Here is a 115,343-nt window from a genome sequence, read left to right as displayed (position 1 = left end):
GGCCGCGCGCGGCTCAGCCGTCGACGGGCAGGATCCGGAACGCGGTGAGGCCGGGCGTCAGGGGCGTGATCGCCCGGAAGTCCCGCTGGTCGAGGGTGAAGATGCGGTCGGTCCTGTAACGGTCCGCGAGGACGACGCCCACCGCGTCCGCGAGGTCCAGCCGGAGCCCTTCGTATCCGCGGCGCACCTCGTGCGCCGCGCTCAGGTCGGCAGGCTTCAGGCCGGCCAGCCGGTACTGCCCGTCCAGCATCCGTGAGGTGAGTGCCTCCATCACCTGCATGGCGGCCGGGAACCCCAGGTCCCGGTGCACCAGGTGATCGAGCTCGGTGACGACCAGCGGGGAGATCGCCAGCGTCTCGTTCTCCAGGATCTTCGCGGCGCCGGAATGTTCGGGCTGGGCGGTGTCGAACGCCGCGTAGAGGGCGGACGTGTCGGCGACGATGATCAACGGCGTGCAGCTCGTTCCTTGATGTGCTCGTAGACCGCGTCGTCCATGGCTTCGGGAGCGAGTGGGCGTCCGCTGTCGAAGACCGGAAGTCCGCGCTTGCCCTTGGGCCGTTCCGCGTCATCGAGGATCATGGCGATGCCCCGCCTGATCAGCTCGGCCTTGCTGACTCCGGTGGCCGACGACTCGGCGTCCAGCCGTACTTCCAGTTCTTCCGGGAGGTACACCGTCGTCTTTATCATGGGGCGAGAATACCACCCTGCCCTACGTAGGGCAGGGTGGTAGAACGCCGGGAAGCCGCCGGCCGCCTGTTACGTTCGCGCCCATGGGCGACGAGGTGTATGTGGGCCGTGCGGCAGCCGACGCGGCGCTCGACCACGGCTGGCTGCTGGGCCACTTCAAGGACCCGCCGGACCCGCGCCACAGTGAGGCCCTGGAGATCAAGTGGGGCGTCCATCCCCGGGGCGACGAACGCGCGCGATGGGTGAGGGGCGAGGAGCGCACCGCCCTGCTTGTCCTGATCAGCGGTCGGTTCCGCATGAGGTTCGGCGGGCGGGACGTGCTCCTGGAGCACCAGGGCGACTACGTCGTGTGGGGTCCGGGCGTCGACCACTCCTGGTGCGCGGAGGAGGAATCCGTCGTGCTGACCGTGCGGTGGCCCTCCGTCCCCGGCTACCGGGCCGCCCCGCTCGGCTGATCACCGCTCCGCGCGCACGCGGAACCCGGGCCGTGCGGGTGGCGAAAAAAATCATGCAAGCACGCTTGCTTGTTTTGTGAGGCGCTGGCAGGCTCCGGGGCACACCGCCACGCCCCGAGGGGAGCGCACCGTGCCCGACGCATCGGCCGTGACCGCCACCGTGCTCGACGACCTGCGGCAGGAGAGCGACGAACTCGACCTGCTGGTAGCGGGGTTGAATGCCCAGGAGTGGGCCTCGCCGACTCCCGCCGAGGGGTGGACCGTCGCCCATCAGATCGCCCACCTCACCTGGACGGACGAGGTGGCGCTGACCGCGGCGACCGAGCCCGGTGCCTTCGCCGCAGAGGTCGAGAGAGCACTCGCCGCCCCGGACACCTTCGTCGACGAGGCCGCCGCGGAGGCGGTGTCCGCGCTGGCGCCCGAAGCGCTGCTGGTGGAGTGGCGGGAGGGCCGGGCGCGGCTCCAGGAAGCCCTGCGCGCGGCACCGGCGGGGACGAAACTGCCCTGGTACGGCCCGCCGATGAGCATCGCCTCGATGGGGACCGCACGGCTCATGGAGACCTGGGCGCACGGCCAGGACGTCGCCGACGCGCTCGGCGTGACACGGAAGCCGACCGGCCGCCTGCGGCACGTCGCCAGGATCGGCGTACGGGCCCGTGACTACGCCTACTTCGTACGGGGGCTGGAGCCCCCCGTCGAACAGTTCCGGATCGAACTCCACGGCGAGGACGGCGAGTCGGCCGCGTACGGACCTGAGGGCGCCGCCCAGCGGGTCACCGGGCCGCTCCTCGACTTCTGCCTGCTCGTCACCCGGCGCGCCCACCGCGAGGACCTCGCCGTCGAGGCGACGGGACCGGACGCCGACCGGTGGCTGGACATCGCGCAGGCCTTCGCCGGGCCGCCAGGAGCCGGGCGGCCCCCGAAGGCGGACAGGTGACCCGGCCCCTGCGCATAGGCAACGCCTCCGGCTTCTACGGCGACCGCTTCGACGCGGTGCGCGAGATGCTCACCGGCGGCCGGCTGGACGTCCTGACCGGCGACTACCTCGCCGAACTCACCATGCTGATCCTGGGGCGCAGCCGCCTCAAGGACCCGAACCGCGGATACGCCACGACGTTCCTGCGGCAGCTGGAGGACAGCCTCGGGCTCGCCCACGAGCGCGGCGTGAAGATCGTCACCAACGCGGGCGGGCTCAACCCGGCCGGACTCGCCGACGCCGTACGCGAGTTGGCGGAACGCACCGGCGTGCCCGTGCGGGTGGCGCACGTCGAGGGCGACAGCCGCCCCGTGCCGGACGGCCACCTCACCGCCAACGCGTACCTCGGCGGCCGAGGCATCGCCGCGTGCCTGCGGGCCGGGGCCGACGTCGTCGTCACCGGCCGGGTCACCGACGCCGCGCTCGTCACCGGGCCCGCCGCCGCCCACTTCGGCTGGGCGCCCGACGACCACGACGCCCTCGCCGGGGCCGTCGTCGCCGGACACGTGCTGGAGTGCGGGACCCAGGCCACCGGCGGGAACTACGCCTTCTTCCGGCAGCACGACGTGCGCAGGCCCGGCTTCCCCCTCGCGGAGATCCACGAGGACGGAAGCAGCGTCATCACCAAGCACGACGGCACGGGTGGCATCGTCGACGTCGGAACGGTCACCGCGCAGCTGCTCTACGAGACCGGTGGCGCCCGCTACGCCGGGCCCGACGTCACCGCCCGCCTCGACACCGTGCGCCTGACCCAGGACGGGCCCGACCGGGTGCGGATCAGCGGGGTGCGCGGCGAGGCGCCGCCCCCCACGCTGAAGGTCGGGCTCAACCGGCTCGGCGGGTGGCGCAACGAGGTCGTCTTCGTGCTGACCGGGCTCGACATCGAGGCCAAGGCCGGCCTCGTGCGGGAGCAGTTCGCCGACGCCCTGGACCGCGCCGGCACGAAGCCCGCCGAGGTGAGGTGGGAGCTTGCCCGCACGGACAGGGCCGACGCCGACACCGAGGAGACGGCCGGCGCGCTGCTCAGGCTCGTCGTGCGCGACCCGGACGCGGAGGCCGTGGGCCGCGCGGTGTCCGGGGCCGCCGTCGAGCTGGCGCTCGGCAGCTACCCGGGCTTCCACGTGACCGCCCCGCCCGGGAAGGGCGCGCCGTACGGCGTGTTCGAGGCCGCGTACGTACCGGCCGGGGACGTCGCCCATGTGGCGGTGCTGCCCGACGGTTCGCGCCTCGACGTCCCGGCCACCGGGCCGTACCGGGAGCTCGCCGGGGTGCCGGAGCCGGCCCTGCCCGAGCCGCTCCCCGCCGGGCCCACCCGCACCGTCCCTCTCGGACGCGTCGCCGGTGCCCGCAGCGGCGACAAGGGCGGGGACGCCAACGTGGGCGTGTGGGTCCGCACGGACGAGGCCTGGCGGTGGCTGGCGCACGAGCTGACCGTCGCACGGTTCAAGGAACTGCTGCCGGAGACCGCCGGGCTCACCGTCGTACGCCATGTCCTGCCCGGGCTGCGGTCCCTCAACTTCGTCGTCCACGGCCTCCTCGGCGAAGGCGTCGCCGCGCAGGCCCGCTTCGATCCGCAGGCCAAGGCGGTGGGGGAGTGGCTGCGCTCCCGGCACGTCGACGTACCCGTGCAGCTGACGGACGAACCGGAGGCGAACGCATGACCGTCCTGCCCACCGCACTGGACACCACTGGGCCCGAATACGCCGCGCACCGTGAGGCCATGCTCGCGAAGCTCGCGGAGCTCGACGCCGAGCACGCCAAGGCCCTCGCGGGCGGCGGCGAGAAATACGTGACGCGCCACCGGAAGCGCGGCAAGCTCCTCGCCCGTGAGCGGATCGAGCTGCTGGTCGACCCGGACACCCCGTTCCTGGAACTCTCCCCGCTGGCCGCCTGGGGCAGCGCTTCCCCCGAGTACACAGTGGGCGCCTCGCTCGTCACCGGGATCGGGATCGTCTCCGGTGTGGAGTGCCTGATCACCGCCAACGACCCGACCGTGCGGGGCGGCGCCTCCAACCCGTGGACGCTGAAGAAGGCCCTGCGCGCCAACGAGATCGCCTTCGCCAACCGGCTGCCCTGCATCAGCCTGGTGGAGTCCGGCGGCGCCGACCTGCCGTCCCAGAAGGAGATCTTCATCCCGGGCGGCGCCCTGTTCCGTGACCTCACACGGCTGTCCGCCGCCGGAATCCCCACCGTCGCCGTGGTGTTCGGGAACTCCACGGCGGGCGGCGCGTACGTCCCCGGCATGGCCGACCACACCGTGATGATCAAGGAGCAGTCCAAGGTCTTCCTCGGCGGCCCGCCCCTCGTGAAGATGGCCACCGGTGAGGAGAGCGACGACGAATCGCTCGGCGGCGCCGGGATGCACGCCCGCACCTCCGGGCTCGCCGACCACTTCGCCGTCGACGAGCACGACGCGCTGCGCCAGGCCCGGCAGATCGTCGCCCGGTTCAACTGGCGCAAGGCGCACCCCGATCCGGGGCCCGCAGAGCCGCCGAAGTACGACGAGGACGAACTGATCGGGATCGTCCCCGGTGACCTGAAGACCCCCTTCGACCCCCGCGAGGTCATCGCGCGGCTCGTCGACGGCTCGGACTTCGACGCCTTCAAGCCGCTGTACGGCACCAGCCTCGTCACCGGATGGGCCCGGCTGCACGGCTATCCCGTCGGCATCCTCGCCAACGCGCAGGGCGTCCTGTTCAGCGAGGAGTCGCAGAAGGCCGCGCAGTTCATCCAGCTCGCCAACCAACGCGACATCCCGCTGCTGTTCCTCCACAACACCACCGGTTACATGGTCGGCAAGGAGTACGAGCAGGGCGGCATCATCAAGCACGGCGCGATGATGATCAACGCGGTGTCGAACTCCCGGGTCCCGCACCTCTCCGTGCTGATGGGCGCCTCCTACGGGGCCGGGCACTACGGCATGTGCGGCCGGGCCTACGACCCCCGCTTCCTCTTCGCCTGGCCCAGCAGCAAGTCCGCCGTCATGGGCCCGCAGCAGCTCGCCGGCGTCCTCTCGATCGTCGCGCGCGCCTCCTCCGCCGCGAGAGGACTGCCCTACGACGACGAGGCCGACGCAGGGCTGCGCGCCATGGTGGAGCAGCAGATCGAGTCGGAGTCGCTCCCGATGTTCCTCTCGGGGCGGCTCTACGACGACGGGGTCATCGACCCGCGCGACACCAGGACCGTCCTCGGGATGTGCCTGTCCGCGATCCATACGGCCCCGGTCGAAGGCGCCCGAGGCTTCGGCGTCTTCCGGATGTGAGGAATCGGATGATCACCGCACTGCTTGTCGCCAACCGGGGCGAGATCGCCTGCCGGATCTTCCGCACCTGCCGCGAGCTGGGCATCGCGACCGTCGCCGTGTACTCGGACGCGGACGCGGGGGCCCTGCACGTGCGGGAGGCCGACACCGCCGTACGCCTGCCGGGCGCCGCACCCGGCGACACGTATCTGCGTGGTGACCTCGTCGTCGCCGCCGCACTGGCCGCGGGGGCCGACGCCGTGCACCCGGGGTACGGCTTCCTCTCGGAGAACGCCGGGTTCGCGCAGGCCGTCCAGGACGCGGGTCTCGTCTGGGTGGGACCCCCGCCGAAGGCCATCGAGCTGATGGCCTCCAAGACGCGTGCCAAGGAGCTGATGGCGGCCGCCGGCGTGCCCCTCCTGGCCCCCGTCGACCCCGGCGCCGCCACCGTGGCCGACCTGCCCCTGCTGCTCAAGGCGGCGGCGGGCGGCGGCGGCAGGGGGATGCGCGTCGTGCGGGAACTGGGTGCTCTGGAAGCCGAGTTGACCGCCGCATCGGCGGAGGCGGCCGGGGCCTTCGGGGACGGCGAGGTCTTCGCCGAGCCGTACGTCGAGGGCGGCCGGCACGTCGAGGTCCAGGTCATGGCGGACGGACAGGGCACCGTGTGGGCGCTCGGCACCCGCGACTGCTCCCTCCAGCGCCGGCACCAGAAGGTCATCGAGGAGGCCCCCGCGCCGGGCCTCGACGAGACGCTGCGCGGACGGCTGCACGACGCCGCGGTCGCCGCGGCGCAGGCGGTCGGCTACCGGGGCGCGGGGACCGTCGAGTTCCTCGTGTCGGCCGACGGGCGCCCGTACTTCCTGGAGATGAACACCCGGCTCCAGGTCGAACACCCCGTCACCGAAGCCGTGTTCGGCCTTGATCTCGTCGCCCTGCAACTGCGCGTCGCGGAGGGAGAGCCACTGCCGTCCGAGGCGCCCCCGGAACCGTCCGGGCACGCCGTCGAGGCCCGCCTCTACGCCGAGGACCCGGCCCGTGACTGGCAGCCGCAGACCGGAGCGCTGCTCACACTCGACGTGCCGGACGAGCCCGGCATCCGCCTCGACACCGGATACACCGGAGGCGACACCATCGGGGTGCACTACGACCCCATGCTCGCCAAGGTCATCGCCCACGCCCCCACCCGCGCCGAGGCCCTCCGCCTCCTGGCCCGCACCCTCGAACGCGCCCGCCTCCACGGCCCGGTCACCAACCGGGAACTGCTCGTACGCTCCCTGCGCCATCCGGACTTCACCGCCGGGCGCCTCGACACCGGCTTCTACGACCGGCACTTCGCCGAGCTCACCGGCCCCGGCGACCCGGCGGACCGGCGCCTCGCCGCCACGGCCGCCGCCCTCGCATCGGCGGCGGGTGCCCGGGCCGGGCGGGACGCATCGGGTCCCGCCCGCTTCGGGGCCTGGCGCAACCTCGCCTCCTCGCCGCAGACCAAGCGCTACCGCGCCGAGCCCGACGGCACCGAGTACGAGATCGCCTACCGCACCGGACGCGACGGCACCCCGCTCCCCGAGTCGGGGGAGCGGGCCGTCACCGCCGGCCCCGGCCTGGTCGTCCTCGAAACCGGCGGCGTGACAAGGCGCTTCACCGTCACCGCGCACGGACCCCGCACCTACGTGGACACGGCGTCCGGCGCGTACACCTTCACCGCCCTGCCCCGCTTCACCGACCCCGCCGAACGCACCGAACCCGGCTCCCTGCTCGCTCCCATGCCCGGCACCGTCGTACGCCTCGCCGACGGGCTCGCCCCGGGCGCGGCCGTCGAAGCCGGGCAGCCGCTGATCTGGCTGGAGGCGATGAAGATGGAGCACCGCATCCTCGCCCCCGCCTCCGGCACCCTCACCGCGCTCCACGCCGCCCCCGGCCTCCAGGTCGAGGTCGGTGCCCTGCTCGCCGTCGTACAGGACGCACCCGAGCAGGCACCCGAGCAGGCATCGGCGCACGCAGCAGCGCACGCATCCGCGCACCAGGAGGAGACGACCCCATGAGCACCGTCCTCGAAACCCAGGAGCACAAGGACCTCCGCGCCGCCGTCGCCGCCCTCGGCAGACGGTTCGGCCGCGACTACACCACCGCCCTCGCCCGCAAGGGCGAGCACCCCCGTGAACTGTGGGACGAGGCGGGCAAGCTCGGCTACCTCGGCGTCAACCTCCCCGAGGAGTACGGCGGCGGGGGCGGCGGCATGGCCGAACTCTCCATCGTCCTGGAGGAGCTGGGCGCGGCCGGCAGCCCCCTGCTCATGCTGGTCGTCTCGCCGGCGATCTGCGGCACCGTCATCGCCCGCTTCGGCACCGAGGCCCAGAAGCGGACCTGGCTGCCCGGCCTCTCCGACGGCAGCCTGACCATGTCGTTCGGCATCACCGAGCCCGACGCGGGCTCCAACTCGCACCGCATCACCACCACCGCCCGCCGCGACGGCGACGGTGGGGGAGGCTGGATCCTCAGCGGCCGCAAGGTCTTCATATCCGGCGTCGACATCTCCGACGCGACGCTCGTCGTCGGACGCACCGAGGACGCCAGGTCGGGCAAGCTCAAGCCCTGCCTCTTCATCGTCCCCCAGGACGCCCCCGGCTTCACGCGCACCCGCATCGACATGGAACTCCAGGCGGCGGAGAAGCAGTTCGAGCTGGTCCTCGACGACGTGCGGCTGCCCGCCGACGCGCTCGTCGGCGAGGAGGCGGACACGGGGCTGCTCCAGCTCTTCGCCGGGCTCAACCCGGAGCGCATCATGGGCGCCGCCTTCGCCATCGGCATGGGCCGTTACGCCCTCGAACGCGCCGTGGACTACGCCAGGACCCGCACCGTCTGGAAGGGCGCGCCCATCGGCGCCCACCAGGCCATCGCCCACCCGCTCGCCCAGGCGCACATCGAGCTGGAGCTCGCCCGGCTCATGATGCAGAAGGCCGCGAAGCTCGTCGACGACGGCGACGACATCGGAGCGGGCGAGGCCGCCAACATGGCGAAGTACGCCGCCGCCGAAGCCTGCGTCAGGGCCGTCGACCAGGCCGTCCACACCCTCGGCGGCAACGGCCTCACCCGCGAGTACGGGCTCGCCTCCCTGATCACCGCGGCCCGCGTCTCCCGTATCGCCCCCGTCAGCCGGGAAATGATCCTCAACTACGTCTCCCACCAGACCCTGGGCCTGCCGAAGTCGTACTGAGGCCGTACCGGTGATTCCGGTCGCTCCCGGGTCTCCCCATCCGCCCCCGCAGGGGCGATTCTGGCTCTCCACCCGCGTCGAAGGGGACCGCCATGGTGTTCCACAGCGAGTACGCAGACGTCCAGCCCCTCGAAAGACCCATCCACGAAGCAGTCCTCGGGAACGCCGCGGACTTCGGTGACACGCCCGCCCTGATCGACGGCACCAACGGGATGAGCGTGACGTACGCCCAGCTCGACACCTTCCACCGGCGGATCGCGGCGTACCTCGCCGCGGCCGGGCTGCGCAAGGGCGATGTGCTCGCCCTGCACAGCCCCAACACGATCGCCTACCCACCCGTCTTCTACGGGGCGACGAGGGCGGGCGCCACCGTCACCACCATCCACCCGCTCGCCACACCCGAGGAGTTCGCGAAACAGCTCCAGGACTCGGCCGCGCGCTGGATCGTCACCGTCTCCCCACTCCTGGACGTCGCCCGCCGGGCGGCGGAGATCGCCGGGGGCATCGAACAGATCTACGTCTGCGACCAGGCCGAGGGGCACACGTCCGTCCTGGAGATGCTCGGCTCCACGGCGCCCGAACCCGCCATCGCGTTCGACCCGGCGGAGGACATCGCCGTACTCCCGTACTCCTCGGGGACCACCGGCACGCCCAAGGGCGTCATGCTCACGCACCGCTCCATCGCCACCAACCTGGAGCAACTGCGGCCCTTCGTCCCCCTCGGGCAGCGCGACCGCATCCTGGCCGTGCTCCCCTTCTTCCACATCTACGGGCTGACCGCCCTCATGAACGGGCCGCTGCGCTACGGCGCCACGGTCGTCGTCCTGCCCCGCTTCGACCTCGCGCAGTTCCTGGAGACGATCCAGGAGCACCGGATCACCGGCCTGTACGTCGCACCGCCCATCGTGCTGGCCCTCGCGAAGCACCCGCTGGTGGGCGACTACGACCTGTCGTCGCTGGAGTACATCGTCAGCGCGGCCGCCCCGCTGGACGCCGAACTCGCGGCGGCCTGCTCGTCGCGGCTCGGCCTGCCCGCCGTACGCCAGGCGTACGGCATGACGGAACTCTCGCCCGGCACCCACGTCGTGCCCCTCGACGCGGAGAACCCGCCGCCCGGAGCCGTCGGGAAGCTGCTGCCCGGCACGGAGATGCGGATCGTCTCGCTGACCGACCCCGGCACCGACGTCGGGTCCGGCACCGACGGCGAGATCCTCATCCGGGGGCCCCAGGTGATGAAGGGGTACCTCGGCCGCCCCGACGCGACCGACGCCATGATCGACACCGAGGGCTGGCTGCACACCGGGGACGTCGGCCGGGTCGACGCGAACGGCTGGCTGTACGTCGTCGACCGGGTCAAGGAACTCATCAAGTACAAGGGCTACCAGGTGGCACCCGCCGACCTGGAGGCGCTCCTGCTGACCCACGCCGGGATAGCCGACGCCGCCGTCATCGGGGTCTACGACGCCGACGGCAACGAGGTCCCCAAGGCCTTCCTGGTGCGGCAGCCCGTGGCGGGAGGCCTCACCGAGGACGACGTCATCGCCTACGTCGCCGAGCGGGTCTCCCCGTACAAGAAGGTCAGACAGGTGGAGTTCATCGAGGCCGTGCCCCGCGCGGTGTCCGGCAAGATCCTGCGGCGCGAGCTGCGCGACCGGGAGAAGCAGCGATGACCCTGGCACCCGTGGTCCACGACCGTGGCGTCACCACGCTCACCCTCGACTCGCCGGCCAACCGCAACGCGCTCTCCGCGCGCCTGGTCGGCGAGCTGTCCGAGGCCCTGGCGGGATGCGCGGACGACGACGCGGTGCGGGCCGTCGTCCTCACGCACACCGGCAACACGTTCTGCGCGGGCGCCGACCTGACCGCACCCCCCGAACCGGCGGCCTTCGTCGGTCTGATGCGGGCGATCGTGGCGCTGCCCAAGCCCGTCGTGGCCAGGGTCACCGGCCACGTCAGGGCCGGCGGCCTCGGCCTCCTCGGTGCGTGCGACATCTCCGCGGCCGGACCGGACGCCACCTTCGCCCTCACCGAGTCACGGCTGGGCCTCGCCCCCGCCGTGATCTCCCTGCCCCTGCTGCCGCGCCTCGACCCGCGGGCGGCCTCCCGCTACTACCTCACCGGGGAGCGGTTCGACGGGGCGGAAGCCGCCCGGATCGGCCTGGTGAGCATCGCGGCCGAGGACGTGGACAAGGCGCTCGTACCGGTACTGGACGGGCTCCGCAGGGCCTCCCCGCAGGGGCTGGCGGCATCGAAGGAGCTGGTCACGGCTAGTGTGCTGCGGAGTTTCGACAGTCACGCCGAAGACCTCATCGCCCGCTCGGCCGCGCTCTTCGCCTCCGACGAGGCACGGGAGGGGATGACGGCCTTCCTGGAACGACGGGATCCCGCATGGGTGCTGTGACGACCCCTAAGCAGGACCGGAGCCGCGCCACCCGGCAGCGACTCCTGGCGTCAGCGGTGGCCTGCCTCGCCGAACACGGCTGGGCAGGCTCCACGGTCACCGTCGTCGCCGAGCACGCCGGGGTATCGCGGGGCGCCGCCCAGCACCACTTCCCGACCCGCGAGGACCTGTTCACCGGCGCCGTCGAGTACGTCGCCGAAGAACGTTCCGCCGCACTGCGCGCCCTTCCCGTCCAGGGCCGCGCGGCGGTGATCGCCGCACTCGTCGACCTCTACACGGGGCCACTTTTCCGCGCGGCGCTCCAGCTCTGGGTCGCGGCCTCCAACGAGGACCAGCTCCGGCCCCGCGTCACCGAACTGGAGGCGCGGGTGGGCCGCGAGACCCACCGCATCGCCGTCGCACTCCTCGGCGCCGACGAGGAGCGCCCCGGCGTCCGCGAGACGGTCCAGGGCCTCCTCGACATGGCCCGCGGCCTGGGCCTCGCCAACGTGCTGACGGACGACAGGGCCCGGCGGGAGAGAGTGGTCGCCCAGTGGGCGCGGCTGCTGGACGAGGCACTGGGCTGAGGGGACTCTGCCGCGCGTTTCGCCGGGGCGAGCGGGGCGTGGCCCGGGTGCCGGGGGTTCGGAGCCGGCGGCTCGTCGCAGCGTCTCACTGGCCGGCTGGGCTGGCCAAATACTTCTCGTGTCAAGTATCCAATAGCCTGAGGGCACACTCGTATGCCTGAAGACGGGAATGACATGCCCCCCACACCGCCCGGTCAATACCAGAAGACGTGCTTGCCGGTGGACGAGTGGATCTCACAGCGGCTGGACGGCATGGGGGTCGTCGGCCCGGAGAAGGAGGGGTTGGTCCAGGCAACCCGGGAGGAGTTCAAGAGGAGCTACCAGGACCTCCTCGACGAGCTGCTGACCCAGGCACGCGCGGTCGTCGCTGAGCGGCAGCCCCCGCCACCGGAGGCGGCCCTGCTCCACACCGCCGGAGATCTCGGGACGGCCGGCATCGCGAACGAGCAGACGGTCCGGGAAACGGACGAGTCCGGCCCGCTGGGGCGGAGGCTGGAACCACGCGGACCCCGGGTCCGGGACCGGCCGGGTCTGCGGCAGGCGGTCAGCGATGTCGTGGCGGCTCGCCACGACGCCAGGGGCGACCAGGAGATGTCGGGCTCAGCGGTCCAGTCCCCCCACGAGATGTCCGAACAGGAGTGTCTTGTCCTGTTGCACTCCCTGCGGGACAACCTCTTCCCGCAGGGAGTCGCACCGGCTCGCACGGTCGATGACGCTGTCCTGGACGGTCGCACCCAGGAAGGCCCGCTAGCACTCGGCCCGGGCTGGCAGAGCGTCGCTTCCTTCGACCACGTAGCAGAGGCTCTCGCCAGGACAGGTCCAGGCGCCGCCGCATTCGTCCTTGCCCGACGCCTCTCCGGTAAGGGACACGCCTTCGCCGCCTACGCCCTTCCCCCCGCTGCCGGCAGCGGCGGCAGCCAGGGAGAGGCTCCCCGGACCGAGGTTGTCTGGATCGACCTCACCGCCAGGGACGGCCACCGACTCACCGCGGTCCCCCCGGTCATGGCACCGGTCGAAACGCGCGCGGTCGTCGTGGACAGCAGCGCCCGAGTCGTCGCCGACGCCCTCCCCGAGCACACGGAATCCGCCTCCGGCCGGGCACTTGTCGACGGCGCCGGCAGTCATCAGTACGGCGTTCCCAACCGCACGGGTCGTACCGCTGTTCCATACGGAGGAGGTGGTGCTTGGATTCCTCCCGTGCATTCCGTCCACGGATATCCGGGGCAGGGCATGTACCCGGCTGTTCAGGGAGGCATCGCCAACGCGGGATTCGTGCACGGTTATCCCGGAATGCAGCCTGCGGTCCTCCCCACGCAGCCACTCCGTGATCCCGCGTTGACCGCACATCTCGCCAGGCAGTCCGGTACTCCTCCGCAGTGGCTTTCCACTCAATACCCACGCAATCCTGACGGAACCTTGTCCCGTGCGGCTGTACAGGCGTACTTGGCTATCAGCCTTGCGACCCTCCAGGAATCCCTGAGGCGCAACCAGGATGACTCCGGCGTGACGGTGGATCCGGGACTGTCGGATCATCACGTGCGAACGCTCATGACACCCGGGCTCTGGGGGAAATACCCCGAGATCGAAAACTATCTGCTGCGACATGACATGGGGAGCAACGAGGACGGTAATTCCGCGCAGGCCGACCTGCTTCGTGTCGAGGAAACCGTGGGACGCACCCGTGTGACGTTTATCTACGATCCGGACGACCGCACAGTGCAGCTTCGCATGGGTGCGGTACGCCGAGCCATGGCGATCATGGCGGCCAGCGGGTTCCCGGACCTCCGGGAGACGGTTCAGTTCTATCTGCCTCTTTACACGCGAGGCATAAATGTCACCGCGACTCGGGGAGTGGCAGGCCCTGTACTGCACGTTACGGAAGAGAGTCACGAGGGCGGACAGGCGTTCGACGGGCTGGCGGAATTCAGCGCACCCAACAACATCGTCGTCTCGTCGGAGTTGCGTCCACTGAGTGCGCCGAATGAAGAGGTTCCCTATGCGTTCGATGACGTCATGGAAGAAAGGGGAGTCGCTGCAGTCGTTCACGAACTGATTCATTTCTGGCACTATCAATTCAACCAGAACAAGTACATCGACCTCTATCACGCCGACCTGCGCGTACCCCAGGAGGTCTCGGCGATTTCAGGCGTCAGTCTGTACGCCGAGGAAAATCCGCATGAATTCGTGGCGGAATTCGGGGCGTCGATGGTTTTCGGTCGCCAGTACCCTGATGCGCAGTTCCAGCTACTGATGAATACTTACCGGGACCTCGGGGGGCCGATACCCGCAGGAGCGGCGAGCGGATTCGACCGGATTCCACTGGATGAGGCAAAAGTCCATTACCTGGTTCCTGCAGTGGCGAACCTGCTCAGAAATCGCGGAGTCCGGCTCGCCGTCACTCCGCAATCGATCGCGCATGCGCATGGCCGGTTGTCTCCATATGCTGCAAGTCTACGTCTCGATGATCGGGCATCGGCCCTGGCCGACCTGCTCCAGTCCGGAGCGACTTCCCCGAGTGGTATCAGAATTGTCGGCGGTAGCGGTCGGCCTCTGACGCTACGCGAAGCGGTCGATCACGTGTCCGAACACTTGGACATCGAGGCACCGCCTCCTTCTCTCGATGTCATCCGAGACCTCGTGCAAGGCAGGGCCGACTGGCAGGGAACCGGGGAGCAATTGCATGACCTGGTGGTCCGGCTGAGTGGTGGTCGTGCCACAGGAGGAGCCACGGTTCATGATTTCTACCGGGATTTGCTGGGCCAACTTCTGCCACGCATGACATCCCGTAGCGGCGTCCATGTCCGCGCGTACGAAGATATTGCGCGGAGAATTCGCGACGACCACGACGTCGAAATGAACGAAGGCCGCCTGGTCGTCGACGACTACATCGGCACGAGCGGGTTGGAGCCGTGTCTGGCGGTGGGGCTGACAGGGACCTATGCGGGCCGCCGGTACAACGCCGTGTACCACTGGCCGCCGGCCACCGAGACCCCCGAGGACGTCTTCACGCAGCTGGCCGAGATGTTCGCTCCGCACAGGATCCAGCCGGGTCAACTGGAGAACCTTCAGTATTTTGTGCTCGGTGGAGCGCCGAACTCGGTTCACGGGCAGGTGGAGCTTCTCGAATACATGGTCGACCGGCACATGACGAACACTGTGGTGCAGTTGACCAACGATCCTTCCCAGATCGATATGGGCAAAATCGTCTACGTTGATCCCCGTGGACGCATCTATCTCGGCATGTCTCGCGACTTTTCCACGACTGTCTTCACCGCCCATACGGATGAGCCGATGCGGCGGGGCCTGGAACTGGCCCTCGCAGATGCGCGACACGCGGGCGCTTCAGAGGACAAGGTCGAGCGCCTCGAAGCGGCCCTCGCCTCGTGGCCCTCTGCCGACGCCCCTGCCGGCGGGCAGCGGGACCGAGTGCCCGGCACACACCCGGACGCGATCGGGACGACCGGACCGACACCGGGCCGGAAGGCACCCGCGGGACCCCGGAGCCGGCAGGCGACCGCCGGCACGAGCAAGACGACGTCAGCTGAACCCGACGCGCTGCGGGAGGAGCCGCCCCGTGACGTCGCAGCGGCCGGCACCTCGGCCGGTCAGCGCGCGCGGAACACGCGCTCGGACGCCACGGGCCGGAAGGCACCCGTGGGGCCGCGTAGCCGGCAGGCGACCGCCGGCACGGACGCGCACACGCAGGACACGGCACCGCGGGAGTCCCCGCAGATCGAGGAACGGCCGGCCCCGGGCCCGTACCCGACGAGCGCACCGTTCGGACCCCGTTTCCGGGACCAGGACGGAATCCGTGCTGATGTACTGGCAGCGGCGGTACACGCCCTTCAGCGCCGGGGCCGCACGACCCGGCCCGCCGGCAACCGGACGGCCTCGGCCGTGAGCGTGTCATCGGCTCCGCACACCCAGGTGGCCACGGACGGGCGGAGCCAGGCTTCCACGTTCGGGAACACCGCCCCCACCGGCGTCGGGCACCTCTCGCCACAAGCACCGCGAGCCTCTGCGGTCACCTCTGATGCAGAGCCGGTGCCTCAGGCCGCCCCGGACACGGCATGGCCGAAGGCGGTGATGGACACCACGGCCCAGCACACGGCGGCTTACCCCGTCACCCCCGAGCAGGCCGAGCTGTTGGAGTCCCTGCAGCGGACCCCGGTATCGGTACCCGACGACGGTGACTGTTTCCTGTCCGCGCTCCTGGTCACCGTCCACTACGCCTACACCCCGCAGCAGCTCGCCGACGTCGCCCCCGCGTTCCCTCGGCACACCAGTACCGACCCCGTAGGGGAACTTCGGAGCGCGGTGGCCGCCGCCTTCGCCCGCCCGGAGGTCTGGGAACACGTCGGGTTCTTCTTCGACAACGGCACCGAAGGCGAAGCCGCCCTGCTGCCCGGCTCGCGCCTGCACCGGCACGTCGTCGCGAAGCTCGGCCGACGCAAGCAGTGGGACGGCGAGTTCGGTGACGTCCTGCCACAGGTCATCCATGTGCTGCTTGCCGCCGAGGGCCACGCCCTCGACTTCGGCATCGTCGACTATTCCGACGGCCGGCGGACCGCCATGCCCTCAGCGACCAGTACGAACGTGCTCGTCCTGGCCAAACACCCCGAGGGCAGGGCAACCCACTACTACGCCACCCGCCCCGTGGACGCACGCCCGTACCAGGACCTGATCCGCCACTACACGGCCCTGAGCGGCGAGGCCGGGCGCACGCGCGGGCCGCAACAGGGCCACGCGCCATTCGTCGGCATGGCGAACACCGATGACGGCATGGTCAACGGGCTGCGCGAGACACTGCGGGCGCGCATCGAGGACGCGGCCGGCGGGATGCTGACCGGCGATGCCGCGCGCGATGACGACCGGTTCGCAGGCCCCCACCTGTCTCCCGGTCCGGTCAGTGAGTTCCGGCGCGCGGTCAATGGACATTTGTCCCGGCTGAACCGGCCCGGCCTGAGCATCGGCCTCGAGGAAGCGGCCGAGTATCTGCGCGAGGCAGACGGCCCGGACCGGACCCGGCCGACCGGGCTGGCATGGAAGACCGCCGGCCGGATCGCCCACCAGGGAAAGCCCCTCGGCCTGCCCGGTGGCGCACCATCCCGGCAGGACCGGTTCCAGTCATCGTCATCTTTGTTCGGCGGCTCACCCGTCCCCGGTCCCAGCCGCCACACCACTCCCTTCCCCGGGCTTGCACTGCCCGGAACGGGCCGGCGCGCCCTCGCCGCGCATGCCGGCTCCAGCCCGGCAACCCAGCAGCACCCCCAGACGGAAATACAGCCAAGCGCTCCCGGCACGGCCGTCGGCCCCAGCCACCGGCCCACGCCGTTCGACGTGGACACGCGCCTTCCCGCGTATGTCTCGCCCCAGGCAGCACAGGTCCTGGGTGACCTGGTCAACCACACTTGGCACGGGCCTCTCCCGCAGGCGTTCTCGTTCGAGCGCAGCGGCCTGCCGCAACTGCCGGAATCGGTGGTGGACGGGACTCTGGGCATAGCCGCCCAGGACCGGAACGCCACCTACGGCCGGGTCTTTGAGCACCTCCGCACCACACACGGAATCGCTTCACTTTCCCGCCACGACATCCTTTTTCTCCACCAGCGACACCTGCTGCTCCAGATGCCACGCGTCCATGCATCGAGTGGTGAACCTGCCCACGCACAGCGCACAGCGCTGTCAGTATTCCCGCCTTTCGCAGTCCGGAGAAGCATCCGCGAACAAACACGCAAATCCCAAAAATATGTGGCAGATCTCGTCGGCGTCGCACATTCTTCCCTGCACACCTGGGAAACGACTGACATCCTGCCGCGTCATGCAGATATCGAGACGAAATATCTGGCAGTACTTTACGTTTTTGCGGACGCGTCACGGCACCAGGAGGAATGGTACGTCAGTGCGGCTCGTGACGCGCGGGTCCAAGAGGCCGTGGGACACCTTCTCCCTATGGAGCACCCTTCCCCTGCCGAGACGGTGCGAACTGCTCGGGAACCGCTGGGGATACTGCCAGGTCAGCACGGCGTCCGAAAAAGCATCCGCGAACGAGCAGAAAAATCCAAGCAGTATGTGGCAGATTTTGTAGGAGTTCCCCTTTCCTATGTTTCCAGGTGGGAGTCCGGCACAAAGCCGTCTGCTGATTCTGCGAAAAAGTATGCGGCTGTACTCTATGTCAACGCTGAGGCATCCCGGCATGGAGAGGATTGGTATCGCGCTGCAGCCGATGACCCGGAGGTTCAGGAGGAGGTGCGTCGCTTCCTCTCGTGGTCGAACGCTCGCGCCCCCGAGACGTCGTACGTCGGTGTTGCCGAGGACCTGAGCCGCATACTGCCGGACCCTGCGATCCGGAGACGTATCCGTAACAGCAGGAACAAGACGGCGAAATACTTCGGCAGCCTGGCGGGCGTCTCGGATCAAAGCATCCTCCGTTACGAAGAGGGCAGGATCCCGAGACAATCCAATATTGCGAAACAGTATGCGGCGGTGCTCTACATGTATGCGGGCGCAGACGAGCATGGAAAGGACTGGTATCGCGCTGCAGCCGATGACCCGCAAGTTCAGGCAGAGGTAAGGCGCCTTACGGGTACGCCGATCGGACGTTCTCCTGCGCACTCCCGTGGACCTGCCGAGGTACCGCCGATGGCCGGATCGTCGTCGGCGCAACCGATGATGTACCAGGACGAGGTCGACGCGCAGTTCGCGGCATGGGGCCTTCACACGGGCGGGACGCGGTCCCTGGGCAGTCAGTCGTCGTATCCGTCTGATTCCGCCTATCAGCAGTATCCGTACGTGGGGAGGGCCGACACGAGCGATGCCATGCGGTGGGGCCTGGAGCGGGCGCTGGCCGAGGCCAGGACCTCAGCGTCGCCCGACCGGGCACACATCAGTGAGCTCAAAAAGGCTCTAACACGGTGGTACAAGGGTGCTACGGCGGCCATACAGGTCGACTCGCCGCCCGGCACCACGGCACAGACCCCCAATGTTCCTGCTCCCGGGGTGCGGCGTGACGCGGACACGGAGCGCTCGGAAGCGGGCCACTCGCGGGAGGGTTCGGACGGGGTTGTGCCTGGTCCGGGGAGTGAGTTCCGTGGTGCTCTGAACGCGGAGCCGGCTGGGCTGGACGTTCGTCCAGGCGACGCGCGTACGGACGCGCGGACCAAGGGCACCGACACCGGTCGGACGGCGGAGCCGCCGACGTATGCCGGTACTCCTGACGCCAAGGCGGGGCGTGACGGGTACGCCGTTTCGGCGCCGCAGAAGAGCCCAGCCGACATGACCGGGGCGGCGTCCGCACAGTCCCCTGGGCCCGGGCTCCTCGCGTTTCTCGACGCGCCCCGTTCGACGGGCGCGGTGTCACCGCGGCCGGGTGCCGAGACGAGGGGTGTCACCACGTCGGCGCAGACCGAAGCACCCGCGTCCCGGGAGGCCGTGCCGGGCCCGGAGGCCGGCCAGGCGATGGACCCGGGCGGGGCGTCGGCTTCGAAGTGGCTGGGCGATCTGCTCGACCGGCTCAAGGAGGAGGTCCGTCCGGCCGTGCGGGTCTGGGGCCGGGCGGCCGCCGACCACGCCGGGGTGCTGAAGAACATCCTGACGGCTCCGGGGTCGCGGTCGTTGGTCTTCGGGGCAGCCTGGGACGACCCCCGGTGGGTGCTCAACATGGGGGGCACTGTCCGTTGGTTCACCCTCGACGCCCAGCCAGTGCCGACTCCGGACTTCGCCGACGGCCTGTTCGCGTCGATCGACATCGATCACCACGGCCAGCTGACCGGCCCGGCCCAGCAGACGCTCCACAAGAGCGCGGCGAGGGCACAGGACTGGGCGAAAACCGGGTTCTGTGACCTCAACCTGGGAGTCAGCCTGCCCACCGTCATCGGATGGCGGACCCCGAAGGAATAGACCGCAGGACGCAGTACCGCCCCACGGCGGGCATCAGAACAGCGGGCCCCGAGGGGCGAAAGGCCCGGTGAGGGACCCCTGGAAGCGCCGGGACGGGTTCCGCGCGAGGCCCGCTCAGCGGGACGGAGCAACTCCCGGACGTGGCCCGCCTGGGCGCGGACCTCGGTCTCCTCCATGCCGCCCGCCGGGAGGTCCACGGGTGCCGGCGGACCGGGCCTGGCACAGGCCCCGCAGAGGCCGTCGGGGAGAGCCTCCGGGCGACCGGGCACGCCGCACTTGGTGCACTCCATCATCGCGCGGCGGACAGTCTCGCCCGGTGTGGGAGGTGCTGCCGCCTCGGGGACGTACGGCGGCATCTTGTCTGCGAGGCGACGGCGGACCAGCCCGACGGGCGACCCGACCCTGGTGGGCAGCCCTGAGGTGAGGGCGTCCGTCAGGTAGTCGGTCATCACTCCCCGGGTCAGACGCTGCGGGCGGTTCAGCCACGGGGGCCGGTGCCTCGGCGGGCACCCGGGCTCTCGCCGCTCCGGGACGAGGCGGGAGCCCCACCACTCGTTGTCGCGGGCGGTGCGGGACCAGAACGTCCGGTAGACCCGGCGGACCTGATCGCCCTCACCGACCAGGCAGCGCACGCGACGCAGATACCCGGCGACGGACAGCGTCCTCAGGGCCGAGCCGACCGCCGGCTGGCCGTAGAGCGGCAACTGCTTGGCCAGGCACTTCACGTCCATCGAGGCGCCGTCGGGAAGGTGGTCGACAAAGTCGGCGATGCAGCGCTCGCGCGGCGGCAGGAGGATGAAGTCGGCGGCGCACGCGGGGAACTGGCCCGGCAAGATCGTCCTCGCTCTTGCGATCTTGCGGTGAGACCCCGGCCGGTGCTGCTGACACCGCGTCGGGGTCGTTCCGGGGCTCGAATCCCGGCGCCCGCATCTTGTCCCTCGGATCCCGAAGCCCGGGCTTCGGGTGGGGCCTTGATCCCCTACACCCTCAAGGGTGAACCGGCCGTTCCCGGTCTCGGAGATCGGGACGCGAGCCCCGAGCGTCGGGGGCGAGCCGGCCGCGCGACGGGTCCAGGAGGGCGGAAAGAGTGGTCACGCTCCGAAGGAGTCGTACCTGACGGCTTCGACGAAGGCCGACCAACTCGCCACGGACATCACCACGGCCGGACCGTGGGCGACCTTGCTGTCCCGGACGGGGACGGCGTCGTGGCCGCGGGCGATTTCGAGGCATTCGCCTTGACTGCCGCCGCTGTAGCTGGACTTGGTCCACCCCTTGAGGGTGGAGGCGTCGGAGACTGTGTGCTCAGTGCTGGCCATTGGCGTGTTCCTCCGCTGCCGCCCGGACGGCGGTCAATGATTCCCGGCGCGACATCGCGTCACTCAGCGAAAGAGCGTAGGCGGTCTGACTGGCACTCACCAGAGATGGATCGTCGAGAAGGTTTCCGGAGAGGAAGCCTTCGACGTAGGCCACGGGGGCGGAGTCCTGGAAGCTCATAAGGGTGAGCAGCCCTTCCTGGAGTGCGTATGCGCCTGCTCCGAAAGGCAGCACGTGCAACCGAAGGCGACCGGACTCGGCCATGTCGGCAATCTTGCCGAGTTGCTCTGCCATGACCCGAGGCCCGCCGACCTGGCGTCGGAGTACGGCTTCGTCGAGGACGGTCCAGACGACGGGCTTGAACGGGCCGTCAAGGATCTGGGCACGCTCCGTTCGGATGACAACGGCCCTGTCAAGTTCCGCAGGCTGGTGGTTCGGCTTGTAGGCGCTGAACAGTGCACGGGCGTAGCCCTCGGTCTGGAGGAGTCCAGGGACGAGGGCGGGGGCGAACTGCCGGATCTCCGTGGCCTGTCGCTCCAGCTCGGCGACCGCCGCGAAGTGGTCGACGAACTTGGTGTCCAGATCCTCCAGCCACCGCGCGAAGAAGCCGTCCGTGTCCAGCGCCCGGTCGATCCGCTGGGCGTCGTCCGGATTCGGCAGGCGGCGGCCCGCCTCGAAGTGGCTGATGAGCGTCGGCGAGCACACGATCTGCTCGCTCAGCGCCTCCTGGGTCAGGCCCGCCGTGGTGCGCCTGAGCCGCAGCTCCTCACCGTACTTCGCTCGTGCCGTACGTGGTCTGTGGTGCGACGCCATGCGACCGACTCCCGGGGTTGACAGGCCCGCTGTCAGGCGCGAACCCCTGGCAGCGTAGCGACAAGCAGCCGCACGCTGTGGAGGGCTGGGAACGGAGCGTAGCCACCCCGCTCCTGTTCGCGAAGATCCGAGGAAGGCAGGAACCCATGAGCAACCGCCCGTACATGGCACCCACGCACGGACGGGGTGCCGCGGCGTGAGGACGAGTTCCGGAAGTGCGCGGCTGCTCCCGTGGACGACGGCGAGCGGCGATCCCTGCTATCTCCTCGGGGACGGGCCGGGCAAGGTGTCCCGGATGGCGGACCGGGTCGAGGCGGCGCAGTTGTCCATGGCCGGTGAGCTGCTGGGCCACGCGGCGGACCTGCTGGCCGACCGGCGGGCGACGAGTGCCCAGGTGCACTATCTCGCGTGCCGCCTGGCCGAGTCCCTCCACGACGTACGTCGCGTGGCCGAGAGCCGGGGCCGACGGCTGGGTGGCAAAGCGAATGATCAATAGCCTGTCGTAAGCGGCGTTCGGGGGCCGGCGATCCCTTCATCGGTCGGCAGGTGACCCGTGTACCACCGGAACGCGCCGCCGCACGCCCGGAGCGCTCCGCCAAAGGACTGGTATCACGTCAATTCCCTTGGCGCGGGGATCACTCCGATGGGTCAATTCGGATGTCTGCACCCATGGGTGATGGTCCATCGGGGCCTCGTGGAAAGCCTCGCTCCCGGGCTGAGCCCACCTCGTCCGAACGAGCGTCCGCGCATCCCATCTGCCGACGGCCGAACGTGTCGGCCCGGCCCGGTTCGGGACGTCCGCGGAACGGAACACCCAGTCGCTGCTCGGAGAAGGCGTCCGAGTGAGAGGAACCCCTCATGCCTATCAGCCCCAACCAAGGCTCCACCAGCGGCGGAACAACCGTCACCATCACAGGCGTGAACCTGTCCGGTGCCACCGCCGTCCACTTCGGGTCCCGGACGGCCACGATCACCGCGAACACCCCGACCTCGATCACCGTCATCGACCCCGCGGGCTGCGGCGTCGTCGATGTGAACGTGACGACGGCGGGAGGGACGAGCAACTCGCTCTCCTTCTTCTACATCAGCCCGCCGATCGCGGTGTCCATCGGCCCGGGCTCCGGTCCCACCGCGGGCGGCAACACGGTCACCATCAACGGCTACGGCCTCTCCACGGCCACCACCGTGTCCTTCGGCTCCAACAGCGCGACGCCGACGGTCGTCTCCGACAGCCAGCTGTCGGTGGTCGTTCCGGCCGGCAGCTCCAGCGGTTCCGTCGACGTCACCGTCACCACTACCGGTGGCACGACCGCTCCGCTCACCTACGCCTATGTCGACGCGCCGACACTGGTCTCGCTCACACCCGCCTCGGGGCCGGCGTCCGGCGGCACCTCGGTGACCGTCAACGGCACCGGCCTGGCGTCCACCACGGCCGTCACCTTCGATGGCGTCAACGCGTCCTTCGCAGTGCTGAACAGCGCCACGCTGGTGGCTGTCACGCCGCCCGGCGCCGCAGGTTCCGTGGACGTCGTCGTGACCACCGAGGGCGGTAGCGCCACGGCCACCGGCGGTTTCACCTACCTGTCCGGTCCCGGCATCTGACGGTATCTCGGACACACAGCCGCACGCGGCCCCGGTGCGCTGCTGTCCACCGGCCCGTGCCCAGCGGAAGCGGTGCGGTTCGCGTACGCCCCCCGCACCCCTTCCGTGCCCCCAGCTCGCGGCCCAGCCGGGCCGACCACACTCCTGGAGTCACCGTGGCCCCTCCCGTCCTCACCTCGGTCGCACCCAACACGGGTCCGGCGGCGGGCACCAATCCCGTGACCCTGACCGGAAGCCAGTTCACCGGCGCGATCGCCGTCCTGTTCGGATCCGCAGCCGCCCTGTCGTACACGGTCAGCACCCCGTCGACGATCACGGCGACGGTCCCGCCCGGAACCGGCACGGTGAACGTCACCGTGCGTACACCCGCCGGGCTCAGCAACACGATCGCCTACACCTACGTGCCCACGCCGGCCCTCAGCGCGATCGCGCCGAACCAGGGCCCGACGTCGGGCGGGACCAGCGTGGTCCTCACGGGCACCGGCCTGACCGGGACCACCGCCGTCACCTTCGGCAGCACCCCGGCGGCCTCCTACACCGTCAACTCCGCCACCCAGATCACCGCTGTCACCCCGGCCGGCACCGGCGCGGCGGCGGTCACCGCGACCACCGTCGGCGGCACCTCGGGGCCGGTGTTCTTCTACTACGTCAACGCGCCCTCGCTGCTTTCCGTCTCGCCTGCCGTGGGCCCGACGTCGGGCGGGACCAGCGTGGTCCTCACGGGCACCGGCCTGACCGGGACCACCGCCGTCACCTTCGGCAGCACCCCGGCGGCCTCCTACACGGTCAACTCCGCCACCCAGATCACCGCCGTCACCCCGCCCGGCACCGGCTCCGCCGCGTGCACCGTCACCGGTCCCGGCGGTACCAGCAATGCCGTGACCTACACCTATCTGGCGGCGCCCGCGCTCACCGCGCTGTCGCCCGCGCAGGGGCCGACCGGTGCCGGCGCTGCCGTGACCCTGACAGGCACCGGGCTGACCACGACATTCGCGGTCCGCTTCGGCACCGCACCGGCGGCCTTCACCGTGGTGTCGGACACGACCGCGGTCGCGATCGCCCCGGCGGGTCCGGCGGGTTCGGTGCTGGTGAGCGTCACGACGTCGGGCGGCACCAGCAACTCGCTCGCCTACCAGCGCGTCGCGCCTCCGGCGATCTAGCCTTCGGCATCGGCACCAGCGGCCCGCGCCACCGGCTTGCTCCAGCCCATTCGAGCGGGCTCATGACTCGGGTGGGTTCGCCGGCACCCGCGCCTACCGCACATGCCGTCAAAAGCGACCTAGGGTCACGCTCCGAACCGTCAGGCGAACCCCGCCTGACGATCAGACCGGGAGGCCCCCTCAGTGAAAACGTGTCTCGCGCGCAAAGTCGGACTCGTGATCGCCGTAGCGGCGGCCACGGTGCTGTCCCTCGCTCCGTCCGCCGCAGCCGCCGATCCGTCGTCGACCACGGTCCAGGCCACGCCCTCCTCGGCGGTGACCGGGCAGCTGGTGACCCTCGACGCGACGGTGTCCTGCGGCTCCGACCCGAGCGGCGGCCTGGGCGTGTCGTTCTTCGACGGCTCGGAACTCCTGGCGACCGCACCCGTCTCCCCCGACGGACAGTCGACACTGACCACCGGCTTCACGACCACCGGAACACACACCATCACCGCCGCCTACAACGGCGACGACAGTTGCGATGCTTCGAACGGCACCACCACCGTCACCGTGTCCCAGGCCCCGTCTCCCCCGGCCGACAACCCGGGCTGCCTGCTCTGCGGACTGATCGACTTCCACGTCGGGGACGTCCGCAACGAGGTCAACGTCAACAGCCACAACGTGACGCGTATCCACAAGTAAGCCCAGCCCGGCGGGCGTTGAATGGGCGGCGAGGGGTGCCACGGCCGTGGCACCCCTCGCCGCCTCACCTCTCCCGTCAGTTCCCCAGGTCCGCGAGCTGGTCGTACCCCGGGATCGAGCGGGGATCGCGCGTGCCCGGGCCGACGTACGTCGCCGAGGGGCGCACCAGGCGGCCGGTCCGCTTCTGCTCCAGGATGTGCGCCGACCAGCCCGCGGTGCGGGCGCAGCTGAACATCGACGTGAACATGTGCGCCGGGACCTCGGCGAAGTCCAGCACGATCGCCGCCCAGAACTCGACGTTCGTCGCCAGGACACGGTCCGGGCGGCGGGCGTGGAGCTCCTCCAGGGCGGCCTTCTCCAGGGCCTCCGCCACCTCGAAGCGCGGGGCGGCCAGCTCCCGCGCCGTGCGGCGCAGCACGCGGGCGCGCGGGTCCTCGGCGCGGTACACGCGGTGACCGAAGCCCATCAGGCGCTCGCCCTTGTCCAGCGCCTGCTTCACGTACGCCGTGGCGTCGCCGGTCCGCTCGATCTCCTCGATCATGCCGAGGACCCGGGACGGGGCGCCGCCGTGCAGGGGGCCCGACATGGCGCCCACCGCGCCGGAGAGCGCCGCCGAGACGTCGGCGCCCGTGGACGCGATGACGCGGGCGGTGAACGTCGAGGCGTTCATGCCGTGTTCGGCGGCCGACGTCCAGTAGGCGTCGACGGCCTTCACGTGCTTCGGGTCCGGCTCCCCGCGCCAGCGGATCATGAACCGCTCGACCACGGACTCCGCCTTGTCGATCTCGCTCTGCGGGACCATCGGCAGGCCCTGGCCACGGGCCGACTGCGCCACGTACGACAGGGCCATCACGGCCGCCCGCGCCAGGTCGTTGCGCGCGGTCTCCTCGTCGATGTCGAGCAGCGGTTTCAGACCCCAGACCGGGGCCAGCATGGCGAGCGCGGACTGGACGTCGACGCGGATGTCGCCGGAGTGCACCGGGATCGGGAAGGGCTCGGCGGGCGGCAGGCCGGGGTTGAACGCCCCGTCGACCAGCAGACCCCAGACGTTGCCGAACGACACGTGTCCGACGAGGTCTTCGATGTCGACGCCGCGGTAACGGAGCGAGCCGCCTTCCTTGTCGGGTTCGGCGATCTCCGTCTCGAACGCGACGACTCCTTCAAGTCCGGGTACGAAGTCGGACATCGGGCGGCTCCCTCGGCTCGGCGGCTGTATGACGGCCACGAAGGCCTGTCCACGATACTGGCGGGTACCCACGACGCGGGGAAGGGTGACGTCCGGCACAGCCTCGCGGCCGCCCTCCGGCGATCTCGTCCCTGCCCGCCGGGAACACCGGCCCGCTGCGGCAGGATGGCCCCGTGCCCACAGCTGATGCCACTCCGTCCTCCGCTTCCGCCTCCTCTCGCGCCTCTGCCTCCGATTGCACCACCGATCCGGCCGTGATGCGCGAGCAGTACCGTTCCGTGGACTTCACCGAGAAGGATCTCGCGGGCGACCCCATGGACCAGTTCGCCCGCTGGTTCAGCGAGGTCGCCCGGGGCGGTGTGCTCCACGAGCCGAACGCGATGGTCGTCTCCACCGCCACCCCCGACGGCAGGCCGTCCTCCCGCACGGTGCTGCTGAAGCAGTACGACGGCCGCGGCTTCGTCTTCTTCACCAACTACGGGTCCCGCAAGGGCCGCGAGCTGACCGCGAACCCGTACGTCTCGCTGCTCTTCCCCTGGCACCCCCTGGCTCGCCAGGTCGTCGTCACCGGCACCGCGGCCCGGGTCGGCCGCGAGGAGACCGTCGCGTACTTCCGCACCCGGCCGCACGGCTCGCAGCTCGGCGCCTGGGCGAGCGAGCAGTCCTCGGTGATCGGCTCCCGCCAGGAGCTCGTCGAGCGGTACGACGAGCTGGCCGCGCGCTACCCCGAGGGCGAGAAGGTCCCCGCGCCCCCGCAGTGGGGCGGTTTCCGCGTCGTACCGGACGCGATCGAGTTCTGGCAGGGCCACACGAACCGGCTGCACGACCGGCTGCGGTACGTGCGCGAGGACGCCGGATGGCGGGTGGAGCGCCTCAGCCCCTGAGGTGCGCTCGCCCAGCCCCTGAGTGCGCTCCCGCGCCGGGGCCAGGACCCGCAACGCAGAAACCCGCAGGCTCTGGTCCCTCCTTGCGGAGGAGCCGGCCGGACTTACCGGCGAGCCTGCGGGTCGGTGACTGCTTGGGTTTCGGCAGACAGCCCTGCCGAGGTGCACAGTGTGCGACGACGGGCTGTCAGCCCGCAGCCACCTCACGAATCCGATAAGACTGCACTTTTCGGATCACCTCCTTTCAACGTGTACCCACAGCCTAGGAACCTCCGCGCGGCCGCACAAGCGATTTATCCGGGCCTTCCTCCGTACACCCCGCGTCGCCGGTGGACACCCGATTTCCGGGAAGTGGCTGTGTGGTGGCTCACGTTCGAGTTCAATGGTCTGACGTGCGGCAATGCGGAACACGGCGCGGTACACGCCCTGTGGGAGGTGCGGAGTGAGTGCTTCCAGGAGCACCGGGACCACCGACGCGCTCGGTCCCGACGAGGACCCGGAGCGGGAGCCCACCGTGGCGCCGATCCCCGGGTCGCGACTGCTCGCCGCGCTCCTCGACGGCATGGACGCCGCCCTGTGCGCCTTCGACGCGCAGGGCGCCGTCACCCACTGGAACCGTGAGGCCGAGCGGATCCTCGGCTGGTCCGCCGCCGAGGCCGTCGGGCGGCGGGGATTCGCCGGCTGGGCCGTGCGGAGCGCGGACGCGGGCGACGTGCAGAAGCGCCTGATGTCGGCCATGGACGCCCCAGGACGGCAGGTCCACGAGTTCGCCCTGCTGCGCAAGGACGGCGGGCGGGTCCTCGTGCGGACCCAGTCGTCGCGGGTGCGCGGCGAGGACGGCCGGCCGGCCGGGGTCTACTGCGCCTTCAGCGAGGTGCATGCGCAGATCGATCTGGAGCGGTCCATCGCGCTCAGCGAGGCCCTCTTCGAGGACGCGTCCTGGGGCGTGGTCCTGGTCGACGTGGACCTGCGGCCCACCGTGGTCAACGCCTACGCGGCCCGGGCACTGGGCGGCGGCCGCATCACCCTGCTGGGACGTCCGCTGGGCGAACTGGTCGTCCAGGGCGTCGAGGAGCTGGAGGGCGCCCTGCAGCACGTCCTCGCCGAGGGCGCCCCCTCCTCCCCGGCCGAGCTCTGGGTGACGCTGCGGACCGCGGAGGGCGACCGGCGGCGCTGCTGGCGCAGCGGGTTCCTGCGGCTGGCCTCGCCGCTGGCGGAGGAACCCGTGCCGCTCGGCGTCGGCTGGCTGTTCCGGGACGTCACCGCGTCGAAGCTCGCGGCGCAGGAGGCGGACCGGGTGCGGTTCCGGGCGAACCAGCTGCACCGGTCGGCCCGGCAGGCGGCCGAGTGCGAGGACCCGATGGAGGCGGCGACCACGTCGCTGGACTACGCGCTGGCGGGATTCGCCGACCACGTGGTGGTGGACCTGCTGCAGGACCACGCGACGGGGGAGCGGCTCGTGCGGGCCGCCGCCACACCGTCCGACGCCCCCGGCCCGTGCCTGCCCGTCTCCGGCGGATCGATCCCGGTGCGGTACGGGACGGGGCACCCCGCTCTTCAGGCGGTGGAGCGCACGGGGCCGGTCCGCGCCGCGGCGCCGGGCGGCGCGGGCGAGTCGTGGGCGGCGGAGCACCGCTGGCCCCGCGACTCGGTGCACGCCCTGTGCGCGGTGCTGCGGAGCCGGGGGCGGACGCTGGGCGTGGTGACGTTCCTGCGCGCCGCGAACCGCAGCGCCTTCGAGCGCCCGGACGTGATGTACGCGGAGAGCGTGGCCGCGCGGGTCGCCTCGGCCGTGGACCTGGCCCTGCTGACGGCGGGGCCGGAGGCGGCCCTGGAAGCGCCGTAGGCCTTACGCGGCCAGGGGCCTCGGGGTCTCAGTGGCGGTAGAAGATCCGGTCCCCGTACTCCCGCATCACGCGGCCGTTCCACTCGTGTCCGCCGTCGACGTTGCCGGAGCGCAGCAGCGGCGGCTCGATCCCCCGGGCGACGAGCTGCTCTGCCGCGGTGGCCATCATGGCCTGCATGAGTGCGCTGGTGACGACCGTCGACGCGGGCGCGAAGGGGGCCTCGACGCCGTCCGCCGTCAGCTCCGCGTCACCGATGGCGATCTTGCTGTCGAGCACGATGTCGCAGTGGTCCCGCAGGAATCCGCCCGAGACGTGCCGCGACTTCGTGCCCGTCGTGTAGGCGACGGAGGTGACGCCGACGACCGTGAGCCCCAGCGCGCGGGCGTTCTGGGCCATCTCCACGGGCAGGGCGTTGCGGCCGGACAGGGAGATGATCACGAGGAGGTCGCCGGACCGGGCGGGGCTGGAGTCGAGCACGGCGCTCGCCAGACCGTCGACCCGCTCCAGCGCGGAGCCGAGCGTGGCCGGCATGACGTCGACCCCGAGCGTGCCCGGCACGGCGAGCAGGTTCATCAGAGCGAGTCCGCCCGCCCGGTAGACGACGTCCTGCGCGGCGAGCGAGGAGTGCCCGGCACCGAAGGCGAAGAGCCGGCCGCCCGAGGCGACGGTGTCGGCGATCGCGGCACCGGCGGCGGCGACGGCTCCGGCCTCCTCGTCACGCACCCGCTCCAGCAGGCCGATCGCTGCGTCGAAGAACTGACCGGCGAGCTTGCTGTCGCTCATCGAGGAGGCCTTTCCAGCGGAGGGTGGGGTCCGTGCGGTGCCCGTGTCGCGGATCACGTTGCGGTCTGGACCAGTGGACTGTCAATAGCGCCAGGGCCCGTCCGCTGCACGGTCTTGCGACGGCGGGGCACGGTTGTCGGCGGTATGCGTCAGAATTGGTAAGGGCCATCGCACGACGACTTCATGTCACAGCATCGAGGGGCACGTATGTCCGGACTGATCGACACAACGGAGATGTATCTCCGCACCATCCTCGAGCTCGAAGAGGAAGGCGTGGTCCCGATGCGCGCCCGGATCGCCGAACGGCTGGACCAGAGCGGTCCGACGGTCAGCCAGACGGTGGCGCGCATGGAGCGGGACGGCCTGGTCCAGGTCGCGGGCGACCGTCATCTGGAACTGACGGAGGAAGGGCGCCGCCTGGCGACGCGGGTGATGCGCAAGCACCGTCTCGCCGAGTGTCTCCTCGTCGACGTGATCGGCCTCGAGTGGGAGCAGGTCCACGCCGAGGCGTGCCGCTGGGAGCACGTGATGAGCGAGGCGGTGGAGCGCCGCGTGCTGGAGCTGCTGCGCCACCCGACGGAGTCCCCGTACGGAAACCCGATCCCTGGCCTGGAGGAGCTGGGCGAGAAGGCCGAGGCGGACCCGTTCCTGGACGAGGGCATGGTCAGCCTGTCCGAGCTCGACCCCGGCGCGGAGGGCAAGACCGTGGTGGTCCGCCGGATCGGTGAGCCGATCCAGACGGACGCCCAGCTGATGTACACGCTGCGGAGGGCGGGCGTGCAGCCCGGTTCCGTCGTCAGCGTCACCGAATCTGCCGGCGGTGTGCTGGTCGGGTCGAGTGGTGAGGCGGCCGAACTGAATGCCGAAGTCGCCTCCCACGTCTTCGTCGCCAAGCGCTGACCAGCGTCGACGTGCGCACCGGTCGCCTGGCGGCACATGCAGGCGCCGGTGCGGATGCACGTGCAGATGTGAACCGGTAAGCCCGCTTTCTGTTTTCCGCCCGGAATCGCAGCGCCCGGGCGAAACGCGTGCCAGGCTGTGGCCAGGCATATGACCTGAGGGTGCCGGCGGAGTCTGCCGCGCGGTCGGGGAGGGAGCGGGGAATGCGCCCGTCACACTGGCATGTGCGCCGCGAGGCGCCGGCCGGACTTCCCGATGCCCAGGCGGTCGTACAGGGCGTCGCCCGGCGGCCGGGCCCTTCCGTGAACCCGCTGATCCCTTCGAGCCGGCCCGGCGCCCTTCCGGGCCCGCCGTGCCGCACGGCAAGCCCCGCCCCGGGTGCCCTCCGGCCGGTCCGGGAAGGGCTGGTCCCGTGGAGTGGTGGCGCGGCCCGGGTGGCCGGGCGGTCCGCCGCGGCAGGCCCGTGGGGGCTCGGCCCCGGGTGTTCCGGAACAGCGGAAGGCCCCGGCGCCGAAGGGCGCCGGGGCCGGTCCTCCCCTGCGCTGACCTGGAGCCCCGAGCTCTCGAGGTCAGTCCCCGCGAACCCCTGTCCCCGAGTGGTCCGCTTCCCGCTGAAGATCTCCCCTGGGCGGCGGGCGTCAATCCTGAACTGCTGTCACTCAAACGTGGGATGTTGCGAGCCGAACCCGAGTTTTCGAATAAAGGTTCGATAGCCTGGCGGACACGACCACACGGTGATCGAGGACCAGAAGGGGGTGCCAGAGCCTATGGTGCGGCGCATCGACGTGACCGGAACCGACGGCGCACGCCTCGCGGCCTGGGAGTTCGCGGATCAGCCCAAAGGCCGAGGCGAGGCCGGTCACGGCGCCGGGATCTTAATGCTGCACGGCCTGATGGGCCGGGCCGCGCACTGGGCGTCCACCGCGCGCTGGCTCTCCGAACGCCACCGTCCGGTCGGTCTCGACCAGCGGGGCCACGGCCGCAGCGACAAGCCGGCGGACGGCCCGTACACCCGGGACGCCTACGTCGCCGACGCCGAGGCCGCCATCGAGCAGCTCGGTCTCGCCCCCGTCACCCTGATCGGGCACTCGATGGGCGCGCTCACCGCCTGGCAGCTCGCCGCGAAGCGCCCTGATCTGGTCAAGGCCCTGATCATCTGCGACATGCGGGCCTCCGCGCTCGGGGCCGCCTCGCAGCGCGAGTGGGAGGACTGGTTCAACGCCTGGCCTCTGCCCTTCGCGACCCTCGCCGAGGTGCGGAAATGGTTCGGCGAGGACGATCCCTGGGTCGAGCGGCCCAACCCCTCACGGGGCGAGTTCTTCGCCGAGGTGATGGCGGAGAGCCAGGACGGCTGGCGGCCGGTGTTCTCGCAGGAGCAGATGCTCACGTCACGGGCCACGTGGGTCTACGACGCCCACTGGGAGGAACTGGCCCAGGTGCGCTGCCCCACCCTGGTCCTGCGCGGCATCGACGGAGAGCTCGGCAGGGCCGAGGCCCAGGAGATGGTCCGCGTCCTGCCGCGCGGGCAGTACGCGGAGGTCGCGGACGCGGGCCACCTCGTCCACTACGACCAGCCGGAGGGCTGGCGGAGCGCGGTGGAGCCGTTCCTGGAACAGCTCGCCGAGGACGTCCGGGAACACGTCAGCCCCTGAAGGTCACCGGCCGGCCGAAGGCCACGGCCCCCGGCCGGTACCCGGCCACGCGTGATGCCCGTCCTCAGCCCTTGCTGACCGCGGTCAGGATCTCCGGGAGCCGGTCCGCTGTGCGCGGCGCGGCCAGCCGCACGCCGAGCCATCCGATGAACGTCCCGTAGACCGCGCCCACCGGCAGCAGCAGCCACAGCCAGTCGTGACGGTCGCCGAGATGGAGCCAGACCGTCAGCCCGATCACGGGTGCGCTCAGCACGGCCGCCGACACCACGCCCCCCAGGATGGAGATCCAGGCCAGACCCGCCTGCCCGGGTGCGACGTTCTTGAACGCGCCGTCCTGCGGGATCGAGTACGGGAACAGCGCCGAGGCCACCGCGCCCGTCGCCAGCATCGCCCCGAGCAGGGCGAACGACAGCCCCATGACCCCGGGCAGCGCCGCCCAGTCACCGAGCACGGCGGCCGTCACCACCGTCACCATGACCGTGTAAGGCAGGGTGATCAGCAGCAACGCCACCGCCCGCGCCCGCAGTTCGGCGTAGGCGTCCCTGGCGGAAGAGATCGTCAGCGCCACCATCCAGAAGGCGGAGGTGTCCTGGCCGAACTGGTTGTACATCTGCATGCCGAGCATCCCGGCCGCGAAACAGGCGACGTAGAGCGACCCGGCCCCCTGCGCCGCGTTGAGCACCGGCACGATCAGCCCGATCGCCAGCGCCGTCACCCAGGACGCCTTCGTCTTCGGGTCCCGCACGACGTACCTCAGGCTGCGCTCGACGACCGTGCCCGTGCGCCCGTCCGGAAGCAGCCCGAAGAGTCCCGTACGGCCGGTGCCGGAACTCGTCCTGGACGGTTCCGCGGCCGCGATCGTCGAACCGTCCGGCGACGTCATCAGCTTCACCAGGCTCCGCTGCCACAGCCCCAAGAGGAGGCCCAGCGCGAGCAGCGACACGAGCAGCTGCGCCAAGGCCGTGCCGTACGCCCCGTCGGACGCGGACGCCACCGCGCCGAGCGCCGAGGCCGGGGGCAGCCAGCGCACCAGGTCCGCCGCCGGTTCGAGAGCAGAAAGCCCGCCCGCGCTGCCCAGACGCTGGGCGCCGAAATTGACGAACTGGATGCCCACGGCGATCACCAGGCCGCTCAGCACAGCCAGGTCGCGGCCCTTGCGCGAGGTCAGCAGCCGGACGTTGGCCGTGGCCACGGACCGCGCCAGCGCCACGCACACCAGCAGGGTCAGCGGGACGGCGACCACCCCGAACAGGGCCGCCACCGCCCCGTGCGCCACCGCGATCACGGAGCCGACGGCCAGGGCGAGCGTGAAGAGCGGCCCGATACCGATCAGCGACGCCGCCAGCAGCGCCCCGATCAGCGGCCGGGGGTACAGCGGCAGCATGACCAGCCGGCTCGGGTCCAGGGTCTCGTCGCCGCTCGGGAAGAACAGAGGCATCACGGCCCAGCCCAGGGCGACCACGGCGGCCAGCAGCACCACCAGCGTGCCCGCCTCCGCGTGGCCGCGCAGCAGGACGAGGCCGGTCACCTGGCCCGCCGCGAGCAGCAGCGCGGCGACGAGCGACGCGACGTACGCCGCCCGGCGGCCGGACGACTGACGCAGCCCGTTGCGCAGCAGGGAAAGCTTCAGCCGTACGAAGACGGGGACGAGGCCCCGGCCGCGTACCGCCGGGACGGTGGTTCCCGCGGGAGCTTCCAGCACGGTCATCGGGCACCGCCCAGCCAGTCCAGGGACTCACCGGTGTCCCGCGCGCCCGCCCCGACCAGTTCCAGGAAGGCGTCCTGCAACGAGGACGCCTCCCCGCGCACCTCGGCGAGCGTGCCGTGGGCGCGGATCCGGCCGCCGGCCATGACGGCAACCCAGTCGCAGAGCGACTCGACGAGCTCCATCACATGGCTGGAGAAGACCACGGTGGCCCCGGAGCGGGTGTAGCGCTCCAGCACGCCCCGGATCGTCTGGGCCGACACCGGGTCGACCCCCTCGAACGGCTCGTCCAGGAAGAGGACTTCGGGGTTGTGCAGCAGGGCCGACGCCAGCCCGATCTTCTTGCGCATCCCGGTGGAGTAGTCCACGACCAGCTTGTGCTGGGACCCCGCCAGGTCGAGGACGTCGAGGAGCTGCGTGGACCGCTTGTCCACCTCGGCGCCCGGAAGCCCCCGCAACCGGCCCGTGTACGCCAGGAGTTCACGGCCCGAGAGGCGCTCGAACAGCCGCAGCCCCTCGGGGAGCACCCCGATCCGGGACTTCACCTCGACCGGGTCGCGCCACACATCGTGTCCGCCGACCTCGATGCGGCCCATGTCGGGCCGCAGGAGCCCGGTCACCATCGAGAGCGTGGTGGTCTTCCCCGCGCCGTTGGGGCCCACCAGACCGATGAACTGGCCTGCGGGCAGCTCCAGATCGATCCCGCCGACCGCGACCTGCTCCCCGAACCGCTTCCACAGCCCCTCGATCCGAACGGCGGGAGGTGGCGTGGGAGCCCCGTCCGCCGTGTCCGTCCCGCTCGCGATGTCCGCCTGGTCCGGCATGGCACTGCCTTTCGCTGTCCCCGCATGTGGGGACCAGCCTACGAAAGGCGCGCCCTGGCGTCCGCCGCCTCGCGTGCACAGGCGTAGGCGAGCGGGCTGATCAGCTCCTCCGCCTCGGGCAGCCACAGGTTGGCGCGGGACGGACGGCGTGCCCACTGCACGACGCCACGGGCCGTCCGGGTCGGCGGGCCGGCGATGTACTCGCCCTCGCCGCGCCCCACGAGGCCGATCGCGCGCGCGTCCCAGCCCAGTTGGCGCACCAGCTCGGCCGCCTTCGCCGCGGCGCCCGGGAGGACGAGGAACAGCATCCGCCGGTCGGGCGTGCGGGTCACCGGGCCGAGGGCGAGCTCCATCCGTTCCATCCTGGCCAGGGCGAGGAATCCGGCGGCCTCCGGCACGTCGAGTGCGTCGAAGGTCCGGCCGGCCGGCAGGAGCACCGACGACCCGGGCTGCCGTGACCACATCCGGCGGGCCGCCGCCGCGCTGCCCGTCGCCTGGCCCGCCCAGTCGGCCCGGGTGGGGTGGGCCCCGGGTGCGCCGCACCCGGCGTCCCCGCACGAGCACCGCTCCGTCCCGCCGACGGGTACGAGCCAGGTGCCGGGGAACACGTCCCAGTGCCGCTCCTGGGCGTACCAGGCAGCGGCCTCCAGTAGCTGTTCACCGCGCTGCTTGGGTACCTCTGCGGCTTCCGTCACTCCGATGGGCTCTTCCACGCACCACTCAACTACCGGCGCCACCTGGGGTTACGGGCGCGCGGGCCCCCTTCGCGGTGGATCGATCCTGCACGTGGGGCGCACAGAGGCATGGGCAGGGGCGCGCGTGGGGCTGCGCACCGATCGGCGGGTAACCACTTGCAGGACTGTGCCAACTCATCACCGCTCGTACCCAATACAGATGAATATGCGCATTTCCTGTGTCGTTCCGGGCAGTGATCCCACCACCGATCACTGCGGTCTCAGGGGGAAAACATGGCAGCCAGGCCTCTCGTAGCCCGCCAGCCGAACGAACGGCTGCAGACGCTCATCCAGGAGGCGGCCTGCTCCAACGCCGGCCTCGCCCGCCGCGTGAACATGGTGGGGGCCGAGCGCGGACTCGATCTCCGTTACGACAAGACGTCGGTGGCCCGGTGGCTGCGCGGTCAGCAGCCGCGCGGCAGGGCACCGGGCATCATCGCGGAGGCGATCGGCCGCAAACTCGGCCGCACGGTCACGATCGACGAGATCGGCATGGCCAACGGCAAGAGCCTGGCCTCGGGTGTGGGACTGCAGTTCGCCCCCACGGTCCTCGGCGCGATCGAGCAGGTCTGCGAGCTGTGGCGCAGCGACGTGGGCCGCCGTGACCTGCTGTCCGGTTCGGCGGTGGCGGCGTCCGCCCTGGTCGAGCCCAGCCGCGACTGGCTGATCACCGGTGCGGACCCGCAGGTGGCGAGATCGGCCGGGAGCAGAGTGGGCATGCCGGACGTGGAAGCGGTGCGGGCCATGACCGCCGCGCTGGTCGACCTGGACCACCGCTTCGGCAGCGGACATGTGCGTCCCGTCCTGGTCCACTACCTCAACAGCGTGGTATCCGGGCTGCTTTCGGGGGCGTACCGCGAATCGGTCGGCCGTGAGCTCTTCGGAGCGGTGGCGCGGCTGACCGAACTCGCCGGCTACATGGCCGTCGACACCGGTCAGCCGGGCCTCGCCCAGCGGTACTACATCCAGGCGCTGCGCCTGGCCCAGGCCGCGGGCGACCGGGCCTACGGCGGGTACGTGCTGGCGGCGTCCATGAGCCATCTCGCGGCGCAGCTGGGCAACCCGCGCGAGATCGCCCAGCTGGCGCGGGCCGCCCAGGAGGGGGCCCGGGGCCGGGTCACCCCGCGCGCGGAGGCGATGTTCCACGCCGCGGAGGCGCGGGGCCACGCGCTGATGGGCGACGCCCGCACCTGCCAGGTGTCCGCGTCCCGGGCGCTGGCCGCCCTGGAGCAGGCGGACCCGGACACGGGTGACGACCCCGCCTGGATCTCCCACTTCGACGCGGGCTACCTCGCGGACGAGCTGGCGCACTGCCACCGCGACCTGGGACAGGCCGAGCCGGCCGCCCGCCGGGCGAAGGAGGCCCTGGCGGCCCTCCCGGAGTCCAGGACCCGGCGCCGCGGCATCGGCCTCGTGCTGCTGGCCACGGCGCAGGTGCAGCAGCGTGAGGTGGAACAGGCGTGTCACACGGGCCTGCGGGCGATGGAGCTGCTGGGGACGGTGCGCTCCAGCCGCGGTGCCGAGTATCTCGACGACCTCCAGCAACGGCTGGAGCCGTTCGGGAGTGAGCCCTCGGTCCGTGAATTCGGCGCCAGGCTCGAGCTCCAGGCCGCCTGACCCCGCCCCGTGGGCGAGTCGCCGTGTACTGCGTCGCGGACGCGCGGCGCGTTACCCGCCGTGTGAAGGGGTGGTGAGCGCTCACGGGCACTTGGCGCCCGGAGGCAGCCACCCGGTAGCGTGAGCCGACGATTCCATAGGTTGACACGTAGGAGTCCCGGTGACGCAGAGCGGACAGGGTGACGAGCAGCAGCTCCCTGCTGTACGGCCCGCGCACGAAGGTGTCGTGCTGCCCGCAGAGGGTGGTGCCCCCTGGACCGCGGGGGGGACCGGGGGCGGGCAGCCGGACCAGGCCGCCCCCGCGGGCGGGCAGCCCTGGGGCAGCCCCTGGGGGCCCGGCGGGTCCCAGGGCGGCCACGCGGCACCGGGCCAGCTTCCACCGGAGCAGCCCCAGCAGCAGTACGCGCCGCAGCAGGACCCGTACCAGCAGCAGTACGCGCCCCGGCACGACCCGTACCAGCAGTACGCGCAGCCGCTGCCGCCCGAGGCCGGGCACGGCCCGGCGCAGGGCGGGGACGCCGACGCCACGCAGTACATCGCGCCCGTCCCCGGCGGCCACGGGCCGGGCGGGATGCCGCCCGAGCGCGCTGCGGAGTCGACCCAGTACCTGCCGCCGACGCAGCCGGGCGACGCCGACGCGACCCAGTACATACCCCCCGTGCCCGGCGGTGCTCCCTACGGCATACGTCCCGGGGCGCCCGGCGACCGCCAGCCGCCCGCGGAGTTCGACAGCCTCTTCCGCAGCGACGAGCCCGCGGCCGGGACGCAGCAGATGCCGCGCTACGACCAGGGCCGGCAACAGGGCCCCCAGCAGGCGTACCAGGGCGGCCCCGCGCAGCCGCAGCCGCAGGGCGGACAGCCCTACCAGTCGGGTCTCCAGGGCCTCCACGGCAGGCAGGAGCCGGAGGGCCAGGACCGCGGCCCGCAGCGCAAGCGCTCCGCGCACATCCCGCTGATCGCCGCCGTCGTCATCGGCTGCGCCGTCGTCGGTCTCGGCGCGGGCGCCCTGATGAGCGGTGGCGACGACCCCGAGGACGCCAAGCAGCCGGTCGCCTCGCAGAGTTCGGCCGGCAGCGCGCCCTCCACGCAGGCGGCCGACGACCCGGCGAAGCCGCAGGCGGAGGCGCTGGACAAGCTCCTCGCCGACAGCAACAACAGCCGCGCGGCCGTGATCGGCGCGGTGGAGAAGACCAAGAACTGCCGTGCCCTCGACCAGGCGGTCACCGATCTCACGGGCGCGGCCGGCCAGCGCCGCGACCTGGTGACCCGGCTCGAGGCGCTCAGCGTCGACAAGCTTCCCGCGAACGCCGAGCTCAAGGCCTCGCTGACCAAGGCGTGGCAGGCTTCGGCCGAGGCCGACGACCGCTACGCCGCCTGGGCCGGGCAGGCGAAGAACGACAAGAAGGTCTGTAAGGGCGGCCACGCCCGTTCGACGAACGAGACGGCGAAGGCCAACGCTGCCAGCGGCGAGGCCACCACGGCCAAGCGCGAGGCCTCGAAGCTCTGGAACTCCATCGCGCAGAAGTACGGGCTGACCGAGCGCGCCCCTACGCAGCTCTGACACCGGGCCGCAGCGGGGAGCCTCCGGCGCCGGGGACGCCGGCGCCGGAGGAATGACGTCAGGTCAGCCGGCTTCCAGGAGGGTGTCGGTGACGTCGACGAACCCCTTCTTCTCCGCCGTCAGGCGGCCGTTCCTCACCACCTGGAACGTCACCCGGCCATTGACGACGCGGGCGTAGTCCCGCGAGCCGACGACGTCCTGGAAACGCCAGCGCAAGGGCGGCGTGAGTCCGCCGGTGTCCACCTCGGTGCCGCGGTTCAGATTCACGGAGACACCGCCCGCCCAGATGTCGGGCCGGTCCATGGCCTCGATGACGGCTTCGAGCACGGTGTACGCGATCCAGGTGGTCTGGACCCCGGTGTCCTCGGGGTCCACCCTGTTGTCGCCGAAGGCGTACTTCCGGATCACCTCGCGCATCTCGTTCCAGCGCGCGTCGCCCGGAGCCGGGTACCAGCCGGTGACGTAGGCACCCTCGAAGGGGCTGGCGGAGCCGCCGGTGCGGTTGACGAGCGGCTGGCCGAGACTGCCGGCGACGGACGAGATCCGTACGCCGCTGTCCTCGTCCCCGAGCCGGCGGAACGAGTCGAAGAAGGTCTCGGTGCCGTCGCCGAGCACCGCCGTCACGCACCCGTCGCCCGCCTCCTCGATGGCCTCGGCCGCCTGGAGGTCGTACGACGTGGCTTCCTCGGGCGCGCGTATGTCGTGCGCCTTGGGCAGTTTCCGTGCGGCGAGGCTCACGTCGAGCAGTCCGGGCAGGCTGTCGCCGACGAGGGTGTGGGGCCGCACCAGAGCCACGCGCCCGCAATCGCCCGCCAGTTGCTTTCCGTTGCCGGCGACGAGCGCCGCCAGGCCTCCGTTGACCGGGTAGGAGAGATAGCTGGTGAACTCCTCGGCCGAGGCGCCGTAGCCGCCGATGTACGGAATCCCGGCGGCCTCCAGCGGCGCGAGGAACGCCCGCCCGTGCCGGCTGTACGAGCCGACGACCGCGGCCGCGCCCTTGTCGGCGGCCAGGCGCGCGCACTTCGAGGCCCCCTCAGGGGTGTCCTGCTCGTTGCAGGTGAGCACCCGCAACTCGTGGCCGTCGATCCCGCCCCGCTCGTCGGCCCAGCGGGCGTAGGCCCGGGCCATGGCCGGCATGCCCGCCATGTTCACCGCGTCGGCCCCGGAGGGGTCCGGGGCCCAGGTCATCACCGTGACCGGCTTCCGGGAGCTCTCCGGGGCCCCGGGGAGGGAGCCGCACCCCGACGTCAGCAGCACTCCCGCCACCGCCGACGTGAGGAGTCTGTAGGGGCGGGGTGGGCTGAGGCGTCGCCGTCCGGTCATGGGCACGAACTGTTGCGGGCCACGGGTAACGCCGCGCTGTTCCATGGACGACACGGAGTGACGTGGAGGTGAATTGCGGGGGGCGGTGCGAGCCCGGCGGAGGGGAACGTACGATCGGCAACCGTGCAGCAAGGTTCGGAGAACACTTCCCGTCGCGGCCGTCGCTCCTCCACCATGGGCGGCATGCCGCTCAACGACATGCCGTGGTGGCGCTGGCGCAGCAACGTGCGCTCGGCGCTGCACATGCTCTCCGACCCCGTGTTCCACCACGAGTGCTGGCTGGCCGGCCGGGAGGGGTACGGGGACGTCACCGACGCCGTGTACCGCCTGGTCGAGGACACCTGGCTGGACAACTGGTCCGCCGAGAAGTACGTGGGCACGATCTTCCGTGACTCCGCGGAGGCCGCCCTCGTGGACGTCGCCGCCCTGCGGGTGCTGCGCATCATGCACCAGATAGGCGCGGACGCCCCCGTCTCCGCGTACCTGGAGCATCCGGGCTGGCCGGACGCCGTCCAGGCGGCCCGCGAGGCGCATGTGATGCTCGCCACCAACGACGCCGAGGACCCCGACGTCCCGCCGCGGTCGCTGGACGTGCTCCGCATCATGACCAGATCGGCGTGAGCGCGGGGCGGTGTGGCACCCTACGGGGATGACCGCGCCGCAGCCCGCCGAATCCGTACCCGCTGCCTCGGACGGCCCCGCCGAGCAGTACGTCCTCACCCTCTCCTGCCCCGACAAACAGGGCATCGTGCACGCCGTGTCGAGCTACCTCTACATGACCGGCTGCAACATCGAGGACAGCCAGCAGTTCGGCGACCACGACACCGGTCTCTTCTTCATGCGGGTCCACTTCTCGGCGGGCACGGCGGTCGACGTGGAGAAGCTGCGGGCCGGCTTCGCCGCGATCGGCGACTCGTTCCGGATGGAGTGGCAGATCCACCGGGCCTCCGACCGCATGCGGGTCGTGCTGCTGGTGAGCAAGTTCGGGCACTGCCTCAACGACCTGCTCTTCCGGTCCGGCACCGGCGCACTGCCCGTCGAGATCGTGGCCGTCGTCTCCAACCACACGGACTTCGCCGAGCTCGTCGCCTCCTACGGCATTCCCTTCCGGCACATCCCCGTGACCAGGGAGAACAAGCCGGAGGCCGAGGCGCAGCTGCTGGAGCTGGTGCGCGGGGAGAACGTCGAACTGGTCGTCCTGGCCCGGTACATGCAGGTGCTGTCGGACGACCTCTGCAAGCAGCTGAGCGGGCGGATCATCAACATCCACCACTCCTTCCTGCCGAGCTTCAAGGGCGCGAAGCCCTACCACCAGGCCCACGCGCGCGGTGTGAAGCTGATCGGGGCGACGGCGCACTACGTGACCGCCGACCTCGACGAGGGGCCGATCATCGAGCAGGAGGTCGAGCGGGTCGGGCACGGTGTCACGCCGGACCAGCTCGTCGCGATCGGGCGGGACGTGGAGTGCCAGGCACTGGCCCGCGCCGTCAAGTGGCACGCCGAGCGCCGGATCATGCTCAACGGCCGCCGCACGGTCGTCTTCCCGTAGTCCGTCCTCCGGAAGCTCCTACAGCCTGCTGAGCGAGGCGGCGGCGAACAGCACGTCGCGGATCGCCTCGCGGTCGCCCTCCTGTCCGGCGGCGGCCTCCACCGGCGGTACGTGACCCGCGACCAGCCGGCAGAACTCCACGCCGTCGAGTGCCACCTGCGCGACCGTGTGGTCGGGGGAGCCGAGGGCGGCCGGTGAGTCCAGCGCGATGTACCAGTCGCCACCGCCTCGGCCCTCGATCTCCAGGTGGAGGGAACGGCACGGCGCCCCGGCGCTGACGAGCCGCTCGGCAGGCGCCGCCAGACCGGCGAGACGGCGCGCGGCCAGGGTGGCGGGCAGCAGCCGGGCCGCCAGGTCGATCATCCGGTGGAGGTGGCCGGCCGCCGGCGGGTCGTACGGATAGTCCACCGCGTCCGCGATGTCCCCGCCGTGCACCCAGCACTCGAAGGCCCGCTCCAGGAGCGAGTCCTGCAGCGGGAGGGCGAAGCCCCCGTAGGCGACGGAGCGCTCGGCGACGCCGCGGCCCGCGAAGGAGACCGTGCGCACCAGGGCGTGGCTCTGGTCGCGCCACGGCTCCCGCACGGTCCTGGTGGGCGGGCGCTGCGCGGCCGACCAGTGCGCCTCCGTGCGCTCGGTCGGCGACAGCGGCCGGTCGCCGCCGCCCAGCGGGTCGTCCAGGCCGAGTGCCCGGGAGACCAGGCCGTCGACCGCCATCAGGTGGCTGATGACTCCCGCGACCGTCGTCTTTCGGTTCACCTGGCGGTCGTCCTCGAACCACTTCAGCCGAACCGGCGCGTGCCACTCCGAGTCGCCGATGTCCCTGAGCAGCGCGTCGAGCCTGGCCGTCTCCGCGTCGTACGGAGCGGCCCAGTCCGGGACGGGGATGCGCGCCGGCCGGCGCCCCAGGCAGCCCTCCAGGACACGGGAGCGCAGCATCGGGTCCAGGTCCAGCGTGCCGTCGCTGTGCAGCAGGCCCACGGCGTCGCGCAGCCGCAGGGCCTCGTCCGCGCACCGGGCGCACCCCGTGAGGTGCTCCTCGACCGCCGCGGTCTCCTCGGCGGAGCAGGCGGCCAGGGCCCAGGCACCGAGCAGTGACGTGAGGACCCGGTGGGGGAGCGCCGGAGGGGCGGGCGGAGGCGGCACCGGTGCGTGTGCCGGTGGCAGGAACGCGCGGTCGTCGGCGGCCGCCCTCGGTCCGGGTATGCGTCGTCCGGCCGCTGCCTGCCCGTCGCTGTCGTCGCCGCCGTCGGCCCCGGTCATGACGCGGGCCCGTATCCGGGCGGTGACGACCCGGCCGGTGTCCGGGCGTCCGCGGTGGACAGCAGCTGCAGTCCGAGCCGCAGCCGGCGCCTGGCCTCGTCCCCGGTGACGCCGAGGTCGGCGGCCGTCTGGCGGTAGTCGCGGCGCTGGATGTAGGCGAGCTCCAGGGCCGCCCGCAGCGGTGCGGGCATGGAGGCGACGATGTAGTCGGCGCGGGCGGCGGCGGTCGCGCGGAGCACCCGCTGTTCCAGCTCCTCGTCCAGCCCGCCCGCCTCGGGTCCCTCGCCCGCGCCCTGGGCGACGCGGAGCCGGCGCACGGCCTCGCGGTGTGTGAGCCGCGCCACCCAGGAGCGCATCGAGCCGTTCCGGGGGTCGTAGGTGTCGGGGTGCTCCCAGACGTGGCCGAAGACCTCGCGGGTCACCTGGTCCGCGGCGTCCTCGTCCTCGAGCATGCGGTGGGCCTGGCTGTGCACGAGTGCGGCGAACCGGTCGTAGAGCTCGCCGAGGGCCGCCGCCTCGCCGCGCGCCAGCCGCTGCTGCATCCGGCGGTCCCAGCGCGGTGGTGCGTCCTTCACCATCCAGCCCCCAGCCCTGTTCCCCGCGTCACGTCGAATGTAGTCCGAGGCCTGGTCCCGGCATGCGTGTTTCCAGCAAGTACGTCCCCCGAGAGGCCTCGAATGATAGGGAATAGTCGGCGCTTTGCCGCTTGTTGATCGGGTAAACGCGCTGCATGTGATCGGTTCTGATTGGATCCGGCGCCCGGCCCGCGGGGACGAAACGGGGTTTCGCCAACGGCCGAGCGGGCAGCCGCGAGGAGGAACGGTAACTTCCGGATACTCCGGAACACCCGGAACGAAAGGCCGAGGCGCGTGACGCTGAAGGTGTACGAGACCGAGCAGGACGCGTGGACCGTGCTGCGGATCCGGGGCGAGCTCGACCTCGTCAGCTCACCCGTCGTGCGCCAGTCCGTGCACGGGGCGGTCGCCGCGGGCCGCCACGACGTGGTCCTCGATCTCTCGGGTGTCCTCTTCTGCGATTCCAGCGGCGTCAACGTGCTGATCGCCTCCCGCCGCCTCATGAAGTCCTGCGGCGGCCGGCTGCGGCTGATCCTGCCTGACCGCGGCGCGGTGGACGGCTCGCACGTCAACAAGGTGCTCGGCGCCCTCGGGGTGCGCCGGCTGTTCGACTGCTACCCGGACGCGGACGCCGCGACCGACGAGGAGTCCCAGCCGCTCATCGCCTGACACGGTGGCCCCGCGCCGCCGTCCCACCCTCAGGGGGGATTCGGTGACACGTGACGCCGATCGGCGTCGTACGCTCCCCGCATGGACAGCGCAGAGTACGAGCGCAAGATCGCCCACCGTTTCGCCGCATTCGACCAGGACGGCAACGGCTACATCGATCGCGCCGATTTCAACGCCGCGGCGGCCCGCCTCCTCACCGAGTTCGGGACGACGGCCCGCTGCGACAGAGGCCAGGCCCTCTATTCGGGCGCCGAGGCCTTCTGGCAGGGGATGGCCGGCATCGCCGACGTGGACGGGGACCAGCGGGTCACCCGGGGGGAGTTCGTCGGAGGGGCCGTGAAGCGGCTCCGCGACAACCCCGACCGCTTCGCGGAGATCGCGCGTCCCTTCCTGCGGGCGGCGATCGCCGTGGCGGCGGGGACGGACCCCCAGGGTGCCGCGGGGGCCTCCGCCCCGGTCGCCTCGGTGGAACGGGCCCTGCGGGTCCTCGGAGCGCCGGACGACATCGCGAGCGTCGCGGCCCGGAGTCTGGACACCGACCGGGACGGCCGGATCGCGGAGGACGAGGCCGTCGCCGCACTCTCCGCGTACTTCACCGTGATCGAACCGGACGCGTAGCGGGCGCGCTCAACACGCCCAACGGCGCCAGTAGTTCACTTCCTTCCCCGGGCCGGGTCCGGCCGTCGCCGGACCCGGCCCGGGGGTCTCTCCGGCACGAAGTGGCTGACGGGGGACGTACGGAACGTCATCGTCCGGTGACGCGGGGCGTCCGGAGAGCGGGCCCGCCCGGGTGCGAGCGGTCACCGGCCGGAGTCACGGAGTGCCGCTCGGGTACGCTCGGGTGGATGCGAGTGGTACTGGAGCCCGAGGTTCCGGGTGTGGCCCCTGCGGTCGGCCCGGCCTGCGAAGGATGCCCTGCTCGCGGCCCACGCGGCTGCGCCGGACCGGTCGGGGGCCTGCTTCCCCGGGGGCGGAGGCGCGGCTGTTCGACTCTCCGCAACACGCGTCGCACAGTATGCATCAGGCGTACTCCTTCGCGCTGGAATATGCCCGAAGCGCTTGTTGCGGTGACTGTACGTCAACCATGCTGTGTCGCAGGGGAGTCACGTTCCGTGACCCTGAGGAGGCGCGAGGCGATGTGTCCGCCGGTTCGGATGGTGTGAGCGGTGCAGGTGCTTCAGGTGCAACTTGAGGTCGGGGCGGATCCCGCGGAAGTGGGACGGGCCCGCAGATGGGCGCGCTCCCGGCTGGCCGGGTCCGGGATGGAGGACGACGAGCCCCTCGCGGAGACGCTCATCCTGCTGATCTCGGAGCTCGTCACCAACGCGGTCGTCCACACCGGCTGTCCGGCCGTGCTGCGGATGCTGTTCGGCTCCACGGGTTCCTCGGGGACGGTCCGGGTCGAGGTGGCCGACACCAGTTGCCGGCCTCCGAAGCCGCGTCACGCGCGGGGCGAGGACACGGGAGGCCGCGGCCTGGAACTCGTGGACGGCCTGGCGGACCGCTGGGGCTGGCAGCCGGAAGGCGCCGGGAAGCGGATCTGGTGCGAGGTGGACCGGAGCGGCCCCGTGACGGCCCCGGTGATCCAGGAGCAGCCCGGCGACCGGGCGCGGCTCTGAGGGCCGTCCCGCGCGCAGGCGGACTCCGTCGTCTCCCCGGCCCCTCAGCGCCCGGCCGTCGTCGCACGGAACGTCCGCCGGTAGGCCGTGGGTGACACCCCCAGCGCGGCCTGCACGTGCTGCCGCAGAGAGGTGGCCGTGCCGAACCCGGCCTCCCGCGCGACCTGGTCGACCGACAGGTCGGAGCACTCCAGCAGGTGCCGCGCCCGCTCGACCCGCTGCTGGGTGATCCACTGCCCGGGGCTGACGCCCACCTCGTCGCGGAAGCGGCGGGTGAAGGTGCGCACGCTCATCGACTCCTGCCGCGCCAGGTCGCGCAGCAGGATCGGCTGTTCCAGCCGCCCGAGTGCCCAGGCCCGCGCGGTCGTCGTCGCGGCGGACCCCCGCTCGGGAACGGGCCGCCGGATGTACTGCGCCTGACCGCCGTCCCGGTGCGGGGGCACGACCGTGCTGCGGGCCACCGCGTTGGCGACGCTGGTGCCGTGGTCGCGGCGCACGAGATGCAGGCAGAGGTCGATCCCGGCGGCCACCCCGGCCGAGGTCAGCACGTCGCCGTCGTCGACGAACAGCACGTCGGGATCGACGCGGACCTTCGGGAACAGCCGCTGGAAGTGATCCGCGGAGGACCAGTGGGTGGTGGCGGGGCGGCCGTCGAGGAGGCCGGCCGCGGCGAGGACGTAAGCCCCCGTGCAGATGGCGACCAGCCGTGTCCCGGGCCTGACGTAGGCCAGCGCCGCAGCGAGTTCCCCGGTGAGCCTGCCCTCCTCCTGCACGGGGCCGAGTTCGTACGAGGCGGGGATGACGACCGTGTCGGCGGTGGCCAGGATCCCGGGCCCGTGCTCGACCAGGATGCTGAAGTCGGCGTCGGTGCGGACCGCTCCGGGCGGGCGGACCGAACACGTCACGATCTCGTACAGGGCGCGGCCCTCGTCGAGCGGACCGGGGCCCCGTGCACTGCCGAAGATCCGCTGCGGGATGCCCAGTTCGAAGGGGAGCAGTCCGTCCAGGGCGAGTACGACGACACGGTGCGGCATGCGGTCTCCTGGTTCTCGTCGGACTGGCCGCCGGCCGCTCCGGGCTGATAGAGGTCGTGCCATGAAGGTGAAGCCGGCCGAACAGCCGTTCATTCCCGCTCCGTCGGCGCACCGCACGACGGCGGCGGCTGCCGCCCTCGTGACGGTGGCGGCGGGGCTCGGCGTCCGGGCTGTGACGGGAGGGGACTTCGCGAAGTACGCGGGGGACGCGCTCTACACCGTGCTGGTCCACACGGTGGTGGTGTTCCTGGCCCCGCGGGTGCGCCCCTCGGTGGCGGCCGGGACCGCGCTGGTGTTCAGCTGGGCGGTGGAACTGGCCCAGCTCACCGGCGTACCGGCGGAGTTGTCGCGCGGGAGCGTGGTGGCGCGGCTGGTGCTCGGCTCGACGTTCAACGCCCCGGACCTCCTCTGGTACACGGTGGGAGCCGGGTTCGCCTGGGCCGCGCACGCCCGGCTGGTGTCCGGGCGCTCCGAGAGGATGCCGTGATCCCGTTGGCCCGATCCCTGCGATGGGTGTCTGTCCGGCCACTCGTCGGCGTGGCGCACCGGGCCCGATGCTGGGCCGCGTGACTCAGACAACCGACAGCGCGGCCGCCGCCGGCACCCCGCACGGGCTCCCCGGCCGGCGGCGTGTCCACCGGGCGTGGATCGTCGCGGCCGTCACCTTCGTGACGATCATCGGCGGCGCGGCCTTCAACTCCCTCCCCGGGCTGCTCATCGACCCCCTCCACACCGAGTTCGGCTGGTCGCGGGGCGAGATCGGTCTCGCGGTCTCCATCGACATGGCGCTGTACGGGCTGACCGCGCCGTTCGCCGCCGCGCTCATGGACCGGTTCGGTATCCGCAAGGTCGTGGTCGTCGCGCTGAGCGCGGTCGCGGCCGGGGCCCTGGCCAGTGTCTGGATGACAGCGTCCTGGCAACTGATGCTCTACTGGGGCCTGCTCGTCGGCCTGGGCACGGGATCGATGGCGCTGGCCTTCTCGGCGACCGTCACCAACCGCTGGTTCGTCGCCCGTCGGGGGCTGGTCACGGGCATCCTGACGGCCGCGGGGGCGTCCGGCCAGCTGGTCTTCCTCCCGCTGTGCGCCTGGATCGTGGAGGAACACGGCTGGCGCCCGGCCTCGGTGACGGTGGCCCTCGCCGCGGTCGTCGTCGTGCCGTTCGTCTGGTTCCTGATGCGTGACCACCCCGCCGACGTCGGCCTCGCCCCGTACGGCGGCTCGTTCGTGGAGAAGCCGGCCCCCGCGACCGGCGCCGCGACGCGCACCGTACGCGTCCTGCTGGACGCGGCCCGCACGGGCCCCTTCTGGCTGCTGGCCGGGTCGTTCGCGATCTGCGGCGCTTCCACGAACGGTCTGATCCGCACCCACTTCGTGCCCTCGGCCCACGACCACGGCATGGCGATCACCGCAGCGGCCTCACTGCTGGCCGTCATCGGCGTCTTCGACGTCATCGGCACGGTCCTCAGCGGCTGGCTCACGGACCGCTTCGACGCCCGGCGCCTGCTGGCCGTCTACTACGCGCTGCGCGGTGTCTCGCTGCTGTTCCTGCCGATGCTGATGGCTCCTGCGGTGCACCCGCCGATGGTCTTCTTCATCGTCTTCTACGGCCTGGACTGGGTGGCCACGGTGCCGCCGACGCTGGCCCTGTGCCGCGAGCAGTACGGCGAGGACAGCGCGATCGTCTTCGGCTGGGTGCTGGCCTCGCACCAGGTGGGGGCGGCCCTGGTGGCCTTCCTCGGAGGCGTGGCACGCGATGTGACGGGTTCGTACGACGTGGTGTGGTACGCCTCGGGAGCGCTGTGCGCGACGGCCGCGCTGATGGCGCTGATGGTCCGGCGGCGCGGCGAACCGGCGGACCGCCCACTGACCCGTCCCGGCCCGGCCGGGCCCAGGCAGTGACCGGTCGGGGTACACCGCCGCTCAACCCGGACCTTCCTCGATCCCGCGTACCGGGTTCAGTGCTTCGCCAGGCGCGCGGCTATCTTCCGTGCGTCGCGGGCTATCTCGCGGAGCATGCCGCTGATCGGGTTGGTGAATCCGGTGAAGTAGAGGCCCGGTGCCCCCTCCGGGGTGCGGGCACCGTGGACCACGGGGCGGCCCCGGGAGTCCAGCACGCCCAGGTGCCCGACCATGCCCTCCAGGGCGCGGTCGTAGCCGGTCGCCGCGATCACCGCGTCCGGGGTGATCCGGCTGCCGTCCGCCAGCACCACGGCGTCCCCGTCGAACGACGCGACGGCCGCGACGGGCACCACCGTGCCGCGCTTCACCGCGTCGATCAGACCGACGTCCTGGACCGGGATCGCGCCCTCCTTGACCCGGGAGTACAGCCCCGTGTCCGGACGGGGCAGACCCTGCGCGGCCAGGTCGGGCACGGAGACACGGGTCATGAGGCGCCCGGCCCGGTCGACCAGCCGGACCGGCAGTCTGCGGACCAGGACGGCGGTCGCCTGCGCGGGCCAGCCGGCCGTGGAGCGGCGCACGATGTGCGGGGCCGTGCGGACCGCGATCCGCACCCGGGCCGCGCCCCCCTCGACCAGGTCGACGGCGATCTCCGCCCCGGTGTTGCCGATGCCGACGACGAGGACGTCCCGGCCCGCGTACGGCGCCGGGTCACGGTAGTGCGAGGCGTGCGCCAGCTCGCCGGTGAAGTCCTCACGGCCGGGCCAGGCGGGCACGCGCGGGGTGTGGTTGAAGCCGGTGGCCACGACGACCGCGCGGCCGGTCAGCACGCGGCCGCCGGTCGCGCTCAGCTGCCACCCGGTGCCGTCCGTGGTCCGGTCGATCCGTGAGACCTCGACGCCGGTCACGACCTCCAGCTCGTGGTGCGCGGCGTACTTCTCCAGGTAGCGCACCATGTCGTCGCGCGACACCCAGCGGCCGAACCGCCGTGGCATCGCCAGTCCCGGAAGTGCCGACCAGCGGCGGATCGTGTGCAGGTGCAGCCGGTCGTAGTGGCGGCGCCAGGAGGCGCCGACGTGGGCCGACTTCTCCAGAACCACCGCCCGTACGCCCTGTTCCCGCAGGGTCGCGGCCGCGGCGAGGCCGCCGGGGCCGCCGCCGATCACGTAGACCGGCCGGCCGTCGGTGCGGTCGATGGGGGCGGGCTGGGCGTCGCGGGGGGTGGATGTGCTGTCTGGCATGGTTCGGAGCGTAATCGGACATGGACATGATGGGTTCCGGCTGTGGGCGGGAATCGGTTGCGAAATGATCACAGGTGGGCAATGTGCCTCCTGTCGCGGCCCGTTCAGAGGCCGGGGGCACCCCAGACGGGGAACCAGCGCGCGAGGTCGGCCTCCACCCGGAGGTCGTCGCCGAGCACGGCCCTCACCTGCAGCTCCAGTTGGCCGTCGCGCTTCTCGCCGCCGTCCGGCGCGGGGGCGAACGGGTAGAAGGTGCCCCGCTTGTAGAGGTAGACCAGTGCGAGCGAGCGCCCCTCCGGATCGCGGAAACCGATCAGCGAGCAGAGCAGTTGCGGCCCGAAACCACCTTCCTGGAGAAGGCTGTTGACCGCGTGCAGGTCGTTCACCAGCGCCGCCGTGTCGTCGGGGGCCCGGCGGGCCCGCAGCCAGGTGTAGCCGTAGGCGTCCCGGCTGAACTCCACCGGGGCCCCGCCGCGCCCGGTGTCCGCGTCCAGCAGGTCCAGAACGTCCTGCCGGACGCGGGCGAACGCGCTGCCCTCCACCCCGGCGAAACACACCGAACCGACTCCGGTGGGCGCGAAACCCGTTCCCGCCCGGAGGGTGAGCGCCGCGGAGGGCACGGCGAAGAGCTGGTCGAGATCGGGGCGCACGGGCTTGCTGCGCCCCAGGATGCTGTCGAGCAGGCCCACGGGAACTCCTCACGGGCGGGACAGGTCGGCGGAGATGCGGGCCAGCTGGTCCAGACGCTGTTCGAGGGTCGGGTGGGAGGAGAGCAGCCGGCTCAGGCTCTCCTTGGCGGCGAAGGCGGGCACGAAGTAGAAGGCGTTGTACGGCTCGGCCTTCCGCAGGTCCTCCGTGGGGATCCGGGCCATCTGGCCACTCACCTTGGTCAGGGCGGAGGCGAGGGCCGAGGGGCGGCCGGTGAGCAGGGCGGCCGTGCGGTCCGCGGAGAGCTCGCGGTAGCGGGACAGCAGCCGCGTCAGCAGGAAGCTCAGGGCGTAGACGACTGCGCTGATCAGCGGGATGAGCATGATGATGATCCCCGCAGGATCGTTTCCCCTGCTGTTGCGGGCGAGTCCGCCCCACAGGGCGACCCGCGTCACGACCCCGGCGAGGACCCCGAGGAACGAGGCGATGGTCATCACGGCCACGTCCCGGTGCGCGACGTGCGACATCTCGTGGGCCAGGACGCCTTCGAGTTCCTCGGGCTCCAGTCTGCGCAGGAGCCCGGTCGTGGCGCAGACGAGGGCCGATCTCTCGCTGCGGCCGGTCGCGAAGGCGTTCGGCACGTCGCTCCGCGCGACCGCGACCCGGGGTTTGGGCATGTCGGCCAGGGCGCAGATCCGGTCGATCGCACCGTGCAGCTCCGGCGCTTCCTGCGGGGTGACCTCCCGGGCGCCCATCCCGTAGGCCGCGATGCGGTCGCTGAACCAGAACTGGGCGACGAAGAGGCCGCCCGCGACGATCAGGACGATCGGCCAGGCGCCCCGCAGGACGGCGAGGAGCACGCCCACGAGCACGACGTACAGCAGCCCGATGAAGAACATCGTGCTCACCATGCGGGTGGTCAGCCCTCGGTCCGGGGCGTAGCGGGAACGGGATCGTGCCATGGGTGCCTCCAGCGGCTCGCCTGCCACCTGCATCCCATAATGCTCCTTTCCCGGACGAACCGGACCGGTGCGGGGGCCCGGGTCCGCACGGCTCACGGCCAGAGAAGCTCGCGGGTCCAGTCCTCGCCCTCCCGGCGGTAGCGCAGCCGCACGTGCCGCCGCCACGCGTCCCCCTGGAAGAACTCCACCTCCTCCGGCTCGACCACGTACAGCGTCCAGGTGCCCGCCTCGGTGTCCGGCTCCGCCCGCGCGCGCTCCCAGGCGGCCTCCGAGGCCCGCACGAGGTCGTCGTGGGAGGGCAGCACCTCGCTCTGTGAGCCGGTCAGCGCGGAGGCCAGCGCGCCGGCCGACCGGGCCCGCAGATCCGCCCGGCTCTCCTCCCTGCCCGCGGCGACGACCGTCCCGCGCACCCGCACCTGGCGGCCCTGGGCGGGCCAGTAGAAGCCGAGGGCGGCGTAGGGGCGGGCGGCGAGCTGGCGCCCTTTCGCGCTGGTGGAGTGCGTGGCGAAGTGCCAGCCCTGTCCGTCCGCGTCGTGCAGCATCAGGGTGCGCACATCGGGGCGGCCCCCGGCGTCCGCCGTGGCCAGGGTCATGGTGTGCGGTTCGGTCTGCCCGGCGGCCACCGCCTCGGCGAACCAGTCGTGGAAGAGGGCGAGGGGGCCGGCGGGCGCGGTGGACGGGTCGAACCGGGGGAGGGGCACGTCCCAGACGCGCTGTGCGCGGAGCAGTTCGCGGAAGGTCTGCTGTGCATCGCTCATGACACCATTCCATCGCCCCCGCACCTGTTCGGGCGCGGAAACGCCGAAGGCGGACCACCCGCGTGGTCCGCCTTCGGCGCGACAGGACAGGGGGAGCCGCGAGGAGGTGCGGTTCCCGGTGTGAGGAGGGGGAGTCCTGCCCGGCGCCTACCTGGCCGGCTTCTTGCCGGTGATACCCAGGTGGACCAACAGGGCGAGGTTGGAACGGAGTTCCGCCTGCTTCACGCCCCAGGTGGTGAAGCCCTTCTGGTGCGAGGCGGCCCCCGCGAGCATGACGACCAGGGAACCCGCGACCGCCGCGGGACTGACGTCCTTGTCCACCCTGCCCTTGCCCTGCAGTTCCTTGACCGCGTCGGCCAGAGAGCCGGTGACCGAGTTGAGGACCTTCATGCGGATCTTGTAGAACCGCTTGTCTCCCTCGGCCGCGCCGAGGTCGACGACCCGCAGGATCGCGTCGTGGCGGCGCCAGAAGTCGAGGAATCCGTCGACGAGTTCTTCGGAGGTCTGCCAGCCGGCCTTGCCGACCCAGGAGCGGCCGCCGACCAGTTCGGTCAGCCCGGCACCTTCCTTGGCCATTTCCTCGGCGATTTCGAGAACGGCGCCCTCGACATCGGGGAAATACTGGTAGAAAGTCGCGGGTGAAGTCCCCGCCTTACGGGCCACGTCGATGACTTTGACGTCCCGGTACGGCGAGGAGCTGAGCATCTCGCTGAGGCAGTCGAGCAGCTTCTGCCGCGTCTCCTGACCTCGCCGACCAGCCACGCGGCCGTCGACGGTGCGCACTTGTCCTGTCATGCCGTCAGCTTACCGAGGGGTGATCCGAGCGCGATCTGGCCGACTGCAAATGGGGAACGGGCCAGTGCGCACGGGGTGAACGGCGTAATTCCGCAAGGCGCCGGAGCGCTTTTCGCGCCGGTGCGACGGGTAATTGAATTGCGCTTCTTTTCGCGCCGGAGGGCGCTCCGGTGCGATGTTGTTATCAACAGGCTGTGGATAACTTCGGTGGACAACGCGTGTCCACCCGCCGGGGAGAAGCTTCACGAGTCGGACAAAGATTCCATTCGGCCTGCTCGGGGCGCGCCGCGCAGCACGCGACGTTACGTTGAGTGTGACGGGGATCACCGCTGCCCGCGTGAGGTGCGCCGGGACCCCCGGCCGTCCCCACCCCGACCGGGACACCTGCGACTCCTCAGCGACATTCTGCGACGGAAGGATCCGGGCCATGGCCGTATTCGCGTCGGTGCCGTGCTGGGTGGACGTACAGCTCTCCGACCTCGAGGCGGGCAAGCGCTTCTACGGCGGGCTCTTCGGATGGACCTTCCGCGCGGGGGACGGAATGCCCTTCGCCGACGCGTACAGCGAGGGAAGGCTCGTCGCCGCCCTGGCGGCCAAGAAGGACGGCCGCATGCCGACGACCTGGGGCGTCTACTTCTCCACGGACGACATCCTCGCCACCGTCGCCGCCGTCAGGGACGCGGGCGGCCGCATCATCACCGACCCGGTGCGCGCGGGCCGGGCCGGTGTCCTGGCCCAGGCCGCGGACCCGGGAGGGGCGGTGTTCGGCCTCTGGCAGGCGGGCGACCGCGCCGGCTTCGAGCGGCAGAACGAGCCGGGGGCCTTCTGCTGGACCGAGGTGTACACCCGGCAGCCGGAGCGCGTGGACGCCTTCTACGAGGAGGTCCTGGGCTTCCAGGGCACCGACATCGAACTCCCGGGGCCCTCCGGCGGCGCGGGAGGGGCGGAGAAGTACCGGATGTGGTCCCCCGCCGGGACCGAACCGGGCGACGACACCGCGATCGGCGGGCGCGCCGTCATCACGGACGCGTTCCCCGAGATGCTGCCCAGCTATTTCCTCAGCTACTTCGCCGTCAAGGACTGCGTCCGCACCGCCGAGACCGCAGTGCGCCTCGGTGGCCGGATCACGGCCCCGCCCATGGACATCCCGTACGGGCGGATGGCCGTGCTGCAGGACGACCAGGGCGCCGCGTTCGCCGTGCTGCAGCCGGCCGAGTTGCTGCCCTGAGCCGTGAAGTGACGTGACATGACGTGCGGGCGGCACGGCCCGGCGGTGCGTCATGTCCCGGGGCCCCGCCCGGTGCTGTCCTGAAAGGTGTGGAGTGCCACAGGACACCCCGATCCGCCCCCGGGTTCGCAACCGGGCCCCGAGCCAGGAACAATCAGGGTGCGCACCGCCATGTGGTGTCCAGTGGTGAGACGCTGCAAGGGGCGTGTTTTCGCGGGCTTCTGTTCCTGAGGCCCGTACGGGGAGGTGGCAGGCAAGTGGAACAGCTGACGCAGCATGACCCGCGGCGGATCGGCCCGTTCGAGGTGCTGGGACGGCTCGGAGCCGGGGGCATGGGGCTGGTCTATCTCGCGCGGTCGGCGTCGGGCCGACGGGTCGCGATCAAGACCGTGCGTACGGAATTGGCCGAGGACCAGCTGTTCCGGGTCCGTTTCACGCGCGAGGTGGAGGCCGCCCGCGCGGTCAGCGGCTTCTACACCGCCGCCGTGGTCGACGCCGACCCGAGGGCCGCCGTGCCCTGGCTGGCGACCGCCTACGTCCCCGCCCCCTCCCTCGAGGAGATAGTGAGTGAGTGCGGGCCGATGCCGACGCAGGCCGTGCGCTGGCTGGCCGCGGGCATCGCGGAGGCCCTGCAGTCGATCCACGGGGCCGGGCTGGTGCACCGCGACCTGAAGCCGTCCAACGTGCTCGTGGTCGAGGACGGGCCCCGGGTCATCGACTTCGGCATCGCGTCCGGCGTCTCCAACACCCGGCTGACCATGACGAACGTGGCGGTGGGCACCCCCGCCTACATGTCTCCCGAGCAGGCCCGCGACTCGCGCAGCGTGACGGGCGCGAGCGACATCTTCTCGCTGGGCTCCACCCTCGTCTTCGCGGCGACGGGGCACGCGCCCTTCCACGGGGCGAATCCGGTCGAGACCGTGTTCATGCTGCTGCGGGAGGGCCCCGACACCCACGGGCTGCCCGACGACCTGCGTCCGCTCATCGAGTCCTGCATGCAGATGGACGCGACCCGGCGGCCCAGCCCGGCCGATCTGCAGGCCCAGCTGGCCCCGCACCTCTTCGGATCAGGCAGTGACGACAGCGGGACCGCCTCGGCCTGGCTGCCGACCGTGGCGACCGCGATGATCGAACGCCGCCGCGGCGGTGGCCGCACCGTCGCCGCCCCGCCCGCGCCGGTCGTCGTGCCGCCGCCCCCGCGGCAGCCGCCGGCCGGGGCCGACCGCGGGACGGCGTGGGGCAGCGCGGGGGAACCACGGACCGCGCCCGCCCCGGCACCGGCGCCCGACGGCGGTCCCGTGCGGCTGACCGGCGCGCAGGTGCCGATCGGGCCCGGCCCGCGCCCCGTGGACGTACGCGGGCCCGCCGCCGCGCACGCCGACCCGGCCACCGGCTGGGTGCGTCCGCCCGGCGGGCAGACGGCGACACCGCCCACGGCGCCGGTGGTCCCCGCCCCCGCGCCCGCCCAGGACGCGGCGGCCACCGCACCGGAACGCTGGCGGCCGTGGCGCTTCCGCATGTCGAACGACGTGTGGGGCACGCCCGTCGTCGTGGGTGACCTGCTGTACGTGACGTCCTTCGAGGTCCACGCCCTGGACGTGGGCAACGGGCGGCGTCAGTTCAAGACCCGGGACGTGGCCTGGTCGATGGCGGTCGACGGCGGCCGGATCCACGCCTCGGACGGCCCGTCGCTGTACGCGCTGGACGCGGCGACCGGCGCCGAGCGCTGGCGGCTGCGGACGGACGCCTGGGTGTACTCCCTCAAGGCCGACCGTGGCACCGTCCTGACCGCCACGCGTGGGGGCGGCGTGCAGGCGTGGGAGGCCTCCAGCGGCGAGAAGCTGTGGGAGACCAGGGGCGCCCAGACGGACTTCGAGACGCCGGAGGCGGGGCCCGTCATCCACGACGGCACCGTGTTCCTGTGGCAGGAGGCGCGGCTGCGGGCCGTGGACGCGCGCACCGGCGCGGAGCGCTGGTCGTACCCCGTGGGCGACGCCGCGTCCTGCGGCGGGGTGCCGGTCCGGGTGACTCCGGCGCCGGACGGTTTCGTGTACATCGCGGCGGGCACCCGGGTGCTGGCCGTGGACAGCGCCTCGGGGCGCGTGCGCTGGCACTTCGAATCGCCGGCCGTCTTCCTGTCCCCGCCCGCCTTCGCGCCCGGCCCGGCGGTCACCGGCGGCGGGGTGTACCTCGCCGACTACCTCGGCACCGTGTACGCCCTGGACGCCTCGACCGGCAAGGACCGGTGGCGGATCGCGACGGAGGCCCGCCAGTCCGTCGAGCCCGTCCTGGTCGGTGCAGGAAACGTCCACGTCGGCAGCGGCAGCGCGCTGTACACGCTGGACGCGGTCACGGGCACGCCCAAGTGGCGCTTCGCCGCGGGCGGCGAGGTCGTCGGCTCCCCGGTCGTGGCCGACGGCCGCGTCCACTTCGGTTCGGCGGACCACGTGCTGTACACCCTGGACGCGGCCGGCGGCCAGCTCCGCTGGAAGCTGGCCACGGGCGGCGAGATCACCGGTTCCCCGGTGGCGCAGGCGGGGGTCGTGTACGCGTGCAGCAAGGACCGCTGCGTGTACGCCCTGGACGCGCTGAAGGGCACGGGGACGGGCAACCGCGCCCACGCCTGACGGCCGCCGGCGGTCAGGGGTGCGGCGGGCGGTACCGGTCGCGCTCCCCGCCGTCGTCCCGTCCGGGATACGTGTCCCCGTCAGGGACGTCCTGGACCGGGTACGCGGCGGTGTCCTCGTCGGCCGGTGACGCCCGGTGGCGGCCCGGCCCCGTGTACGGATCCGCCTCCGGTTCCGGCCCCGGTGACGTCATGGCGGCCGGACCGGGCTCCTGCGTGGGAGGCCAGGTGTCCGGTCGGTCGTCCGGCGGTACGGGATACGGCTCGACGGCGTTCCGCCGGCGGGGCTCCCGGTGACGGACCGGCATCAGCACCGCACCCAGCAGGAGCAGCACACCGCCCGCCAGCGCCTGGGCCACGCCCCACCGGAGCGCGGAGCCCTCGCCGCCGACCGTCAGGCTTCCCGCCGCCTGTCCCTGGCGCACCATCCACAGGGCGGTGAAGCCGAGCACGATCAGGCCCGCGAGGGCCACCGCCCAGCGCGAACGCAGGACGACCCCGACGAGGGTCACCAGGGCGGCGAAGAGGAACGGCAGGAGGATCGAGGCGATCACGGACGACGAGACGCCGGTGATGCCGCCGAACAGGTCCTGGACCCGGTAGTCCCGGCCCAGGCGCTCGCCGTACCAGGCGTGGAAGGGGCTCTGAACCGCCGCGGCGGCGCCGACGAGGGCGACGACGGAGCCGAGGGCATTGCGGACCATCGTCAGCCTCCCGGGCCTTGGCGCACGGCTGTGCGCTCCGCTCCCCGGACCGACGCTACGCCCGGCCGATCTTCCCTGCCATCGGAGACCATGACGAGACCGTGACAGGGTCATGACCGGACTGCGGGCGAGTGACCGGAATGCTGTGCGTTACGGTGTCGCGTTCGTGCGACGGCCGGAGAGGCCGACAACAGCAAGGGGGGCTGGATCGATGATGCGGCGACGGATCAGGTTCGCGGCGGTACTGGTCGTGGTGGTGCTCGCGCTCACCGGATTCTCCACGTCCAGCCACGGCGGCAGGAGCGGCAAGAGCCGAAGCGACGGCTCCGGAGGTGGCGGATGCTCCAACTCAAGGAAGAGCAACGGCAGTTACCACGACTACGACGACGACTACGACGACACCTCGTCGAGCTCGTCCGGCGGCTCCACCTACGAGTCCGCCACCCCGCAGGCCACCGCCTCCGAGGACCCCGCGCTGCGCGTGATCCGCTGCGCCGGGCCCAGGAAGGGCAAGCGCGCGGGATCGAAGTCCTCGTCGGTCGAGATCCGCTCGACCGCCACGAGTGAGCACCTGTACGACGTGGTCGTGACGTTCGTCGACGCCAAGGGCCTGACGGTCGACACGGGCAGGACCGAGGCCGAGGTCAAGGCCGGCGAGTCCAGGATCCTCACGGTCCCCATGGACAGCCCGCGTCTGGTCTCCCGCGTGAAGCGCTGCCTTGTCACGGCGGAGCTGCGCTACTGACCGTGCCGTGGGACAGGCAAGGGCCCGAGCCGTCCGGCTCGGGCCCTGCTCGTGTGCGCGCACGCGCCACGGCCGCGACGGCTCCCCCTCCGCGCCGCCGCGGCCGCTCCCCGTGCGGTTGAGGTCTAGTTGGCCGGCTCCGACGTCGCGTGCATGTCGTCCGTGGTGGCCTCGTCACCGGTCGCGTGCATGTCCTTCGTCGTGATCGTGCCGGCGTCGCCGCCCGTGGCGTGCATGTCCTGCGGCTTGATCTCAGGGTTCTTCTTCACTGCGTCCGCCATGCTGATCCGCTCCCGTTGTGTCGAGTGGCTGAGGCCCGCCCGGCTGTTCCCCCGTGGACTGCCGGGCGGGCGTACCAGGGCCGTTCACGATAGTGCGACGGCCTCGACATCAGCCCGTCTGCCCCCCGATGCGCGGGTTGACGTGGTCGAGACTGCCGGACCGCGATAAACGAATGATGAACGGCGCCGCCCGGACTGCCTCCGGACGCCGTGCGGCCGCGGGCCCGGAGACCCTCCGTGCCCGGAGAGCCGGCCCGCCCGGCCCTCAGACCGTCACGGAGTCGCCGGAGGAGAGCAGGGCCCGCACGTCGTCGGCCTCGTGCGACCCCAGCTCGTCGTAGAGGGTGAGCGCCTCGTGCCAGCAGGCCTCCGCCCGCCCGATCTGACCGATGCCCGCGAGGGCGCGGCCGAGCACCGTGAGGACATTGCCCCGCCGCCACGCACCACCGATGCCCCGCAGGGCGGTCAGGGCCTGCTCCGCCTTGGTCGCCGCGTCCGCCGCCGCTCCGGCCGCCAGGTCCACCTCGGCCAGACGGAAGAGGGTCATCCCCTCCCACAGGCGCTGGCGGCTGTCACGGAAGACGCCGAGTGCCTCCAGGAGACTGTCCGCGGCCTCGGCGAACTGGCCGCTCTGCGTGTGGGCCATGCCCAGCGCGTAACGGCCGTTGGCACTCCGCAGGGCGTGCCCCATCCCGTCGTAGATCGCCGTGCCCTCCTGGGCGAGGGACACCGCGCTCGTGATCCGGCCCGTCGCCAGGTGGATGCGCGACAGGTTGCAGAGCGCGCTCGCCTCGCCGGGCCGGTCGTCGATGCGCCGGAAGCTGGCGATGGCCTGGGTGAGATGCTTCTCCCCGTCCTCGTGGCGGCTCTGGTAGAGCGCCATGATGCCGCGCGCGTTCGCGGCCCAGCAGCCCGGCAGCGGGTCCGTGTCGGCGTCGACGAGCCGCATCACCTGCTGGGCCTCCTCCTCCGCCTGGTCGAACCTGCCCGAGGTGTGGTGCACGTCGGCGAGCGTCATCAGCGCCCTGACCTCGGTACGCCGGTCGCCGCCCGCCCGCGCGGCGTTCAGCACCGAGATCGCGACCTTCTCGTACTGCTTCGCGTCGGCGCCGGACTCCCCGAGGTCGAGCGACGCCCACAGCAGGTCCACGGCCCTGCGCAGCGTGCCGGGACCGTACGACTGCTGTACGCAGGAGAGCAGGGGGCCCGCCTCGGCGTACAGCCAGTCCAGTGCCGTGTGCCGGTCGCGGAACGACAGACCGGGGTGCTCGGTCGGCTCCACGTGGTCCACGAGACGGTCACCGGGCCTCTCCAGCGCGTAGACGCCCGCGGCCGTCGCCAGGTAGAAGTCCAGGAGCCGCGAGAGCGCCAGGTCCCTCTCCACCGGCGGGTGCTCGTCCCGTTCCGCGCATGCACGCGCGTAGAGGCGCACCAGGTCGTGGTAGCGGTAGCGGCCCGGGGCCGCGGATTCCAGGAGGCTGGTGTCGACCAGCGACTCCAGGAGGTCCTCCGCCGTCCGGGTCCCCAGGTTCAGGAGTGCGGCCGCCGCCGCGAGGGAGATGTCGGGCCCGTCCGCCAGGCCCAGCAGCCGGAAGGCGCGCGCTTGGGCCGGCTCCAGCTGGCCGTACCCCAGCTCGAAGGTGGCCTTCACCGCGAGGTCGCCCGCCTGGAGTTCGTCCAGCCGCCGGCGCTCGTCGGCGAGCTTCGCCGCGAGGACCGAGACCGTCCAGGTGCGGCGCGAGGCGAGCCGCGAGGCCGCGATGCGGATGGCCAGCGGCAGGAAGCCGCAGGCGGCCACCACGTCCAGGGCGGCCTCGCGCTCGGAGTGGACGCGCTCCTCGCCGACGATGCGGGTGAAGAGCTGCAGGGCCTCCTCCGGGGACATCACGTCCAGGTCCACCAGGTGTGCGCCGGCCAGGTCGATCATGCGGACCCGGCTGGTGACCAGCGCGGCGCAGCCCTCGGTGCCGGGGAGCAGGGGCCGGATCTGCGCCGCGTCGTGGGCGTTGTCCAGCAGGACCAGGACGCGCCGCCCGTCGAGGGTGGAGCGGTAGAGGGCCGCCCGTTCGTCCAGGGAGTCCGGGATGGCGGAGTCGGCGGTGCCGAGGGCCCGGAGGAAGGAGCCGAGCACCGTCTCGGGCTCGGCGGCGCGCGCCCCCGCCCCCTGCAGGTCGACATAGAGCTGGCCGTCGGGGAAGTGCCTGCGGGCCTGGTGCGCGACGTGCACGGCGAGCGTCGTCTTGCCGACCCCGCCGATGCCGGCCAGGGCGGAGACCGCCATGACCGACCCCTCGGCGGTCGCGAGCCGGCCTCCCAGCTCGCGTACGAAGGAGGAGCGGCCGGTGAAGTCCGGGACGGTGGCGGGCAGCTGGGCGGGGCGCAGCGGTGCGGGCGCCGGGGCGGCCGTCTCCTCGGCCGCGAGGGCCAGATCCTCGTCGGCCCTCAGGATCCGCTGCTGGAGCGCGGCCAGTTCGGGGCGCGGGTCGACGCCCAGCTCCTCGGCGAGCAGCCTGCGGGTGTCGGCGTACACCGCCAGGGCCTCGGCCTGCCGGCCGCTGCGGTACAGGGCGACCATCAGCAGCTCGCGCAGCCGCTCGCGCAGGGGGTGGGCCGCGGTGAGCGCGGTCAGTTCGGAGACGGCCTCGGCGTGGGCGCCCACCTCGAGGTCGAGGTCGAGCCGGGTCTCGACGAGCTGGAGGCGCCACTCCTCCAGCCCGGCGCGCCGGTTGTCCGCGTAGGGGCCCGGGAGGGAGGCGAGTGCCTCGCCGTCCCAGAGGCCCAGCAGCTTGTTGATGAGCGTGCGGGCCCGGGACCGGTCACCGCCGCTCCGGGCCTTCTCCGCCTCGGACGCCAGGTCCTGAGCGAGTGTCAGGTCCAGGGCCTCGCGCGGGACCCGGACCGCGTACCCCCCGGCCTCGCTGACCAGGGTGTCCTGGCCCAGGGTCTTGCGGAGCCGGGACGCGTAGGTCCGTACGGTCGCCAGGGCCCTGGGCGGGGGATCGTCGCCCCAGAGGGCGTCGATGAGTTCGGCCGCCGTCGCGGTGCGGCCGTCGCGCAGGAGGAGGGCGGCCAGCAGGGCCCGTTGCTGCGGTGACCCGGACGGCAGGGACTCGCCGTCCCGCCAGGCGCGTACGGGGCCGAGCACGGTGAAGCGCAGTCCGGCGCCGGCCGCGCGTTCCCGCGGAGCGCGCGGCTCCGGCACGCGCACTCCGGGCCCGTCGCCGTCCATGATGCCCCCCCTGTCCTGCTTGCCCCGCCGGTGCTGCCGTCCCCGTCTGTTCCGTACCGCTGGTACCGCGCTCAACAGTCTGCCTTGTCGCGGGCGGGCCCGTCAGTATCGGGCGGCGCTCTGCACAGGGCCTCGACAACGATTGCGGGACGGCGCCTCCTTCGGGAAGCGGGCACTGTGTCCGGCGGGGTGCCGGAGACGGGCGGGACCCGCCCGGCAGCCGTCCGGGGAGCCGCGGGGGCCGGCCCGGAAGGGCAGGAGCCCCGCTCCTCCGCCGGGGCGGGGGAGCGGGGCTCCTTGGGTACTGCTCACTCGGCCGCGATCGGCCGACCCGGGCAACTAGGCCGGGGTGACGTTCTCAGCCTGCGGACCCTTGGGTCCCTGAGTGACGTCGAAGTTCACGGCCTGGTTCTCCTCGAGGGAGCGGAACCCGGACGCGTTGATCGCGGAGTAGTGGACGAAGACATCCGGGCCGCCGCCGTCCTGGGCGATGAAGCCGAAGCCCTTTTCAGCGTTGAACCACTTGACGGTTCCGGTAGCCATAAGCCCTCCTTGGGCCAAAGGGTTGCCCTGCTCCAGAACCTGCATACAAGTCTGAAAACTACAAAAGCCTGCGGGTTACATGCTCCGCAGGCTCTGTACTGCAAGGGAAACCAAACTGCAACTTGCGGGCGAGCCTAGCACGCAGTCTGCGGGGAGCGGTAGAGGGAAAGATCACTTCACCCGGATGTCTGATCGGCCCGTCGGAGGGGTGACGGACAAGGCTCCGGAGGGTGTCCGGCCGCCCCGATGACACCCGTCGCCGGGCACGGGTCTAGCCTCGCGATGTGGACAATTCAACCGTCTCTCCCGTAGAAGGCGACGACCGTCGCAGCAGGCCGCGCGTCGGCCACATCCAGTTCCTGAACTGCCTCCCCCTCTACTGGGGCCTGGCACGGACCGGGACCCTGCTCGATCTCGAGCTCTCGAAGGACACCCCGGAGAGACTCAGTGAGCAGCTGGTGCGAGGGGACCTCGACATCGGTCCCGTCACCCTGGTCGAGTTCCTGCGCAACGCCGACGACCTGGTCGCACTGCCCGACATCGCGGTCGGCTGCGACGGCCCGGTCATGTCGTGCGTGATCGTCTCGCAGCTGCCGCTGGACCGGCTCGACGGCGCCAGGGTGGCCCTCGGCTCGACCTCCCGTACGTCCGTGCGGCTGGCCCAACTGCTGCTCGCCGAGCGTTACGGCGTCACCCCGGACTACTTCACCTGCCCCCCGGACCTCGGTGTGATGATGCAGGAGGCCGACGCCGCCGTCCTGATCGGCGACGCGGCCCTCCGCGCCAACCTCCACGACGCCCCACGGCTCGGGCTGCAGGTCCACGACCTGGGCGAGATGTGGAAGGAGTGGACGGGGCTTCCGTTCGTCTTCGCCGTCTGGGCCGCCCGCAAGGACTACCTGGCCTCGCACCCCGACTACGTGGAGAAGGTGCACGAGGCGTTCCTGGCCTCCCGTGACCTGTCCCTGGAGGAGGTCACCAAGGTGGCCGAGCAGGCCGCGCGCTGGGAGTCCTTCGACGCCGAGGTGCTGGAGCGCTACTTCACCACCCTGGACTTCCGCTTCGGCCCGGACCAGCTGGCGGGCGTGCGCGAGTTCGCGCGGCGCACCGGTCCGACGACCGGCTTCCCGGCGGACGTGAAGGTCGAGCTGCTCGGCCGCTGACACGGGACCGGCGGCACCGCGCCGGCGGGAACCCCGGGCGGCCGGGAATCGGGGCAGCGGGGATTCCGGGCGGCCGGGAACGGCACGCGGGAATGGTGCGGGAGAAGAAGGTGAATCCCGTACTTTCCCGCGCCTTCCCCCGGTCGCCCCGCTTTCCTCTCCGGGCGCGGTTCCTCCGGGCCCGCGGAGGAGTTCCGCCTGCCGCCGCACGGAACTCCGTCCGCAGCGCCGTAAGCCGTCGGCATTTCCGTCCCCCGGGAAAGGGGGTGAATGCGCGGAGTCGTGTCTCGGGACCCCTTCCAGGAGGCCGTGCGGCGAATTGCGGATGGCCCCGCGAATGCCTTCCGGTATCCCCCGGCGAACCTCGAAGGGCGTGGACGGACGGCGTATTCGCGCCTTTCGCTGTGGCGAAATCCCTGCTTCGTGCCCATAGGGGCGAAATCGTCGTACGCGGTATCGGTGACCGTGCGACCCCGGCCCCCTAGGCTGCCGTCCGAGTCCCGGGGCCCACAGGGGGAGACCGTATGCAGCCGCTGGAAGCCGGCGAACCGCACACCATCGGTGCCTATCGGCTGCTAGGCAGGCTCGGCGCCGGCGGGATGGGGCGCGTCTATCTGGGGCGCAGCGCGGGGGGCCGCACCGTCGCGGTCAAGGTCGTCCACCCCCACTTCGCCCTCGACGAGCAGTTCCGCGCCAGGTTCCGGCGCGAGGTGGAGGCCGCCAGGCGCCTCGGTGCCCGGTGGACCGCGCCGGTGCTGGACGCGGACCCGGACGCGGCCGTGCCCTGGGTGGCGACCGGTTACGTGGCCGGACCACCGCTCTCGGACGCGGTCACCCGCTACGGCCCGCTGCCCGAGCGCGCGGTGCGCGCCCTGGGCGCCGGGCTCGGCGAAGCGCTCGACGCGGTGCACGGCCACGGCCTCATCCACCGGGACGTGAAGCCGTCCAACGTCCTGCTCGCTCTCGACGGGCCGAGGCTGATCGACTTCGGGATCGCCCGCGCGCTGGGCGCCACCGTCTCCCTCACGTCCACCGGGGTCTCCGTCGGCTCACCCGGCTACATGGCACCGGAACAGATCCGGGGACTGGACATCTCCGGTGCGGCCGACGTCTTCTCGCTCGGCGCCGTCCTCGCCTACGCGGCGACGGGCAACGCCCCCTTCCCCGGGGACTCGTCCGCCGTACTCCTCTACAAGGTGGTGCACGAGGAGCCCGAACTCGGCGACCTGGAGGGCGAACTGCGCGAGGTGGTCGCCGGGTGTCTCGCGAAGGACCCCGCCGACCGGCCCGCCCCCGCCGAACTCGCCCGCAGGCTCGCCCCCGGCGGAGCCGCCGCGCTGGTCGCGCCGGGCTGGCTGCCCGATCCGCTGGTGCGCGAGGTCAGCCGGTCCGCGGTGGCCCTGCTGGACCTGGAACCCCAGGACGAGCCGGTGCGGTCGGGCCCCGTGCCCTTCAGCAACGCGTCGCTGGGGAGCGCCGCGCCCGGCGTGTTCGGTCCTCCGCTGCCGCCACCCCCGCCGGACGGACCCCCGGCCCGTCCGGACACGAAGGGCGCAGGTGGGTCCGGTGCCCGCGTCGCCTTCGCCATGGACGCCGCTCCGCAGTCCGGCCGCCGCGCGGGACGTCGGGTCAGCTGCACCGTCGCGCTCGCCGTCGCGGGCGCCCTCGCGGTCGTGACCGTCGGCGCGGCGACGCTCGGCGACCTGTTCACCGGCAGCGGCGGCGACAAGGACCGCAGCAACGACGGTGCCGCGCACACCCCGTCGAGATCCTCGTCGCAGAGGCCGCCGGACGCCGCGCAGGAGACCCCGGGGGGCACCCCGTCGGCCTCCGCCCCGGTGAGCGCGCTCCCCAAGACGTTCGCCGGCACCTGGGAGGGACCCACGACCGAACGCAACGGGTCCCCGCACGGCACGCTCACGGCCGTCTTCAGCGAAGGGAGGAAGGGGGAGGACGTGGTCCGGCTGTCCTACGAACTCGACCTGCTCGGGAGCAGCATCGTCTGCAAGGGCATCGGCACCCTGGTCTCCGGCACGGCCACCCAGCTCAGAATCCGGGAGCGCCCCGACCCCGGCTCCGCCACCGGCTCCCTGTGCACCGGCGGTGAGGCCGACCTGGACTTCACCCTCACCTCGGCCGACGCCCTGGGCTACGTCTCCCACGAGAAGGCGGCGGGTACACCGAAGGGCACGCTCACCAGGTCCCGCGGCTGACCCGGGCAACGGCTGGCGTACGCTGGATCGGTCCGTGGATCCGTAGAAAAACCGCCGAAAGGTGACAGCCCGGTGACCGAGAAGGCCGACCTTCAGCCCATCCTCGACCGCGCCGCCGAGGGCGGGCGGATCACTCCCGAGGAGGCGCTCGACCTGTACAGGTCGGCACCCCTGCACGCCCTGGGAGCCGCGGCCGACGCCGTCCGGCGCCGTCGTTACGCCGGTACGGAGCACATCGCGACGTACATCATCGAGCGCAACATCAACTACACGAACGTGTGCGTCACCGCCTGCAAGTTCTGCGCGTTCTACGCCCCGCCCAAGGACACCGCCAAGGGCTGGTCCCGCAGCCTCGACGACATCCTGCGCCGCTGCGCGGAGACCGTCGAGCTCGGCGGCACACAGATCATGTTCCAGGGCGGCCACCACCCGGACTACGGCGTCGAGTACTACGAGGAGCACTTCTCCGCGATCAAGAAGGCCTACCCGGAGCTGGTCATCCACTCCCTCGGTGCCTCGGAGATCGAGCACATGGCCCGGATCTCCGGCGTCTCCGCCGAGGAGGCCATCAGCCGGATCCACGCCGCGGGCCTCGACTCCTTCGCGGGAGCCGGCGCCGAACTGCTGCCCGCACGGCCGCGCACGGCGATCGCCCCGCTCAAGGAGTCCGGCGAGCGCTGGCTGGAGATCATGGAGATCGCGCACGGCCTCGGGGTCGAGTCCACCTCCACGATGCTGATGGGCACGGGCGAGACCAACGCCGAGCGCATCGAGCACCTGCGGATGATCCGCGACGTCCAGGACCGCACGGGCGGCTTCCGCGCCTTCATCCCGTACACCTACCAGCCGGAGAACAACAAGCTGAAGGGGCAGACGCAGGCCACGCTCTTCGAGTACCTGCGCATGATCGCCATCGCCCGGCTGTTCCTCGACAACGTCGCCCACATCCAGGGCTCCTGGCTGACCACGGGCAAGGAGGTCGGCCAGCTGTCGCTGCACTACGGCGCTGACGACCTCGGCTCGATCATGCTGGAGGAGAACGTCGTCTCGTCGGCCGGCGCCAAGCACCGCTCGAACCGGCTCGAGATCATCGACCTGATCCGCAAGGCGGGCCGCGTCCCCGCCCAGCGCGCCACGACCTACGAGCACCTCATCGTCCACGACGACCCGGCGAACGACCCCGTCGACGCGCGCGTCGTCTCGCACATCTCGTCCACCGCGATCGCCGGCGGCACGGCGCACCCGGAGCTGAAGCTCCTCGACGCCAACTGACGCAGCCGTGCTGACCGTTCACGCCGCGCCGCTGGTCCTTCCGGTCGGCGCGGCAGGCGTGCCCGGGGGCGCGGTCGCCGTGGACGGTGACCGCGTCGCGGCCGTCGGCCCGTACGACGAGGTCCTGGCCGCCCATCCCTCGGCCAGAGTCCGGCAGTGGCCCGGCGTCCTCACTCCCGGCCTGGTCCAGCGGGACGGGCTACCGCTGCTGACCCGCTGCTACCACCCGGACCCGCGCGAGGCCGACGAGCTCGGGGAGCGGCCGCTGACCGGCGCGGAGTTCGACCGGCTGGCCGGGGGGATGGACGAGCCCCGCCGGGCCGGCAGCGTGCGCCGGGGGCTGCAGCGCATGCTCCGGCACGGCACCACCCATGTCGCCGGGGTCCTCGGCGAGCCCGCCGTCCGCACCGCCGCCGGCCGCGCGGGCCTGACGGTCCTGCCGTCCGCCGGGGCAGCCGCAGGAGAGCCGTCCCTGGACCCGTTCGCGGGAGGCCGGACCCTGGCGGCTTCGGTGTACGGCCCCCTCCTTGCGGGCGGCCGCGCGGACCTCGCGGTATTCGACGTCCGGGACGAGGCGGAGCTGCGCGCGGCGGGCGGCACGGCGTGCGTGGCCACGGTGCTCGGCGGTCGGCTGGTCTACCGGCGGCGGTGAGGCCACGGGCGCGCGGACTCGGAGGTGAGTGCCGCGGCGATCCGGCCGGCACCGCGTCGGCGGACGCCCGGGGGGCGGGGGTGGCACGGCGTCACCGCGCCGGAGGCCCGCCCAGGTAGCGCCCCTTCCCGTCGTAGGGCCAGGCGTTGGACACGCACCCCTTCAGGCCCTTGATCTGCTGCATCATGGCGGGCGCCGGTCTGCCCGGACCGGGGCAGGTCTCGTGGCCGTGGCCCAGCCAGTGACCGACCTCGTGGTTGATGATCAGGGCGCGGTACTCGGCCGGCGACCCGTCGAACTCGGGTGAACCCAGCTGCCAGCGGCGCAGGTTCACCATGACGTCCTTGGCGCCCCGGCAGTTGAGCTCACCGCCGGTGCGCAGGCCGTAGCGGGCGCACAGCCGGTCCGTCGTCGTGGGGGTGCCGATGCGGATCACCAGCCCGGCCGAGCCGTCGGCGACCTGGCGGAACGCGTGGGTGCCGCCCTTGTTCCAGCCGCGCGGGTGGGCGAGTATCTCCGCGACTCCGGCGGCGGCCTCGTCGGGATCGACCCCGCTGCCGTCCTCCACCTCGACGCGGTACCGGCTCCCCGCGCCCGTGGCCGCGACGCCCGCGCGGGCGACGGTGAAGGTGCCGGGGCCCGCCTCCGGCACCTTCACCTCGGCCGGCGGGGTGGCGGCGGGCGGGACATCGGGGGCGATCCGTACGGGTGCCGGCCGGTCCGCCGCGGCGGGGGTGGGCCTGACGTCCCCGGAGCCGGCGGCGACGGCCGGTCCGCCGCCCCGCCAGGGCGGTTCCACCGCGAGGTAGACCGCGCCGGCCACGAGTGCGAGGAGCAGCACTGCCGCGAATCTCCGGCGCCTGCGGACGCGCAGGCTCGGCCGGCGGCGTGCGGAGCGGCCGGGCGCCGCGGATAAGTCCCGGCGGCGGGGTGCGGCAGCGGTGCGTATGTGGTGGGTGTCGTTGCTCTGCATCGTCCCGCGAGTATCCGTGATCTTGGTGTGCCCCGGGGCCGGACCGCCCTTCCCCGCCCTCTCCGGCCCGCCGGCAGCGGCACGCGGGCCGCGTACCCGTCCCCCGGCACCTGTACGGAGTGCCTCCGGACCGAAAAGGTTCACGCCGCCTCGGGGCGCCGGGGGCGCGGCTGCTTGAATGGGCGGGTGACCCGAGCATCCCTGGACAAGCAGCCGCACGAAGTCGCCTCGATGTTCGACGACGTGGCGGCGAACTACGACCTCACCAACGACGTGCTGTCGCTCGGACAGGCGCGGCTCTGGCGCAAGGAGGTCGCCCGGGCCGTCGACGCCCGGCCGGCCCAGAAGATCCTCGACCTGGCGGCCGGGACGGCCACCTCCTCGCAGCCCTTCGCACAGGCCGGCGCCTATGTGGTGCCGTGCGACTTCTCGCTCGGCATGCTCCGGGTGGGCAAGCAGCGGCACCCGTGGATGCCGTTCACCGCGGGGGACGGCACGAAGCTCCCCTTCAAGGACGAGACCTTCGACGCGGTCACCATCTCCTTCGGTCTCCGCAACATCCAGGACACCGCCGCCGCGCTCGGCGAGCTCTACCGCGTCACCAAGCGCGGCGGCCGGGTGGTCATCTGCGAGTTCTCGCAGCCGACCTGGGCGCCCTTCAGGACCGTCTACACCGAGTACCTGATGCGCGCGCTGCCGCCGGTCGCCCGGGCGGTGTCGTCGAACCCCGACGCCTACGTCTACCTCGCCGAGTCGATCCGCGCCTGGCCCGACCAGGCCGGCCTCGCCGCGCTGCTGCAGAAGGCCGGCTGGTCGGATGTCGCCTGGCGCAACCTCACCGGCGGCGTGGTGGCGCTGCACCGGGGCGTGCGCGCCTGACCCCCGCGGGGCTCAGAGGTCCAGGCGGAAGCAGTACGCCTCCTGCTCCGTCACCGGCGTGGTGTACGTCTCGGCCTGCCGCATGCCGAGACGTACGGCCACCGCCACCGAGCGCGCGTTCCGGGCGTTGATCATCGCCACCACCTCGCGCACCCCGAGTGCCCGCAGGCGTTCCAGCGTGGTGCGCGCGGCGGCGGTCGCGTAGCCGTACCCCCACGAGGCCCGGCCCAGCCGCCAGCCGATCTCCACCTCGCCCACGGGGCCGAACGACTCGTGCGGCCACGGCTGGGCGCCGGTGAAGCCGAGCACCGCGCCGGAGTCGTCCAGCACCGTCCACAGGCAGTGGCCGAGCTCGGCGTCGTGCCTGCGCTGGCGGGCGGTCAACTCCTCGTACACGGAGTACTCCGCCCGGCGTCCGCCGTGGAACTCCATCACTTCCCGGTCGTCGAACACCCGGTACCAGGCCAGGGCGTCCTCGTCGGTGGGGACACGCAGATGTACGGACGGCGTCGGGTCGGTCACGTGAGACATCGGGGAGCCCTTCGGGAGGTTGATCAGCAGCCACCCATAGACTGCACGCGACATGTGCCGCGCGGCACGCGAATTCGAGTCTTCGGGAGATCCGACCGTGACCGAGCCCCTCTCCGAACACAGCGCGGACGTGATCGTCGTCGGAGCGGGCCCAGCCGGCTCCACGACCGCGTACTACCTCGCCAAGGCCGGCCTCGACGTCCTCCTCCTGGAGAAGACGGCCTTCCCGCGGGAGAAGGTCTGCGGCGACGGTCTCACCCCGCGCGCCACCAAGCAGCTCGTCTCCATGGGCATCGACATCTCCGAAGAGGCCGGCTGGCTCCGCAACAAGGGGCTGCGCATCATCGGCGGCGGCGTCCGCCTCCAGCTGGACTGGCCGGACCTCGCCTCGTACCCGGACTACGGTCTCGTGCGCAAGCGCGACGACTTCGACGAGCAGCTGGCCCGGCAGGCACAGAAGGCGGGAGCCCGGCTGCACGAGCGCTGCAACGTCGGGGAACCGATCAAGGACGAGCGCACCGGGCGCATCACCGGCGTCCACGCGAAGCTCGGCGAGGAGAAGACCCCGGTCACCTTCCACGCGCCGCTCGTCGTCGCCGCCGACGGCAACTCCACCCGGCTCTCCCTCAACATGGGGCTGCACCGCCGCGAGGACCGTCCGATGGGCGTCGCGGTCCGCACGTACTTCACCTCGCCCCGCCACGACGACGACTACCTGGAGTCCTGGCTGGAGCTGTGGGACCGCCGCGGCGCCGAGGACCGGCTGCTGCCCGGCTACGGCTGGATCTTCGGCATGGGCGACGGGACGTCCAACGTCGGGCTCGGCATCCTGAACTCCTCGTCGGCCTTCAGGGAGCTCGACTGGCGCGAGGTCCTCAAGGCCTGGTGCGCGTCCATGCCCGAGGACTGGGGTTACACCCCCGAGAACATGACGACGCCGATCCGCGGTGCCGCCCTTCCGATGGCCTTCAACCGCCAGCCGCACTACACCAAGGGCCTGCTGCTCGTCGGTGACGCGGGCGGCCTGGTCAACCCGTTCAACGGTGAGGGCATCGCCTACGCCATGGAGTCGGGCCAGCTCGCCGCGGACGTCATCGTCCAGGCGCACGCCCGCGCGACCCCGGCGCAGCGCGAACTGGCCCTGCAGCACTACCCGAAGGTCCTGAAGGACACCTACGGCGGTTACTACACGCTCGGCCGGGCCTTCGTGAAGATGATCGGGAACCCGAAGGTCATGAAGATCGCGACTCAGCGCGGTCTGACCCACCCCGTCCTGATGAAGTTCACGCTGAAGATGCTCGCCAACCTCACCGACCCCACGGGCGGCGACGCCATGGACCGCATCATCAACGGCCTCTCCAAGGTGGCCCCCAAGGCCTGAGCGCACGGGCCCTGCCGCCCCGGGCCCTGCTGCCGGCGGCATGCCCTGGTGTTTTCAACTGCTGGTCATCACAGTCGGGAAAGTGAGCGTAACCCTGTTTGAGTGAGTGTCGTTGTCCGGGTGTGAATCTGACGGAATGGGCGAAGACGCAGGGCGTGCATCCGCAGACCGCGTATCGCTGGTTCCGTGAGGGGACGCTGCCGGTACCGGCTCAGCGGGTCGGTCCGCGCACGATCCTGGTGAACGTCGAGTCGAACGCCGCGCCGGAAGCGGTCGGAGGGCTGGGTCTGTATGCCCGTGTCTCCTCGCATGACCAGAAAGCTGATCTGGAGCGGCAGGTTGCCCGCTTGTCCGCGTGGGCGGCGAAGGCCGGTCACCGGGTCGTGCGGGTGGAGTCCGAGATCGCCTCGGGCATGAACGGTGGCCGGTCCAAGGCCCGTCGTCTGCTGGCCGATCCCGAGGTGATCACCGTTGTGGTGGAGCACAAGGACCGGTTGGGCCGGATGAACGTGGAGCTGGTCGAGGCCGCCCTTTCCGCGACGGGCCGTCGTCTCATTGTCCTCGACGAGGGCGAAGTCGAAGACGACCTGGTACGGGACACGGTGGAGGTCTTGACGTCGTTCTGCGCCCGGTTGTACGGGCGCCGGTCGGCGAAGAACCGTGCGGTGAAGGCTCTTGAAGCGGCGTCGCATGGCTGAGCCGAAGAAGCCACTGCGGACGATTTCACGTCCGTTCGTCGCCGATGGCCCGTCGGGGGTGAGCATTCGCGACCGCCTCAAGGGCCTCACCGCCGAGGATGAGAAGGTGTTGCGTCTGGTCGGCGGCCACATGGGTTCCCTGGCGTCGCGGGATCTCAAGACCCGCTGCGGGGACGGGCTGGAGCACTCCACCGAGATGTGGGCTGCCCGTAAGCGTGGGCTGACGGCCTCCTCAACCGCATGACCAGCCGACACCCCGCCGCCTCGGTGGCCATCGGCAGGCGCTCCCTCGGACACCCGATCCGGCGACGGACGGCACCGCCCCGCCAGCACCAGAGCGATGCTGGCGGGCATCGGACCGCCCAGGCAGGACCAGATGATCGAGGCAGCGAGGGAAACCGCCCCCGCGTACCCGGACCACGGACACGATCCGATGGAGCTGAACGCGGCAGGAACGCGGTGGACCAGAACGCCCAACACCGTTCGGGGCGTTCGGCTGAGCATGAGTTCCGGCAACAGGACTCACTCCCGCTCAGTCTTTAGGAACGGTAGGTTCTCGGCCCATGCGGGCATTGGGGGCACGGAGCGCCGGCGGCTGCCGTCGGCTGGGCGCGGCGGGGGCGGCGGCCGCCGCCCTGGGGGGCTGGGCCGTCGGCACACTGCCGGCCCACGACCCATGGGGACTGTGGGTGCCCCGGGGGCCCGCCCTGACGGCGGCGGGCTACGCGGCCGCGTACGGCGGACTGACACTGCTCGTCGTGGCCTGGTGGCTGTACGGGCGCACCGGAGCCGCCGTTCGCCACACCCTCGTCACCCTCGTGTGGTGGGCGGCGCCGTTCCTCCTGGCGCCGCCGCTCTACAGCGCGGACGTCTACAGCTACGTCTCTCAGGGCGTGATGGTCATGGAGGGCCACGACGTCTACAGCGCCGGGCCGTCCGTCCTGGACCCCGGCGGACCGGGCGGCGACGCCGCGGCGAGCGTCGGCGGGCACTGGACCGACACCCCGGCGCCGTACGGGCCGTTCTTCCTGATCCTCGCGCGGGGCGTGGCCGGGGCGACCGGCGGCACGGTCGTCCCGGCCGTGCTGGGCATGCGGCTCATCGCCCTGGCGTCCCTGGTGCTGATCGTGTGGGCCCTGCGGAACCTCGCCCGGGAGCACGGCCGCAGCGAGAGCGCCGCCCTGTGGCTCGGGGCGCTGAACCCGCTGCTGCTGATTCACGTCGTCGGCGGTGTCCACAACGACGGGCTGATGACCGGCCTCATGCTGGCGGGTGCGCTGCTCGCCCTGCGCGGGAGGTGGATCAGCGGCTCGGCGCTCATCGGGCTCGCCGTGATGGTCAAGTCCCCGGCAGCGGTGGCGCTGCTGTTCGTCGGCGTCGTGGTGGGCAGGGCCGCGAGCGGGTCCACCGCGCGACGGGTGGCGAAGGGGCTCCTGGCGCCGGGCCTGGTCGCGGGCGCGGTCGCCGCCGGCGCCACGGTCGTCTGCGGCACCGGTTTCGGCTGGCTGGGGACCCAGGGTGTCGCGGGACGCATCCACACCGCGTTGTCGTTCAGCAGCGACCTGGGCCTCGGTCTGGGCGAACTCCTGCGGCTGACGGCGGGCGTGGACCCGGATCCCGTCAGGTCCGCCGTGCAGAGGCTGGCCCTGCTGGTGGCCCTGGTGCTCATCGGCCGCCTCGCGTGGCACGCCGCGACGGGCCGGACTGAACCCGTCCGCGCGCTGGGCCCCGCGCTGCTGGCACTCGTCGCCCTCTCGCCGATGGTCCAGCCCTGGTACCTGCTGTGGGCCACGGCCGTGCTCGCCGCCACCGCGTCAGGGGGCCGGGCGCTGGACGCCGTGACGGTGCTGTCGGCCGCGCTGGTCTACGAGACGCAGCCCTCGGGGTCGACACCCCCGTACGGATTCGTGCTGGCCGCGCTCGCCTGCGTGGCGTGCGTGCTGCACCTGCGCCGTGGGCGTGCCGCGGCGACGGGCGGGAAGGTACCGGGCCAGCGGCGGCCGGTGGACGAGGCGGCCACCTCGAACTCCCTGCACGCGACACGATGACGGACCGTCACTCCTGGTGGGGGAGTGACGGTCCGCGGTCGCGCTCGGGGGTGGCCCGGCTTGTGAATCAGAGAACGCGGACGGCGCCCGACGGCGGGTCGTAGTCCAGGGACTTCTGCACGACGCCCGTGCTGGAGTTCTGCGCGCCGACGAACTGGCCGCCGCCCACATAGATCCCGACGTGGTAGGCACTGCCCGCGCCGCCCCAGTACAGGATGTCGCCGGGCTGCAGGTTGTCGAGCGAGACCTGGGTGCCGGCCGTCGACTGGTCCTGGGAGACGCGCGGCAGGTCGACGCCCACCGTACGGAAGGCGGCCTGGACCAGACCCGAGCAGTCCCACGAGTTGGGGCCGGTGCCGCCGGAGACGTACGCGTCGCCGACCTGGGACTGCGCGAACGCGACGACGGACGCGGCGGACCCGGTGGCGCTGGAGGAGACACGGGCGGCCGAGGACGACGACGACGACGGCGACGGCGACCCCGTGGAGGCGCTGAGCGTGGTGCGCTCGGCGCTGCGGGAGGCGCGCTCGGCGGCCTCCGCCTTGGCCTTGGCGGCAGCCTTCGCCTTCTTCTCGGCCTCCGCCTTGCGGACGGCCTCGGCCTTGGCCTTGGTCGCTGTCTTGGCGGCTGCTGCCGCTGCGGCGTCCTCGGCGGCCTGCGTCTCGAGGTCGAGAGCGACGGCCTGGGTCGCCTGCGCGGACGCGGCGACGGAGGTGGAGAGCCCGGCCGTGATGGTGGGCATCTCGATGGTCTGGGTCACCGGCTCGGCCTGGGCCGGACCGGCGGCACCCGCGACCGCGATGGTGCTGAGGACGCCACCGGCAACTCCTGCCCGCAGCGCCGTCTTCGTGGCGCGCTGGCGGGGCTTCCGGTGGCTGGGTATGTGAGCGGTGTGGGACATGGGTACTAGCGCTATCAGGGCTGTAGGGGTCCCATCAAGAAACGTGTGTTGCGACACAGTTACGTTCGGAATCTGTGAATCCACTTATTTGAGGCCCTTATTGACGCCCTAACGGGCAAAACGGGCACCGCCGATCAGTGCCGTGATCACGGCGTTCTATCAATACGTCCGAATTGCCCGTCACTTACCATCCGTTCACACCGATGGCCAAGCCCGCCTTTGTTGGAGCTCGCATGGAGGTGGCGCAGGTCACAACATGAGTCTCCCGTGAGAGGCAACCGTGCGTCCGTGCGCCGCGTGGAGGAACGGCTCGTCCGCCGCCCGGCGGCCACATGACCTATTGGTGAGTCATGTCCCCCTATGTTCCCGCCTGTCGAGCCGTGCCCCCGCCGGCCTCGGTGACCCCGGCCGTGCGTTCGTCCGCGAGGCGGTCACCTCCGCGATGGATCGCGCCGGGCGATCGCTCGCCGTCGTGCACGCTCCCGTGACAGCCGTCCGGAAGATCGTGAATGCGGGCGCAATGTCCACGTCGGTACCGGCGGCCCCTCGTCCGGGTGGCCCCCTTCTGAGGGCGATCCCTATATCACCACCACGGCACCCACCGCCAATTTGCCTGTACGGCACGTCGATTGATAGAGCCACGCGCCCTTGACCAGCGGTAACGCCGCGAGATGTCACGTCTCGTAACCGCTCGGCCGCTTCGCGTACGAAGATCACCGCTCATCCGACTTCATGATCGTTCGTCAGGTGGTGGAGATCACAAAGACGGTGGTGCACCCCGTGTCGCAGATCACAGGACGGCAGGCATAGGATGCGGGGCAGTCGGGCTTGTGAACTGCCTCACATGTGCACGATCTTGGTGAGGTGGCGAGCCGGTCGCCCGATGCGGTCCAACGGTCAAGGACGACTGGAAGGAGCGAGGAGCGTGAATGCCTACGCGCCCATCCTCGTGCTCGGCGCCCTCGGGGCAGGGTTTGCGATCTTCTCCGTGGTCATGGCCACGCTTATCGGCCCCAAGCGGTACAACCGGGCAAAGCTCGAAGCGTACGAGTGCGGCATCGAACCCACCCCGACTCCGGCTGGAGGCGGCCGCTTCCCCATCAAGTACTACCTGACGGCGATGCTCTTCATCGTCTTCGACATCGAGATCGTCTTCCTCTATCCCTGGGCGGTCAGTTTCGACGCCCTGGGGATCTTCGGGCTCGTGGAGATGCTGCTCTTCGTGCTCACCGTCTTCGTCGCCTACGCGTATGTGTGGCGGCGGGGCGGCCTGGAATGGGACTGAGGGGCTGAGGGGCACACCATGGGACTCGAAGAGAAGCTGCCCAGCGGCTTCGTTCTGACCACTGTCGAACAGGCCGCCGGCTGGGTGCGGAAGTCATCCGTCTTCCCGGCCACCTTCGGCCTCGCCTGCTGCGCCATCGAGATGATGACGACCGGTGCGGGGCGGTACGACCTGGCCCGTTTCGGGATGGAGGTCTTCCGCGGATCGCCGCGGCAGGCGGATCTGATGATCGTCGCCGGACGCGTCAGCCAGAAGATGGCGCCCGTCCTGCGGCAGGTCTACGACCAGATGCCGAGCCCCAAGTGGGTCATCTCCATGGGGGTTTGTGCGTCATCGGGTGGAATGTTCAATAACTACGCCATTGTTCAGGGTGTTGATCATATTGTCCCGGTCGACATCTATCTGCCGGGATGCCCACCGCGCCCCGAGATGCTGATCGACGCCATCCTCAAGCTCCACCAGAAGATCCAGGGCTCCAAGCTCGGGGTCAACGCGGAGGAGGCCGCCCGCGAGGCGGAGGAAGCGGCGCTCAAGGCACTCCCCCTGATCGAGATGAAGGGGCTGCTCCGGTGAGCGACGAGAAGAACAGCGCGGCACTGCCCACTCCGCGCGACGACTCCGGTGAGGTCATCGGCGTACGCAAGGGCATGTTCGGCGCCAACAACGGCGGCGACACCTCCGGCTACGGGGGCCTCGTCCGCACGGTGACCATGCCGGGCGCCACCTCACGGCCCTACGGCGGCTGGTTCGACGAGGTGGCCGACGAGCTGGAGGGCGCGCTGGAGGAGCAGGACCTCCTCCCCTCCGAGGCGATCGGGAAGACGGTCGTCGACCGGGGCGAACTCACCTTCCACATCGAGCGCGAGCACCTGGTCCGGGTCGCCCGCACCCTGCGCGACGACCCCGCCCTGCGCTTCGAGCTGTGTACGGGCGTCAGTGGCGTCCACTACCTCGGGGACAAGGGGCGCGAGCTGCACGCGGTGTACCACCTGCGGTCACTCACCCACGGCCGGCTGATCCGCCTCGAGGTGTCCGCCCCGGACAGCGACCCGCACATCCCGTCGCTCGTCGGGGTCTACCCGACCAACGACTGGCACGAGCGCGAGACCTACGACTTCTTCGGGCTGATCTTCGACGGGCACCCCGCCCTGACCCGGATCATGATGCCGGACGACTGGCAGGGCTTCCCGCAGCGCAAGGACTACCCCCTCGGCGGCATCGCCGTCGAGTACAAGGGCGCCCAGATCCCGGCTCCGGACCAGCGGAGGTCGTACAGCTGATGAGCACTCCCCATTCCCACGCGACGCCCGGCGTGTCCGGGACTCCGCTCTCCGACGCCCGCGCCACGACCGAGGGGACTGTATATACAGTCACCGGCGGCGACTGGGACGAGGTCGTCGAGTCCGCGGCGAAGTCGGACGACGAACGCATCATCGTGAACATGGGTCCCCAGCACCCCTCCACGCACGGAGTGCTGCGGCTGATCCTGGAGATCGACGGCGAGACCGTCACCGAAGCCCGCTGCGGCATCGGCTACCTCCACACCGGCATCGAGAAGAACCTCGAATTCCGGAACTGGACGCAGGGCACGACCTTCGTGACCCGCATGGACTACCTGACCCCGTTCTTCAACGAGGCGGCGTACTGCCTCGGGGTGGAGAAGCTCCTCGGCATCGAGGACCAGATCCCCGACCGGGCCACCGTCCTGCGGGTGCTCCTGATGGAGCTCAACCGGATCTCCTCGCACCTGGTGTGCATCGCCACCGGCGGCATGGAGCTCGGCGCCACGACGATCATGATCTACGGCTTCCGCGATCGTGAACTCGTTCTCGATCTCTTCGAGCTGATCACCGGCCTGCGGATGAACCACGCGTTCATCCGGCCCGGCGGCCTGGCCCAGGACCTTCCCATGGGCGCGATCGACCGGCTCCGCGAGTTCGTGAAGACCATGAAGAAGAACCTGCCGGAGTACGACAAGCTCGCGACCGGCAACCCGATCTTCAAGGCCCGTATGCAGGACGTCGGATACCTCGACCTGACCGGCTGCATGGCGCTCGGCGCCACCGGCCCGATCCTCAGGTCCGCCGGGCTCCCGCACGACCTGCGCAAGACCGATCCGTACTGCGGCTACGAGACCTACGACTTCGACGTGCCGACCGCGGACACCTGCGACTCCTACGGCCGGTTCCTCATCCGGCTCGAGGAGATGCGGCAGTCGCTCAGGATCGTCGAGCAGTGCCTGGACCGGCTGGAGCCGGGCCCGGTCATGGTCGCCGACAAGAAGATCGCCTGGCCCGCACAGCTCGCGCTGGGACCCGACGGACTCGGCAACTCGCTCGACCACATCAAGAAGATCATGGGCACCTCCATGGAGGCCCTGATCCACCACTTCAAGCTGGTGACCGAGGGCTTCCGGGTCCCGGCCGGGCAGGCGTACACCGCCGTCGAGTCCCCCAAGGGCGAACTCGGCGTGCACGTCGTCTCGGACGGCGGCACCCGCCCCTTCCGGGTCCACTTCCGCGACCCGTCCTTCACCAACCTGCAGGCCATGGCGGCGATGTGCGAGGGCGGCCAGGTCGCCGACGTCATCGTCGCCGTCGCGTCCATCGACCCCGTGATGGGAGGCGTCGACCGGTGACCGCATCCAACCAAGAAGTCAGCCTGGGGATGCCGCAGCTCCCCGCCCCCGCCTACCCGGCCGAGGTGCTCGCCCGGCTCGAAGCGGACGCGAAGGAGGTGATCGCCCGCTACCCCGGCAGCCGTTCCGCGCTGCTCCCACTGCTGCACCTGGTGCAGTCCGAGGAGGGGTACGTCTCCCGCACGGGCGTGGCGTTCTGCGCCGACCAGCTCGGCCTCACCACCGCGGAGGTCACGGCGGTCGCCACCTTCTACTCGATGTACCGCCGCCGCCCGGGCGGCGAGTACCAGGTCGGGGTCTGCACCAACACCCTGTGCGCGGTCATGGGCGGCGACGCCATCTTCGACCGCCTCAAGGATCACCTGGGCGTCGGCGACGACGAGGCCGGCATGACAACCGACGACGGCAAGGTCACCCTCGAACACATCGAGTGCAACGCGGCCTGCGACTTCGCCCCCGTCGTGATGGTCAACTGGGAGTTCTTCGACAACCAGACGCCCGAGAGCGCCACCCGGCTCGTCGACGACCTGATCGCCGGCCGCACCGTCGAGCCCACCCGCGGCGCCCCGCTGTGCAGCTACAAGGAGACGGCACGCATCCTGGCCGGCTTCCCCGACCAGCGCCCCGGCGCGGTCGAGGCGAGCGGCGGAGCGGGCGCGGCCTCCCTGGTGGGCCTGAAGCTCGCCAGGGGAGAGGCCGCCCCGCAGACACGTGTGGTCGGACCGCGGGGCGAGGCCCCGCAGGACTCCGCACCCCACGACCCCTCGCCGACCGAGCACCTCAGCTCGCATGACGCACCGCAGCAGACCTCGGCCTCCGACCCGGCGAACCCGGCCGGGCCCACCGCCGAGGAGGGGGAGTGATGACCTTGGCAGCCGAGATCGACAAGAACGGGACGAGCCCGGAGAAACTCCTGGCCCCCGTCCTCTCCTCCTTCTGGGACGAGCCGGAGTCCTGGACCCTGGAGACCTACCGCCGCCACGACGGGTACGAGGGACTGCGCAAGGCCCTGGCCATGGCGCCCGACGACCTCATCGCGTACGTCAAGGACTCCGGTCTGCGCGGGCGCGGAGGCGCGGGATTCCCCACCGGGATGAAGTGGCAGTTCATCCCGCAGGGCGACGGCAAGCCGCACTACCTCGTCGTCAACGCCGACGAGTCGGAGCCCGGAACCTGCAAGGACATCCCGCTCCTCTTCGCGAACCCGCACAGCCTCATCGAGGGCATCGTGATCGCGTGCTACGCGATCCGCTCGTCGCACGCCTTCATCTACCTGCGCGGCGAAGTCGTGCCCGTCCTGCGGCGGCTGCACGAGGCGGTGCGCGAGGCCTATGAGGCCGGCTACCTGGGCAAGGACGTGCTGGGTTCGGGCCTCGACCTGGAACTCACGGTCCACGCGGGCGCGGGTGCGTACATCTGCGGCGAGGAGACCGCACTGCTCGACTCGCTCGAAGGGCGGCGCGGCCAGCCCCGGCTGCGGCCCCCCTTCCCCGCGGTCGCCGGTCTGTACGCCTGTCCCACCGTGGTGAACAACGTCGAGTCCATCGCCTCGGTTCCCGCGATCCTGAACCGCGGCAAGGACTGGTTCAAGTCCATGGGCAGCGAGAAGTCCCCGGGCTTCACGCTCTACTCGCTCAGCGGACACGTCACCAGCCCCGGGCAGTACGAGGCCCCGCTCGGCATCACCCTGCGCCAGCTGCTCGACATGAGCGGCGGCATGCGGGCCGGGCACCGCCTCAAGTTCTGGACCCCCGGCGGCTCCTCCACCCCTATGTTCACCGAGGAGCACCTCGACGTCCCGCTGGACTACGAGGGCGTCGGCGCCGCCGGATCCATGCTCGGGACCAAGGCGCTGCAGTGCTTCGACGAGACCACCTGCGTGGTGCGCGCCGTCACGCGCTGGACCGAGTTCTACGCCCACGAGTCCTGCGGCAAGTGCACGCCCTGCCGTGAAGGGACCTACTGGCTCGTCCAGCTGCTCCGCGACATCGAGGCCGGCAAGGGCGAGATGGCCGACCTCGACAAGCTGAACGACATCGCCGACAACATCAACGGCAAGTCCTTCTGCGCCCTCGGTGACGGCGCGGCCTCACCGATCTTCTCCTCGTTGCAGTACTTCCGCGAGGAGTACGAGCAGCACATCACCGGCAAGGGCTGCCCCTTCGATCCCGCCAGGTCGACCCTCTGGGCCGACGACAAAGACGACAAGAACGCTCACCGGGGGGTGAACGCATGACAGTCACCACGAGTGCGCCCTCCGGGGGCGGCGAGGCGGCCATCCCGCCCGAGGACCTGGTCACGCTCACGATCGACGGCATCGAGATCAGCGTGCCGAAGGGCACCCTCGTCATCCGCGCCGCCGAACTCCTCGGCATCGAGATCCCGCGCTTCTGCGACCACCCCCTCCTCGACCCGGCCGGCGCCTGCCGGCAGTGCATCGTCGAGGTCGAGGGCCAGCGCAAGCCGATGGCCTCCTGCACCATCACCTGCACCGACGGCATGGTCGTGAAGTCGCAGATCACGTCGCCGGTCGCGGAGAAGGCCCAGAAGGGGGTGATGGAGCTCCTGCTCATCAACCACCCGCTGGACTGCCCGGTCTGCGACAAGGGCGGCGAATGCCCCCTGCAGAACCAGGCGATGTCGCACGGCGGCGCCGACTCCCGCTTCGACGGGAAGAAGCGCACGTTCGAGAAGCCCGTCCCCATCTCCACCCAGGTGCTGCTGGACCGTGAGCGCTGCGTGCTCTGCGCGCGCTGCACCCGGTTCTCGAACCAGGTGGCGGGCGACCCGATGATCGAACTGATCGAGCGCGGTGCGCTCCAGCAGGTCGGTACCGGCGAGGGCGACCCCTTCGAGTCGTACTTCTCCGGCAACACCATCCAGATCTGCCCGGTCGGGGCGCTCACCTCGGCGGCGTACCGCTTCCGCTCCAGGCCGTTCGACCTCGTGTCGACGCCGTCGGTGTGCGAGCACTGCGCCGGGGGTTGCGCCACCCGGACCGACCACCGGCGTGGCAAGGTCATGCGGCGGCTCGCGGCCAACGACCCCGAGGTGAACGAGGAGTGGCTCTGCGACAAGGGCCGCTTCGGCTTCCGCTACGCCCAGCAGCGCGACCGGCTCACCACGCCGCTCGTACGCAGCGCCGAGGGCGTGCTGGAGCCGGCGAGCTGGCCCGAGGCGCTGGAAGCCGCGGCGGCCGGACTGTCCGCCGCACGCGGCCGGACCGGGGTGCTCACCGGCGGCCGGCTGACCGTCGAGGACGCCTACGCCTACAGCAAGTTCGCGCGGGTCGCCCTCGCCACGAACGACATCGACTTCCGGGCCCGGGTGCACAGCGGCGAGGAGGCCGACTTCCTGGCCGCGCGCGTCGCCGGGCGGGGACGCGACCTGGACGGCACCGGCGTCACCTACACCACGCTGGAGAAGGCACCGGCCGTCCTGCTGGCCGGATTCGAGTCCGAGGAGGAGGCGCCCGGCGTCTTCCTCCGGCTGCGCAAGGCCCACCGCAAGCACGGTCAGCGGACGTTCGCCCTCGCCTCGCACGCCACACGCGGCCTGGATAAGGCGGGCGGCACACTGCTCCCCGCCGCACCGGGCACGGAGACCGAATGGCTGGACGCCCTCGCGGGCGGTGTCGGCCTGGAGGGCGACGGTGCCGTCGCGGCCGAGGCGCTGCGCGGCGAGGGCGCCCTGATCGTGGTGGGCGAGCGGCTCGCCGCGGTGCCCGGCGCGCTGACCGCCGTCGTACGGACCGCCGCCGCGACCGGCGCCGCTCTGGTGTGGATCCCGCGCCGGGCCGGTGAGCGGGGTGCGATCGAGGCGGGTGCGCTGCCGTCGCTGCTGCCCGGCGGCCGTCCCGCGACGGACCCGCGGGCCAGGGAGGAGGTGGCGTCCGTGTGGGGCGTCGCCGAACTCCCCTCCGGATTCGGCCGCGACACCGGCCAGATCGTGGAGGCCGCCGCCGACGGCGGACTGGCCGCGCTGCTGGTCGCGGGCGTCGACCCCGAGGACCTGCCCGACCCGGCGGGGGCGCTGCGCGCGCTCGACGAGGTCGGCTTCCTGGTCTCGCTGGAGCTCCGACCCGGCGCCGTCACCGAGCGTGCCGACGTGGTCCTGCCCGTGGCCGCCGTCCCGGAGAAGCCCGGCACCTTCCTCAACTGGGAAGGCCGGGCCCGGATGTTCGAGGCCGCGCTCAAGCCCGAGCAGATGCCGCGGACGCTCTGCCCGACCGACGCCCGGGTCCTGCACATGCTGGCCGACGCGCTCGACGTACACCTGGGTCTGCCTGACCTGAGGGCGGCCCGCCGCGAGCTCGACCGCCTCGGCGGATGGCAGGGCTCTCACGCGGAGGACCCGCGGGTGACGTCCCGTCCGGTGCCGAGGCCCGGCGACGGCGAGGCGGTCCTCGCGGGCCACCGGATGCTGCTCGACCGGGGCCGGCTCCAGGAGGGCGACGAGGCGCTGGCCGGAACACGGCACGCCGCCGTAGCCCGGCTCTCCGCGGCCACCGCTGCCGAGTCCGGGGTGAAGGACGGCGACCTGCTCGCCGTGACGGGCCCCGGCGGCACCACCGAACTCCCGCTGGCCGTGACCGAGATGCCGGACCGGGTCGTGTGGGTGCCACTCAACTCCGTCGGCCGGGGCGTCCCCGCCGACACCGGCGCCCAGCCGGGTGGACTGGTCCGGATCGGTCCGGCCGCCCCGGGTTCCCACGTCGTGACATCGGAGGTAGGAGAGTGACCGGCCTCGCCCAACTCGCCGCGGCGCCCCGGGGTGCCGTCCTCGCAGCCGAGGACCTCTCCATGTTCGGCACGGACCCCTGGTGGCTCGTCGTCGTCAAGGCGGTCTTCTGCTTCGCGTTCCTGATGGTGACCGTGCTCTTCTCCATCGTGTGGGAGCGCAAGGTCGTCGCCTGGATGCAGCTGCGCATCGGCCCCAACCGGCACGGACCCTGGGGCATGCTCCAGTCGCTCGCCGACGGCATCAAGCTGATGCTGAAGGAGGACGTGGTCGTCAAGCGTGCCGACAAGGTCGTCTACGTCCTGGCCCCGGTCATCGCCGCGGCGCCGGCGTTCATGGCGATCGCCGTGATCCCCTTCGGGCCGTCCGGCAACGAGGTCTCGATCTTCGGCCACCGCACGACGATGCAGCTGACCGACCTGCCGATCGCGATGCTGTACATCCTCGCGGTCGCCTCCGTCGGCATCTACGGCATCGTGCTGGCCGGCTGGTCCTCCGGATCGACGTACCCGCTGCTCGGCGGTCTGCGCTCGTGCGCCCAGATGATCAGCTACGAGATCGCGATGGGCGCCGCGTTCGCCTCGGTGTTCCTCTACTCGGGCTCCATGTCGACGTCCGAGATCGTGGCGGCGCAGCAGGACCGCTGGTTCGTCCTGCTCCTTCCGGTCTCGTTCATCATCTACATCATCACGATGGTCGGGGAGACCAACCGCGCTCCGTTCGACATGCCTGAGTCCGAGGGCGACCTGGTCGGCGGCTTCAACACCGAGTACTCGTCGATCAAGTTCGCGATGTTCATGCTCGCCGAGTACGTCAACATGGTCACCGTCTCCGCGGTGTCCGTGACCCTCTTCCTGGGCGGCTGGCGGGCTCCGTACCCGGTCAGCACCTTCTGGGAGGGCGCGAACCACGGCTGGTGGCCGATGCTCTGGTTCGTCGTCAAGGTGCAGCTGCTCCTCTTCTTCTTCATCTGGCTGCGCGGCACGCTGCCCCGGGTCCGCTACGACCAGCTGATGAAGCTCGGCTGGAAGGTCCTGATCCCGGTCTCGGTGGTCTGGCTGATGCTGGTGGCCACCGTCAGGGCGCTGAACAACGAGGGTTACGAGTTCTCGAGCATCCTGCTGTACGTCGCGGGGGCCGTCATCGCCGTGCTGCTGGTCTCGTTCGTGGCGGACATCTTCCGTGACCGCAGGGCCAAGGCGGCCGAGGAGGAGGCCGGACCCGAGCCGGCCTTCGACCCGATGGCGGGCGGATTCCCCGTACCGCCGCTGCCCGGCCAGACCCTGCCGCCGGTGCCGCGCCGCAGTGCGCGGCGGGAGCGGGAGCTCGTTGTCAGTGGTGGACCGGATACTCGGAGTGACGATCACGTGGGTGCCGGAAGTGCGAGTGACGGAAGGGAGGCCGACGGTGTCTGACTCCGCAGACCCCTCAGGGGAGAAGTTCCAGAATCCTGTGGCCGGCTTCGGCGTGACCTTCAAGGCCATGTTCAAGAAGCGGCTGACCGAGCAGTACCCGGAGACGCCGAAGGTGACGGCGCCGCGCTTCCACGGGCGGCACCAGCTCAACCGTCACCCGGACGGGCTGGAGAAGTGCATCGGCTGCGAGTTGTGCGCCTGGGCGTGCCCCGCGGACGCGATCTACGTCGAAGGCGCGGACAACACCGACGAGGAGCGCTACTCCCCGGGGGAGCGCTACGGCCGCGTCTACCAGATCAACTACGCGCGCTGCATCCTGTGCGGACTCTGCATCGAGGCGTGCCCCACCCGGGCACTGACCATGACCAACGACTTCGAGCTCGCCAACACCACCCGCGAGAGCCTCATCTACACCAAGGACGAGCTGCTCGCGGGGCTCGACGAGGGCATGGTCGACAGCCCGCACGCGATCTTCCCCGGCATGGACGAACAGGACTACTACCGGGGCCTGGTGACCGAGGCCGCACCCGGCACGGAGCGCCAGGCCGCCGTCTCCAAGGGAGAGAAGGAGGTGGACGTATGAGCCCCGCCCTGGCCGCAGCCGCCACCTCGACCGGTGAGGCCGTCCAGTTCTGGCTGCTCGGCACCGTCGCCGTCATCGGCGCGCTCTCCACGGTCCTGATGAAGAAGGCGGTGCACAGCGCGCTGTCACTCGCCGGGACCATGATCGTGCTGGCGGTGTTCTACCTCGCCAACGGCGCCTACTTCCTGGGGGTCGTCCAGGTCGTCGTCTACACCGGCGCCATCATGATGCTGTTCCTCTTCGTGGTCATGCTCGTCGGCGTCACGGCCGCGGACTCCCTGAAGGAGACCCTCAAGGGCCAGCGCTGGCTGGCCGCCGCCTGCGGACTCGGCTTCGGCATCCTCCTGATCGCCGGTATCGGCCAGGCGTCGCTGACGTCGTTCAACGGTCTCGGTGCGGCGAACGCGAGGTACGGCGGAAACGTCGAGGGCCTGGCCAACCTCATCTTCACCAAGTACGTCTTCGCCTTCGAGATCACGGGCGCCCTGCTGATCACGGCGACCGTCGGCGCGATGCTGCTCACGCACCGCGAGCGCACGGAGCGCGCGAAGACGCAGCGGGAGCTCTCCCAGGAGCGGGTGCGCGGCAGCCACCTTCCGCCCCTGCCCGCCCCCGGTGTCTACGCCCGGCACAACGCCGTGGACATCGCGGGACTGCTCCCGGACGGCACTCCGTCCGAGCTCACCGTCATGCAGACCCTGCGGCAACGCGGACAGATCCGAGACGTGTCCAGCGAGTCGCTCGCCGACCTCAAGGCACTGGAACAGCGCTCCGTGGAGCGACTGGGCCGTGACCGCGGCAAGGCCGGCGACCGCGCGGAGGAAGAGGAGGAGGTCGCCAAGTGAATCCGGTCAACTACCTCTACCTCGCGGCCCTGTTGTTCACGATCGGCGCGTCCGGTGTGCTGATCAGGCGGAACGCGATCGTGGTGTTCATGTGCGTCGAGCTGATGCTCAACGCCTGCAACCTCACGCTCGTCACGTTCTCCCGGATGCACGGCAACCTCGACGGCCAGATCATCGCCTTCTTCACGATGGTCGTGGCCGCCGCGGAGGTCGTCATCGGGCTCGCGATCATCGTGTCGCTGTTCCGTTCCCGCCACTCGGCCTCGGTCGACGACGCCAGCCTGATGAAGCTGTAAGGGGTCGGAATCGTGGAAAACCTGATTGCGCTGCTGGTCGCGGCGCCCCTGCTCGGAGCGGCGGTGCTGCTCTGCGGCGGCCGCCGGCTCGACCGGGCCGGACACTGGATCGGCACGGTGCTCGCCGCCGCGTCCTTCGTCATCGGTGCCGTCCTGTTCGCCGACATGCTGGGCAAGGGCGCCGAGGATCGCGCCCTGCACCAGCATTTGTACAGCTGGATCCCCGTCGAGGGGTTCCAGGCCGACGTGGCCTTCCAGCTCGACCAGCTGTCGATGACGTTCGTCCTGCTGATCACGGGTGTGGGCACGCTGATCCACATCTACTCCATCGGGTACATGGAGCACGACGAGCGGCGACGCCGCTTCTTCGGCTACCTGAACCTGTTCCTCGCGGCGATGCTCATTCTGGTCATCGCCGACAACTACCTGCTGCTGTACGTCGGGTGGGAGGGCGTCGGTCTGGCGTCGTACCTGCTCATCGGTTTCTGGCAGCACAAGCCCAGCGCGGCCACCGCCGCGAAGAAGGCCTTCCTGGTCAACAGGGTCGGCGACATGGGCCTGTCCATCGCGATCATGCTGATGTTCACGACCTTCGGAACGTTCGCCTTCGGCCCGGTGTTCGCCGCGACCGGGGACACCAGCGAGGGCAAGCTCACCGCGATCGGCCTGATGCTGCTCCTCGCGGCCTGCGGCAAGTCGGCCCAGGTGCCGCTGCAGTCCTGGCTCGGTGACGCGATGGAGGGCCCGACCCCGGTCTCGGCCCTCATCCACGCCGCCACCATGGTGACGGCCGGTGTCTACCTCATCGTCCGCTCGGCCGCGATCTTCAACGGGGCTCCCGACGCGCAGCTGGTCGTCGTGGTCGTCGGTGCGGTCACGCTCATCTTCGGTGCCGTCGTCGGTTGCGCGAAGGACGACATCAAGAAGGCCCTCGCGGGCTCGACGATGTCGCAGATCGGCTACATGATCCTCGCCGCGGGTCTCGGCCCCATCGGCTACGTCTTCGCGATCATGCACCTGGTCACGCACGGCTTCTTCAAGGCCGGGCTGTTCCTCGGCGCCGGTTCGGTCATGCACGGCATGAACGACGAGGTCGACATGCGGAGGTACGGCGGGCTGAGGAAGTTCATGCCGGTCACCTTCGTCACCTTCGGGCTCGGCTACCTCGCGATCATCGGCTTCCCCGGCCTGTCCGGCTTCTTCTCCAAGGACAAGATCATCGAGGCGGCCTTCGCCAAGGGCGGCACCGAGGGCTGGATCCTCGGAGCGGTCACCCTGCTGGGCGCCGCGATCACCGCGTTCTACATGACGCGCGTGATGCTGATGACGTTCTTCGGCGAGAAGCGCTGGCAGCCCGATGAGCAGGGCCATGAGCCGCACCCGCACGAGTCGCCGAAGTCGATGACGATCCCCATGATCGTGCTGGCCTTCGGGTCGGTCTTCGCCGGAGGCTTCTTCTCCATCGGCGACCGGTTCCTGCACTGGCTGGAGCCCGTCACCGGCCACGACCACGGGCACGCCCCGGTCAGCGCGACCACCGTCACCGCCGCCACCATGGTGGTGCTCGTCATCGGTGTCGCCATCGCCTGGGCCATGTACGGGCGCAGGCCCGTGCCGGCCGTGGCCCCGCGCGGTTCGCTGCTCACCAGGGCGGCACGCCGCGACCTGCTCCAGGACGACTTCAACCACGTGGTCCTGGTCCGCGGCGGCGAACACCTCACCCGGTCCCTGGTCTACCTCGACCACAGCCTGGTGGACGGCGTCGTCAACGGCACGGCCGCCTCGATGGGCGGGCTCTCCGGCCGGCTGCGCAAGCTGCAGAACGGCTACGCCCGCTCCTACGCGGTCTCGATGTTCGGCGGCGCGGCGGTACTCATCGCCGCGACCCTGCTGATGAGGGCGGTCTGATCATGTCCTTTCCCCTCCTGACAGCGACGGCGGCGCTCCCTGCGATCGGCGCGATCGCCACCGCCGCCGTCCCGGCCGCGCGCCGCACCGCCGCGAAATGGCTCGCGCTGCTCGTGTCGCTGGCCACCCTGGTCCTCGCGGGCATCGTCTTCGCCCGCTTCGAACCGGGCGGCGACCGCTACCAGCTCACCGAATCCCACGCCTGGATCAGGGACTTCGGTGTCCGGTACGAACTCGGGGTCGACGGCATCGGGGTGGCGCTCATCGCGCTGACCGCACTGCTGATCCCCTTTGTCGTCCTGGCCGGCTGGCACGACGCCGATCCTCTGGAGACCAGCTCCTCCCGCTGGCGCCCCACCCAGGGCTTCTTCGCGCTGATCCTGATGGTGGAGGCGATGGTGATCCTCTCCTTCGAGGCCACCGACGTCTTCCTCTTCTACATCCTCTTCGAAGCCATGCTCATCCCGATGTACTTCCTCATCGGCGGCTTCGGGGACCGGGCGCACTCGGGCAGTGACGAGAACGCGGCGGCGCAGCGCAGCTACGCGGCCGTGAAGTTCCTCCTCTACAACCTCGCCGGCGGACTCATCATGCTGGCCGCGGTCATCGGCCTCTACGTCGTCGCGGGGAGCTTCTCGCTCTCCGAGATCGCCGAGGCCCGGGCCAACGGCTCGCTGGAGATGGCGACCAGCACCGAACGCTGGCTGTTCCTCGGTTTCTTCTTCGCCTTCGCGGTGAAGGCCCCGCTGTGGCCGCTGCACACCTGGCTGCCCAACGCCATGGGGGAGTCCACCACGCCGGTGGCCGTCCTGATCACCGCGGTCGTCGACAAGGTCGGCACCTTCGCGATGCTCCGCTTCTGCCTCCAGCTGTTCCCGGAGGCCAGCAAGTGGGCGACGCCGGTGATCCTCGTCCTCGCGCTGATCTCCATCGTCTACGGCGCGCTGCTCGCCGTCGGCCAGCGCGACATCAAGCGGCTCATCGCCTACGCCTCGATCTCGCACTTCGGCTTCATCGTGCTCGGGATCTTCGCGATGACGAGCCAGGGCCAGTCGGGCGCCACGCTCTACATGGTGAACCACGGGCTCTCCACGGCCGCGCTGATGCTGGTCGCCGGATTCCTGATCACCCGGCGTGGTTCGCGGCTCATCGCCGACTACGGCGGGGTGCAGAAGGTGGCCCCGGTCCTGGCCGGCACCTTCCTGATCGGAGGCCTGGCCACGCTCTCGCTGCCCGGCCTCGCCCCGTTCGTCAGTGAGTTCCTCGTCCTGGTGGGCACGTTCAGCGCGTACCCGGTGGCCGGCATCATCGCCACCGTCGGCATCGTGCTCGCCGCGCTCTACGTCCTCGTCCTCTACCAGCGGACGATGACGGGGCCGGTCAGGGAGGGGATCGGGGGCATGCCCGACCTCAAGGTCCGTGAACTGGCGGTGGCCGTGCCGCTGATCGCCCTGCTGATCTTCCTGGGCGTCTTCCCGAAGCCGCTCACCGATGTCGTCAACCCGGCGGTGCAGCACACCATGCAGGACGTACAGAAGAAGGACCCCCAGCCCGAGGTGGAGGCCGCCAAGTGAGCGCAACAGCTGTCCACAGTCTGTGGACGACGGCGGGCGGGGTGACATCCGCTGCTCCGGGCGACGCCTTCACCGCGCCGGACATCGAGTACGCCCAACTCGCGCCCGTCCTCATCGTGGTCGGCGTCGCCGTCCTCGGTGTCCTCGTGGAGGCGTTCGTCCCGCGCCGAGCCCGCTACACCACGCAGGTCGCCCTGACCGTGGTGGCCCTCGCCGCCGCGTTCGCCGCGGTGATCGGGCTCGCCGCGGACGGGTACGCCTCGAAGAACGCGCACATCGCCGCGATGGGCGCGGTCGCCGTCGACGGCCCGGCCCTGTTCCTCCAGGGCACCATCCTGCTCGTCTCGATGGTCTCCGTCTTCACGTTCGCCGAGCGGCGCCTCGATCCGGCCTCGCACGGCAACCGCGTGGACTCCTTCGCCGCACAGGCCGGTTCGGTCCCCGGCAGCGAAGGGGAGAAGGCGGCGGTCAAGGCCGGTTTCACCACCACCGAGGTCTTCCCGCTGGCCATGTTCTCCGTAGCCGGGATGCTGGTCTTCCCCGCGGCCAACGACCTGCTGACGCTGTTCGTCGCGCTGGAGGTCTTCTCCCTCCCGCTCTACCTCCTGTGTGCCGTCGCCCGCCGCAAGCGGCTGATGTCGCAGGAAGCGGCCGTGAAGTACTTCCTGCTCGGCGCCTTCTCGTCGGCGTTCTTCCTCTTCGGGATCGCCCTGCTCTACGGCTACGCGGGCACCGTCTCGTACGCCGGTATCGCGAACGTCGTGGACGGCACGGTCCAGGACATCGACCCGGCGCTCGCCGACACCATGGGCAACGACGCACTGCTCCTGATCGGCGCGGCCATGATCCTCATGGGCCTGCTCTTCAAGGTCGGCGCCGTGCCGTTCCACATGTGGACCCCGGACGTCTACCAGGGTGCCCCGACCCCGGTCACCGGCTTCATGGCGGCGGCCACGAAGGTCGCCGCATTCGGTGCTCTGCTGCGCCTGCTGTACGTGGTGCTGCCCGGCCTCACCTGGGACCTGCGTCCCGTCATGTGGGGTGTCGCGATCGTCACGATGCTGGGCGGTGCGATCGTCGCTATCACCCAGACCGACATCAAGCGGCTCCTGGCCTACTCCTCTATCGCCCACGCGGGCTTCATCCTGGCCGGTGTCATCGCGTCCAGCCCCGAGGGCATCTCGTCCGTCCTCTTCTACCTGGGCGTGTACTCCTTCGTGACCGTCGGCGCCTTCGCCGTCGTCACGCTGGTGCGCGACGCGGGGGGCGAGGCGACGCACCTGTCGAAGTGGGCCGGGCTCGGCCGGCGCTCGCCGCTGACGGCGGCGGTCTTCGCGGTCTTCCTGCTGTCCTTCGCCGGCATCCCGCTCACCTCGGGCTTCTCGGGGAAGTTCGCCGTCTTCAAGGCGGCGGCGGACGGCGGCGCGAGCGGACTCGTCGTGGTCGGTGTGATCTCGTCGGCCATCGCCGCGTTCTTCTACATCCGGGTCATCGTCCTGATGTTCTTCAGCGAGCCGAAGGCGGACGGCCCCACGGTCGCCGTCCCCTCCCCGCTGACGATGACGACGATCGCGGTCGGCGTCGCGGTCACCCTGGTGCTGGGCCTCGCCCCCCAGTACTTCCTGGACCTGGCGAGCCAGGCGGGAGTGTTCGTGCGGTAACGCGCCGCAGCACACGACAACGCCGGACGGGCCAGGAAGTCAAGCCCGTCCGGCGTTGTCGTACACGGCGCCTATGGTTGCAAAGGAGAGTCGGACGGCAGGGACGGGCGGACGGGAACGATGAGTGTGACGACCGAGAGCGCGGCGCGGGAGACGCTGCACCGGGTATTCGGGTACGAGGCGTTCCGCGGTGAGCAGGGCGCGGTGATCGACCACGTGGTCGGCGGTGGCGACGCGGTCGTGCTCATGCCCACGGGCGGCGGCAAGTCGCTCTGCTACCAGATCCCGGCCCTCGTCAGGCCCGGCACCGGCGTCGTGGTGTCCCCGCTCATCGCGCTCATGCAGGACCAGGTGGACGCCCTGCGTGCCCTCGGCGTCCGGGCCGGTTTCATGAACTCCACCCAGGACTTCGACGAGCGCCGCTCGATGGAGGCCCAGTTCCTGGCAGGGGAGCTCGACCTGCTGTACCTGGCGCCGGAGCGGCTGCGCCTCGACTCCACGCTCTCGCTCCTGGCCCGCGGCGAGATCTCCGTCTTCGCCATCGACGAGGCCCACTGCGTCGCCCAGTGGGGCCACGACTTCCGCCCCGACTACCTGGCCCTGTCCGTCCTCGGCGAGCGCTGGCCCGACGTGCCGCGCATCGCGCTGACAGCCACGGCGACCGACGCAACCCACCGCGAGATCACCCAGCGGCTGGGCATGCCCGAGGCCAGGCACTTCGTCGCCAGCTTCGACCGGCCGAACATCCAGTACCGCATCGTCGGCAAGTCCGACCCCAAGAAGCAGCTGCTCACCTTCCTCGAGGAGGAGCACGCGGGCGACGCGGGCATCGTCTACTGCCTCTCGCGCAATTCCACGGAGAAGACCGCCGAGTACCTCAGCCGCAATGGCATCGAGGCCGTGCCCTACCACGCGGGCCTGGACGCCGGGACGCGTGCGAAGCACCAGGCGCGCTTCCTGCGCGAGGAGGGACTGGTCGTCGTCGCGACGATCGCCTTCGGCATGGGAATCGACAAGCCCGATGTGCGCTTCGTCGCGCACCTCGACCTGCCGAAGTCCGTCGAGGGGTACTACCAGGAGACCGGCCGCGCCGGCCGTGACGGCGCGCCGTCCACGGCCTGGATGGCGTACGGCCTCCAGGACGTCGTCCAGCAGCGGAAGCTGATCCAGGGCGGTGAGGGCGACGAGGCCTTCCGGCGGCGGGCGGCCTCACACCTCGACTCGATGCTGGCGCTCTGCGAGACCGTGCGGTGCCGCCGCGCCCAGCTCCTGACCTACTTCGGTCAGGAGCCCGGGGAGGAGACCTGCGGCAACTGCGACACCTGCCTCGCCCCGCCGGAGACCTGGGACGGCACGGTGGTCGCGCAGAAGCTGCTGTCGACCGTCGTCCGGCTGAAGCGCGAGCGCAACCAGAAGTTCGGGGCCGGGCAGATCATCGACATCCTGCTGGGCCGCAAGACGGCGAAGACGATCCAGTTCGACCACGACCAGCTCTCGGTCTTCGGCATCGGTGAGGAGCTGGCCGAGGCGGAGTGGCGCGGAGTGGTGCGCCAGCTGCTGGCCCAGGGGCTGCTCGCCGTCGAGGGTGAGTACGGCACGCTGGTGCTGACCGATGAGAGCGGTTCCGTGCTCGGCCGGGAGCGTGAGGTGCTGCTGCGCAAGGAGCCGAAGAAGCCGACGTCCCGGTCCTCCAGGGGCGAGCGCAAGGGCAAGGCGGCAGCAGCGGTGGCCGACCTTCCGGCGGAGGCGGTCCCGGTCTTCGAGGCGCTGCGCGCCTGGCGCGGTGCCCAGGCCAAGGAACTCGGCCTTCCGGCGTACGTGATCTTCCACGACGCGACCCTGCGGGAGATCGCGACGCTGCGCCCGGGTTCCCTCGCGGAGCTGGGCGGGGTCGGCGGACTGGGCGAGAAGAAGCTGGCGACGTACGGCGAGGGTGTGCTGGAGGTGCTCGCCGGACTGGGGGAGGCGGAGCCGTCGACAGCCCCCGAAGCCGCCTCCGCACCGGCCCGTACGGCTGCGCCGCCGGCCCGGACCCCTGCGCAGGACGCGGACCCGGAGTTCGGCTGGGACGAGGAGCCGCCCGAGTTCGAGTGAGCGCGGGCGGCGCGTGCTATCGGGGGTCCGTCGCCCTGCGGCGGGAGACGATCGTGGTCAGGTCGAGGTCGACCGGGAAAGGCGTGGAGACCTTCATCCGGTCGTGGAAGATCCCCGTGGACGTGTACGCGCCGGTGGCCGGTTCCAGCTCGAAGACGTAGACCACGGCACGGCCGTCCTGGTTCTCCACCCGCCAGTAGTGCGGGATCCTGGCCCGCGCGTACTTGAGGGGCTTGGTCTCCCGGGCACGGGTGACGGACTCGTCGGACACGACTTCGACGGCGAGCAGCACACTGCTCGCGGGGAACCGGGTCTGCCGCAGGCTCTCGACCGCGTCCGCGCGCACGACGACCACGTCGGGTTCGGGCCGGTTCTGGAAGTCGACGTCGATGGTGAATTCGCGGAAGACTTCCAGCTCGAGCGGTGCGAGCGACTGCAGTTGCCACTTGAGATAGTCGATCGCGCGCTCATGGAAAACGGTCTGCGGACTCACGAAAACCAGACTCCCGTCGATCAGCTCCGTGTGCGGAGGCAGATTCGGGAGTGTGTCCAGGTCATCGGCGGTCCAGCCGCCCACGGGCGGGACCGCCCACCGCGGCTCGGGGGCCTCGGGTCCGATGCTCATCAGTGCTCCCATGGGAGGCAGTCTCGCGGGACTCTTCAGCGTATCCGCAGGGAACGGAATGAGGTCCCCCCGAACGTGTGACCGCCTCACGCGTCGCTGACCAGCGCTCCGTCCCGCCCCTTCCGCCCCGGCCGCCGGCGCCCCCGCCCAGCCACCGCTGTCCGAGCGAGCCGGGGCGGTGCGCTTCCTACGAGGCCACGATCCGTCCGGTGACCTCTCCCAGCCCGACGCGTGTTCCGTGCGCGCCCGGTGCCCAGGCCGTGAGGGTGACCGTGTCGCCGTCCTCCAGGAAGGTCCGCTTGCCCTCGGGCAGGTCCAGCGGATCGCGGCCGTTCCAGGTGAGTTCGAGCAGGGACCCGCGTTCGCCGGGCTCGGCGCCGCTGACGGTGCCGGAGCCGTACAGGTCGCCCGTCCGCAGCGAGGCGCCGTTCACGGTCATCTGCGCCAGCTGCTGCGCGGCCGTCCAGTACATGGTGGAGAACGGCGGCTCGGACACGGTCTGTCCGTTGACGGCGACCGTGATGCGGATGTCGAAACCGCCCGGCTCCTCGTCGTCCGCGTCCTCCAGGTAGGGAAGCAGCGGGAAGTCCCGGGCCGGTGGTGCCGTCCGTGCCGCGTCCAGGGCCTCCAGCGGGGTCACCCATGCCGACACCGAGGTGGCGAAGGACTTGCCGAGGAACGGGCCCAGCGGCACGTACTCCCAGGCCTGGATGTCGCGCGCCGACCAGTCGTTGAGCAGCGAGAGCCCGAAGACGTGCTCCCGGAAGTCGCCGAGGGCGACCGGTGATCCCTGCTCCGAGGGGACGCCGACGACGAAGCCGACCTCCGCCTCGATGTCCAGCTTCACCGACGGGCCGAACACGGGCGCCGGGTCCGCGGGGGCCTTGCGCTGGCCGGAGGGGCGCACCACGTCCGTACCGGACACCACGACGGTGCCGGCCCGTCCGTGGTAACCGATCGGCAGGTGCTTCCAGTTGGGGGTGAGGGCCACGCCGTCCGGCCGGAAGATCCTTCCCACGTTGGTGGCGTGGTGCTCGCTGGCGTAGAAGTCGACGTAGTCGGCGACCTCGTACGGCAGGTGCAGTGTCACCTCGTCGAGCGGGTGCAGCAGGGGCTCTATGTCCGGGCGGTGCGCCGGGACGGTCACCCACGCGGTCAGGGCCCGCCGCACGTCGCGCCAGGCGGTCCGGCCCGCCGCCAGGAGTGGCATGAGGCTGGGCTGTGCCAGCAACTGGGCGTACGGCGAGCCGAGCGCGTGCGCGGCCGCCCCGGCGTCCAGGACGTGGTTGCCGACGCGGACGCCGACCCTGCGGTCGGCCGGGTGTCCCGGGGTGGAGAACACGCCGTACGGAAGGTTGTGCGGGCCGAAGGGATCGCCCTCGGCCGGATCGAGCGGGCTGCTCTGCTCGGGCATCTGTTGCTGCCTCGCTTTCCAGGTCGCTTGGGGGACACGTTACGTCGGCGCCGATCTCCGGCGGCAGTGCCGTCAAGTAGGCGTAATGCCCGGAAAGTTACGCGATAACCCTGGTCATCCGGCTGTCCGCGGGATGCGCTTCTCCCAGGTCCGGTGGAAGACGATCTCGTCGCCGTCCCTGCAGACGACCTCGTCGGACGCGATGAAGTCGTCCGCGTCCGCGCTCAGCTCCGACCGCGTCTCCACCCGTACGTCCCAGGACATCTCCGGCCGGTGCAGCCGGATCGTCCAGTCGGAGCGGGCCCTGGCGGACAGCGGGTCGTCCTGTTGGATCGTGTACGTCTCCAGGGCGTCCTCGGTGGACTCCAAACCGTCGGGGTGGACGCGCGTGCCGCCGTGGCGCGGACCGACCTCCAGCCGCCACTCGCCCTTGGCGACGTCCCGGACCACCAGGCGCTCCGGCCGCTGCTCGTCGAGGGTGACCGGATGGACGACGCCGAGCGGCTCCGCCTGTTCCGGTTCGCCGAAGGTGATGCCCGGGTCCTCGGTGTGCCGGCGTACCGGGAGTTCGACGAGGCTCCCCTCCGCGTCGAGCGTGAAGCCCGCCGAGCCGGCCTGCGGCCAGATCCACGGCCAGTACGACGACGAGACGGCGATCCTGATCCGGTGTCCGGGCGGGAAGGTGTGCCCGATGCCGCTGAGCTCGAAGGTCACGTCCTCGGTCCCGCCGGCCGGCCAGTCCTCGGCTCGGTCCCGCCCGTGCCGGGTGGCCAGATTGAGGGCGCCGCGCGTCACCAGCGTGGAGGAACCGTCCGGCGCCACGTCGCAGAGGCGGGCGATCGCCTGGCCGCGCGGCGCGTCCATCCGGATGCGGAGCCGCACCCTCGGCCTGCCGAGGATCTCGATGGGGGACTCCTCGACGGGGAACTCGAAGCACACCGACTTGGCGTCCTCGTCCCGCTGGTCGGGCGGCAGGTCCGCGTCGTTGCCGAAGGGGAGGAACCGCCCCGCGTCCAGCCCGGTCTGCTGCGGCGAGCTGACCCTCTGCTCCCCGCCGGCCAGCGCGTACGCCACCGGGGTGACGTTCTCGGACGGCCACGTGGCGTCGCCGACCCAGCGGCCGGGCAGCGTCTCGTAGACCGTGGCCGGGGGATGCGAGCCGCTGATCCAGGACCGGAGCAGGGGCTCGTTCATCACCCCGGTGTCCTCGCCCTTGAGGTGTTGGTCCCACCAGCGCAGCGTCTCCTGAAGGAAGCCGATCGCGGGCCCCGGCGGCAGTCCCCGGTCCGGGTACTGGTGCGACCAGGGGCCGATCAGACCCCGCACCTTCGAGGGGTCCAGGTGCTCGACGAGCCTGAGGACGGTGTCGCGGTACGGGTCGTGCCAGCCGCCCACGGCCAGGACGTTCGCCTTGATGGCGCCGTAGTCCTCGCAGACGCTGCCGTGCCTCCAGTAGTCGTCGCGGGTCTGGTGCGCCAGCCACGTGTGGATGAACGGCTCCACCGCTTCGAGCCGGCTCAGCCACATGTCCCGCCAGCCGTCACCCACGTCCGCCGGGTCGGGCGGTCGCGAGACGAAGGCGAGCAGGGTGGACGCCCAGGCGTGCATGTCCACCCCGAGCACGGAGCCGCCCATGTAGTGGACGTCGTTGTCGTAACGGTCGTCGGCCGAGCAGACGGTGACGATCGCCTTCAGGGGCTCCGGCGCGAGCGCGGCGATCTGCAGCGAGTTGAACCCTCCCCAGGAGATGCCGAACATGCCGACCCGGCCCGAGCACCACTCCTGCCGGGCGAGCCAGTGCACCACGGCGACCCCGTCGGCGAGCTCCGTAGCGTCGTACTCGTCGCCCGGCATGCCCTCGCTGTTGCCGTGCCCGCGCACGTCGACCCGTACCGAGGCGTAGCCGTGACCCGCGTACCAGGGATGCCGCTGCCGGTCGCGCGGGGCCGTCCCGTCACTCAGCCGGCAGGGCAGGTACTCCAGCAGGGCGGGCACCGGTTCGTCGGTGACCGGACGCCAGATCCGGGCGTACAGCCGCGTGCCCCCGGGCAGCGGGATGTAGAGGTCCTCGTGGGTGGTCTCGTAGGGGAACGCGGTGCGGATCTGCATGGCGGAACCTCAGTGGACGGGGTGCGTCGTGCGCTTCGGCCGGGGAGCGGCGGCGATGACGGCCACAGCGGCCGCGACAGCGCCGTTGACACCGGAGTGAGCGGGGTGGGAGACCTCGCCGGAGAACGTCACGGTCCGGGCCCGGATCCCGTCGGCGAGCGCCCGGGGACCTTCACCCCGGACAGGGCCGGCAGACCCCTCGGCCGGCCGAAGAAGGCGTGGTCGTCCTCGGGTGGTGGGGCGGCCGGCCCGGTACCGGTCGTGGCAGGGGACAAAGCGGCAACTCCTGATCGTATGAGCTGAACCCGAACATACCGGCGGTGGCGGGAAGGCGCCCACGGTGATCCAAAGGGGACCGGATACGCTGGCTCGAGTGAGGACAACGACACATCGACATTCCGTGTGATCGTCAGCAGACAGGAGATCCCCTCGTGACCGTCGTCGGGCCGTTCGGACTGCGCGTGCGGGACCAGGCGCTGGAGGCAGATGTCCAGGCCGGTCTGGCCGATGTCGAGGCGGGGCTGCTGGCTGCCACCAAGAGCGAGGTCCCGTTCATCACGGAGGCCGCACAGCACCTCGTCAGTGCGGGGGGCAAGCGTTTCCGGCCACTGCTGGTCATGCTCGCGTCCCAGTTCGGCGACCCCGACGCGCCCGGGGTCGTGCCCTCGGCCGTGGTCGTCGAACTGACGCACCTGGCGACGCTGTACCACGACGACGTGATGGACGAGGCGGACGTGCGCCGCGGGGTCGACAGCGCGAACACCCGCTGGGGCAACTCCGTCGCCGTCCTGACCGGCGACTTCCTCTTCGCGCGCGCCTCGCACATCCTGGCCGACCTCGGCCCCGAGGCCGTACGCATCCAGGCCGAGGCGTTCGAGCGTCTGGTGACCGGCCAGATCCTGGAGACCGCGGGCCCGCGCGACGGGCGCGACCCGGTCGACCACTACATGGACGTCCTGAGCGGCAAGACCGGTTCGCTGGTCGCCGTATCCGGACGTTTCGGCGCGCTGATGGCCGGTGCGGACGAGTCCGTCGTCGACATCCTCACCCAGTACGGCGAACGCCTCGGTATCGCTTTCCAGCTCGCCGACGACGTCCTGGACATCGCCTCCGACTCCCACGAGTCCGGCAAGACGCCCGGAACCGATCTGCGCGAGGGCATTCCCACGCTCCCGGTGCTCCACCTGCGCGCCCGGGCCGCGGCCGACGGACGGCCGGAGGACCGGGAACTCGTGGAGCTGCTGGACGGCGACCTCGCCGACGACGGCAGGCTGGCGGAAGCACTGCACAGGCTGCGGGCCCACCCCGCGCTGGAGCAGGCACGACGCGACACCGTGCGCTACGCCCAGGAGGCACGGGCCACGCTGGCGCCGCTGCCCGAGTGCTACGCGAAGGCCGCGCTGGAAGAACTCTGCGACGCCGTGGTGCACCGCGCGGGCTGACCCCCTAAGGGTGCCCGCCCCCTCCGCGGTCCGGGGTCATCCCGGAGAGGTACGCCGAGTTGCTCCCGGGGGCTGACGCTTGTCCCCGCCGTATTTGGTCAGATGGACAACAACCACTCCTGACCACATCGGGTGAGAATGGCGGCGGGGAGTGGACGAGTGCAACGCGATGGCAGCCGCCGACCACGGAGGTAGAGCACACATGGCACCGAACGACAGCGCGGAGACCAACGGCGAGGCCACGGGGACTGTCGTGGGCCGCCGGAAGAAGGCGCGCTACATCGTCCCGTTCGCGGTGGCGGGAGTAGCGGCCGCGACGATCGGGCTCGTCCCGGCGCTCGCCGCGTCCGGCGACCCGGAACTGCCGGACATCACGGCGCAGGAGCTCATCGAGAAGATCGCCGCGTCGGACCAGGAGCAGCTGTCCGGCACGATGAAGATCAGCACCGACCTCGGAATCCCCTCGCTCGGCGGTATCGCGAGCAGTTTCGCGCCGGACGCGGGCGGCGGGGACGCGAGTGCCGCGCCCGAGAGCAAGCTGATGGAGCTGGCGTCCGGGACGCACACGCTCCGGGTGGCCGCAGACGGACCCGACCGGCAGCGCCTGTCCATCCTCGGAGAGGGCTCCGAGTACAGCCTCGTCCACAACGGGGACGACGTCTGGGGCTACGACAGCGAGAGCAACGAGGTCTACCACGCGAAGTCCGAGGGGGCCGAGCGGCCGGGCGGGAAGCACAAGGCGCCCAAGGGCGTCCCCGCCACGCCGAAGGAGCTCGCCGAGGAGGCCCTCGCCGCCGCGGACGACACCACGTCCGTCTCGGTCGACGGCACGGCACAGGTGGCGGGGCGCGACGCGTACCAGCTGCTGATCAAGCCGAAGCAGTCCGGTTCGACGATCGGGTCCGTCAGGGTGGCCGTCGACTCGGCGACCGGCGTGCCGCTGAAGTTCACGCTGGCCACGAGCTCCGGTGGCAAGGCCGCCGTCGATGCCGGCTTCACGAAGGTCGACTTCTCGAAGCCCGACGCGTCCTCCTTCTCCTTCACCCCGCCGAAGGGCGCGAAGGTCACCGAGGCCGACGAGATGAAGGACGGGGCCGGGAGGAACGGTGCGGCCGGCAAGGCGCCGAAGGACCTCGGAGCGCTGGAGGGCTTCAAGGGCCTCGACGTGATCGGCCAGGGCTGGAACGCCGTCGCCGAGATCGACGTCCCGGGCGGCGCCGGGCTCCCCGCCCAGGGCTCCGGTTCCGGTGACATGCCGGCGCAGGCCCAGCAGTTCCTCGACGCCCTCGGCGACAAGGTCACCGGCGACTTCGGCTCGGGCACGGTCTTCAAGACGCGCCTGGTCAACGCCCTCATGACGGACGACGGCAAGGTCTACGTCGGCGCCGTCACCCAGGACACCCTGGTGAAGGCGGCCGACGCCGCCGAGTAGGACGCCCCGGTGACGGCGGACGACACCGCCGGGCCGTGCACACGCAGGGCCCCCGCCCCGCCGTACGCTCCGTACGGCGGGGCGGATCCGTTGCACGGCGGGGTACGAGGACCCGGGAGGGCGCATGACCGACACAGCGGCCGCGACGGCGCGGCCGGACACGGGGCCCTGGCCCGGGACCGTGATCGCGACGCACGGGCTCACCAAGCGCTACCGGGGCGGCCAGTTGGCGGTCGACGGGCTCGACCTCACGGTCCCCGCCGGCAGCGTCTTCGGCTTCCTGGGGCCCAACGGCTCGGGCAAGACCACGACGATCCGGATGCTCATGGGCCTCATCGCCCCCACGTCCGGCACCGCCCACGTTCTGGGCCGCCCCATGCCGGAGGCGGGCCGCGCCGTGCTTCCGCACGTCGGGGCGCTCATCGAGGGGCCCGCCCTGTACGGGTTCCTGACGGGCCGTGACAACCTCCTCCGCTTCGACTCCGCCGACCCGGCGGCCGACCCGCGCACCAGACGGGCGCGGGTGGACGGCGCGCTGGAGCGGGTCGGTCTCGCCGCCGTCGGCGGGAAGAGGGCCAAGGCGTACTCGCTGGGGATGAAGCAGCGTCTCGGGCTGGCCGCCGCGCTGCTCCGGCCGCGCAGACTCCTCGTGCTGGACGAGCCGACGAACGGCCTCGACCCGCAGGGCATGCGAGAGGTCCGCGCTCTCGTCCGCGAACTGGCGGCGGAGGGCACCACCGTCTTCCTCTCCTCCCACCTGCTCGACGAGATCGAGCAGGTCTGCACGCACGCGGCGGTCATGGCCCGGGGCCGGCTGGCCGTCCAGGGCCCCGTCGCCGAGCTCGCCGCCGGCGCCCGGGGCCGTCTCGCCGTGACCACCCCCGACGCGGGTGACGCCGCGCGCATCCTCACGGAGCACGGGGCGACCGGCGTCACGGCCGACGGGGACCGGGTGAGCGCCGACGCGCCGCCGGCCGACGTCGACCTCGCGGACGTCAACGAGACCCTGGTGCGCGGCGGTGTACGGGTGCGCGCCTTCGGCGTCGAACGTGCCTCGCTGGAGGACGCCTTCGTCGCACTCACCGGAGAGGGATTCGATGTCGCAGGCTGAACTCACGGCGGTTCCCGCGTCCAGCGAACCGCGGCGCGCGCTGTGGACCCTGGGGATCCTCCGCTCCGAACTGACCGTCACCCTGTGCCGCCGGCGCACCCTGGCCCTGCTCGGTGTGCTGGCCGCCGTCCCCGTGCTCGTGGGGGTCGCCGTGCGGATCGAGACGGGCGACGGCACGACCGGGGGCCCGGGGGGCGGGCCGGCGTTCCTCTCGCAGATCACGAACAACGGGCTGTTCCTCGTCTTCGCCGCGCTCTCCGTGACGCTTCCGGTCTTCCTGCCGATGGCGGTCGGTGTCGTCGCCGGCGACTCGGTCGCGGGAGAGGCGGGCGGTGGCACCCTGCGCTACCTGCTGGTCGCCCCGGCCGGCCGGACCCGGCTGCTGCTCGCGAAGTACGCGTCGGTGCTGGTGTTCTGCCTGGTCGCCACCCTCGTCGTCGCGGTGTCGGCGCTCGTGACGGGAGCCCTGCTCTTCCCCGTCGGCGAGGTCACGACGATCTCAGGGACGCGGATCGGATTCGGCGAGGGACTCGTGCGGGCCGCACTGATCGCGCTCGCCGTGGCGGTGTCACTCGTCGGCTTCGCGGCTCTGGGGCTGTTCGTCTCCACGCTCACCGACAGCGGGATCGCGGCGATGGCGGCCACGGTCGGGGTGCTCATCACCGTACAGATCCTGGACACGATGCCGCAGCTGCACGGGATCCATCCGTATCTCTTCCCGCACTACTGGCCGTCCTTCTCGGACCTGCTGCGCGACCCGGTCTACTGGGACGAGATGGTCAGGAACCTCGGCCTGCAGGCGCTGTACGCCGCGGTGTTCGGCTCGGCGGCATGGGCGCGCTTCACGACGAGGGACATCAGCGTCTGAGGCAGTGCCCCCGGGCCAGGTACGGACCGTCCGCGCCGTCGGCCGGTCGAGCCGTCCCCCGATCGGCTCGTCGCGGCCCGAACGGCACGAACGGTGCGGTACACGGAACGTCACGACACGGTACGTTCCGTTTCCAGCCAGGTCATTGTTCGACTTTTGGCGACGACCTGTCAACAAGCGGTGGGCGGAATCCCCCTATGCTCACCGAATGATCACATCGCAGAGTTCCCTGCGCCGCAGCGAGAGATCACGACGGGCGACGCTGGACGCCGCTCTGGAGCTGTGCGCGGAGAAGGGCTACGGCCGGGTCACCATCGAGGCCATCGCGGCCCGCGCCGGTGTGAGCAAGAAGACCATCTACCGCTGGTGGCCGTCCAAGGGTGCGGTGATGCTGGAGGCGTTCACCGAGGTCTTCGTCGGCGCCACGCCCTTTGTCGACACCGGTGACATCGTTGCCGACCTGCGGACCCACATCGACGGCGCGGTACGGATGGCCTCCACGCCGCCGTACGGCCCCGTCTACGCGGGCATCCTGTCGGAGCTGCACGACGACGAGGTGCTGGCGCGCGCCGTCCGCGAACAGCTCGTCGATCCGCGCTTCGACGCCGCCGTGCAGCGCCTGCGCCGGGCCCAGGAACAGGGGCAGGTCCCGGCGGGCGCCGACCTCCCGCTCGTGGTGGAGCTGCTCTACGGCCCGCTCTACTACCGGAACCTGCTGCGGAAGCCGCCGATGGACGGGGCGAGGGTGGCGACCCTCGTGGCCCACGTCCTGAAGTCCGTGGGGGCCGAGGTGGAGAGTGCCGCTCCCCGCTCCCCGGACGGCGGCGCCCCCGTCGGCGGCTGACGGAGCGGCGCGGAGCGACAGGCTCTCAGGCGAACAGGCGCTCCAGGACCACCGCCACCCCGTCGTCGTCGTTGGAGAGCGTGATCTCGTCGGCGGCGGCCCTGAGCTCCGGGTGCCCGCCCGCCATCGCCACCCGGTGGCCGGAGATCCGGAACATCGGCAGGTCGTTGGGCATGTCGCCGAACGCCACCGCGCCCGCCGGGTCACGGCCGAGCAGTTCCCCGGCGAGGGTGACCCCGGTGCCCTTGTCCACGCCGAACGGCGCCATCTCCACCGTGCCCGGCCCCGCCATGGTGACGGACGCCAGGTCGCCCACGGCTCCGCGGGCGGCCGCCGCCAGTTCGTCGTCCGTCAGTTCCGGGTGGCGTATCAGGACCTTGATGACCGGCGCCGCCCACAGCTCGGAGCGCCGGCCGGTCCGCCGGGCGGGGAGCGAGGGGTGCGGCATGCGGTACCCCGGTTCCATCAGCGTCCGGCCGTCCGGCCCGTCCTGGTCCACCGCGGCGAACACCTGCCCCACCTCGGCCTCGATCTTGCCGAGCGCGGTGTCGGCCAGCTCCCGGTCCAGCGTCACCGACCTCAGCATGCGGGCCGCCCCCGCGTCGTAGACCTGCGCGCCCTGCCCGCAGACCACGAGGCCGTCGTAGCCGAGGTCGGCGAGCAGGGCGCGTATTCCGGGAACAGGACGGCCCGTGACGATCAGATGCCGTGCGCCGGCCGACGCCGCGCGGGCGAGGGCGGCGCGGGACCGGGGACTCACGGTGTCGTCGGTGCGCAGCAGCGTCCCGTCGAGATCCGTGGCGACGAGGGTGTATGCGGCGGGTGGCGTGAACATGAGGTCAGCCTAGAGAGATCGCCTCTCAGCCGTGCGCCGCTGACCTGCGCGGACGGTGTGCGGGATCAGTGCACGCAGAACTCGTTGCCTTCGGGGTCCAGGAGCACCTGCCACGAGCCGCCCGGTTCGTCCACGATCCGCAGCACGCTCGCACCCAGCCCCACGAGCCGCTCCACCTCCGCCTCGCGCTGTCCGGGAGCCGTGTGGACGTCCAGGTGGAGGCGGTTCTTCACCGTCTTCGGCTCGGGGACGCGCTGGAAGAGCAGCCGGCGTCCGAGACCGGTCCCGCTCTTCTCGTCGTACGGATCGTCCGGGTGCCGTACGGCGACGAGATCGCGCCAGGCCCGGCGCCCGTGCGGCTCCACCGTGCTGGACTCGGGCACCGCCCCGACGGCGAGCAGCTCCTCGATCAGGGCGCTGTTGTCCTCGACGAGGTAACCGAGGGTCTCGGCCCAGAAGTCGGCCTGGGCGTGCGGCTCTGCCGCGTCGATGACGACTTTCCAGTGCAGGGTCATGGAAACCGGTTGTACTGCTTGCGTGATTGGCTCGGCAACGGGCTCGCCGGAACCGGGACTTGTTCTCCGTACACCGAGGGGCCGCGTCATCCGTTTCGACCCCCGGCGAGGCTCCCGGGGTGACGGGACGGCCGGCCGGCGGCCCTCAGCGCGGCGAGCAGGTGGCGCAGGCGTGGCCGCCGAGCGACGCCAGCAGTTCCCCGGCCGCGGCGCGCACCGCGGGGTCGCTGTCCCCGGCCAGCCGCTCGGCCGTCGTCCGCCCGGCCAGGACCGCCAGATGCGCGTCCCTGGTCCACCCCGGCTGGTGGGCGTGACCGCCGGCGAGGATCGTCCCCAGCAGGCCGAGCACGCCCACCCGCTCCTTCACGGTTTCCCTGGCGGCGAGTTCCCACAGGAACGGCACCGTGGCCACCGTCGCGTCGAACACCGCCATCGCGGCTATCCACCGCCCCAGGTCGTTGAGCGCGTCCTCGGCCGATTCGCTGTCACCCCAGGCGATGCGCGACAGCATGCCGGGCACCTGGGAGGCGGAGCCCTGAGCGTGGCGCAGCTCATGCCACCGGACGTGCCTCATGTCCCCCAGGATCGTCCCCATCCGGGCACTCAATCAGCCTTTGGGCGCCCCGTCCACCATGCCTTCCGCACTCGTCGGATCCGGCTGAGCCGCCCCGTCCAGCACGTCCAGATACCGCCGCACCGCGTCGTGTTCGTCCGCTCCCGCGATCAGCCCGACGTGGTTGTCGGGGCGGATCACGACGACGGTGTCCTCGACCGCGCCGTAAGCGGTGCGGGCGAGCCCTTTCCGGTCGTGCAGGGCGTCGGGGCCGGCCGCCGCCGTCTCGGCGCCGGTCGCCCCGGCGTCGTACACCCGGCAGGTCCGGACGGCGTCGCCGTGCGCCTCCCGGACCCGGCGCAGTGTCCCCTCCGAGGCGGGCCCGAAGCCCAGCACGGTGATGTGCGGTCCGGCGAAGGCGCGGAAGAGGCGGGTGGGCGTCCCGGTCCTCGCGTGGTGGCAGGGGGCGTCGGGGGCGCGGTCTCCGGACCGCAGCTCGCCGTCGCCACCGGGCGCGGCGAGGGAGCTCCAGCGGTACCCCCGGTCGAGCCCCGTCGTCTCCCGGGTGATCGCGCTGTCGAGTCCGCCGCCCGGTCGCCGGATCGCCTCCAGCGTGGCCCGCAGCCGGTCCGATGTGATGTCCAGCGTCCACGCGGCGACCGGCAGGCGTTCCTCCTCGTAGGTGTCCAGCAGCGCCGGCTCCGCCCGGCCGCGCAGCACCTGGGCGAGCTTCCACCCCAGGTTGTAGGCGTCCTGGATGCCGGTGTTCATGCCGAGACCGCCGGCGATCGCGTGCACATGGGCGGCGTCCCCGGCCAGGAAGACCCGGCCCACCCGGAAGCGCCCGGCCATGCGGACGTTGACGCGGTACGTCGAGAGCAGCGTGGCCTCGGTGAGGTGGGCGCCCGGAAGCCGGGTGTGCCGGGTGAAGAGCCGCCGGAAGCCGTCAGGGGAGGGGGCGAGCGGGGCGCCGGAAGGGTCACGCTCCGGTCCCGCCTGGAACCACCAGCCGGTCCGGCTGCCGGGGACGGGGCAGAGCATGACCGCTCCGTCCGCGTCGAACCACTGGTGCCAGAGGCCCCGGTCCAGGACGCCCGGGGTGATCTCGACATCCCCGCAGACCATCACCTGTTCCTCGTCGGTCTTCCCGTCGAAGGGGATCCCGAGCAGTTTCCGCACGCGGCTGTGGGCGCCGTCGCAGCCCACCGCGTAGCGTGCCCGGGTCCGGGAGCCGTCGGCGTACGTGACGTTCACCCCGTCCCCGTCCCCGTCCTCGTCGAGGCCCACGACCTCGGTGCCGGTGGCGACGGAGACCCCGAGGGTGGAGAGGCGGTCGCGGAGGATCTCCTCCAGCCGCCACTGGGCGATCAGTCTGCCCCGGTCGTACGGCGCGTCCGGCGTCGGTGCGGAGTCCGCGTACGGGTCGGCGTCGGCGACGGGCACGCCGTCGCGGTACTTGCGCATCGGGAGCGGCGCCGAGCCCGCGTCGAGCACCTCCCGTACGACCCCCAGGTCCTCCAGTACCTCCAGGGAACGGGGGTTGGGGCCCTTGGCCCGCGAGCTGCGCGGGTGCTCAGGGGACTTGTCCACGACGCGCACGGCGATGCCCCGCCGTGCGAGGTCGCAGGCCAGCGTCAGTCCGGTCGGGCCCGCGCCCGCGATCAGTACGTCGGTCATGCCTGCTCCTCGGTCGTGTCGTCCTGAGGAGAGGAAAACGCAACCGAGTCAAAAAAGCAACCGAGTAACTTTTCTTCGGGGCGGGTCCTTCAGGGAGCCGGAGTCCGGTCGGGGGCAGTCGCTCCGGCGCCCTTGGCCGGCGGGCGGGCGGGGTCCGCGCCCAGGGGCGGCCCCGCCTGGGCCGCCTGCACGGCGAGGCGCAGTGCCTCGGCCCTCGTGCGGCGGGCCGTCCGCAGCGCGTCCCAGGTCAGCAGCACCAGCGCCACCCAGACCAGCCCGAAGCCGGCCCACCGCTCGGGAGGCATCTCCTCGTGGAAGTACAGGATGCCGAGCCCGAACTGGAACACCGGCGCCAGATACTGCAGCAGGCCCAGCACGGACAGCGGGACCCGGATGGCGGCGGCGCCGAAGCAGACGAGCGGGATCGCGGTGACGATGCCCGTCGCGGCGAGCAGGGCGCCGTGCCCGCCGCCGCCGGCCAGGAACGTGGCGTCGCCGCGCACTCCCAGCCACACCAGGAAGCCGGACGCGGGCACGAAGAGCACGGCGGTCTCGGCGGCCAGGGACTCCAGGCCCCCCATGCCGACCTTCTTCTTCAGCAGTCCGTACGTCGCGAACGAGAACGCCAGCACCAGGGAGATCCACGGCGGCTGCCCGTAGCCGATCGCCAGCACCAGCACCGCGGCGAAGCCGGTGGCCACGGCGGTCCACTGTGCGGGCCGCAGTCGCTCGCCGAGCAGCAGGACGCCCATGGCGATGGTGACCAGCGGGTTGATGAAGTAGCCGAGGGACGCCTCGACGACGTGGCCGTTGTTGACGGACCAGATGTAGAGGCCCCAGTTGACCGAGATCACCGCGGCGGCGACCGCTATCAGTCCCAGCGTCCTGGGCCGGCGCAGCAGCTTGCCGATCCACGCCCAGCGGCGCAGGGCCAGCAGCGCGATCCCGACGACACCCAGCGACCAGACCATCCGGTGGGCGAGGATCTCCACCGCTCCCGACGGCTCCAGCAACGGCCAGAAGAGGGGCACGAGGCCCCACATCCCGTACGCGCCGATTCCGTACAACAGGCCTGCGCGCTGCTCGTTCTTCCCGTCCACGGGCCCTCCCCGGCGCTCCTTCGCCGGCGGTCGGCCGACTGCACGAAGGTAGCGCCGGGGGAGGCCCCGTGTCATTGCCGTCTCGCGGGAACGGTCGTGACAGGGTACGGGGCCGGGTCAGGCGGTGGCCACCGCGGCGGCGATCGTCTCGGACGCCGGGGTCGTCGGCCGGCCGATCAGGCGCGCCAGGTCACCGCTGGTGCCGGCGAGCAGGCCGCGCCGGATGGCCTCGTCCACGTCCACGAGGATCTCGGCGAACGGTGCCGGGACGCCGGCGTCGACGAGGATCCCCTGGTGCGCGGCGGCGGACACCTCGGTGTAGACGATCTTCCGGCCCGTCGCCTCGGACACCATGGCGGCGTAATCGGCCAGTGACCAGGCGACGTCCCCGCTCAGCTCGTACGCCTCGCCGAGGTGGCCCTCGCCCGTCAGCACGGCGGCGGCCGCGTCCGCGAAGTCGGCCCGGGTGGCGGAGGCGACCCGGCCCTCGCCCGCGTTGCCGATGACGGCGCCGTGCTCCAGGACGGGGCCCAGGTTCGCCGTGTAGTTCTCGGTGTACCAGCCGTTGCGCAGGAAGGTGTAGGGGATGCCGGAGTCCAGGATCAGCTGCTCGGTCGCCTTGTGCTCGGCCGCCAGCAGGAAGTCCGCGTCCGGGCCGCCGAGCACGCCGGTGTAGGCCAGCTGCGCCACCCCTGCGGCCTTCGCGGCCTCGATCACGGCGGTGTGCTGCTCGACGCGCTTGCCGACCTCGCTGCCGGAGACCAGCAGGACCCGGTCGCCGGACCGGAACGCTCCGGAAAGGGTCTCGGGGTTGCTGTAGTCCGCGACGCGGATCTCGACGCCCCGGGTCGCGAGAGCGGCGGCCTTCTCCTTGCTGCGGACGACGGCCGCGACGGATTCCGCCGGGACGGTGGCGAGCAGCCGCTCGACGACGAGACGGCCGAGTGCCCCGGTTGCTCCGGTGACGACGATGCTCATGGTGTTCCTCCTGTGTGCCGCCCGGACGGCCGGGCGCATGCGCGGATCCCCGAACGCGGACTCCTGTCGCTCACCCTAGGAGGTGCACTTTCCAATCGAAAGTACCCACTTTGAAGTAAGGTACTGGCATGAGCGCCCGTTCCGCCGCACCCGCCACGGTCAACCAGCCGATGTGTCCCTCCAGGCTCGTCCTGGAACACGTCACCAGCCGCTGGGGCGTGCTGGTCCTCGCGGCACTGCTGGAGCGCTCCTACCGCTTCAGCGAGCTGCGCCGCACCGTCGGGGGCGTCAGCGAGAAGATGCTGGCCCAGACCCTGCAGACCCTGGAGCGCGACGGTTTCGTGCACCGCGATGCCAAGCCGGTCATCCCGCCGCGCGTGGACTACACCCTCACGCCGCTCGGCCAGGAGGCGGCGGAACAGGTCTGGGGACTGGCCCGGTGGGCCGAGCGGCGGGTCGACGCGGTCGAGGCGGCCCGCGAGGAATACGACGAGGCCCGGAGCCGGTCTGCTCCGGGCCTACCGCAGGCCTGACGGACGGTCAGCCCACCACCGTCCAGGTGTCGTTGCCCGCCAGGAGGGTGCTCAGATCCCCCTTGCCGTGCTGCTCGATCGCAACGTCGAGCTGGTCGGACATGAGCGCGTCGTAGACAGGGCGCTCCACGCTCCGCAGCACCCCGATGGGCGTGTGGTGGAGCGTGTCGGCGTCGGCCAGCCGGGACAGCGCGAAGGCGGTCGTCGGGCTGGGGTTGTGCGCGTCGTGGACGAGGATCCGGGACTGGTTCTCCTCCGTGACCGCGACGACGGCGAGATCGCCCGTCAGGGGGTCGCGGACGACGCCCTTGGCGCCATCGGCGCCGAACCGGATCGGCTTGCCGTGCTCCAGGCGGATCACGGCCTCCTCCGCCCGCTCCTTGTCCTTGAGCACCTCGAAGGCACCGTCGTTGAAGATGTTGCAGTTCTGGTAGATCTCCACCAGCGCGGTGCCCGGGTGGTCGGCGGCCGCGCGCAGCACGCTGGTGAGGTGCTTGCGGTCGGAGTCCACGGTCCGTGCGACGAAGGTCGCCTCCGCGCCCAGTGCGAGGGAGACCGGGTTGAAGGGCGCGTCGAGCGAGCCCATCGGCGTCGACTTGGTGATCTTCCCGACTTCGGACGTCGGACTGTACTGGCCCTTGGTGAGCCCGTAGATCCGATTGTTGAACAGCAGGATCTTGAGGTTCACGTTGCGCCGGAGCGCGTGGATGAGGTGGTTGCCGCCGATGGACAGCGCGTCGCCGTCACCGGTGACGACCCAGACGCTCAGGTCACGCCGCGAGGTGGCCAGCCCCGTCGCGATGGAAGGGGCGCGGCCGTGGATGGAGTGCATCCCGTACGTGTTCATGTAGTACGGGAAACGGGACGAGCAGCCGATGCCGGAGACGAACGTGATGTTCTCCCTGGCCAGCCCCAGGTCCGGCATGAAGCCCTGCACGGCCGCCAGGACCGCGTAGTCACCGCAGCCCGGGCACCAGCGCACCTCCTGGTCGGACTTGAAGTCCTTCATGGACTGCTTGCCCTCGGCCTTCGGGACCAGGTGGAGGAGTTCGTTGGTGTCAGGCATCAATGGCCTCCTTGAGGGCTGTGGCGAGCTGCTCGGCCTTGAAGGGCATTCCGTTGACCTGGGTGAAACTCCGCGCGTCCACGAGGTACTTGGCCCGGACGAGGGTGGCGAGCTGGCCGAGGTTCATCTCCGGGATCACGACCTTGTCGTAACGCCCCAGCACCTCACCGAGATTCCGCGGGAACGGGTTGAGGTGGCGCAGATGGGCCTGCGCGATGGTCTCGCCCGCCGCGCGGAGCCGCCGGACCGCCGCCGTGACGGGCCCGTACGTCGAGCCCCAGCCCAGGACCAGGGTGTCCGCGCCCGCCGGGTCGTCGACCTCCAGGTCGGGGACCACGATGCCGTCGACCTTCGCCTGGCGGGTGCGCACCATGAACTCGTGGTTGGCCGGATCGTAGGAGATGTTCCCCGAACCGTCCTGCTTCTCGATCCCGCCGATGCGGTGCTCCAGCCCCGGGGTGCCCGGCACGGCCCACGGGCGGGCCAGCGTCTCGGGGTCCCGCTTGTACGGCCAGAACACCTCCGTGCCGTCCGCGAGTTCGTGGTTCGGACCGGTCGCGAACTGCGTCCGCAGATCGGGGAGGCTGTCGGTCTCGGGGATACGCCACGGCTCGGAGCCGTTCGCCAGATAGCCGTCCGAGAGCAGGAACACCGGGGTCCGGTACGTCAGCGCGATCCGCGCGGCGTCCAGCGCCGCGTCGAAGCAGTCCGCCGGCGTCCTCGGCGCCACGATCGGCACCGGGGCCTCGCCGTTGCGCCCGTACATCGCCTGGAGCAGGTCGGCCTGCTCCGTCTTCGTCGGCAGGCCGGTGGAGGGGCCACCCCGCTGGATGTCGATGATCAGCAGCGGCAGCTCCAGGGACACCGCCAGGCCGATCGTCTCCGACTTCAGCGCGACACCGGGCCCCGACGTGGTCGTCACCCCCAGGGACCCGCCGAACGCGGCGCCGAGCGCCGCTCCGATCCCGGCGATCTCGTCCTCCGCCTGGAAGGTCCGGACACCGAAATTCTTGTGCCTGCTGAGCTCGTGCAGGATGTCGGACGCCGGAGTGATCGGATACGACCCCAGGTACAGCGGGAGATCCGCCTGCCGGGCCGCCGCGATCAGCCCGTACGACAGGGCGAGGTTCCCTGAGATATTGCGGTACGTGCCGGTCGGGAACGCCTTCGTCGCCGGTGCGACCTCGTACGAGACCGCGAAATCCTCCGTCGTCTCACCGAAATTCCAGCCCGCGCGGAATGCCGCCACATTCGCCTCGGCGATGTCGGGCTTCTTCGCGAACTTCGACCGGAGGAATGTCTCCGTCCCCTCGGTCGGACGGTTGTACATCCAGGAGAGGAGCCCCAGAGCGAACATGTTCTTCGACCGTTCGGCCTCCTTGCGGGAAAGGCCGAACTCCTTCAACGCCTCGATCGTCAAGGTCGTCAGCGGAACCGGATGCACGTTGTACGCCTCGAGCGATCCGTCCTCCAGAGGAGATTCGGAATATCCGACTTTCGCCATAGGGCGCTTGGTGAACTCATCCGTGTTCACGATGATGTCCGCCCCGCGCGGAACATCGGCGATATTCGCCTTGAGCGCGGCGGGATTCATCGCGACCAGCACGTTCGGCGCGTCGCCCGGAGTCAGGATGTCGTGGTCGGCGAAATGCAGCTGGAACGACGAGACCCCCGGCAGGGTACCGGCGGGTGCCCGGATCTCGGCCGGGAAGTTCGGCAGGGTCGACAGGTCGTTCCCGAACGACGCGGTCTCCGAGGTGAACCGGTCACCGGTCAGCTGCATGCCGTCCCCCGAATCACCCGCGAAACGGATGATCACACGGTCGAGACGGCGGATTTCCTTGTCGGTGGCGCCCGCACGATCGATATGCGGGGCGCGCTGCTCCGCGACGACGGGCTCGCTGGCCTCATCGGACTTTCCGGCTGGGCTACTGACCTGACTGGTCACTGAACTGGACCTCCCTCGGGGCGGCGGCTCGGGACCGGCCGGCCCGCCGGCGGTCCGCGCCCCACCCTACTTCTGTAAGGGTCGCCTTCCTCGGACCGTTCATATGGCGGACGCGTTTCCGGAACCCGAATTCGTCACGCTCCGCCATATTCCCCGCCCCCGGGTCGCTCGGTGAACGCCTCTGTGGCCCTCATCCTTTCGCCGGGGGCATGGGTCTCGCTTCACTGCGGGTGGATCGCCGGGATCATCACGGACGGATCATCCCGGAAAGATCGCCGTCTGTCAGGAGTTCAGATACGTGAGAACGGCCAGAACACGCCGGTGGTCACCGTCACTGGGTGACAGGCCCAGTTTCATGAAGATGTTGCTGACGTGCTTCTCCACCGCCCCGTCGCTCACCACCAGCTGCCGGGCGACGGCCGAATTCGTACGCCCTTCCGCCATCAGACCCAGGACCTCGCGCTCACGCGGAGTGAGCCCCGCGAGTACGTCCTGCTTCCGGCTGCGACCCAGCAGCTGCGCCACCACCTCGGGGTCCAGCGCGGTACCGCCCCGGGCCACCCGCACCACGGCGTCCACGAACTCCCGGACCTCCGCGACCCGGTCCTTGAGCAGATACCCCACCCCGCGACTGCTTCCGGCGAGCAGCTCGGTGGCGTACTGCTCCTCGACGTACTGGGAGAGCACCAGCACCCCGATCTGCGGGTAGTCCTTCCGCAGCCGCACGGCGGCGCGGACCCCCTCGTCGGTGTGGGTCGGCGGCATGCGCACGTCGGCGACCACCACGTCCGGGAGCGCGCCCTCGGCGGCGAGGTCACCCACCGTCTTCAGCAGCGCCTCGGCGTCACCCACCCCCGCGACGACGTCGTGCCCGAGATCCGTCAGCAGCCGGGTCAGCCCCTCCCGGAGCAGCACCGAGTCCTCGGCGATGACGACCCGCACTCTTTCCTCCACGGCCTTGCGTTCCCCACTGTCGGTGTTCCGTCGGTACGCCGCTGTGCGCGGTCCCTGTGTGTCCAGCATTCCAGCATCGGCGCCCCCGTGTGCCCCGGATCAGCGGTTCCGTCGCGGCACAGGGCGAGCCGCAGCGCCCCGGCCGCCGTGGTGGCGGCCGGGGCGCTGCGGCTGTGGCCCGCGCGCAGGACCCGTGCCCTCAGCCCCGCCAGGGGAGTTCGGCCGTGACCGTCGTCGGGCCGCCGGCGGGGGAGTCGACGACGAGGACGCCGTCGACCGCGTCCAGCCGCTCCGTCAGCCCGGCGAGACCGCTGCCCGCCGACACGTCCGCCCCGCCGTGTCCGTTGTCGGTGACCTGGAGCATGAGGCGGTCGGTGGTGCGCCAGACGTCGACGGTGGCGCGGGTGGCGCGGGCGTGTTTGCTGACGTTCTGGAGGAGTTCGGAGACGGTGAAGTAGGCGATGCCTTCGATGGCCTGGGCGGGTCGTGTGTCGAGGTCGACGGTGACGTCGACGGGGACGGTGCAGCGGGAGGCGATGGCGGAGAGTGCCGCGTCGAGGCCGCGGTCGGTGAGGACGGCGGGGTGGATGCCGCGGGCGAGGTCGCGGAGTTCCTGGAGGGCGACCTTGACCTCTCCGTGGGCTTCGTCGACCATGCGGGCGGCGGCTTCGGGGTCGTCGGTGAGTTTTTCCTTGGCGAGGCCGAGACCCATGGCGAGGGCGACGAGGCGTGCTTGTGCGCCGTCGTGGAGGTCGCGTTCGATGCGGCGCAGGTCCGCGGCGGCGGTGTCCACGACCACCCCCCGGTCCGACTCCAGCTCCGAGACGCGGGTCGCCAGCCGGGACGGACCGAGCAGCCCCCGCACCATCAGCCGGTCCACGGAGGCCAGGCCGCGGACGATCCACGGAGTGACGAGGACCAGCACCAGCCCGGCGGCGGCGGTGGCCGCCAGTTCGAGGGACGAGTCGAGATAGACCTGGTGCGTGCGGTCGCCGTACAGCTGGATGCCGTCGACGCCCACGAAGGCCGGGAAGACCCAGTGCCACAGCGGGTAGGTGAAAGCGGCCCAGCCGTACGTCCAGAACGTCACCGCGACGGCGAAGGCGAACACCGCCCACGGCATGTGCAGCAGCGCGTAGAGCAGATGCCGCCAGGACACCCCGCTCCTGAGCACCGCCCCGACCCAGGACATCAGTCCGC

Annotated in this window: 98 protein-coding genes and 3 pseudogenes (1 of these 101 cut by a window edge); 61 read left to right on the top strand and 40 right to left on the bottom strand. The window is 71.3% G+C overall.

Annotated features, from left to right (window positions below):
- Nucleotides 1-13: 13 nt before the first annotated feature.
- Nucleotides 14-448, bottom strand: coding sequence for a PIN domain-containing protein (locus tag OG206_RS14175; protein WP_327115936.1), 435 nt, complete (start codon nt 446-448; stop codon nt 14-16).
- Nucleotides 445-687 (bottom strand): CopG family transcriptional regulator, encoded by a 243-nt coding sequence (locus tag OG206_RS14170; protein WP_327115934.1) that lies wholly within the window; start codon nt 685-687, stop codon nt 445-447. The genes OG206_RS14175 and OG206_RS14170 overlap by 4 nt, the downstream gene beginning before the upstream one ends.
- Nucleotides 688-770: 83 nt before the next feature.
- Here OG206_RS14170 and OG206_RS14165 point away from each other — a divergent pair, with 83 nt between their 5' ends.
- From OG206_RS14165 to OG206_RS14120, 10 genes are all read left to right on the top strand, one after another.
- Nucleotides 771-1,142 carry a signal peptidase I gene (locus tag OG206_RS14165; protein ID WP_327115932.1) on the top strand — a complete coding sequence of 124 codons (372 nt, stop codon included), beginning with the start codon at nt 771-773 and terminating at the stop codon, nt 1,140-1,142.
- A 130-nt stretch (nt 1,143-1,272) separates the two neighbouring features.
- Complete coding sequence (locus OG206_RS14160; protein WP_327115930.1) at nt 1,273-2,079, top strand: TIGR03084 family metal-binding protein; 807 nt, start codon at nt 1,273-1,275, stop codon at nt 2,077-2,079.
- Nucleotides 2,076-3,779 carry an acyclic terpene utilization AtuA family protein gene (locus OG206_RS14155; RefSeq protein ID WP_327115928.1) on the top strand — a complete coding sequence of 568 codons (1,704 nt, stop codon included), beginning with the start codon at nt 2,076-2,078 and terminating at the stop codon, nt 3,777-3,779. The genes OG206_RS14160 and OG206_RS14155 overlap by 4 nt, the downstream gene beginning before the upstream one ends.
- Nucleotides 3,776-5,380 (top strand): acyl-CoA carboxylase subunit beta, encoded by a 1,605-nt coding sequence (locus tag OG206_RS14150; RefSeq protein WP_327115926.1) that lies wholly within the window; start codon nt 3,776-3,778, stop codon nt 5,378-5,380. Before OG206_RS14155 ends, OG206_RS14150 begins: the two co-directional genes overlap by 4 nt.
- An 8-nt stretch (nt 5,381-5,388) precedes the next feature.
- The gene (locus OG206_RS14145) at nt 5,389-7,401 is read left to right on the top strand and encodes an acetyl/propionyl/methylcrotonyl-CoA carboxylase subunit alpha (RefSeq protein WP_327115924.1); all 2,013 of its coding nucleotides are present in this window, start codon (nt 5,389-5,391) and stop codon (nt 7,399-7,401) included.
- On the top strand, nt 7,398-8,573 hold the full coding sequence (locus OG206_RS14140; protein WP_327115922.1) for an acyl-CoA dehydrogenase family protein: 1,176 nt from the start codon (nt 7,398-7,400) through the stop codon (nt 8,571-8,573). Before OG206_RS14145 ends, OG206_RS14140 begins: the two co-directional genes overlap by 4 nt.
- 92 nt (nt 8,574-8,665) lie before the next feature.
- Complete coding sequence (locus tag OG206_RS14135; RefSeq protein ID WP_327115920.1) at nt 8,666-10,243, top strand: 4-coumarate--CoA ligase family protein; 1,578 nt, start codon at nt 8,666-8,668, stop codon at nt 10,241-10,243.
- The gene (locus tag OG206_RS14130; RefSeq protein WP_327115918.1) at nt 10,240-10,974 is read left to right on the top strand and encodes an enoyl-CoA hydratase family protein; all 735 of its coding nucleotides are present in this window, start codon (nt 10,240-10,242) and stop codon (nt 10,972-10,974) included. Before OG206_RS14135 ends, OG206_RS14130 begins: the two co-directional genes overlap by 4 nt.
- A complete protein-coding gene (locus OG206_RS14125; RefSeq protein WP_327115916.1) occupies nt 10,962-11,540 on the top strand; it encodes a TetR/AcrR family transcriptional regulator in 579 nt (192 codons plus the stop codon). The genes OG206_RS14130 and OG206_RS14125 overlap by 13 nt, the downstream gene beginning before the upstream one ends.
- A gap of 219 nt (nt 11,541-11,759) precedes the next feature.
- Nucleotides 11,760-19,436, top strand: coding sequence for a helix-turn-helix domain-containing protein (locus OG206_RS14120; protein ID WP_327122269.1), 7,677 nt, complete (start codon nt 11,760-11,762; stop codon nt 19,434-19,436).
- A gap of 116 nt (nt 19,437-19,552) precedes the next feature.
- Here OG206_RS14120 and OG206_RS14115 read toward each other — a convergent pair.
- The 3 genes and pseudogenes from OG206_RS14115 to OG206_RS14105 form a co-directional block, all read right to left on the bottom strand.
- Nucleotides 19,553-20,290: pseudogene (locus OG206_RS14115) on the bottom strand (MarR family transcriptional regulator); the annotation flags it as partial.
- A 237-nt stretch (nt 20,291-20,527) separates the two neighbouring features.
- Nucleotides 20,528-20,752, bottom strand: coding sequence for a DUF397 domain-containing protein (locus OG206_RS14110; protein WP_327115914.1), 225 nt, complete (start codon nt 20,750-20,752; stop codon nt 20,528-20,530).
- Nucleotides 20,739-21,563, bottom strand: a complete 825-nt coding sequence (locus tag OG206_RS14105; RefSeq protein ID WP_327115913.1) for a helix-turn-helix domain-containing protein — start codon at nt 21,561-21,563, stop codon at nt 20,739-20,741. The genes OG206_RS14110 and OG206_RS14105 overlap by 14 nt, the downstream gene beginning before the upstream one ends.
- A 196-nt stretch (nt 21,564-21,759) precedes the next feature.
- Here OG206_RS14105 and OG206_RS14100 point away from each other — a divergent pair, with 196 nt between their 5' ends.
- From OG206_RS14100 to OG206_RS14085, 4 genes are all read left to right on the top strand, one after another.
- The gene (locus OG206_RS14100) at nt 21,760-22,059 is read left to right on the top strand and encodes a hypothetical protein (RefSeq protein ID WP_327115911.1); all 300 of its coding nucleotides are present in this window, start codon (nt 21,760-21,762) and stop codon (nt 22,057-22,059) included.
- 362 nt (nt 22,060-22,421) lie between these two features.
- Nucleotides 22,422-23,165, top strand: a complete 744-nt coding sequence (locus tag OG206_RS14095; RefSeq protein ID WP_327115909.1) for an IPT/TIG domain-containing protein — start codon at nt 22,422-22,424, stop codon at nt 23,163-23,165.
- Between the two features lie 155 nt (nt 23,166-23,320).
- Nucleotides 23,321-24,325 (top strand): IPT/TIG domain-containing protein, encoded by a 1,005-nt coding sequence (locus OG206_RS14090; RefSeq protein ID WP_327115907.1) that lies wholly within the window; start codon nt 23,321-23,323, stop codon nt 24,323-24,325.
- Between the two features lie 216 nt (nt 24,326-24,541).
- On the top strand, nt 24,542-25,006 hold the full coding sequence (locus tag OG206_RS14085; RefSeq protein WP_327115904.1) for an Ig-like domain-containing protein: 465 nt from the start codon (nt 24,542-24,544) through the stop codon (nt 25,004-25,006).
- A gap of 76 nt (nt 25,007-25,082) precedes the next feature.
- Here OG206_RS14085 and OG206_RS14080 read toward each other — a convergent pair whose 3' ends face one another.
- Nucleotides 25,083-26,192 carry a citrate synthase 2 gene (locus OG206_RS14080; protein WP_147963938.1) on the bottom strand — a complete coding sequence of 370 codons (1,110 nt, stop codon included), beginning with the start codon at nt 26,190-26,192 and terminating at the stop codon, nt 25,083-25,085.
- A gap of 257 nt (nt 26,193-26,449) precedes the next feature.
- Between OG206_RS14080 and pdxH the strand changes: the two genes are divergently transcribed.
- Together pdxH and OG206_RS14070 are read left to right on the top strand one after the other, a co-directional pair.
- A complete protein-coding gene (gene pdxH, locus OG206_RS14075; RefSeq protein ID WP_327115900.1) occupies nt 26,450-27,076 on the top strand; it encodes a pyridoxamine 5'-phosphate oxidase in 627 nt (208 codons plus the stop codon).
- A gap of 442 nt (nt 27,077-27,518) precedes the next feature.
- Complete coding sequence (locus OG206_RS14070; protein WP_327115898.1) at nt 27,519-28,922, top strand: PAS domain-containing protein; 1,404 nt, start codon at nt 27,519-27,521, stop codon at nt 28,920-28,922.
- Between the two features lie 28 nt (nt 28,923-28,950).
- On the opposite strand, the gene OG206_RS14065 is transcribed toward OG206_RS14070, so the two are convergent.
- Nucleotides 28,951-29,706: an SIS domain-containing protein gene (locus OG206_RS14065; RefSeq protein ID WP_327115896.1), complete on the bottom strand. Its 756-nt coding sequence runs from the start codon at nt 29,704-29,706 to the stop codon at nt 28,951-28,953.
- A 207-nt stretch (nt 29,707-29,913) separates the two neighbouring features.
- Here OG206_RS14065 and OG206_RS14060 point away from each other — a divergent pair, with 207 nt between their 5' ends.
- Together OG206_RS14060 and OG206_RS14055 are read left to right on the top strand one after the other, a co-directional pair.
- Entirely contained in the window at nt 29,914-30,606 is a 693-nt protein-coding gene (locus OG206_RS14060; RefSeq protein ID WP_327115894.1) for a metal-dependent transcriptional regulator, read from the top strand.
- A 767-nt stretch (nt 30,607-31,373) separates the two neighbouring features.
- Entirely contained in the window at nt 31,374-32,258 is an 885-nt protein-coding gene (locus OG206_RS14055; RefSeq protein ID WP_327122268.1) for an alpha/beta fold hydrolase, read from the top strand.
- Between the two features lie 64 nt (nt 32,259-32,322).
- On the opposite strand, the gene OG206_RS14050 is transcribed toward OG206_RS14055, so the two are convergent.
- The 3 genes from OG206_RS14050 to OG206_RS14040 are packed head-to-tail and all read right to left on the bottom strand — an operon-like array spanning nt 32,323 to nt 35,500.
- A complete protein-coding gene (locus OG206_RS14050) occupies nt 32,323-33,966 on the bottom strand; it encodes a transporter (RefSeq protein ID WP_327115892.1) in 1,644 nt (547 codons plus the stop codon).
- On the bottom strand, nt 33,963-34,787 hold the full coding sequence (locus OG206_RS14045; RefSeq protein ID WP_327115891.1) for an ABC transporter ATP-binding protein: 825 nt from the start codon (nt 34,785-34,787) through the stop codon (nt 33,963-33,965). The genes OG206_RS14050 and OG206_RS14045 overlap by 4 nt, the downstream gene beginning before the upstream one ends.
- A 38-nt stretch (nt 34,788-34,825) precedes the next feature.
- Nucleotides 34,826-35,500 (bottom strand): bifunctional DNA primase/polymerase, encoded by a 675-nt coding sequence (locus OG206_RS14040; protein ID WP_327115888.1) that lies wholly within the window; start codon nt 35,498-35,500, stop codon nt 34,826-34,828.
- 255 nt (nt 35,501-35,755) lie between these two features.
- Here OG206_RS14040 and OG206_RS14035 point away from each other — a divergent pair, with 255 nt between their 5' ends.
- Together OG206_RS14035 and OG206_RS14030 are read left to right on the top strand one after the other, a co-directional pair.
- Complete coding sequence (locus OG206_RS14035) at nt 35,756-37,138, top strand: transcriptional regulator (RefSeq protein ID WP_327115886.1); 1,383 nt, start codon at nt 35,756-35,758, stop codon at nt 37,136-37,138.
- A gap of 160 nt (nt 37,139-37,298) precedes the next feature.
- The gene (locus tag OG206_RS14030; RefSeq protein WP_327115884.1) at nt 37,299-38,699 is read left to right on the top strand and encodes a hypothetical protein; all 1,401 of its coding nucleotides are present in this window, start codon (nt 37,299-37,301) and stop codon (nt 38,697-38,699) included.
- Nucleotides 38,700-38,762: 63 nt separating this feature from the next.
- On the opposite strand, the gene OG206_RS14025 is transcribed toward OG206_RS14030, so the two are convergent.
- Nucleotides 38,763-40,022: an ABC transporter substrate-binding protein gene (locus tag OG206_RS14025; RefSeq protein ID WP_327115882.1), complete on the bottom strand. Its 1,260-nt coding sequence runs from the start codon at nt 40,020-40,022 to the stop codon at nt 38,763-38,765.
- 174 nt (nt 40,023-40,196) lie between these two features.
- Between OG206_RS14025 and OG206_RS14020 the strand changes: the two genes are divergently transcribed.
- Together OG206_RS14020 and purU are read left to right on the top strand one after the other, a co-directional pair.
- The gene (locus OG206_RS14020) at nt 40,197-40,643 is read left to right on the top strand and encodes an SCO4402 family protein (protein WP_327122267.1); all 447 of its coding nucleotides are present in this window, start codon (nt 40,197-40,199) and stop codon (nt 40,641-40,643) included.
- Between the two features lie 28 nt (nt 40,644-40,671).
- Entirely contained in the window at nt 40,672-41,571 is a 900-nt protein-coding gene (gene purU / locus OG206_RS14015; RefSeq protein ID WP_327115880.1) for a formyltetrahydrofolate deformylase, read from the top strand.
- An 18-nt stretch (nt 41,572-41,589) separates the two neighbouring features.
- Here the strand turns inward: purU and OG206_RS14010 are convergent, their stop codons facing one another.
- Nucleotides 41,590-42,831, bottom strand: coding sequence for a maleylpyruvate isomerase N-terminal domain-containing protein (locus tag OG206_RS14010; RefSeq protein ID WP_327115878.1), 1,242 nt, complete (start codon nt 42,829-42,831; stop codon nt 41,590-41,592).
- Nucleotides 42,828-43,409: an RNA polymerase sigma factor gene (locus OG206_RS14005; RefSeq protein WP_327115876.1), complete on the bottom strand. Its 582-nt coding sequence runs from the start codon at nt 43,407-43,409 to the stop codon at nt 42,828-42,830. The genes OG206_RS14010 and OG206_RS14005 overlap by 4 nt, the downstream gene beginning before the upstream one ends.
- 291 nt (nt 43,410-43,700) lie before the next feature.
- Here OG206_RS14005 and OG206_RS14000 point away from each other — a divergent pair, with 291 nt between their 5' ends.
- The 3 genes from OG206_RS14000 to OG206_RS13990 all read left to right on the top strand — a co-directional run bounded on the left by OG206_RS14000 (nt 43,701) and on the right by OG206_RS13990 (nt 45,694).
- Nucleotides 43,701-44,075 carry an STAS domain-containing protein gene (locus OG206_RS14000; protein ID WP_327115874.1) on the top strand — a complete coding sequence of 125 codons (375 nt, stop codon included), beginning with the start codon at nt 43,701-43,703 and terminating at the stop codon, nt 44,073-44,075.
- Between the two features lie 81 nt (nt 44,076-44,156).
- Nucleotides 44,157-44,693: an EF-hand domain-containing protein gene (locus OG206_RS13995; protein ID WP_327115872.1), complete on the top strand. Its 537-nt coding sequence runs from the start codon at nt 44,157-44,159 to the stop codon at nt 44,691-44,693.
- 548 nt (nt 44,694-45,241) lie between these two features.
- Nucleotides 45,242-45,694 (top strand): ATP-binding protein, encoded by a 453-nt coding sequence (locus OG206_RS13990; protein WP_327115870.1) that lies wholly within the window; start codon nt 45,242-45,244, stop codon nt 45,692-45,694.
- Between the two features lie 44 nt (nt 45,695-45,738).
- Here the strand turns inward: OG206_RS13990 and OG206_RS13985 are convergent, their stop codons facing one another.
- Complete coding sequence (locus OG206_RS13985; RefSeq protein WP_327115868.1) at nt 45,739-46,728, bottom strand: GlxA family transcriptional regulator; 990 nt, start codon at nt 46,726-46,728, stop codon at nt 45,739-45,741.
- Nucleotides 46,729-46,789: 61 nt separating this feature from the next.
- On the opposite strand from OG206_RS13985, the gene OG206_RS13980 reads away from it, so the two are divergent.
- Both OG206_RS13980 and OG206_RS13975 read left to right on the top strand, forming a co-directional pair.
- Entirely contained in the window at nt 46,790-47,215 is a 426-nt protein-coding gene (locus OG206_RS13980; RefSeq protein ID WP_327115866.1) for a ribosomal maturation YjgA family protein, read from the top strand.
- A gap of 67 nt (nt 47,216-47,282) precedes the next feature.
- Nucleotides 47,283-48,629, top strand: coding sequence for an MFS transporter (locus OG206_RS13975; RefSeq protein WP_327115864.1), 1,347 nt, complete (start codon nt 47,283-47,285; stop codon nt 48,627-48,629).
- A 56-nt stretch (nt 48,630-48,685) separates the two neighbouring features.
- On the opposite strand, the gene OG206_RS13970 is transcribed toward OG206_RS13975, so the two are convergent.
- From OG206_RS13970 to OG206_RS13950, 5 genes are all read right to left on the bottom strand, one after another.
- On the bottom strand, nt 48,686-49,870 hold the full coding sequence (locus OG206_RS13970; protein WP_327115862.1) for a flavin-containing monooxygenase: 1,185 nt from the start codon (nt 49,868-49,870) through the stop codon (nt 48,686-48,688).
- 104 nt (nt 49,871-49,974) lie between these two features.
- Entirely contained in the window at nt 49,975-50,559 is a 585-nt protein-coding gene (pspAB, locus tag OG206_RS13965; RefSeq protein ID WP_327115860.1) for a PspA-associated protein PspAB, read from the bottom strand.
- Between the two features lie 9 nt (nt 50,560-50,568).
- The gene (gene htpX / locus OG206_RS13960; protein ID WP_327115858.1) at nt 50,569-51,480 is read right to left on the bottom strand and encodes a zinc metalloprotease HtpX; all 912 of its coding nucleotides are present in this window, start codon (nt 51,478-51,480) and stop codon (nt 50,569-50,571) included.
- A 92-nt stretch (nt 51,481-51,572) separates the two neighbouring features.
- Nucleotides 51,573-52,238 carry a pyridoxine/pyridoxamine 5'-phosphate oxidase gene (locus OG206_RS13955; protein WP_327115856.1) on the bottom strand — a complete coding sequence of 222 codons (666 nt, stop codon included), beginning with the start codon at nt 52,236-52,238 and terminating at the stop codon, nt 51,573-51,575.
- Nucleotides 52,239-52,385: 147 nt separating this feature from the next.
- Nucleotides 52,386-53,033 carry a TetR family transcriptional regulator gene (locus OG206_RS13950; protein ID WP_327115854.1) on the bottom strand — a complete coding sequence of 216 codons (648 nt, stop codon included), beginning with the start codon at nt 53,031-53,033 and terminating at the stop codon, nt 52,386-52,388.
- 427 nt (nt 53,034-53,460) lie between these two features.
- Here OG206_RS13950 and OG206_RS13945 point away from each other — a divergent pair, with 427 nt between their 5' ends.
- Both OG206_RS13945 and OG206_RS13940 read left to right on the top strand, forming a co-directional pair.
- Nucleotides 53,461-54,261 (top strand): VOC family protein, encoded by an 801-nt coding sequence (locus OG206_RS13945; protein ID WP_327115852.1) that lies wholly within the window; start codon nt 53,461-53,463, stop codon nt 54,259-54,261.
- Nucleotides 54,262-54,518: 257 nt separating this feature from the next.
- Entirely contained in the window at nt 54,519-56,888 is a 2,370-nt protein-coding gene (locus tag OG206_RS13940; protein ID WP_327115850.1) for a serine/threonine-protein kinase, read from the top strand.
- Between the two features lie 13 nt (nt 56,889-56,901).
- Here OG206_RS13940 and OG206_RS13935 read toward each other — a convergent pair whose 3' ends face one another.
- On the bottom strand, nt 56,902-57,591 hold the full coding sequence (locus OG206_RS13935) for a hypothetical protein (protein ID WP_327115848.1): 690 nt from the start codon (nt 57,589-57,591) through the stop codon (nt 56,902-56,904).
- 211 nt (nt 57,592-57,802) lie between these two features.
- Here OG206_RS13935 and OG206_RS13930 point away from each other — a divergent pair, with 211 nt between their 5' ends.
- Complete coding sequence (locus tag OG206_RS13930; protein ID WP_327115846.1) at nt 57,803-58,336, top strand: hypothetical protein; 534 nt, start codon at nt 57,803-57,805, stop codon at nt 58,334-58,336.
- A gap of 125 nt (nt 58,337-58,461) precedes the next feature.
- Here OG206_RS13930 and OG206_RS13925 read toward each other — a convergent pair whose 3' ends face one another.
- From OG206_RS13925 to OG206_RS13915, 3 genes are all read right to left on the bottom strand, one after another.
- A complete protein-coding gene (locus OG206_RS13925; RefSeq protein WP_327115844.1) occupies nt 58,462-58,617 on the bottom strand; it encodes a hypothetical protein in 156 nt (51 codons plus the stop codon).
- Between the two features lie 265 nt (nt 58,618-58,882).
- Entirely contained in the window at nt 58,883-61,846 is a 2,964-nt protein-coding gene (locus tag OG206_RS13920; RefSeq protein ID WP_327115842.1) for an AfsR/SARP family transcriptional regulator, read from the bottom strand.
- Nucleotides 61,847-62,185: 339 nt separating this feature from the next.
- The gene (locus OG206_RS13915; RefSeq protein WP_023587141.1) at nt 62,186-62,389 is read right to left on the bottom strand and encodes a cold-shock protein; all 204 of its coding nucleotides are present in this window, start codon (nt 62,387-62,389) and stop codon (nt 62,186-62,188) included.
- 284 nt (nt 62,390-62,673) lie between these two features.
- On the opposite strand from OG206_RS13915, the gene OG206_RS13910 reads away from it, so the two are divergent.
- The 4 genes from OG206_RS13910 (at nt 62,674) to OG206_RS13895 (ending at nt 67,689) form a co-directional block, all read left to right on the top strand.
- The gene (locus OG206_RS13910; RefSeq protein ID WP_327115838.1) at nt 62,674-63,552 is read left to right on the top strand and encodes a menaquinone biosynthetic enzyme MqnA/MqnD family protein; all 879 of its coding nucleotides are present in this window, start codon (nt 62,674-62,676) and stop codon (nt 63,550-63,552) included.
- Nucleotides 63,553-64,076: 524 nt separating this feature from the next.
- Nucleotides 64,077-65,765 (top strand): serine/threonine-protein kinase, encoded by a 1,689-nt coding sequence (locus OG206_RS13905; RefSeq protein WP_327115836.1) that lies wholly within the window; start codon nt 64,077-64,079, stop codon nt 65,763-65,765.
- 72 nt (nt 65,766-65,837) lie between these two features.
- Entirely contained in the window at nt 65,838-67,037 is a 1,200-nt protein-coding gene (gene mqnC / locus OG206_RS13900) for a cyclic dehypoxanthinyl futalosine synthase (RefSeq protein ID WP_327115834.1), read from the top strand.
- 7 nt (nt 67,038-67,044) lie between these two features.
- On the top strand, nt 67,045-67,689 hold the full coding sequence (locus OG206_RS13895) for an imidazolonepropionase-like domain-containing protein (RefSeq protein ID WP_327115832.1): 645 nt from the start codon (nt 67,045-67,047) through the stop codon (nt 67,687-67,689).
- A 91-nt stretch (nt 67,690-67,780) separates the two neighbouring features.
- Here the strand turns inward: OG206_RS13895 and OG206_RS13890 are convergent, their stop codons facing one another.
- Nucleotides 67,781-68,662 carry a DUF3152 domain-containing protein gene (locus OG206_RS13890; protein ID WP_327115830.1) on the bottom strand — a complete coding sequence of 294 codons (882 nt, stop codon included), beginning with the start codon at nt 68,660-68,662 and terminating at the stop codon, nt 67,781-67,783.
- A 186-nt stretch (nt 68,663-68,848) separates the two neighbouring features.
- On the opposite strand from OG206_RS13890, the gene OG206_RS13885 reads away from it, so the two are divergent.
- A complete protein-coding gene (locus OG206_RS13885; RefSeq protein WP_327115828.1) occupies nt 68,849-69,541 on the top strand; it encodes a demethylmenaquinone methyltransferase in 693 nt (230 codons plus the stop codon).
- A gap of 12 nt (nt 69,542-69,553) precedes the next feature.
- On the opposite strand, the gene OG206_RS13880 is transcribed toward OG206_RS13885, so the two are convergent.
- Nucleotides 69,554-70,072: a GNAT family N-acetyltransferase gene (locus OG206_RS13880; protein ID WP_327115826.1), complete on the bottom strand. Its 519-nt coding sequence runs from the start codon at nt 70,070-70,072 to the stop codon at nt 69,554-69,556.
- Between the two features lie 97 nt (nt 70,073-70,169).
- Between OG206_RS13880 and OG206_RS13875 the strand changes: the two genes are divergently transcribed.
- From OG206_RS13875 to mptB, 5 genes and pseudogenes are all read left to right on the top strand, one after another.
- The gene (locus tag OG206_RS13875) at nt 70,170-71,453 is read left to right on the top strand and encodes a geranylgeranyl reductase family protein (protein WP_327115824.1); all 1,284 of its coding nucleotides are present in this window, start codon (nt 70,170-70,172) and stop codon (nt 71,451-71,453) included.
- A 122-nt stretch (nt 71,454-71,575) separates the two neighbouring features.
- Nucleotides 71,576-72,151: an IS607 family transposase gene (locus OG206_RS13870; RefSeq protein WP_327115822.1), complete on the top strand. Its 576-nt coding sequence runs from the start codon at nt 71,576-71,578 to the stop codon at nt 72,149-72,151.
- Nucleotides 72,144-72,392 (top strand): annotated as a pseudogene (locus OG206_RS13865) (IS200/IS605 family accessory protein TnpB-related protein); the annotation flags it as partial. The gene OG206_RS13870 and the pseudogene OG206_RS13865, both read left to right, overlap by 8 nt.
- Nucleotides 72,389-72,694 (top strand): annotated as a pseudogene (locus tag OG206_RS13860) (hypothetical protein); the annotation flags it as partial. The pseudogenes OG206_RS13865 and OG206_RS13860, both read left to right, overlap by 4 nt.
- A 20-nt stretch (nt 72,695-72,714) precedes the next feature.
- Nucleotides 72,715-74,199 carry a polyprenol phosphomannose-dependent alpha 1,6 mannosyltransferase MptB gene (gene mptB / locus OG206_RS13855; RefSeq protein ID WP_327115820.1) on the top strand — a complete coding sequence of 495 codons (1,485 nt, stop codon included), beginning with the start codon at nt 72,715-72,717 and terminating at the stop codon, nt 74,197-74,199.
- A 67-nt stretch (nt 74,200-74,266) separates the two neighbouring features.
- On the opposite strand, the gene OG206_RS13850 is transcribed toward mptB, so the two are convergent.
- Nucleotides 74,267-75,100, bottom strand: a complete 834-nt coding sequence (locus tag OG206_RS13850; protein ID WP_327115818.1) for a C40 family peptidase — start codon at nt 75,098-75,100, stop codon at nt 74,267-74,269.
- Between the two features lie 925 nt (nt 75,101-76,025).
- Here OG206_RS13850 and OG206_RS13845 point away from each other — a divergent pair.
- The 15 genes from OG206_RS13845 to recQ all read left to right on the top strand — a co-directional run bounded on the left by OG206_RS13845 (nt 76,026) and on the right by recQ (nt 94,139).
- Nucleotides 76,026-76,385: an NADH-quinone oxidoreductase subunit A gene (locus tag OG206_RS13845; protein ID WP_003967084.1), complete on the top strand. Its 360-nt coding sequence runs from the start codon at nt 76,026-76,028 to the stop codon at nt 76,383-76,385.
- Between the two features lie 18 nt (nt 76,386-76,403).
- The gene (locus tag OG206_RS13840; protein ID WP_014154689.1) at nt 76,404-76,958 is read left to right on the top strand and encodes a NuoB/complex I 20 kDa subunit family protein; all 555 of its coding nucleotides are present in this window, start codon (nt 76,404-76,406) and stop codon (nt 76,956-76,958) included.
- Nucleotides 76,955-77,665, top strand: a complete 711-nt coding sequence (locus tag OG206_RS13835) for an NADH-quinone oxidoreductase subunit C (protein WP_327115811.1) — start codon at nt 76,955-76,957, stop codon at nt 77,663-77,665. The genes OG206_RS13840 and OG206_RS13835 overlap by 4 nt, the downstream gene beginning before the upstream one ends.
- Nucleotides 77,665-79,023: an NADH-quinone oxidoreductase subunit D gene (locus tag OG206_RS13830; RefSeq protein WP_327115809.1), complete on the top strand. Its 1,359-nt coding sequence runs from the start codon at nt 77,665-77,667 to the stop codon at nt 79,021-79,023. Before OG206_RS13835 ends, OG206_RS13830 begins: the two co-directional genes overlap by 1 nt.
- Before the next feature lie 29 nt (nt 79,024-79,052).
- Nucleotides 79,053-79,886 carry an NADH-quinone oxidoreductase subunit NuoE gene (gene nuoE / locus OG206_RS13825; protein WP_327122266.1) on the top strand — a complete coding sequence of 278 codons (834 nt, stop codon included), beginning with the start codon at nt 79,053-79,055 and terminating at the stop codon, nt 79,884-79,886.
- Nucleotides 79,886-81,259: an NADH-quinone oxidoreductase subunit NuoF gene (gene nuoF, locus OG206_RS13820; RefSeq protein ID WP_327115807.1), complete on the top strand. Its 1,374-nt coding sequence runs from the start codon at nt 79,886-79,888 to the stop codon at nt 81,257-81,259. The genes nuoE and nuoF overlap by 1 nt, the downstream gene beginning before the upstream one ends.
- Nucleotides 81,256-83,763 (top strand): NADH-quinone oxidoreductase subunit G, encoded by a 2,508-nt coding sequence (locus OG206_RS13815; RefSeq protein ID WP_327115805.1) that lies wholly within the window; start codon nt 81,256-81,258, stop codon nt 83,761-83,763. Before nuoF ends, OG206_RS13815 begins: the two co-directional genes overlap by 4 nt.
- Nucleotides 83,760-85,178, top strand: a complete 1,419-nt coding sequence (gene nuoH / locus OG206_RS13810) for an NADH-quinone oxidoreductase subunit NuoH (RefSeq protein WP_327115803.1) — start codon at nt 83,760-83,762, stop codon at nt 85,176-85,178. The genes OG206_RS13815 and nuoH overlap by 4 nt, the downstream gene beginning before the upstream one ends.
- Nucleotides 85,171-85,761 carry an NADH-quinone oxidoreductase subunit NuoI gene (gene nuoI, locus OG206_RS13805; RefSeq protein WP_327115801.1) on the top strand — a complete coding sequence of 197 codons (591 nt, stop codon included), beginning with the start codon at nt 85,171-85,173 and terminating at the stop codon, nt 85,759-85,761. Before nuoH ends, nuoI begins: the two co-directional genes overlap by 8 nt.
- On the top strand, nt 85,758-86,606 hold the full coding sequence (locus tag OG206_RS13800) for an NADH-quinone oxidoreductase subunit J (protein WP_327115799.1): 849 nt from the start codon (nt 85,758-85,760) through the stop codon (nt 86,604-86,606). The genes nuoI and OG206_RS13800 overlap by 4 nt, the downstream gene beginning before the upstream one ends.
- A complete protein-coding gene (nuoK, locus tag OG206_RS13795) occupies nt 86,603-86,902 on the top strand; it encodes an NADH-quinone oxidoreductase subunit NuoK (protein WP_327115797.1) in 300 nt (99 codons plus the stop codon). Before OG206_RS13800 ends, nuoK begins: the two co-directional genes overlap by 4 nt.
- 12 nt (nt 86,903-86,914) lie before the next feature.
- The gene (nuoL, locus tag OG206_RS13790; protein ID WP_327115796.1) at nt 86,915-88,810 is read left to right on the top strand and encodes an NADH-quinone oxidoreductase subunit L; all 1,896 of its coding nucleotides are present in this window, start codon (nt 86,915-86,917) and stop codon (nt 88,808-88,810) included.
- Between the two features lie 2 nt (nt 88,811-88,812).
- Nucleotides 88,813-90,384 (top strand): NADH-quinone oxidoreductase subunit M, encoded by a 1,572-nt coding sequence (locus tag OG206_RS13785; RefSeq protein ID WP_327115795.1) that lies wholly within the window; start codon nt 88,813-88,815, stop codon nt 90,382-90,384.
- Complete coding sequence (gene nuoN, locus OG206_RS13780; RefSeq protein ID WP_327115793.1) at nt 90,381-92,045, top strand: NADH-quinone oxidoreductase subunit NuoN; 1,665 nt, start codon at nt 90,381-90,383, stop codon at nt 92,043-92,045. Before OG206_RS13785 ends, nuoN begins: the two co-directional genes overlap by 4 nt.
- A gap of 120 nt (nt 92,046-92,165) precedes the next feature.
- Entirely contained in the window at nt 92,166-94,139 is a 1,974-nt protein-coding gene (recQ, locus tag OG206_RS13775; protein ID WP_327115791.1) for a DNA helicase RecQ, read from the top strand.
- Nucleotides 94,140-94,155: 16 nt separating this feature from the next.
- Here recQ and OG206_RS13770 read toward each other — a convergent pair whose 3' ends face one another.
- From OG206_RS13770 to OG206_RS13755, 4 genes are all read right to left on the bottom strand, one after another.
- Entirely contained in the window at nt 94,156-94,764 is a 609-nt protein-coding gene (locus tag OG206_RS13770) for a Uma2 family endonuclease (RefSeq protein WP_327115789.1), read from the bottom strand.
- A 187-nt stretch (nt 94,765-94,951) separates the two neighbouring features.
- Nucleotides 94,952-96,178 (bottom strand): fumarylacetoacetase, encoded by a 1,227-nt coding sequence (fahA, locus tag OG206_RS13765; protein WP_327115787.1) that lies wholly within the window; start codon nt 96,176-96,178, stop codon nt 94,952-94,954.
- 114 nt (nt 96,179-96,292) lie between these two features.
- The gene (locus tag OG206_RS13760; RefSeq protein ID WP_327115785.1) at nt 96,293-98,287 is read right to left on the bottom strand and encodes a CocE/NonD family hydrolase; all 1,995 of its coding nucleotides are present in this window, start codon (nt 98,285-98,287) and stop codon (nt 96,293-96,295) included.
- Between the two features lie 9 nt (nt 98,288-98,296).
- The gene (locus tag OG206_RS13755; protein ID WP_442805844.1) at nt 98,297-98,419 is read right to left on the bottom strand and encodes a hypothetical protein; all 123 of its coding nucleotides are present in this window, start codon (nt 98,417-98,419) and stop codon (nt 98,297-98,299) included.
- A gap of 299 nt (nt 98,420-98,718) precedes the next feature.
- Between OG206_RS13755 and OG206_RS13750 the strand changes: the two genes are divergently transcribed.
- The 5 genes from OG206_RS13750 to OG206_RS13730 all read left to right on the top strand — a co-directional run bounded on the left by OG206_RS13750 (nt 98,719) and on the right by OG206_RS13730 (nt 103,984).
- On the top strand, nt 98,719-99,729 hold the full coding sequence (locus OG206_RS13750; RefSeq protein ID WP_327115783.1) for a polyprenyl synthetase family protein: 1,011 nt from the start codon (nt 98,719-98,721) through the stop codon (nt 99,727-99,729).
- A gap of 202 nt (nt 99,730-99,931) precedes the next feature.
- Nucleotides 99,932-101,161, top strand: coding sequence for a LolA family protein (locus OG206_RS13745; protein ID WP_327115782.1), 1,230 nt, complete (start codon nt 99,932-99,934; stop codon nt 101,159-101,161).
- A gap of 124 nt (nt 101,162-101,285) precedes the next feature.
- On the top strand, nt 101,286-102,272 hold the full coding sequence (locus tag OG206_RS13740) for an ABC transporter ATP-binding protein (protein ID WP_327115780.1): 987 nt from the start codon (nt 101,286-101,288) through the stop codon (nt 102,270-102,272).
- Complete coding sequence (locus tag OG206_RS13735; RefSeq protein WP_327115778.1) at nt 102,259-103,140, top strand: ABC transporter permease; 882 nt, start codon at nt 102,259-102,261, stop codon at nt 103,138-103,140. The genes OG206_RS13740 and OG206_RS13735 overlap by 14 nt, the downstream gene beginning before the upstream one ends.
- A 208-nt stretch (nt 103,141-103,348) precedes the next feature.
- Nucleotides 103,349-103,984, top strand: coding sequence for a TetR/AcrR family transcriptional regulator (locus OG206_RS13730; RefSeq protein WP_327115776.1), 636 nt, complete (start codon nt 103,349-103,351; stop codon nt 103,982-103,984).
- 25 nt (nt 103,985-104,009) lie between these two features.
- Here the strand turns inward: OG206_RS13730 and OG206_RS13725 are convergent, their stop codons facing one another.
- From OG206_RS13725 to OG206_RS13700, 6 genes are all read right to left on the bottom strand, one after another.
- Entirely contained in the window at nt 104,010-104,819 is an 810-nt protein-coding gene (locus OG206_RS13725; RefSeq protein ID WP_327115773.1) for an HAD family hydrolase, read from the bottom strand.
- A gap of 65 nt (nt 104,820-104,884) precedes the next feature.
- A complete protein-coding gene (locus OG206_RS13720) occupies nt 104,885-105,334 on the bottom strand; it encodes a VOC family protein (RefSeq protein ID WP_327115771.1) in 450 nt (149 codons plus the stop codon).
- Between the two features lie 145 nt (nt 105,335-105,479).
- Nucleotides 105,480-105,929 (bottom strand): hypothetical protein, encoded by a 450-nt coding sequence (locus OG206_RS13715; RefSeq protein WP_327115769.1) that lies wholly within the window; start codon nt 105,927-105,929, stop codon nt 105,480-105,482.
- A 12-nt stretch (nt 105,930-105,941) separates the two neighbouring features.
- The gene (locus OG206_RS13710; protein WP_327115767.1) at nt 105,942-107,564 is read right to left on the bottom strand and encodes an FAD-dependent monooxygenase; all 1,623 of its coding nucleotides are present in this window, start codon (nt 107,562-107,564) and stop codon (nt 105,942-105,944) included.
- Nucleotides 107,565-107,653: 89 nt separating this feature from the next.
- Complete coding sequence (rarD, locus tag OG206_RS13705) at nt 107,654-108,664, bottom strand: EamA family transporter RarD (protein WP_327115765.1); 1,011 nt, start codon at nt 108,662-108,664, stop codon at nt 107,654-107,656.
- A gap of 117 nt (nt 108,665-108,781) precedes the next feature.
- Nucleotides 108,782-109,642, bottom strand: a complete 861-nt coding sequence (locus OG206_RS13700; protein WP_327115763.1) for an SDR family oxidoreductase — start codon at nt 109,640-109,642, stop codon at nt 108,782-108,784.
- Between the two features lie 128 nt (nt 109,643-109,770).
- On the opposite strand from OG206_RS13700, the gene OG206_RS13695 reads away from it, so the two are divergent.
- Nucleotides 109,771-110,175, top strand: coding sequence for a winged helix-turn-helix transcriptional regulator (locus OG206_RS13695; RefSeq protein WP_327115761.1), 405 nt, complete (start codon nt 109,771-109,773; stop codon nt 110,173-110,175).
- Nucleotides 110,176-110,182: 7 nt separating this feature from the next.
- Here the strand turns inward: OG206_RS13695 and OG206_RS13690 are convergent, their stop codons facing one another.
- From OG206_RS13690 to OG206_RS13675, 4 genes are all read right to left on the bottom strand, one after another.
- The gene (locus tag OG206_RS13690; protein WP_327115759.1) at nt 110,183-111,241 is read right to left on the bottom strand and encodes a 2-oxoacid:ferredoxin oxidoreductase subunit beta; all 1,059 of its coding nucleotides are present in this window, start codon (nt 111,239-111,241) and stop codon (nt 110,183-110,185) included.
- Entirely contained in the window at nt 111,234-113,189 is a 1,956-nt protein-coding gene (locus tag OG206_RS13685) for a 2-oxoacid:acceptor oxidoreductase subunit alpha (RefSeq protein WP_327115757.1), read from the bottom strand. The genes OG206_RS13690 and OG206_RS13685 overlap by 8 nt, the downstream gene beginning before the upstream one ends.
- Before the next feature lie 282 nt (nt 113,190-113,471).
- On the bottom strand, nt 113,472-114,131 hold the full coding sequence (locus tag OG206_RS13680; protein WP_327122265.1) for a response regulator transcription factor: 660 nt from the start codon (nt 114,129-114,131) through the stop codon (nt 113,472-113,474).
- Nucleotides 114,132-114,342: 211 nt separating this feature from the next.
- Nucleotides 114,343-115,343: the 3' portion of a sensor histidine kinase gene (locus OG206_RS13675; protein WP_327115755.1), read on the bottom strand. Its footprint extends 355 nt past the window's final position; only the last 1,001 of its 1,356 coding nucleotides appear in the window; the start codon falls outside the window, past its right edge; the stop codon is at nt 114,343-114,345.

The organism is Streptomyces sp. NBC_01341 (assembly GCF_035946055.1).
In the GTDB taxonomy this organism is placed as follows: Bacteria; Actinomycetota; Actinomycetes; order Streptomycetales; family Streptomycetaceae; genus Streptomyces.
Note: the sequence above shows the minus strand (reverse complement) of the source record. Positions and strands in the feature narration are given on the sequence as shown.

Bases quoted from the DNA above. Each gene is read 5' to 3' on its own strand.
- purU (WP_327115880.1), top strand. From the start codon at position 40,672: ATGACCGCGCCGCAGCCCGCCGAATCCGTACCCGCTGCCTCGGACGGC.
- OG206_RS14145 (WP_327115924.1), top strand. From the start codon at position 5,389: ATGATCACCGCACTGCTTGTCGCCAACCGGGGCGAGATCGCCTGCCGG.
- OG206_RS14020 (WP_327122267.1), top strand. From the start codon at position 40,197: ATGGGCGGCATGCCGCTCAACGACATGCCGTGGTGGCGCTGGCGCAGC.
- OG206_RS13730 (WP_327115776.1), top strand. From the start codon at position 103,349: ATGATCACATCGCAGAGTTCCCTGCGCCGCAGCGAGAGATCACGACGG.
- OG206_RS13690 (WP_327115759.1), bottom strand. From the start codon at position 111,241: ATGCCTGACACCAACGAACTCCTCCACCTGGTCCCGAAGGCCGAGGGC.
- OG206_RS13970 (WP_327115862.1), bottom strand. From the start codon at position 49,870: ATGCCAGACAGCACATCCACCCCCCGCGACGCCCAGCCCGCCCCCATC.
- OG206_RS13985 (WP_327115868.1), bottom strand. From the start codon at position 46,728: ATGCCGCACCGTGTCGTCGTACTCGCCCTGGACGGACTGCTCCCCTTC.
- OG206_RS13830 (WP_327115809.1), top strand. From the start codon at position 77,665: ATGAGCACTCCCCATTCCCACGCGACGCCCGGCGTGTCCGGGACTCCG.
- OG206_RS13700 (WP_327115763.1), bottom strand. From the start codon at position 109,642: ATGAGCATCGTCGTCACCGGAGCAACCGGGGCACTCGGCCGTCTCGTC.
- OG206_RS14170 (WP_327115934.1), bottom strand. From the start codon at position 687: ATGATAAAGACGACGGTGTACCTCCCGGAAGAACTGGAAGTACGGCTG.
- OG206_RS14025 (WP_327115882.1), bottom strand. From the start codon at position 40,022: ATGACCGGACGGCGACGCCTCAGCCCACCCCGCCCCTACAGACTCCTC.
- OG206_RS13745 (WP_327115782.1), top strand. From the start codon at position 99,932: ATGGCACCGAACGACAGCGCGGAGACCAACGGCGAGGCCACGGGGACT.
- OG206_RS13800 (WP_327115799.1), top strand. From the start codon at position 85,758: ATGAGCCCCGCCCTGGCCGCAGCCGCCACCTCGACCGGTGAGGCCGTC.
- OG206_RS13695 (WP_327115761.1), top strand. From the start codon at position 109,771: ATGAGCGCCCGTTCCGCCGCACCCGCCACGGTCAACCAGCCGATGTGT.
- OG206_RS14010 (WP_327115878.1), bottom strand. From the start codon at position 42,831: ATGACCGGGGCCGACGGCGGCGACGACAGCGACGGGCAGGCAGCGGCC.
- OG206_RS14130 (WP_327115918.1), top strand. From the start codon at position 10,240: ATGACCCTGGCACCCGTGGTCCACGACCGTGGCGTCACCACGCTCACC.
- OG206_RS13890 (WP_327115830.1), bottom strand. From the start codon at position 68,662: ATGCAGAGCAACGACACCCACCACATACGCACCGCTGCCGCACCCCGC.
- OG206_RS13770 (WP_327115789.1), bottom strand. From the start codon at position 94,764: ATGAGCATCGGACCCGAGGCCCCCGAGCCGCGGTGGGCGGTCCCGCCC.
- OG206_RS13850 (WP_327115818.1), bottom strand. From the start codon at position 75,100: ATGTCCCACACCGCTCACATACCCAGCCACCGGAAGCCCCGCCAGCGC.
- htpX (WP_327115858.1), bottom strand. From the start codon at position 51,480: ATGGCACGATCCCGTTCCCGCTACGCCCCGGACCGAGGGCTGACCACC.
- OG206_RS14110 (WP_327115914.1), bottom strand. From the start codon at position 20,752: ATGGCCAGCACTGAGCACACAGTCTCCGACGCCTCCACCCTCAAGGGG.
- nuoF (WP_327115807.1), top strand. From the start codon at position 79,886: ATGACCTTGGCAGCCGAGATCGACAAGAACGGGACGAGCCCGGAGAAA.
- OG206_RS14150 (WP_327115926.1), top strand. From the start codon at position 3,776: ATGACCGTCCTGCCCACCGCACTGGACACCACTGGGCCCGAATACGCC.
- OG206_RS14105 (WP_327115913.1), bottom strand. From the start codon at position 21,563: ATGGCGTCGCACCACAGACCACGTACGGCACGAGCGAAGTACGGTGAG.
- OG206_RS14065 (WP_327115896.1), bottom strand. From the start codon at position 29,706: ATGAGCGACAGCAAGCTCGCCGGTCAGTTCTTCGACGCAGCGATCGGC.
- OG206_RS13725 (WP_327115773.1), bottom strand. From the start codon at position 104,819: ATGTTCACGCCACCCGCCGCATACACCCTCGTCGCCACGGATCTCGAC.
- OG206_RS14045 (WP_327115891.1), bottom strand. From the start codon at position 34,787: ATGCCGGACCAGGCGGACATCGCGAGCGGGACGGACACGGCGGACGGG.
- OG206_RS13785 (WP_327115795.1), top strand. From the start codon at position 88,813: ATGTCCTTTCCCCTCCTGACAGCGACGGCGGCGCTCCCTGCGATCGGC.
- OG206_RS14050 (WP_327115892.1), bottom strand. From the start codon at position 33,966: ATGACCGTGCTGGAAGCTCCCGCGGGAACCACCGTCCCGGCGGTACGC.
- OG206_RS13935 (WP_327115848.1), bottom strand. From the start codon at position 57,591: ATGGTCCGCAATGCCCTCGGCTCCGTCGTCGCCCTCGTCGGCGCCGCC.
- OG206_RS13760 (WP_327115785.1), bottom strand. From the start codon at position 98,287: ATGCAGATCCGCACCGCGTTCCCCTACGAGACCACCCACGAGGACCTC.
- OG206_RS13925 (WP_327115844.1), bottom strand. From the start codon at position 58,617: ATGGCGGACGCAGTGAAGAAGAACCCTGAGATCAAGCCGCAGGACATG.
- OG206_RS14140 (WP_327115922.1), top strand. From the start codon at position 7,398: ATGAGCACCGTCCTCGAAACCCAGGAGCACAAGGACCTCCGCGCCGCC.
- recQ (WP_327115791.1), top strand. From the start codon at position 92,166: ATGAGTGTGACGACCGAGAGCGCGGCGCGGGAGACGCTGCACCGGGTA.
- OG206_RS13905 (WP_327115836.1), top strand. From the start codon at position 64,077: ATGCAGCCGCTGGAAGCCGGCGAACCGCACACCATCGGTGCCTATCGG.
- OG206_RS14135 (WP_327115920.1), top strand. From the start codon at position 8,666: ATGGTGTTCCACAGCGAGTACGCAGACGTCCAGCCCCTCGAAAGACCC.
- OG206_RS13920 (WP_327115842.1), bottom strand. From the start codon at position 61,846: ATGGACGGCGACGGGCCCGGAGTGCGCGTGCCGGAGCCGCGCGCTCCG.
- OG206_RS13815 (WP_327115805.1), top strand. From the start codon at position 81,256: ATGACAGTCACCACGAGTGCGCCCTCCGGGGGCGGCGAGGCGGCCATC.
- fahA (WP_327115787.1), bottom strand. From the start codon at position 96,178: ATGCCCGAGCAGAGCAGCCCGCTCGATCCGGCCGAGGGCGATCCCTTC.
- OG206_RS13715 (WP_327115769.1), bottom strand. From the start codon at position 105,929: ATGGGGACGATCCTGGGGGACATGAGGCACGTCCGGTGGCATGAGCTG.
- OG206_RS13945 (WP_327115852.1), top strand. From the start codon at position 53,461: ATGGCCGTATTCGCGTCGGTGCCGTGCTGGGTGGACGTACAGCTCTCC.
- OG206_RS14055 (WP_327122268.1), top strand. From the start codon at position 31,374: ATGGTGCGGCGCATCGACGTGACCGGAACCGACGGCGCACGCCTCGCG.
- OG206_RS13930 (WP_327115846.1), top strand. From the start codon at position 57,803: ATGATGCGGCGACGGATCAGGTTCGCGGCGGTACTGGTCGTGGTGGTG.
- OG206_RS14095 (WP_327115909.1), top strand. From the start codon at position 22,422: ATGCCTATCAGCCCCAACCAAGGCTCCACCAGCGGCGGAACAACCGTC.
- OG206_RS13840 (WP_014154689.1), top strand. From the start codon at position 76,404: ATGGGACTCGAAGAGAAGCTGCCCAGCGGCTTCGTTCTGACCACTGTC.
- OG206_RS13880 (WP_327115826.1), bottom strand. From the start codon at position 70,072: ATGTCTCACGTGACCGACCCGACGCCGTCCGTACATCTGCGTGTCCCC.
- mptB (WP_327115820.1), top strand. From the start codon at position 72,715: ATGCGGGCATTGGGGGCACGGAGCGCCGGCGGCTGCCGTCGGCTGGGC.
- OG206_RS13975 (WP_327115864.1), top strand. From the start codon at position 47,283: ATGCTGGGCCGCGTGACTCAGACAACCGACAGCGCGGCCGCCGCCGGC.
- OG206_RS13915 (WP_023587141.1), bottom strand. From the start codon at position 62,389: ATGGCTACCGGAACCGTCAAGTGGTTCAACGCTGAAAAGGGCTTCGGC.
- OG206_RS13735 (WP_327115778.1), top strand. From the start codon at position 102,259: ATGTCGCAGGCTGAACTCACGGCGGTTCCCGCGTCCAGCGAACCGCGG.
- pdxH (WP_327115900.1), top strand. From the start codon at position 26,450: ATGCGCGAGCAGTACCGTTCCGTGGACTTCACCGAGAAGGATCTCGCG.
- OG206_RS13950 (WP_327115854.1), bottom strand. From the start codon at position 53,033: ATGACAGGACAAGTGCGCACCGTCGACGGCCGCGTGGCTGGTCGGCGA.
- OG206_RS14080 (WP_147963938.1), bottom strand. From the start codon at position 26,192: ATGTCCGACTTCGTACCCGGACTTGAAGGAGTCGTCGCGTTCGAGACG.
- OG206_RS13740 (WP_327115780.1), top strand. From the start codon at position 101,286: ATGACCGACACAGCGGCCGCGACGGCGCGGCCGGACACGGGGCCCTGG.
- OG206_RS13995 (WP_327115872.1), top strand. From the start codon at position 44,157: ATGGACAGCGCAGAGTACGAGCGCAAGATCGCCCACCGTTTCGCCGCA.
- OG206_RS13710 (WP_327115767.1), bottom strand. From the start codon at position 107,564: ATGACCGACGTACTGATCGCGGGCGCGGGCCCGACCGGACTGACGCTG.
- nuoE (WP_327122266.1), top strand. From the start codon at position 79,053: ATGCCGCAGCTCCCCGCCCCCGCCTACCCGGCCGAGGTGCTCGCCCGG.
- OG206_RS14165 (WP_327115932.1), top strand. From the start codon at position 771: ATGGGCGACGAGGTGTATGTGGGCCGTGCGGCAGCCGACGCGGCGCTC.
- OG206_RS13980 (WP_327115866.1), top strand. From the start codon at position 46,790: ATGAAGGTGAAGCCGGCCGAACAGCCGTTCATTCCCGCTCCGTCGGCG.
- OG206_RS14035 (WP_327115886.1), top strand. From the start codon at position 35,756: ATGGCAGCCAGGCCTCTCGTAGCCCGCCAGCCGAACGAACGGCTGCAG.
- OG206_RS14005 (WP_327115876.1), bottom strand. From the start codon at position 43,409: ATGGTGAAGGACGCACCACCGCGCTGGGACCGCCGGATGCAGCAGCGG.
- OG206_RS14125 (WP_327115916.1), top strand. From the start codon at position 10,962: ATGGGTGCTGTGACGACCCCTAAGCAGGACCGGAGCCGCGCCACCCGG.
- OG206_RS13955 (WP_327115856.1), bottom strand. From the start codon at position 52,238: ATGAGCGATGCACAGCAGACCTTCCGCGAACTGCTCCGCGCACAGCGC.
- OG206_RS14060 (WP_327115894.1), top strand. From the start codon at position 29,914: ATGTCCGGACTGATCGACACAACGGAGATGTATCTCCGCACCATCCTC.
- OG206_RS13720 (WP_327115771.1), bottom strand. From the start codon at position 105,334: ATGACCCTGCACTGGAAAGTCGTCATCGACGCGGCAGAGCCGCACGCC.